The organism is Microbacterium sp. Z10_103, assembly GCF_058310455.1.
The window spans coordinates 2,474,909-2,586,729 of record NZ_JBZEGK010000001.1 but is presented as its reverse complement, the minus strand read 5'-3'; the positions used below and the strand labels follow the sequence as shown (position 1 = coordinate 2,586,729).

The window sequence follows — 111,821 nt, the reverse complement described above, 5'->3', positions numbered from 1 at the left end:
AGGTGGAGTGCGGAACCTGCCGCGCGTGCCTGCGGGGTCTCAAGGCCGCCTGCGAGAACCTGTGGGACCGCGGCTTCACGCTCGACGGCGGTACGGCCACGATGTCCGTCGCGCACGAACGGCATTGCTGGCCGTTGACCGATGTCGCGGAGCGTTTCGGCGAGCGCAAGGCGGCCGACATCGGCGCCCTGGTCGAGCCGGCCAGCGTCGCGTACAACGGGATGGTCAACCGCGCCGGGGGATTCCGTCCCGGCGACACCGTCGCGGTCTTCGGCGCCGGTCCGATCGGGCTCGCCGCGGTCGCTCTGGCGAACGCACTGGGAGCGGGCCGCGTGCTTTCGATCGACCCGGTCCCCTCCAAACGTGAGATCGCCTCCGCGCTCGGCGCGACGGAGACTTTCGACCCGACCACCGCGCGGACGGAGGAGTGGCTGCTCGAAGTGACCCGTGGTGCGGGCGTCGACATGGCGGTGGATGCGACGGGCGTAGGTCGACTCGTGATTCCGCAGATCGTTCCGGTCATCGCGGTAGGCGGCAAGATCGTCTCCGTTGGAGCGAACATGGCACCGGTCGAAGTGGACACGATCAAGCTGATGTTCCGGGCAGCGTCCATGCACTTCACTCTGGGGCACCTCGGGGGTGGGTTCCCTGCGGTCATCGCTCTGCACGCCGCGGGAAAGCTCGACCTGACCAGCATGGTCACGGCGCGCTTTCCCCTGGACGACGGACTTGGCGCGATGGAGCGAGCGCTCAAGGGCCAGGACGCGAAGATCCTCATCTACCCGCACGTCGAGGACTACGAAAGGGCGGTGTCCGCATGAGTGCGGGCACGCCGCTGGTCACGACCGAGGCCATCGAGGAGTACATCGCGAAGTACTCGAACTGGGGCCGCTGGGGTGTCGAGGACGAGCTCGGAGCAGTCAACCTCATCACCCCATCGATCGTGCGAGGCGCCGCTCATGCTGTGCGCGCAGGTCGTGTCGTCGGGCTGGGCTTGCCGTTCGACCAGAACGGACCGCAGACCGGGGTGCTGGGCCGAACCAACTGCCTGCGGTACTCCTCGGCGACAGGCACCGATCATGCCGAAGGACTGCAACGCCTGGCGGGGGAGCCGCTGCCACATGGGTTCGGATTCGCCGACGATGTCATCGTGATGCCGCTGCAGTCGGCCACCCACTGGGACGTCTTGTCGCACATCTTCCACGATGGTCGCATGTACAACGGCCGCCCGGCTTCGACGGTCACTTCGGGAGGAGCCCAGTTCAGCGGGGCCGAACTCTGGCGCGAGACTCTGGTCGGCCGTGCGGTGCTCCTCGATCTGCCCGCCACACTCGGGGTCGAGTGGCTCGAGGACGGGCACGCCATCGACGCCGACCAGTTGGATGCGGCGGCGGACTTCGGAAACGTCGAGATACGCGAAGGCGACATCCTCCTGCTGCGGACGGGCAAGCTCAAGCGCGGCCGTGCCGAGGGGTGGGGTACGTATGCAGGTGGCGACGCCCCGGGCCTCAGCTACTACACCGTGCCGTGGCTCGCCTCGCACGGGATCGCGGCGATCGCCAGCGACACGTGGGGCGTCGAAGTCCGGCCCAACGAGCTTCCCGGAGCCTTCCAGCCCTTCCATATCCCTGCACTGGTCTACATGGGACTGGCGCTGGGTGAGATGTTCGACTTCGAGGGGCTGTCACAGGCCTGCGCGGAGGAGGGGCGATACGAGGTGTTCTTCTCTGCGCCGCCCCTCGCCTTCACGGGGTCCGCCGGTGCTCCTCCGGGACCGGTCGCCATTCTCTGACCCGCACGAGTGCGGCGCGTAGCAATGGATCTGAGGGCGTCTGCGGTGTGGGTCCACACCTCGGAATGAAAGCGGGGAGCGGGGTGGCGGTCGTCGACGAACAGGGTGCTGTCGGGGTTCCCGAGGTGCGGGACCGTCTCCGGGAGGCAGTTCTCAAGGGTCGCCTGCGGGAAAGCAGCCTGCATTCGCAGGACGCCGTCATGGAACTGCTCGGTGTCCGGCGCACGCCCTTTCGGGAGGCCGTGCGCATGGTGCAGGCCGAAGGCCTCCTCGAGGTGCTGCCGAACGGTCGGTTAAAAGTGCCCGAGCTCTCGATGAGCGCTTTCGGAGAGATCCAGATCGCTCGCATAGCGCTCGAATCGGCCGCGGTGCGGCTTGCCGTGCCGCGCCTGGACATGGACGATCTCGCACGGCTGGAGGGCTTGATGGCCGAGATGTCGCACTACCTCGGCAGTGCCGACTTCGAGAGATTGGAACGCCCTCACGTCGCGTTCCACTTGGGGCTGGTGGCACCGGCAGGACCGGTCTTCCTCGGAGCCATCGCCGACCTGATCGACCGCGTACGCCGCTACCGATGGGCGTTTGCGACCGGGCTACCGCGCTTCTGGGAGGAACGCTTCACCGAGCACCGCGCCATCCTGGACGCGGCCAAGGCGGGCGACGGCGAAGCGGTCGCGCGCGAACTCGCCCGCCACCACATCGAGGCCGGGATGCGGTTGGCTCGCATGATGGGCGCGATCGGCGGCGCGACAGAGCGCGAGCAATTCGCACGTGATCTTCGGGAAAGCCTCCCGCCGGAGGAGAAGCCTCTCGTCAGAATGTCGGCCTAACGTGTCGCGTCTTTCAGGGTCTATACTTCCTCGATAACGCATATTTTATCTCTAAAATATCCAAAACCCTCGGAGTGCCCAATGACGGACATGGCAAAAACGCAACCAGTGGTGCTCGCGCAAGGAGACTCCGCCTACGAGGAGGCGAGACGGAACGCCGTCTGGAATGGGCGCACTCCGGCGCGATACCCGGACGAGATCGTGCTCGCCGAGAGTGCCGACGATGTCGTGGCTGCCGTGCGCCGCGCCGTCGACCGCGGGATGCTGATCGGCGTCAAGTCCGGCGGGCACAGCTGGGCGGGCAATCACCTCCGCGACGGCGGCATGCTGCTCGACGTTTCACGGCTGAACCAGCTGGAGGTGGATTCCGAGGCCCTGACCGCCGTGGTCGGACCCGGGTTCAAGGGGCTCGCCGGCGCACTCCAGCCCTACGGGCTCTTCTTCCCGGGGGGCCACGATCTCGACGTGGGCGTCGGCGGCTACCTTCTGCAGGGCGGCTTCGGCTGGAACGGCCGCGTCCACGGTCCGGCATGCATGAGCGTTCAGGCGATCGACGTCGTCACCGCCGATGGCGAGCTCGTACACGCCGACGAGCACCAGCATCCTGACCTGTTCTGGGCGGCCCGCGGGGCCGGGCCCGGCTTCTTCGGCGTCGTGGTCGCGTTCCATGTCCGCCTCTACAAGGCGCCCGGCTACATCGCGAGCAGCCTGATGCGATTCCCCTTCGACGTCGCGGACGAGCTGTTCCCGTGGGTGCAGCAGGTCGCCCCGACGCTCGCCCGCGAGGTCGAGCTCTCCCTCTTCATCCACCGCGCGGAGAACGGCGAGCCCGAGATCACGCTCACAGCTCCTGCCTTGGTCGACACCGCGGAGGAGGCTGCCGCAGCGCTGGCCTTCGTCGCCGAGTGTCCTCTGCGGGAGCGGGCGCTGGAGGTCGTGACAGCCACCGAAGCCTCTTTGGGCGACCTGTACGCCGGCGTCGGCGGGTTCTATCCCGCCGGGTCGCGCTACGCGGTCGACAACATGTGGACCCACGCGCGCGCCGCCGACCTGCTGCCGGGGATGAAGGAGATCGCCCGGACGCTACCGCCCTACCCCTCCGCCATGATGTGGAACCACTGGGGAGGGGACTGGCCGGAGCGTCCCTCCATGGCGTTCAGCGTCGAGGACGAGACATACATCGCCGCCTACGGGGTCTGGGACGATCCCGCGGACGACGACCGCTATGCGACGTGGGCCGAGGAGCGGATCGGCGCGATGGCCCACCTGTCCACCGGAATCCAGCTGGCTGACGAGAACCTCGGTCGTCGACCGGCTCGCTTCGTCTCGGACGAGAACCTGGCGCGCCTGGATGAGATCCGTCACCGGTACGATCCGGCCGGCCTCTTCCACCCGTGGATGGGGCGACTGCCCTCGCCGGACCTGTCTCACGGATGACCTGCCCGTTCCCCCACGTCTGAATCGAGGGTTCCATGCGTTTGAAGGACAAAGTCGCTGTCATCACTGGAGGTGGTCAGGGCATCGGCCGCGGCATCGCGCTGGCTCTCGCTCGCGAGGGCGCGCGCTGCGTCCTCGCGGCGCGAACTCGCGCGAACCTGGAGGCCGTCCAGGCGGAGATCGAAGCGGCGGGCGGGGAAGCGTTCGTCGTGCCGACCGACCTTCGCTCCGAGGACGAGATCGACGATCTCGCCCGGCAGACCCTCGATCGATTCGGCCACGTCGACGTCCTCGTCAACAACAGCGGTGTTACCGGCCCGATGAAGGAGCTGTGGAAGATCGACCCCGCCGAGTGGGACGAGACCTTCGACGTCAATGTCCGCGGGGTCTTCCTTACCTGTCGGGCCTTTCTGCCTTCGATGATCGAGCGGCGCAGCGGAAACATCATCATCATCGGCTCGCCGTCGGGAAAGCGCCCGCTGCACGGTCGCACCGCGTACACCACGGGAAAGCTCGGGCTGGTGGGATTGGTGCGCACGCTCGCGTGGGAGATCGGTCCCTACGGTCTGCGCGCCAACCTCATCTCCCCGAGCGGGTCGGACGGACCGCGCATGGATGCGATGCTGCGAGGCCAGGCGGAGACGCGAGGAATCACGTACGAGGAGGTCCACGCGGAGTTCCTCCGCCTGTCTCCCCTCGGCCAGTTCACGCCGGCGGAGGACGTCGGCAATGCCGCTGTCTTCCTGGCTTCGGACGATTCCGCGTCTGTGACGGGTGAGGACATGAACGTCTCTTCCGGGCTCGTCATGTACTGAGACTGCATATTTGCTTGGGATAGCGGATTCAAGGGCCTATAATATACAAGTCGTACGCGATTCGTCTGGATGCAGCGATGTGTCGTATCCGAGCCGCTCACCCATCAACGGAGATCCGCCGTCGGGCAGTCGAGTCGCCTTACCAATCGAACGGAGAACACCATGTCAAACCGCACGGTTTCCCAGCTGGCATATGTGGAGTTGGCAACGCCGCAGCTCCAGCAGTCGCGGGACTTCTACGTCAACGTGCTGGGAATGACCGAGGTCGCCCATAACGACGCGGGGATCTTCCTCCGCGCCTGGGGTGACTTCCTTCCCTACAGCCTGCAGCTGACCGAGGGTCCCGAGGCGCAGGCCCTGCGCATCGGGTGGCGCGCAGACAGCGCCGAGGACCTCGAGCACGCCGTCGAGGTCCTCACCGCCGAGGGTCGCGAGGGGGCATGGATCGGGGAGAACCTTGGGCGCGGCCGCGCGTTCCAGTTCCGCTCGCCGGGCGGGCACGGACACGAGATCTTCTGGGATCTGAAGCCCCTCGCTCTTCCGGAGAACCTGCGCTCGACCTACCCGAACCGACGCCAGAAGTTCTCCCCCCTGGGAGTGGCGGCTCGCTCCATCGACCACGTGACCTTCGGCACCGACGACGTTCTCCGTGACGTGACCTGGTTCCGCGACAAGCTCAACTTCCGGTACATGGAGTACACGGCGTTGGACGAGTCGCCGGAGACACCGTTCTTCGGGATGGTCAGCACCACCGAGCAGGCTCACAACCTCGGCATCCTGCACAACACGACCGGAGTGTCCGGCGCGGTCCATCACGTCGCCTACTGGCTCGACCAGGAGATGGATGTCTACCGCGCGGCTGACGTGCTCATCGAGGCGGGCTTCCCGGTGGAGTACGGCCCCGGCAAGCACGGCATGGGTGAGAACACCTTCCTCTATGTTCGGGAGCCTTCCGGCTTCCGTATCGAGCTCTTCTCCGGCGGCTACCGCAACTACATGCCCGACTGGGAGCCGATCGGCTGGCTGGCCAAGCAGGGTTCGCTGGACGCGTTCCGAAACCGGTCGGTGCCCGACTCCATCAACGAGCTCTTCCCCGGCGGGCGCGCCGGTGCGGTCAACCCCGATGGCGACCTCGAGACCAGCCCCTTCGCGATCCGGGGCATCAGCTGACGCCAGGTCCCTGGCGCCGCGCCGCGGCGGAATCTCACGCGACCGGCGTCGAGTGGTCCTCACCACTCGACGCCGCTCGCGCTGCCGATACGGACGCCGTCATCCCACGCCAGCGCGGCGCCGTGCCATCCGCCGAAGAGACGAAAACGAGGAAATGAGATGACGGTCAGTCCGATGCCGATCAGCGGGGCGACGCGAACAGTGTTCGTGATCGCCGACCCTGTCTTCCAGCTGCGTACGCCGCAGGCCCAGAATGCGATCTGGCAGGAGCGAGGGCTCGACCTCGTCACGGTACCCGCGCACGTACCTGCCTCGCATCTTCCCGGCTTCCTGGACATGCTGCGCGCCACCCGGAGCACGGCGGGCGCCGTGGTGACCGTTCCCCACAAACAAGCTGCTGCAGGGCTGTGCGACGAGCTGGGTCCGGACGCCGTGATCAGCGGCGCCATCAATGCGATCCGGCGGACGGAGGACGGCAGGCTGGTCGGGGAAACGTTCGACGGTGCGGGCTTCGTGGCCGGACTGCGAGAGCAGGGAATCGACCCGGCCGGGCGCGCCGTCTTGCTGATGGGTGCGGGTGGTGCGGCCAGTGCCGTAGCCGCTGCCCTGGTCGGCGCCGGTATCGCGTCGCTCGACATCGAGAACCGCACGCCCGCCAAGGCGGAGGCCCTGGCGCAGCGGCTCTCCGATCGCCTGGGGTTCGCGGACGTGAGCGTCGGCGGAACCCGGGCCGCCGACGCGGACCTGGTCGTCAATGCGACGTCCGTGGGAATGACGCCCGGAGAGGACGTCGTCTTCGACGTGGAGCGATTCGCCGCGGATGCTGTCGCGGCCGACGTCATCGTCTCCGGCGAGCTGACGCCCTTCCTGGCCGTGGCGGCCGCTCGCGGATTGACTGTCCATGAGGGTCGGCACATGCTGATCGGCCAGATGCAGCCCATCGCCGATTTCCTGGCGGGATGACCGGCGTGGAGTTCCTGGTGCACATCCGCATCCAGCTCCCGCCGGACATGCCTGCGGCGACGGAGGAAGAGCTGCGGCGGGCGGAGCTGGCGCGAGGAGTCGAGCTCCGCCAGGCCGGCACCCTCGTCCGCGTCTGGCGAGTGCCGGGGAGGCGCGAGAACTGGAGCCTCTATTCGATTGCGGATGCCACCGCACTCCACGACGTGCTGAGTTCTCTGCCCCTGTGGCCGTGGATGGACATCGACGTCCACCCGCTGGCGAAGCACCCCGCCGAGCAGGCCTGAGAAGTGCGCCGCGACGGCGAGCGGAGAAGACGATCTTCCACGGCGACAGCGAGGCGGAAATGATGACTGACGTGAATCTGCGGGACTTCTACGCCCGGTACATCGAGGCGCTCAACGCGCACGAGTTTGATCGCATGGACGAGTTCGCCCATGAGAATGTATCGCAGCAGGGCGAGCCGGCCTCCCGCGCCATCCTGATCGCCAACCTCCGCTCCCTCACCGACGCGGTGCCGGACTTTCATTGGGAAACCCAGGAGTTGATCGTTGATGGCGATCGTCTCGGCGCACGCCTCATCAACTCCGGCACCCCTACGAAGGAGTGGCTGGGAGTGGTGCCCCGTAACAAGAGGTTCGAGATCGTCGAGTTCGCGGTCTACACCATCAGCAACGGCAGGTTCCGCCACATGTCTGCGATTCACGACGGTGCCGTGCTGAAGAAACAGCTGGAGGGGGAGGACCGCCCATGAAGATGATTGCGCTCCCGCAGACGGACATCCTCGCGTCCAATGTGTTCCTCGCCTTGATGCGGATCGACCCGCTCTGAGTATCTCGATCTTCTGCTTCTGCACCGGCCGGATGTCCTGGCCGAACCAGACGAGATCGCAGCGGCCTTCGACGAGCTGCAAGCCTCCGCCAGGGTGCGGTACTTCGGCGTCTCGAACCACACGTCCGGCCAGATCGACCTTCTGAAGCGGTCGGTCGATCAACCGCTCGTGGCGAACCGGGTGCAGCTGAGCATCACGCACGCTCCGCTCGTCGCGGCGGGCGTGGCCGCCAACATGAACGGGCGATCGATCGATCGGGACAACGGCCTACTGGACTACAGCCGGCGCAACGACCTCACGATTCAGGCGTGGCCGCCCTTCAGAAGGACCTGTTCAACGGCGTCTTCCTCGGCGATCGAGAGGAGTACGGTCCGCTCAATGAGGCGCTGGATGCGCTCGCGGCCAAGTACGGCGTGACTTCGACGGCGATCGCCGTGCGCGCGAAGCAGCGGAGCGGTCGCGGGCGGTCACCGCGGCGTGGTGCCCGCCGTCTCGACGGAGAAGGGTGCCGACGAGTCATCGAGCTGACGGACCGTTCGATCGATCCAGTCGCAGATGTAGTCGCGGACCACCGGAATGTTGTCGACGCTGCAATGCTCCACGCCGCCTTCGCGGTCGGTGAAGATCTTCAGTTGGGGCGCGGGGGAGTTCACCAGGTCGTCGTAGAGCAGATAGGCGTAGCGAAGCGGGATCTGCCGGTCGTGCTCGCCGTGCACCACGAGGAAAGGTACTCGGATCTTGTCTGCGACGCCCCGCAGCGTCACCTTCGGCGCGAGCTCCAGGAACTCTTCCAGGCTGTCACTCCCCCACACCCATTGCACGTGGTCCCAGTAGTGCGGGACGGGTCGGTCTCCCTCGTCGCGCATCCGCTGAAGCTGGACCTCGCCCCAGTCATAGTTAGAGCCCCATGCCACGCCGAATCGGATCCGCGGTTCGAAGGCCGTCGCACGCGGGCCGTAGTAACCGCCGAGCGACCAGGCCACCATGCCGATGCGCTCGCTGTCGATATCACTGCGGGTTTCGAGGTAGTCGATGCAGGCGCTCGCCCACACCTCGCTCTCCGGGATGGCACGCAGGTCCGCCAACCGCAGCGCCTCACCGGAACCGGGGGTGTCCACGATCAACGTCGCGATACCGCGGCGAGCGAGTTCCTGCGCCGTACCGGTTCCGTAGATCTGCTCTTTCGTACTGTCGAGGCCGTTGAAGAAGAGCACGCAGGGCACGGGGCCGGGCCGGTCGGGCACGACCAGGATGCCGCCGAGATCCTTGTCGCCGAAAGGCACACGTACCCGTTTGCCGGGCTCTCCGGACAACTCGAGGAAACGGCCGAACGTGTCGAGCGCGTTGGCGTAGGCAGCGGTCCGCGGGGCGTACGTTCGCGCCTGCATTCTCTCCGCCGTCTGGTAGTACACGGAGGCGCGTCCGTACTTCAGGCCGGCGCTGCGGTGGTTGCCGGCGACCTCGTCGTCCTTGGCCAGCTCCACGAGGCGGTCGCCGAGGCGGCACCATTCCTCGAAGAAGGCGAGCGCGGCGCTGTCGTCGTTCGCTCCAATCCGCCCCTGAAGCTCTCGGCACGCGCGATCGACCTCGCCGATCTGGCCGCCGACGGCCAGGGCAAGTCCAACGGACAGATTCCATACGTATCTGCCGGGGAATGGTTCGAACATGGTGACCTCCAACGGGTGGCTGGCGAGGGAGGGGTTCGCGCCGTATGAGGGCTGTCCCACCGTGAGCGCCCTCCCCTGGGCGGTTCTCCGCCGCGTGACGGTTGCGGCGGCGGCCGATCGATGAGCTGGAGAGCTTCGGAAAGAGTATACGAGAGGAAGGCATGGCGCAAGTAGTATCGAAGATATACGGCTGGAGGGGATGTAAGTAGCGCATTACCAAGAGAATCCGACAATGCGAGTATCCAATGCGGTTGACAAAATGCAGCATGTCGGTGGATATTCAGGTCGGGCACCCGTCACGCTCAGGACGCGACGTCCTCATCACGAAGGAGTGATTCATGTCGATAAGCAGCAGAGCGGATCAAACAGATCGGTGGGCTCGTCTGTGGAGTCAGGTGCGAGCGGCGATGCGACGTCGGCGTACGCCGATCGCCCGTAGCGGCAAAGCGCTGGTCTCCGGTGCGGCCATCTGCGTTCTCGTAGCCGGCTGCGCCAGCGGGGCAGGCGCCGGTGCGTCCGGGGATGGCGGTGAGCAGGACGCCCCGCAGATCGTGTTCTTCGGACTCGACCGGGCGGTGTGCCCCTGCCTCGACTTGATGTATGCGGGTGTGGACGACGAGGCCGAGGAGCTCGGCGTCGACGTCAAGTACATCCTTTCGGGACTGGATCAGTCGGCGCAGGTGCAGCAGATCCAGCAATTCATCGACAGCGGGCAGAAGCCCGACGGGTTCATGGTCATGGCGCTCAATCCCGAGGTCGTATCGGCGTCGGTGCGCAGTCTCACCGGGGTCGCCCCCGTCGTCCAGGTGCAGATCGAGCCCCCCACGGAGGACTTCGACTTCATCTCCGCATTCGCCGGCCTCAACCCGGAGGCGATCGGTGAGGTGATGGGTGACGCGCTGGTGAAGGTGCGCGACGATGCGAAAGCGGCGGGCCGCCAACTGCACAGCCCCGAGGGCAACCTGCTCGTGGTGGGGGCGATGCCCAACTACCCGGAGTACGAGCGCCGACAGGCGGCAGCGTACGCCCAGTTCGAGGATCAGCCCTTCAACATCATCCGCGAGCTCCGGGTCGAGGACAACGCGACCCAGGGCACGTACGAGATGGTGACCCAGGTGCTGCCTCAGATCAAGAACGAGGGCATCGACTTCGTCCTGTCCAACAACGGCGATCAGACGGCCGGTGTCATCAAGGCGTTCGAGCAGGCCGGCATCGAGCCCGGCAAGGACGTGATCATCGTCTCGGGCGACTGCTCCACCAGCGGCTACGGGGTCCAGGACCAGAGAGACGGCAAGGTCGCCGCCCAAGCGGTGCTGTCGCACGACGCCAGCGGTCACATCTGGGTGCGGACAATCCTGCAGGCGATCGCGACAGGTACGGCCACATCCGGGAGCACGATGGCTCCGGTCAGCCCCGACGGTCCGCCCCCCTTCGACCCCGAAGAGGCACCGTACGAGGTCACGAGCCCGCCGGTCGTCGCCGTCAACGGCATCGACGAGCTCGACAGCGTGAAGATCTGGGGCAAGTCCGTCGAAGAGCTCTGCCCGATGTGACGCGCTGGGGTCGGTCGAGTGCGGAAGCTCTTGGCCGGCCCCTCGGCACCGCCCGGACCGGCAGGATCCTGCACGATGACATCTGCGAAGGAAGCACAGTGAACCTCGAGCCAGACCTTCGCGACTCGAGCGAGGGCGCGTCCACCGCGCTCCGTCTCTCAGTTCGCGGGTTGTCGAAGCAGTACGGCGCCGTCAGGGCGCTCTCGGACGTCGACTTCGAACTTCGACCCGGTGAAGTCATGGCCCTGCTTGGCGAGAACGGAGCCGGCAAGAGCACTCTCGTGAAAACCCTCACCGGTCTCGTCCGCCCCGACAGCGGCGAGATCGAGATCGACGGCGTCGCTGCCGACCTCTCCAGCGGGACGCGCGCACGTGCGGCGGGCATCGCCGTGGTCCAGCAGGAATTCAGCCTCATCGGATGCCGGACGGTCGCCCAGAACCTTGCACTGGGCCGACCGGGCGCACCCGCGGCCTGGACCCCCCGACGCTTGCGCCAGCAGGCCGTGCCCCTTCTTGATGCCGTAGGCCTGTCGCACGTCGATCCGGCAACGCCCGTCGAACAACTGACGGTTGCCGAGATGCAGCTGATCGAGTTGGCGCGAGTCCTCGCCGACGACGCGCGCATCGTCATCTTCGACGAACCCACGGCCGCGCTGAACGATGCCGAGATCCGGCGCGTCCTGGAGGTCGTGCGCAGACTGGCCGACAACGGACAGAGCGTGATTTACGTCACCCACCGACTACCGGAGGTGTTCGAGATCGCCGACCGCGTGACCGTCGTGCGCAACGGCCGGGCGAGTGCTCCCCGCCCGCTGGCCGGCCTCACTTCCGACCACATCATCGAAATGATGCTGGGACGCAAGCTCAGCTCGATGTATCCGAAGCGATCGGGCTCGTTCGGTGACGTCAGCGTGCAGGTGACGGATCTGCTTGTTCCGACGTTGCGCTCACCGGTGTCGTTCGAGGTCCGCGCGGGAGAGATCCTCGGCCTTGCCGGCCAGATCGGCAGCGGCGCCGCGAACATCGCTCGTGGGTTGGCCGGCGTGGTGCCGGCGACGGCGGGAGTCGTGCGCATCCGAGGGCGTGAGCTGGCGCTGGGACGGCGGGCGGCCGGAATCAAGGCCGGAGTGGCGTTCTGCTCGTCAGATCGCAAGCGCGACGGAATTTTTGCCGATATCAGCGTGCGCTACAACATGTCGGCGCCGTGGCTGCGCGCGATCTCTCGCGGCGGGTGGCTGTCGCGCAGCAAGGAGCTGCGTCGCGTAAAGGCGGATTCCGCCGCCTTCGCGATCGACGGGAGCCGGATCGACGCGCTCGTGGGAAATCTCAGTGGCGGCAACCAGCAGAAGGTCGCGCTGGGCAAGTGGCTCGGAGTCGATCCCGCCGTCCTCATCGTGGAGGAGCCGACGAGGGGTGTGGATGTCGGTGCCAGGGCCGAGATCTATCAGCGCATCAACGCGCTGTGCGAGGCCGGCATGGCCGTCATCGTCGCCTCCTCGGACACCTCAGAGGTGCTCGGTATCTGCGATCGCGTCGCAGCCTTCTACAAGGGCGAGCTCACCGGCATCTATCGCACAGAGGAACTCACGGAGGAACGTCTTGTGAAAGCCGTCATGCAGGCAGAGGAGGTGCCCGCATGAGCGACACTCAGGTCATCGAGACCCGCACCGCCACGCGCGACGCCGCAGCGCCGAGCGGCGGCCTACGCAGATTCTTCTCGCCGGAGCTGAATCTGCTCCTCGCGGTCGTGGTCATTTTCCTCGGGGGTACGGTCACCACACCGGGATTCGCCAGCGGCGAGAACATCGCCGCGATCTTGCTGAGCGCGTCGATCACCGGAATCGTCGCGGTCGCGATGACGCCCATGATCTTGTCCGGACACTTCGTCTCCATCGCCGGGTCCGCCTCCGGCGCCTTGGCAGCCGTGCTGTTCATCGAAGTGTTCCGCCAGGGCGGGAACGTTGTGCTTGCGTGCCTGATTACAATCGGCCTGCTCACCGCGATCGGTGTCGTTCAGGGACTGGTGGTGTCGGGCGGCCTCAACCCGATCCTCACTACGCTGGCCACCGCGACCGTCATCCTCGGCGTGCTCGCGACGATCACCGGGGGAACGAACGTCTCTCTCGGGAACATCGGCCCGCCGTGGGGTAATGCCAGCTTCCTCGGCCTCCAGATGCCGGTCTACGTATTCCTCGTCGTGACGGCGCTGGCCGTGGTCTTCATGCGCAAGACCGTTCTCGGACGCCAGTTGATCCTTTTCGGCGCCAATCGCGAGACGGCGCTTCTCAGCGGGATCTCCAGCGTTCGGGTGGCGCTGGTGGTCTTCATCATTTTCTCGATGGGCGTTGCCTTTGCAGGCATCTTGTGGGCCGCCCAACTCGGCGTGGCCGGAGTCGGCACCCTCCCCAACCTGACCGTCAATTCGATCGCCGCCGTTCTCATCGGCGGGAACGCGATCTCCGGCGGGATAGGTTCGCCCATCCGTTCCGCCGCCGGCGCGGTCCTGGTATCGCAGGCCACCAACATTCTGCTTTTGAACCATGCGAGCAACGGCGTCCAACAGGCGGTCGTGGGGGCGATCGTCCTCGTGGTCGTGATCGTATTGCAGGTCGTCGGTCGGAGGTCTGGACGATGAGTTCCGCGTTCTCGACGGGCACCCGTCGCCACGTTCCCGGCTTGCGGTACGCGCCGCAGGTCGTGCTTCTGGTCGCGATCTGGATCTATTTCATCGCGACGAGCGACACCTTCCGCGGAACGTCGGCCGTGTACCCGATTCTGCAGTCGTTCGCGCTCCTGGGAGTTGTCGCCCTGGGCATCGGGCTGACGATGATCGTGGGGGAACTCGATCTGTCGGTCGGATCGATGGCCGCACTCTCGGGCGTGGTTGCCATCACGTTCTCCGACCTGGGTCTGCTGCCGGCGGCAGTCATCGCGGTGGGCTTCGGCGCGCTCTACGGGCTGTTCCAGGGGATCATCATCACGCGGCTGGGGATCAGCTCCCTCGCCGTGACGATCGCCAGCCTGATCATGCTCAAGGGGATCGCGCTCGCCATCACGTCGGAAGCGCCCATCAGTGCGAACGACCTCTCCCTCGGCGAGCCCCTTCTCCAGCGATTCTGGTTGCTGTCGACCGGCAGCCTCGTAGCTGTCGTTCTGTTCGTCCTCGTCGGCTTCTTCATGAGTTACACGCGACTCGGACATGAGATGTACGCGACCGGCGGAGCCCGCGACGAGGCGCGCGCAGCGGGAGCGCGCACCGGGCTCTCTGTCGTGACCGCATTCGTGCTTTCCGGTGCTTTCTCCGCGCTAGCCGGAACGCTCGTGGCTCTCGGGTCGGGCGTTGCGTCACCCACCAACTTCTCCACGCTCTTGCTGGCGGCGCCGACGGCGGTGCTGGTCGGCGGTGTCGCCCTGACCGGGGGGCGGGGGACGGTGGTCAACATCGCCCTCGGCGTGGCGATCATCTCGCTCATCTCCAGCGGCACGGCGGACCAGGGGCTCCAGCCCAGCGTTGCGCAGCTGGTCACAGGCGCCTTGTTGGTAGCAGTGGTTGCTATCGAGTTTGGGCGGAAGCGGTTGAACGTCGGCCGAGAGAGCCGAGGCGCGGGGCCACGCGACCGGATTGCGCTGACGCCAACGGAACCCCCTCTCCTGAGTCCAGATGGCAACCGGTCAGGAACAGCATGAGGGCAACCGCGGGGGAGCCGGTGATCCTCGGGAGCTATCTGACTCTGGCGGGCGATGTGTCACCGGAGGTGCAGCCGGGCAGTCAGGTGAGTCCCCATGACATCTCGGTGAGGATCGAGGCGACTAGCGCCGCAGGCGTCGACCACGACGTCCTGCGGCGCATTCCCGCTGACCGGATCGTCAGCGTCGAACTGATCGACGGGGCGCGCCTACCGTTTCGGGGTGACCTGATCCAAGACAGCATCGATCACCGCCGGCCGGCGGGGCGTGGTGATTTCGATGTCGACCGGTTCTTGGCGGCGATCTTCGCTACCGGGTACCGAGGACCGATCGGCGACGAGAACATCTCGATCGAGAATCGCGCGCGTTCACTCGCGGAGGCGGCGGTCACGAATCACGACGCCGTATTCCACGCCATCCATCGGGTCGGTCCGGCGCTCGTCCCGCACTGACCGCGAGGTCAACCGAGCTACGGGAGTTGGCGCATTGTGTTGCGCATCGACATATCGGGGATTACGTACCGAGCAGTACCGTTTGACCAGCTGCCTCCGCCCGAGAAAGGTACCCACATGCTCGACAGCGTCCACCAGGTCATCGCCGGCGTCGTTCTTCTCACCGTTGTGGGAGTCGCTTACGGCGGGCGGGTCGTCTTCACGGCCCTCACGGGGAAGCTCCCCCTCAATGATCTTCAGAAGTCGTTCTTCCGAGCCGGACACGCTCATGCCGGAGTGCTGGTCATCCTCGGTCTGCTCACGATGGTGATCGTGCAGACCAACGACGTCCCCGAACCTTTCGCGACCGGATCGATCGCCGTGCTGTTCGCGGGGATCTTCATGCCGGCGGGATTCTTCCTCTCCGTGGTTGGAAAGGATCCGGTGCGTCCGAATCGGGCAATCGCCCTGCTGTGGATCGGCGCCGGCGTACTCGTGATCGGGCTGCTCTCGGCAGGGATCGGACTCATCGTCCAGGGGGTCACCTCGTGAGTGCGTCTCCTGTCGCGGACCCGCTTCCGAGACCGGACCACTGGCACCGCCCCCTGCTCTTCTTCGCCATCGCCATGGTGGTGCTCGCAGTCGGGGCGGCGGCGATGGCCGTGATCGATCAGCGCCAGGTCACGGGCGCCGGGGTGTGGAGCAAACCCCTGAAGTTCGCGTTGTCCGGTGCCATCTACACGCTGACGCTCGCGTGGCTGATCGGCCAGGTGCACCGGGGACGACGCATCGCGGACCGCGCGGGAACCTGGGTGGTCGTCGCCCTGTCGGTGGAGATCTTCCTCATCTTCGTTCTGGCAGGCGCGGCACTGTCCAGCCATTTCAACATCACGACGCCGTTCCACACGATCGTCTGGGGCATCATGGCGGCCTCGATCGCGCTGGTCTGGGTCATGACGCTGCTCATCGCCATCGCGGTGGTCCGCAACCCCGGATCCGATCCCGCGCGCACTCTCGCGGCGAGATCCGGAATCATCCTCGCCCTGATCGGGATGGGCCTCGGCTTCCTGATGACGCTGCCGACCGCCGATCAGATCAACGACTTCCAGGGCATCGTGGGCGCCCATGCCGTCGGCGTTCCGGACGATGGCCCGGGACTTCCTCTCGTGGGGTGGAGCACGGTGGGCGGCGACCTCCGCATCCCGCACTTCGTCGGCATGCACGCCCTGCAGGCGATCCCGCTGGCGCTTCTCGCGCTCGAACTCCTCGGGCGGCGAGTTCGGGCACTGTCCACGCCGCACGCCCGCTTCCCGGTGCTGGCAGTCGTGGTCGCGGCGTTCTCCGCGACGCTCGCCAACCTGACGGTGCAAGCCCTCCTGGGGCAGTCGATCGTGCACCCGAGCGGCGGCGTCCTCCTCGCGGGGGTGTTGATCGCGCTGGGGAGCCTGGTCGCGATAGCCGTCCTGCTCGGACGCGCCTCGCACGCCCGGCACGAGGGGGGCCGGGTTGCCGCAGGCGGGAGCTGACGCGTCGGAATCAGATGGGCGCGGCCGGTCATGCGCCGGCTCGACAATCGTTCAGTGAGGTATCGACGGCCGTTCCTGGAGGCCGCATCCGTGCGCGCCTAGCTTCGGTGGCACACCCACCTGTCGCTCAGTAGAGCCGTTACTCCGGGAGAACGAAGCCATGGCCTACATCAACACATCCGATGGAACCCAGGGCATGCTGATGAGCATCCACCAGGACATCCTCGCCTGGTCGGCGAGATAGGGGACGACTCACGTGAGACTGGGTGACGAGCCCCGCGCGTCGCTCCGCCGTCGGCGCGAAGGGGTCGTTTCCGATTTCGTCGAGCTACTCGGGATGCGAGACCGCAGCGCCCTGATCCCCTTCCTTGACGACGACGTGTTCTTCGCCCACGGCACCGGATGCGGTGCATCGGGCCGCGAGAGCGTGCTGGACGTCTGCGACGCCATCTGGGCGGCGTTCGACGTGTACCACCCGAGGGTGATGCGCATCGCGGCGAGCGGTCCGGTCATCCTGGTGCAGGAGCTGCTGACTCTGCGCTTGCCCGGCATTTCGCACACCCACGAGATCGCGGGTTTCGCCTCATTCGAGATCCGGAACATGCGTATCGTCGCGTGGACGCAAGTGAACGGGTGAACGGGCTCGTCGTGCGTGCCGTGGCCGGCTCCCGGCTCCGTGTCACCCCAGCAGGCTGACGCCGCGCGAGATGACCAGTGCCAAGAGGACGAATCCGACTAATGCCTCCAGCCCCATCATGAGCTTCACGCGGTGCGTCAGGGGCATGACATCGGTCGGACTGAAGGCCATCGAGTTCGACAGCGAGAAGTACAGGTAGTCCACGAACTCCGGCAGCCAGTTGCTCGTCAGCGAGGAGCAGGCCGCGACCTCCGGGGCAGCGCCGTGGTCTTCGTCCTGCGGGAACCGGAAGTCGGCGGGAGGAAGCTCCGTGCGGGGGCGTTGTGTGCGGACGACAGGGCCGCCACGGTCGAGCTCCCAGAACACGAGAGCGAAGCCGATCACGTTCGTGAGCCACACCTGCAGAGACGCAAGCAACACCGTGGGCCCGTCTTCCGTCTGGGCCACGAGCGCCAGGATCAGCTGAAGAAGGATGACCTGGTTCACGACCACGATCACAAGTGCGAGTGCCACCCCCGCGCGCCGGGACCACGTCGTCTGCCGATTCATCCGGTGCGGGTTCACGACGATCTCGGTGATCATCAGGCCGGCGCAGATCGCGACGATCATGTATCTCGGGGTACCGAGCAGGTCGTCGGGGAGCGCGGTATAACTCAAAATGATGGCGATCACGCCGATCGCTGCCGGCCACCGATGCTCCGCCTCGGCTCTCTCCTTCTGGACATCCGCCACGCCCGCAGTCTCAGCCGCCGTCCCTCGCACGCCGCGGACGCCGAGGAGCTCAGAGTGGGCCGGGGGCGGGGCTCAGCGTCTCATCGAGCCAGTCGAACATCCGCTGGTGGAAGAGAGTGAGGGCCCCTTCCTGGCAGTGCTCTCCGGCGCCTTCGGCTTCCGTGAACTCCATGAAGGTCTTCGGGCACTGCAGTGCTTGGTAGAGCATGGTGGCCTGGCCGGCGGCCACCCGATCGTTCTCTCCCTCGCAGACCAGTGTGGGGCAGGCGATCAGGCTCGCGACATCGGTGAGGTCGTACTTCACGACCTCTGCCAGCAGATCCTGGGCCGTCTCGACTCCGAAGACCCACAACGAGTTCGACAGCAGCCAGCGCTGCCCGACCGGAGCTTCCGCCCGGTGAGCGATCAGGTGCTCGAGCGCCGCGACCCGCTGTTGCGGGTCGGTTTGGTCGGGACCGGGACCCGCCCCGAACGCACCGGCGATCTTGAACACTCCGTCCCATGCGATGCACGCTGCGATCCGATGTTCGAAGGCGGCCGCACGGGGAGCGAGGTACCCTCCCATGCTCATGCCGATGAGTGCAATGCGGCCTGGGTCGACCCCCGGGAGCTCGAGGGCCACATCGACGACGGGGGTGACGACCTTCTCCCAGTCGTATCGGAAACGGAGCTTGTCCACACGCAGGGCGGCGCCCTGACCGGGGCCCTCGAAGATGAGGCAGTTCCAGCCGTACCGCCTCGCAGCCTCCCCCACCGCGAAATACATCTCCTCGACGGTCGAGTCGTAACCGCCGTGCGCCAGCAGCGTCGGTGCCGCCTCGTCGCCGCTCACGTGGAGGTAATACCCGTCCAGCTCCGCGCCCTCGTAGGGGATCCGCAGATGACTCCATCGCGTCTGGATCTCGCTCGCCTTCCGGAATGTCTCGGTCGCGCGGGAGGACGTCTCGGCCACCCGCGGGTCGTTTGCCGGATCGTCTCGCAGGAAGAACTCGGCGGTGCGGTAATAGTTCGATGCCCGGAGGTAGGCGCCGCTGGCGCTGACGGCGTGCCCGCGCGCGGCGCAGTCGTCGCCGATGGCGGCGATGCGGTCGGCGAGCGCGTGCCATTCGCGATGCCACGAATCGATATCTCCCGGCGTCACTCGTTCCGACGTCGTCCTGACCTCACCGATATCCCCGCCCCCGTAGGGCGTGTAGGCGACCGCGCGCAGGGCCTCGAACGAGAACCCTCCGGTATCGAAGGTCGGAGTGGGGCCGGAGATGGTGGTGGAAGGCATGGGCTCGGTTCTCCCGGGTACGGCTCTGCGGAGCGATCGGTGGGTGTGCCACCGAAGCTAGGCGTGCGCGGATGCCGCCTCCAGGAACGGTCGTCGATTCCTCGCTGAACGATTGTCGAGCCGGCTCGTCATGACGCGGCGACGACCTCACGGATGGTGAGAACCGTGTTGAGCTCGAGCACGCTGTCGGGATGGCGCAGGTCAGCGCCCGTGAGCTCCTCGATACGCCGAAGCCGCTGCCGGACGGTATTCGGATGGATGCGCAGGCGGGCGCCGGTCGCTCGAACCTCGAGGTTGCACCGGATATGCGCCGCGAGCGTGTCCACCAGGTCTGTGCCGTGTTCGCGGTCGTACTGCGTCAGTGGTTCGAGCTTCTCCTCGACGTACGCCAGGAGCGAGGCCGTGTCCTCCATCTGCAGCAGCATGCCGCCGAGGCCGAGCTCGGGTATCCGGATCATCCCGCCGTGGCGCCCGCCGCGGCGCACCATCTTCAACGCACCCAGCGCGACTCTGAGCGCCTGCGCGAGTGAGCGGTACATCCGTCCCGCCGTGACGATGCTCGTGATGGCACCGGCGGTGCGTCGAACCTCCGCTTCCAGGCTCGCGATCCGTGCTTCCGGCTCCTCCGCGCCCGAATCATCCTCGATCGGCATCATCGGCCAGAGGACGATGAGGGTTTCGGCGTGCCCGGCTACGAGGGGCCGGGGCGTGGGAAGCGAGGCCGCCACCGCCGAGGCCGTGGCCTGTCCGCGCTGCAGTTGCGCGACCGCCTCGGGGCCGGTCGCGACAGGTTCGACCACGAGCGCCACATGCGGCAGCGAGAGGTCGTGGCCGAGGTGGCGCGAGCGTTCCACGAGGCGATCGTCCACCCCCGTGTGCAGGAGGTCGACGACGAGCTCCGAGCGGCGACGGTACTCCGTTTCCGCGTCGGTCTGCTGTCGCATCATCTCGAGGGCGGTCGCCAGCGTCGCATGCTCGATCGCGCGCACATCGAGTTCATCCAACGCCGTCGTGCCCTCCGACACCCACAGCCGGGCGACCTCGTCACCCGCCAATCGGACCGGTGAACACCACAGGCGCCGCTCATCGGCGACGAGTCGGATGGGGACGCGTGACTCCCTCCCCGAGATCAGCGACGCGCGCAGTGCGGCCGGCGCGAATGTCCGGTCGACGCGACGGGTCGCCAATTCGGTGCCGCGGGTGTCTTCGATGAGGACCGGCCGCTGGAGCAGTGTGGCCAAGGTGCCGGCGATGCCGTCCATCCCTCCGAGGTTGAGGGCGACGGTGAGGAAGCGCTGATGGAGGTCTTCGGACCGGGCGAGGAGATCCTGCCGACGGACGAGTTCGGCGTTGGCCGCGCGCAGGTCGCCGATGATCCGCGCCGCAGCGATCCCGATCGCGGCGTGGTCGGCGAGGTGGGCCATCTGCTCGAGCTCGGCGACCGAGAACCGGTGCACCGAGCGATGGTAGCCGCTGAGGGTACCCAGCACTTCTCCCTCTGCGAGCAGGGGCACGACCGCGAGCGACCGAAACCCTTCCTGGAGAGCTTGGGCGCCCCATGGGGCGAAACTGCGATCGACGGAGATGTCACACACCGCGACGGGCTGTCCGGTTGCAAAGGCTCGACTTGCCGGCGCCGGGCCTGACAGCGGGACGCGGATGCTCTCGTTCACGGTACGCACGAAGTTGGCGGACAGGCCGCTCGCACCTGCGAGGGTGAGATGGGTGCGTTGGGCGTCCGGCACGAACACGCCGCTGAGCTCGAATCCCAGCAGCACGCACGCGTAGGCGGCCACCTTGTTGAGGAGATGCTCGAGCGAACCTCCGGCAGCCACTGTCGCGCTGAGGTCGCGCAGCGAGTTCAGCCAGGCGTCGAGATCCGTGGGAAGTGCCCGCTCGGGCGACGGGGTGTCCATGCCCCAGAGTATGTGCGCGCCGACACTGTCGGCAACGGATTATAGGCGACTAGACATCGGTGACTTCCGACGCAGCGAGGAGGATCGGTGCCACATCGCACGCTGGCACGAGAATTCGGGAGGGACAGGGAAAATGGTCGGCACCGAAGTTGCATCATCCGAAGAGTTTCGACTCGCCTTGCAGGAGATCGTCGACGAGCTCGCCGCAATCCTGGAGCGCCCCGTGGTCGTCCGCGATGCCGCGCTGTCGCTGCGCGTCACCAGCACCCACGTGGACGGCCCGTCCGGCACGGTACAGGCACCGTCGGGTTCGGACGGGGCGGATGACCACCACTTGCAGGTGCCCGTCAGGGGCGGGGAAGGCGTACTCGGTTACCTGGCGGTGGGCGGAGGCGGAAAGCCGCCCATCCCGCGTTCCCAGCTGGACGTGCTTGACGCCGGGGCGGGGCTGCTGCGGCGTGCCCTCGAGAACGGTGAGGCGCCTCCCCAGTCCGAGCGGCTCGGCGTCATGGCGGATCTGCTGTCCGACCGCATCTCGGCGCGCAAGGTGGCATGGGCGACCGCTTTGACCAAGCGCTGGTTACGACCGGGCCATGGCACGGTGGTGCGTGCGCTGATGACCGAGGCGCCCGCGACTCCGCTGCAGTGCGCGGCTTTGGGGCGGCGACTGTCGACCATGCGTCCCACCGCGCTGTACATCGCCGGTTGGCAAGACGACGTGGTGTTTCTCGTGGGAGCCCCCGGCGATCCGGTGGCCGACGCGACGGTCGTGGAGCAGGCGGCTGCGCACGGCATTCAGGTCGTCGGTATGGGTACTGCGTCACCGGCGCGGGGGGCCGAGGACTTGGCGGCCGCCGCAACACAGGCCGTCGCTGCGGCGGAACTGTCCGCCCTTCTCGACGAGCTCCGGCCGACAGCCGAAGCATCCGTGATCGGCGGCTGGCTCCTCGTCGCCTGGACGACGGCAGACCCCTCGGATCTGAAGACGATCTCGCCCGCTGCGTACACCCTTCGATTCGATGCGGACGATCTTCGTCGCAGCACCGTCGAGACCTACCTGGACGCGGGCGCCAATGTCGCTGACGCCTGCCAGCGGCTGTTCATCCACCGCACGACGCTCTACTACCGGCTGGAGAAGATGCCACAGGTGGTGAAGGATGCGCTCGCGGACGGCATGAAGCGGAGCACTCTTCATCTCGCGCTGAAACTCGTGCGCCTGTGGGAGGCCCGCGGGCAGATGTGACGGCCCGTCGGCGGCACGCACTGCGGCGACTCCTCCCGCGTCCTTCAGCTCGCGTAGCTGGCGGCGAGGCGACGAAGGCCCTCATCGATGGAGACCGTCGGCGCCCAGGCGAGAGCGCGGCGGGTCTCGCGCTGGTCGAACCAGTGCGCCGTCGACAACTGCTCGGCGAGGAACCGGGTCATCGGTGGTTCATCCGCGCCGGGCTTGATGGCCCACGCGCGCTCGATCACAGAGCCGGCGGTGCGCCCGAGCCACGCCGGGATGCTGAGCCGCGGGGGTTTCACGCCCGCGGCGAGGCAGATGCCCGCCAGGAGGTCGCCGACCGGTCTCGGCTCACCGTTGGTGAGGACGTAAGCGCGGCCCCCGGCCTCCTCCGCCCGCTCGAGGGCGGCGGCGATCCCGCTGGCGGCGTTGTCGATGTAGGTGGTGTCGATCAGGGCGGTGCCGCCGTTGAGGAGCGGAAGGCGCCCCGCGCGCGCCCGATCGACGATCCGCGCGATCAGCTGCGTATCACCCGGACCCCATACCAAGTGCGGGCGGACCGCCACGACGTGCAGCGACGGCGAGTTCCGCGCCAGCGCGATCAGCTCCGCCTTCGCCTTCGTCCGCGCGTAGTCCCCCCGGGCGCGGAGCGGATCGGCCGGCTCGGCGCCGACGCCGGCGAGCGCGGCACCCGCGTAGGCGACCGAGGGGGAGGAGACCTGCACGAATCGGGATGCGCCAGCCTGCTCAGCCGCGTCCAGCAGCGCCCTGGTCCCCTCCACGTTGACCTCGTCGAACTCGTCCCTCGCTCCTGCGAGCGAGACCTTCGCGGCAAGGTGCACGACCCCCTCGACACCGTCCATGGCGCGTGTGACGTCGCCCGGGGCCGTGATGGAACCCAGGATGTCGGCCGCTCCTTCGACACCGGACGGCCGGCGTTGCAAGGTGCGCACACGGTGGCCGGAAGCGACGAGGTGCGCGGCGACGGCGCGTCCGAGGAAGCCCGATGCCCCCGTGACGAGGACGATCACGGCGCCACGGGTCTTTCGCCGGCGAGGATGCGCTCGGCCCACCCGGACAGTTTCGAACGGTCGATTTTCGAGTTGTGACGGATGTCGGTGGGTAACCGCGGTACCGCGAGGACCGCGACCAACGGGATGCCGGTGCTTGCTCGCACGTCGGCGGTGAGGTCGGGGTCCGCGAGGGCCGCCCGCGGCGTGGGCGGAATCGTCTCGACGACCGCGACCGCCTGCCGCAGTCCGTGCGGGCCGACGCCCACGACGGCCGCGCGGCGCACCGCATCCACGCGTTCCACCTCCTGCTCAGGACCGACGGGGGCGAGAGGCCCGTCCGCGGTGACCAGAACATGCGGCATCCGCCCTTCGACCCAGAGCCGACCGTGCGCGTCGAGGTGCCCCACGTCACCGGTCCGATGCCAGCGGGTTCCGGGCTCGAAGGGATCGAGTCCGTCGGTGCCGCGAGCGGCTTCGCGGTCGGTGAGCCACAGCCGGTCGTAGTGATCCTTGAGGTGGGGCGCCGACACGACGATCTCGCCGAGCACTCCCGGCTCCGCCGTGGGCGTGCCGGTGGCGCGGCCGTCCGCGTCGAGCGCGCTCACCAGCACGCGATTGGCGCCGATCGGCAGCCCCACGCAGACACCCGCGTCCGGGGCCTGTGCCGCCTGACGTACTCCGTCGAGCGTCACATCCGTGACGAGAAGGCATTCCGTCATCCCGTACGGCGTGTGCGGAGTCGCGTTCGGCATGAGTTCCGCGGCCGATTCCAGCAAGCGCGCGCTGATCGGTGCGCCGGTGGAGAGGAACGTGTCGACGCGCGCCAGGGCGTCGCGGTCCTCCGCGGTGAGGGCACCGGCGGTCGCGACGACGTTGAGGACGGCGGCGGGGGAGAGGAACACGATGCCGGCGTCGGATTCGCGTACGGCGGCGGCCACCGCGCTCGCGGTGAGCGTCCGGGGCGAGGAGACATCCATCTCCGGCGTGACCGAGCGGGTGCCGAGCGCCGGGCCCAGCAGGGCGAACGGCGCGAACCCGGTGACGAGACCGGTCTCGTTCGTCACCATGAAATGCTGCGCGAGCACGTCGCGAAGCGCCGCGAGCTGCCCGTGCGTGTAGGCGACGCCCTTCGCGGGTCCGGTGGATCCGGAGGTGAACAGGATGGCGGCGTCGTCCTCCGGCCCGGGCGGGGTGGGGAGGGGCTCGCCCGTGCCCTGGGCCAGGATGTCGCCCAGGCTGTAGCGGACACCGAGGGCCGCGGCGGCTGGTCCCGGGAGGCGCCTGACTGAAATCCGTGTTCCCGGCCAGCCGAGGGCGCGAGCGGCGGTGAGGCCCAGGGTCTCACCGATGATGGCGTCGGGCCACGACCCGCGGACCGCGCGGGTCAGACCCCGGACGCCGAGGCCGGCGTCGGCGACGACGATGACCGCGCCGATCCGAAGGCACGCGTAGACGATGGCCGAGAGCGTCGGACCGGGGGGCACCAGGAGCGACACGCGGTCGCCCTTGCGGACACCGATGCGGTGAAGCCCCGCGGCGAGGCGCCGGACGCGATCATCGAGCTGCCGCCAGCTCACGCGGCGCATGGCCCCCGAGCGCGTCGGCGACATATCCACGATCGCCGTCTCATCGTCGAATCGGCGTTCCTCCAGTCCGTGCCAGATCGGGGTGAACGGCGTGCCGTCGACAGGCGGCACCGTCGCCCGGTCTGGATGGCGCGGCGAGATCGCCTCGGACGCGATGAGCCGATCGCCCCGCTCCTGAAGCCAGGCCAGCACCGCCTCCGCGTAGGGGCGATCTTCGGCGACGAGATGACCCGCGCCCTCGAACCGGTGCACGTCCGCCTGAGGGAGGCGGTCGAGGAGGTCGTCGAGGTAGCGGTCGCTGAAGATCGGATCCTTGGGTCCCCACAGCAGCAGCGCCGGCACGTCGAGCTCCGCGACGCCAGCCGCGATCCGTTCCAGTTCGGGATGACTCGGGTGACGGTCATCGACCGGGATGTCGGCCACGAAGCCGCCGATCGCGCGACGCCGCGCGGCGGAGGCGTACGGGGACCGGTAGGCGTTCCGGGTCGCTGCATCCAATGCGGGCGATGCGAGAGCGAGCGTCGTGTCCAAGAAGGCCGTCGTGGCGACCGTCGAGGCGGCGAGCATTCCCCGAGCACCCGCGAGCCGCAGCGGGGCGGGGATCGGCACGCCGTTCGGATGGTGAACGGCGGTGTTGAGCAGCATCACACCGGCAAGGGATTTCCGATGGTCGATCGCCCAGCCGGACGAGACGACTCCGCCCCAGTCATGACCGAGCGTGACGACCGGAGCGTCGAGGGCGAGCGCCGCCGTGAAGGCCCCCAGGTCGGCAACGCGCTGCGCCAGCGGACGATCCACGCCGGTGCGTTCGGAGAATCCCATGTCGAGCTGGTCGACCGCCACGACGCGCCACGCGGGCTCTCCGCGCTGGGCCGCGCGCACCGACTGCGTGACGAGGTCACGCCAGAGGTAGGACCACGTCGGGTTGCCGTGCACGGCGAGGATCGTGCCGACGGCCGCGACGCCGAGGCGGGCGAGCTCGGGCCCGGTATCGAGACAGTGCCATTCCCGCACGATGCCCTGGTCTCCGCCCACGCCGGGAACCGCGACGATACGGCTGAACCGAGGATCGAGGCCGGGGAGACCAGGCGGGGGGAGGGTCGCGCCGGCACTCACCAGGCGAGTTCCATCATGGCCGTGTTGAGGCCGGAGCCGACGCCCATGAGCAGCACCCGGTCGCCTCTGGCCAGGGTTGCCTGCTCCTCGGCGAGGGTGATGGGGATCGAGGCGGGCCCGACGTTTCCGTACTTCGGGAAGGTCACGGGCACGCGAGCGCTGTCGAGCTTCGCCGCCTTCACGATCGCATTCGTGTGCACGGAGGACACCTGGTGGGTGATGTACCGGTCCATCGACGACCAGTCCCACGGCCCGGATGCCTCCTTCCAAGCGGAGACCACGAGGTCCAGTCCGCCCTTCAAGAGTGCCTTCGCGTCGGTGAACATGCCGTCGACGCTGCCGACGCACAGTTCATGGAACTGGGTTGCGGCGCGTGTGACTCCGCCGAGGATGCGGTGTCCGCCGGGGTGCTCATCGGTGCGCCCCAGGACCGCGGCAGCGGCACCCGACCCGAGCGTGAGGGATGCGAACTCGCTCATGAAGCCTGCTCGGCCGACATCCGTGTGCGACAACCGGCGGATCGTGTTGGCCTGGATCTCGTCCGCGTCCTCGCCATTGACGACGATGGCGTACCGGATCTGACCCGACTGAATCATGTTCGCCGCCAGGCTCATGCCGCTCACGAACCCGAGACACGCATTGGCGACATCGAAGTTGATGGCCGAACTCGGCAGCCCCAGCCCGTGATGGAGGCGCACAGCGACGGACGGCTCGAGATGCTTGCGCGAGACGGAGGTGTTGATCAGAAGCCCGACGTCGGCCGGGTCCACGGCCACCTCCGCCAGGGCGCGCCTGCCCGCATCGATCGTCGCGTCATCCGACGATTCCTCCGCAGCCCAGTTGCGACGCTCGAGCACGCCGGCGACGCGCTGCAGAAGGCCGCCGGGCAACTTGAGTCGTCGGAGTGCGGAGGAGAGACGATCCTCGATCTCCTCGGATGTCGTCACTCTCCCGGGCAGGGTACTCGCCACTGACAAGAGTGAGACATTGTCAAAGCGAGTGGTCGCATTTCCGGCCACGATTCCTCCGTCGAACGCGCCCATCTGGCTCGCTCCGTCAAGATCGCAATTTTACGCCTCGCGCAGCCGTGCCGATGACCGGCAGCGCGGATGCCGTACACCGGGTATCCTTGCCCGCGCAAAGGGGGGTCGGCGACAATGACACGATGGCGCAATCGAGGGTGACTTCCCCCTGCATCCCGTCCCTCCCCGGCACCGGGTCTGCCCGCAGGTGAGGACCCACTTCAGCAGGTATCAGGAAATCGCCGACACGCTGGCTCGGCACGGGCTCGGCTTCCTGGCCGGAGCCACCGGCATCAGCAAGTGGGTGCCCACTCGTCGCGGTCGCGACGCAGCCCACCCGAGCACTCCGCCGTACACGGTGGCGCAGCGGCTCCGCGTCGCCCTCGAGGAGCTCGGCCCCACCTTCATCAAGCTGGGCCAGCTGCTCTCCACTCGACCCGACCTGCTGCCGCCCGCCTACATCATCGAGCTGTCGAAGCTCCAGGATGCGGCGCCGCCGGTGCCCGCCGCGGATGTCCGGGAGATCATCACACACGAACTCGGAGCCGAGCCGGAGGAGCTGTTCGCGGAGTTCCAGTGGGACCCGCTGGCGTCCGCATCGATCGGGCAGGTGCACGCCGCGAGGCTGGAGGACGGTACCTCGGTGGTGGTGAAGGTGCGCCGCCCCGATGCCGTCCGGCAGGTGCAGGAAGACCTGGAGATCCTCAACAGCCTCGCTGCCCGCGCGGCCCGCGCGTGGGCGCCGGCGCGGGCCTACGACATCCGGGGTATCGTCCGGGAGTTCTCGCGGACCCTCCGGGCCGAGTTGGACTACCACCGCGAGGCACAGAACGCGGAGCGGTTCGCCGCCCAGTTCGCCGATCGGCCCGAGGTCCTGATCCCGCGGGTCTTCTGGGAGAGAACCACGTCACGCGTCCTCACGCTCGAGCGGATGACCGGCATCAAGATCAATGATCTCGCCGCCCTCGACGCCGCCGGTGTCGACCGGCGCGCTCTGGCGCGCAGCGGGGCCGACATCGTGCTGAGCATGATCTTCGAGCACCGCTTCTTTCACGCCGACCCCCACCCGGGCAACCTCTTCGTGCACCCGGACGGGCGCATCGCGCTGATCGACTTCGGCATGGTCGGTGAGATCACCGAGGAACTTCGCGACCGGTTCGCGGACTTCCTCATCGCGTTCACCCTCCGCAACCCCGATAGCCTGGCCGACGCGCTGGAGGGTGTCTCGGTGACGAGGGGCAACGTGGACCGGTATGCCTTCCGCGAAGCGCTGACGTCGTTCATCGCCCTGTACGCGGATCGTTCGCTCAGCGAGGTGGGGTTCGCCCGCCTGGCGAGCGAATTGCTCGTCGTGCTCCGGGAGCAACGGCTGCAGATGCCGCGTGAGGTGTCCCTGATCTTCAAGGTCCTCATGATGATCGAGGGCATGGGCGTGCAGCTCGACCCGGAGTTCGACCTGACCTCCGTGCTCACTCCGTACACCCGGCGGCTGGTGCGAGAACGGTTCGCTCCGTCGGCCATCGCGAACCGTGTTGCCCGTGCCTCCGCCGACGCCAGTGCCCTGGCACTGGAGCTGCCCACGCGCCTCCGCCGGGCGATCGACGACCTGGACCGCAACGGCTTGCAGGTGCACCTGCGGGCGGCAGAGCTGGAGCCTCTCGTCGCCCGGGCCGAGCGGATCGGAAACCGGCTCGTCGCCGGGGTTCTCACCGCCGCCGTGATCAACACCGTGGGCAAGCTCATCGCGGGAGACTCCCGGTGGCGTTCCCGGCAGAGTACCCTCCTGGGCGCCGGCGTCACCGTCGTCACGACGTTGAGCGGGTACCTGCTGTGGACGGCGCGGCATCGCTCAGGGCCGAACTGACCTCCGCTGCCTCTCCATCCGCTCGGACAGGGGCGGACTGTCCTCCGGGAGGGGGTGCCCGGTGGCCGTCGCGAGAAGGCTGAGGGCATGGACGAAAACACTCCCTCAGCCATCGCCGTCCGCGGGCTGACCAAGCGCTTCGGAGCGCACACGGCCGTGGAGGACGTCGGGTTCGACGTCCGCGCCGGTCGGGTGACCGCGCTGCTCGGGCCGAACGGCGCCGGCAAGACGACCACCCTTCGAATGATCCTCGGGCTCGTCGCCCCCGACGCCGGTACGGTGTCGATCCACGGCCGCCCCTACTCGGCGCTGCCGCATCCCGGACAGACCGTCGGCGCCATGCTCGACGGCGGCGGCCTGCACCCCGGACGCAGCGGCCGAAACCATCTGCGCATCATCGCGTCGCAGATCGGCGCCTCGCCGGAGCGCGTGGACGCCGTGCTCGAGGAGGTCGGGCTGACCTCCGCCGCACGACGGCACGTGTCGGGGTACTCGCTGGGCATGAAACAGCGCACCGCGCTGGGAGCCGCGCTCCTCGGGGACCCCGAGATCCTCGTCCTCGACGAGCCGGCCAACGGCCTCGATCCGGAGGGTGTCCACTGGCTGCGAGAACGCCTCCGGGCGTTCGCCGACGGAGGCGGCACCGTGCTGATCTCCTCACATCTGCTGTCGGAGATCGCACTCATCGCGGACGACGTGGTGGTGATCGCGCAAGGGCGCGTCGCCGCAGCGGGCGACATGGCGTCGCTCGTGGCAACACACAACGGAGACCTCGAGCGCTTCTATCTCGATGTCACCTCGACAACGGATGGAGTGCACTGATGTTTCGCGGAGAACTTCTCAAGCTGACGACCACGGCGGCGACGAAGGTCGCTCTGGCCGTCGGGATCATCGGGCTGATCGGCACGCAACTCACGCTGGTCACCCTGCTTCCTGCTCTGGAGAGCGGCGCCATCGGCCCCGGCGCCGCGGCGCTCGACGGTGACCTGCCTGCGTACGACCTCACCACGGCCGCCGCGCAGTTGGCCGCCTTGAGCCCACTCGGCGTCAGCGAAGGGGGCGGATCGCTGGGTATCGCATCGCTGGCGGTGCTGGTGCTGGGTGTGCTGGCCGGAACGACCGACTTCCGGTTCGGCGGCATCGTACCGACAGCCCTCGCCGAGCCTCGTCGGGGCCGGATCCTCGCCGCGAAGGCGCTGGCCACCGGTGCCACCGGGCTGGTTCTGGGGCTGGCCTATGCGTTGGTGAGCCTCATCACCCTCCTCTTCTCCCTTCCCGCTGCCGGCGCCACGCTCGTTCTCGGATGGGGCGAGATCGCGACCGTGCTCGCGCAGGGTGCCGTCGTCGTCGCGCTTCTGGCCCTCGTGGGCCTCGGTGTGGGCGTGCTGGCGCGTAACCAACTCGCGGGCGTGTTGATCATGCTCGGCGTGGTCGTGCTCGAGCTGCTGGTGCAGAGCTTCGTGGGCCTTGCCACCGGCACGCAGCCGGTGTGGGGGCAGCTGCTCCCGCTCACGCTCAGCCAGACCGCGATCGGCGCCACCCCCGGAGCCATCGCCCCACTGGCCGCGCTCGCTGCTCTCGCCGGATGGGTCGTCATCGTCCTCGGAGCGGCCACCGTGGCCCTTCGTCGCCGCGACCTCTGACCTGTCCGCCCGGGCACGACGAAGAAGCCCCCGCCGGGTCGCGTGAGAACGCGGCTCGGCGGGGGCTTCTTCGTGGACGGGGACTCGGCAGGCTCTCCTCGCCCCGGCCGAGGACATCCGCCGGCGCGAGGACGAGATCGGCCATAGCGGGCCTCGCTTCAGCCGATCTCCTCGGCTCAGGCGAGGAGCGCCCTGCGGTGCCTCAGGCCGCGGACTGGTTTCCGCGCAGCTCGGCCAGCTCGCGACCCGACCGGCGTGCGCCGGTCTCGGCCTCCGACTTGATGGCCGCGGCCACGTCGGTGAACGCGTCGAGCGCGGAGTCCACGCCGACGAGGGTGAAAGGCCGCTGAACGACCCGCAGGTCAAGCCCCCAGACGTCTTCGAGCACGCGGCGAAGCCAGCCGGTGGAGTGGTCCCAGCCCTCCTTGGGGCTTCCCGGGTTGTAGTTGCCGCCCAGCACCGTGACCAGTGTGGCCGGCTTTCCGCGGAGCGCCGTGCCCCGCGGATTGATGCGGGGGTCGGCGTAGGCGAGGTCGAACCAGATCTTGAAGTGCTGGGAGACGCCGTAGTTGTAGAGCGGAACGGCGAACAGGAGTGCGTCCGCTCCGATGAGTTCGTCGGCGATGGAGGCGGCGAGGGCGATCGCTTCGCGCTGGCCTTCGGTGCGTTCGGACTCCGGCAGCTGGGAGCCGATGACGACGTCCTGCCAGGCGGTCGACCGGATCGGGTTCGCCGCCAGGTCGCGTCGCATCACGGTCGAGTCGGGGTGAGCGGACGTCCACTCCTGTTCGACGAGGTCGCCGAGGGACCGGCTTGCAGAGGTGGAGGGAAGGATGCTGGCATCCAGGCGGAACAACGTCACGTGAACTCCCGAAGTTTGTATTAGTCGCTAAGAAAAACAGAGCGACTCGTCGAGGCTAGCACGGTAGAATCGAGGCATGGATGCGGAGTTGCAGGTGGCGCACGACCCGCGCGTCTGCGATGCGGCCGTGACTCTCGCGTTCTCCGTGCTGGGCAAACGGTGGAACGGCATGATCGTCGACGGGCTGAGCGGCGGGGCGCTCTCTTTCGTTCTCCTCCGCCGAGCCGTCCCTGGCATCAGTGACGCCGTGTTGTCGGATCGGCTGTCAGAGCTGGCCGACGCGGGGCTCCTCTCCCGCACCGTCGAGCCGGGGCCGCCGGTCTCGGTCGCGTACGCCCTCACACCGGCGGGTGAGGAGTTGGTACCCCTGCTCCAGCAGCTCGGCGAGTGGGCTGAGAGGAACCTCGTCCACTGAGCGCGCCGATCGGAGACCGCCTTACAGGTCGGTCACTCGGATGAGCACCTTGCCGACCGCGCCCTGCTCGACCGCATCGTGCGCAGCGGCGGTCTCGGCGAGCGGGAACCAGGTCAGCGGCAGTCCGGCGTCCTCTCCGACGGGGAGCGCGCCGGCATCCAGAGCCGCGGTGATGTCCGCTGCGGCTGCCTCCCACGCCTTCTGGCCGACTGTGTAGAGCAGGACTCCCTGCACGCGGACGTTCTTTGCGAACGTCGGGCGTGAGGGCATGGAGAAGTGGTCGCCGCCGTCGTCGGCGTAGTAGGCGATCGAGGCATGATTGGCCGCCACGGCGGCATCGATCCCGGCGTTCGCGGCGATCGAGACCTCGACGATGTGGTCGACGCCGCTCGGCACGATCTCACCGATCCGCGCGGCGACGTCCTCCCGCGTGTAGTCGATGACGTGCTGTGCTCCCGCGGCGCGGGCGAGAGCTGCCTTCGCGGGCGAGGAGACGGTGGCAAGAACGGTCGCGCCCGCCCAGCGTGCAAGCTGGATCGCCGCGTGCCCCACCGCGCCGGCGCCGCCCGCAACGAGGACCGTGCGGCCGGCGAGCGCGCCGGGATGCAGACGCGCCGGCCCGTCCTCGTGCACCGTGAGCGTGCGGTGCGCGGTCATCGCCGGGACTCCGAGCGACGCGCCGACTGCCATGTCCACGCCGTCGGGGAGCCGCACAGCACGCTCCGCCGGGATCACGACCTGCTCCTGCGCGGTGCCCGTGGGGCGCTGATGCTGCGCGAGGTAGATCCACACCGGGTCGCCGACGCTGAGGCCGCTCACCCCGTCGCCCACGGCATCCACGATCCCGGCGCCATCCTGATTCGGAACGATCTCGGGAAAGTCGTCGCGCCGGGTGGACCCTGTTCGCGCCTTCCAGTCCGTGGGGTTGACGCCGGACACGACGATCCGCACGCGTACCTCGCCGGGGCCGGGTTCGCTAGGTTCCCGGTCGACGAGGGAGAGGACCGAGGAGTCGCCGTGAGAGGAGTACGCGATCGCTTTCATGCCCGCACGTTACAAGCCGAGAGTACGGCTGGGCGAGGCGCCCGCCTCGGCCTCCTGACGGAGGTACGTGTCCCACTCGCGCTCGCTCCACAGCGGAACGAAAGGCACCCGGCTCATCCGTCGGGAGAAACTCGGTTTCCTCGGAATCGGGCCTGTCACGGGGCTGCGCACCGGATCCTGCACCTTCGGCTTCGCGGGGCTACCCACCGCTCCGGTCGTCCAGGCGACCACGCATCCGGCGGCGTCACGGAACTGCCCGCGTTCGAGCCATCCCACATGGGCGCCGTCGGAGGCGTACACAGCCCCGTCGCGGCTCCAGCCGATCGGCTGGCCATCGGCGGAGTAGAGTCGGTCGGCTTCGGACCAGCCCGTCACACGACCCTCGCGGTTGAAGATCGGCGAAAGAGTCATAACCTGAGCCAACCAGGTCCACCGCTCCGCGGCAACTCCCCGCGGCGTGCGGCGCGCCGAAAGGATGCGCGGAATCCGCGACATTCACGCCGCGGCGAACGCGCGGCGGAGGATCGGCCGGGTCGCCCGGGTGCTGAGCCACACGATCTCGATTCCGACCGCCACGACCGTCGTGATCGTGAGGAGCGACACCGGGGCGGTGATGAGCGCGATGCCCAGCAGCGGGAAGATCATCGCGCCCGCGCAGAGGGCGGAGCCGATCGCGGTGAGGAGCAGGGGGCTCATGATGGCGCGCCGACGTGCCTGCTCCACCGTTCCGACGGGCATCCCCAGCCGGTGAAGGCTCCGGTGCAGCTCCTGGCGGTCCAGGATCTCGGCGGCCTGGTTCACCCCCACGGACGCCGCGACCGTGAGAAACGACGCGACGAGGGTGATCATCACACCGGTGCCGATGTCGGCGGCCAGCTGGACGTCCTCCGTTGAACCGGTGCCCATGACCTCGAGCGCCGCGACCGCGGTTCCGGCGAACACCGCGATGAAGCTCGTCATCGCGATCCCGCTGACCTGACGCCAGGCCGCCTTCGGTGACTCGAGCACCGTCCGCGCCGAGAGCAGGTGGTGGGGCTGGTTCGCGCGGCGCAGCTGTCGCCGAGCCTGGACTCCCAGTACCCACGGGCCCACGACGTTGAGCACCCCGAAGGCGACCGCGAACACGATCGTCAGCACGACGATGGTCGGCAGCATCCCTGTCGCATGCGGAACCACGGTGATGAGCACGAATGCAGCGACGAGGGCGATCACGGTGACGACCGCGCGCATCCAGTGCGCTTTTCCGGCCACCGCGCAGGTGCGCACTCCCAGCGGCGAGATGACGACCTTGCGCAGTCCGACAGCGGCACTCCCGGCGGCCAGGAGCACGACCCCGGCGATGACCGCGACGACGGTCGGTGCCGGGAGGAGGACGGAACCGGCCCCGAGCGCTTCGCCCCGGAACGGGATGAGCCCGACCAGCGGAACCAGCAGGAGGTGCATGACGAACCCGACCACGGCGCCGACTGCGGCGAGGGCGACGGACTCCACGACGGTCGCTCCCACCACGCCGGCGGGTGAGACGCCCAGCAGCCGAAGGGTCGAGAGCCGCTCGTCCCGGCGCCGGGCCGACAGCCGCGCGGCCGCCCCACCGAGGGTGACGAGGGGCACCACGAGCAGCACGAGCGCGATGGCGGCCAGCGCGTGATAGATCGGTGCCTCGGGGTCCGTCCACGTCCAGAACGACTGCGCGCCGCCCACGACGGTGAGAACGAGAGCGCTGACGGTCGCAAAGGCGATGATCGGCAGGGCAAGCACGTCGTTCTGGCCCGGGGACGGCCGCATCAGCAGCATGAGCACGCGGGGGTTCATGCCGACACCCCCTCGGTGACGAGACGTCCGTCGCTCACCGAAATCGTCCGGGAGCAGCGCGCGGCGACGTCGGCGTCGTGCGTCACCACCACAAGGGTGCGCCCCTGCTGGGTCGTCGCCCACAGGAGGGCATCCATGACGTCGGACGAGGTCCGTGAGTCCAACGCCCCGGTCGGCTCGTCAGCGAACACCACCTCCGCGCCGGTGACCTGGGCACGCGCGATGGCCACCCGCTGCGCCTGCCCGCCGGAGAGTTCGCCGATGCGGCGATCTTCCCAGCCGGCGAGTCCGAGGGCGCTGAGCCAGGATGACGCGCGCTCCATCGACTCGGCACGTCCGCGCCCGGTGATCATCACGGCGATGGCGACGTTCTCGATCGCCGTCAGCTCGGGGATCAGAAGACCCTGCTGGAAGACGAAGCCGAAGCTCTCCCGGCGGAGCCGGGATCGGCCCGTCTCTCCGAGAGCGGTGACATCGACGGACGCGCCGGCGGCCGAGGCGAAGGCGACCCGACCCCGATCGGGCTGGATGATTCCCGCGAGCACGTGCAGCAGGGTGGTCTTGCCCGATCCGGACGCCCCCATGACCGCCACCGACTCCCCGCGGCGGATGGTGAGATCCACTCCGGCGAGGGCCGAGGTCGATCCGAAGGTCTTGACGAGTCCGCTGGCATGCAGCACTGAGGAATTCATGGTCCCAGCCTCGCCGTCGCCCTCCGCGGTGTCGTCGTCCGGGGGAGTGACGTCCTGAGTTGCGCGTCATCCTCGGGGCTGACATCCGCGGTGTGCTGCGGGGGCCGTTACCGCACCGCGCTGCGGACCGCGCGGCCGGGGCGGCTGGATGCGACGATCCCGCCGTCGCGCACGACGAATGCCCCACCGACCAGGACGTGCCGGAAGCCCGTGGACGCCCTCATCTCCTCGAACGTCGCCAGGTCGGAGACGGTCTCGGGGTCGAAGATGGTGAGGTCTGCGTCGGCTCCCACCTGCACGCGACCCTTGGTGCGCATCGCCGGCACGGATTCCTGCAGAAGCGAGGCCGGAATATAGGTGACACGGCGGACGGCTTCGGCGAGCGTGAACACGCCCAGCTCGCGGACGAGCCAGGCGAAGAGGCGGGCGAAGCATCCCGCACTCCGCGGGTGGGCGACGGCCCCTTCCGGAACCGGCCACTCGTCGTGGAGGCGGCGCGCGCCGTAGGTGAGAGGCATCGCATCGGAGGCGATCGCCCCGCCGGGAAGGGTGAGTCCGCGCATCAGCATCGCGAACTGCGTCGGGTCGTCGGTGTCGAGGAAGTCGATGATGCACAGCCCCGCCGGGTCGGTGCGACGCAGCGCGGCCAGACGTTCCGCATCGGCGACGCGCTCGCCGGTGGGCAGGTACTGGATGGACTGCGGCGTGATCCCCAGGCGATGCAGGCTGCCAGGGTCCAAGAAGGCGGCTCCCACGCCCGTCGACCCGCGAGGGTAGGGATAACCCTCCGTCGTGACGCGGTTGCCGCGGGACTGGGCACCCTCGACGGCGGCCGCGATGTCGTCGATGCGCTGAAGCGAGGTGCTGTTGATGTGGCAGATGTGCAGGGCCGCCCCCGTACCCGCGGCAGCCGCGATGATCTCCAGAACGCCGTCCAATGACGAGCCCGGCTCGACGTTCGACATCTGTCGCGCGTGGGTGAAGGCGGGCACCCCCAGCTTCTCGGCCAGCAGGGCGGTGCGATAGAACTCGTCGCGTCCCGACTGCGGCGAGTACCCCAGGAGGACCCCGATGCCGATGCCGCCTTCGAAAACCCCTTCCTCTACGCGGTCCAGGATCGCGGACACCTCGCGATCGGTGGCGAGGGAATTCCAGCGCGGGCCGGTCAGGTTGTCCTCGAACAGGTGGATCGGTTCGGGGAGGGGCTCGGGCGAATTCGCGCCGGGGAGCTCGACACCATCCAGCACATGCATCCGTGCCAGCGCCCACGACGACGAGAACCCGAAGTTGATCGGTCGGCCCTCCGCCTCGGCGCGCTCGTAGACGAGGCCGACCGGGAGGGCTCCGCCCTCCAGGTCGAGAGCCGTGGTGACGCCGTCCTGCGCCTGCAGCAGTGCCCCGGTCGGGGATTGAGCGTGGCTGTGGAGGTCGATGAACCCGGGCGATACGACGCATCCGCTCACGTCCACGATCAGATCCGAGGCCGGATGCTCCGCACCGACGTAGCTGATCGAGCCGTTGCGGATGCCGACGTTGCGGATCGCATCGAGCCCGGTCTCCGGATCGATGACCCGCCCCCTGACGAAGAGCACCTCGCACGGCTGCGCCGGAGACTGGTCGACAACCTCGAACACGGATGCGCTCCCAGCGGTACTAGCGGCCGGGGGCCGCGTCGAGGTCGGTCGGCGCCGGATTGGCACGCCCCCAGCCCGACTCGCGGGTGAGTTTACGCAGGAGCGGTGCCAGGCGGTAGCGGACGGGCGTGGAGACCGTGAAAGTCGACGTCGTCTTGCGCACCCCCTCGATCGCGACGATCGCCGCCGTGAGCACCTGAAGCTCCTCGAGCGAGCCGATCCCCACGTGCGCGAGCAGGTCCTCCCGGCCGGCCTGGATGCGCACTTCGAGGACCTCCGGTAACGCATGCAGCCCGCGCACGATCGAACCCATGCGTCGCTGGTCGATCTCGAGCGTCACGAGCGCTTCGACGGGCGCTCCCATCTTGCTCAGATTGACGATGGGCTGGAAGCCGAGCAGGACGCCCTCGTCCTCCAGCTTGCGGAGCCGAAGCTGCACGGTGGTCCGGCTCACCCCGAGGTCCGCGGCGAGTTCGGCGATGCCGATGCGCGCATTCTCGGCCAGCTTGCTGATGATCTCTGCGTCGAGCCTGTCGATCATTGGCAATTCGCACACCTCCGGGGGACATCGTCGGCATTAAGTCTCCGAAGTGAATAGTTGTGAACACATCACTTGACACTGTGCCTAGGTATTTCCAACATAGCTGACACTGCAGTTGTTTTCCCGGATCGGTGCGAGCGAGCCGGGGCGTCGCTGAACGAGGAGGTCGTCGATGAGCACAGTCGTGCAGGGGCGGCCGTCGACGGAGGATGTCCGACGCTCCGTTGTCACCGTCACGGTCCACAGCAGCGACGCCGAAGGTCTCCTGCGCCTGGTGTCGATCTTCCATCGCCGCCAGGTCGAGATCCTCCACGCCACCTACTCCTCGGCCGGGTCCTCCCGGCGGATGGAGGCGACGGTGGAGACCACCGAGCCGCGCCTGCACACGCTCGCCCTCACCCTCTCGAACACCGTCGGCGTGACGGGATACGAGGTCACCGCGCCCACGTCGCAGGAGCCGTCATGACCGCCCCCGCTCTTCCCCGGCTGATCTCGCCCGCGCGACCCGAGCCGGCCCTCCCCGCGACGCAGTTCGTGGCGCCGGACGGCCAGCTCACGGTCGAGGGCGCCGAGCACGGAGTCGACGTGGTGCTGGCCCGCCAGCTGTACCGCGACATGGCGCGGGCGCGCCGATTCGACCGGGAAGCGCTCGCCCTGCAGCGGCAGGGTGAGCTGAAGCTGTGGCTCATGTCCTGGGGGCAGGAGGCGGCTCAGGTCGGCTCCGCTCGCGCACTGCGCGACTCCGACCACATCTTCCCCAGCTACCGCGAGCACGCCGTGGGGCTCGTGCGCGGGCTCACCCCGAGCGAACTGATGGCCCAGTGGCGAGGGGTCACTCATGCCGGGTGGAGCAGCGAGCAGTCGAACTTCCACATCTACTCGCTCGTGCTCGGCACGCAGACGCTCCACGCCGTCGGCTACGCGGCCGGCGTCGCGCTGGAAGGCGCGGACGAGGTCGTCGCGGTGTACTTCGGTGACGGCGCGGCGAGCGAAGGCGACGTCAATGAGGCGCTCAACTGGGCGGCCGCCGCGCGGCTGCCGGTGCTCTTCTTCGTACAGAACAATCAGTGGGCGATCTCCACCCCGACACACACCCAGATGGGATCGCCGCTGCATCGGCGCGCGGCGGGCTTCGGGATCCCCGGCTTCCACGTCGACGGCAACGACGCGCTGGCGGTGCACGAGGTGACCCGCCAGGCGGTCGAGTACGCGCGCGCGGGCAACGGCCCGGTGTTGGTCGAGGCCCAGACGTACCGGTTGGCCGGACACAGCAGCTCCGACGATCCGAAGCGATATCGCGACGATTCCGACGTGGACGCGTGGACCGCGCGCGATCCGCTGACCCGACTCCGCGTACTCCTCGAGACCACCGGGACACCCGCCCGGTGGTTCGATCGCCTCGACGAATCGTTGGAGAAGCTCGCCGAGACGACCCGTGCCGAGTGTCGCGCGCTCACCGGTCCCGACTTCGACGACCTGTTCGATGCCGTCTACGCCGAACCGCATCCGCTTCTGGAAGAGGAACGCCTGGAGCGGGCGCGCCGAGCCGCCGGAATGGAGGGGATGTGAGCGCCGTGCTCGATTCCGTGAACGCGGTGGAGGACACCCTGGGAACCCTCACTCTCGCGAAGGCCCTCAACGCCGGCCTTCGCCAGGCCATGGCGGACGATGATCGTGTCGTCCTCATGGGGGAGGACGTGGGTGTGCTGGGCGGGGTCTTCCGTGTCACCGACGGCCTGCGCGCCGAGTTCGGCCCTCGCCGGGTCATCGACACCCCGCTGGCGGAGTCGGGGATCATCGGAACCGCCATCGGGCTCGCCCTGCGCGGATTCCGTCCGGTGTGCGAGATCCAGTTCGACGGATTCGTCTACCCCGGGTTCGACCAGATCGTCAGTCAGCTGGCGAAACTGCGCGCGCGATCGGGCGGGCGCATCGCGCTTCCTATCGTCATCCGCATCCCCGCCGGCGGCGGCATCGGGGCCGTTGAGCACCACAGCGAGTCGAACGAGGCGTACTTCGCGCACACCGCAGGTCTCCGGGTGGTCTCGTGCTCGAATCCTGATGACGCGTACCACATGATCCAGCAGGCGATCCGATCCAATGATCCGGTCATCTTCTACGAGCCCAAGCGGCGCTACTGGGAGAAGGCCCCCGTGCGGACGCAGCCGAGCCGAGCCCTCTCCGAGGCCGCTGTGGTCAGGGAGGGTACCGACTGCACGCTCGTCGCTCACGGCCCATCGGTCGCGACCGCGCTCGCCGCCGCACAGGCCGCGGAGGAAGACGGGTTCTCGGTGTCGGTGGTCGATCTCCGCTCGATCTCGCCGCTGGATCTGCCGCTGCTGCGCGAGAGCGCCCGCCGTACCGGGCGCATGGTCGTCGTGCATGAGGCGTCGACGTTTCTCGGAATCGGCGCGGAGATCGCCGCCGCCGTGACGGAGGCGTGCTTCTACGAGCTGGAGGCACCGGTGTTGCGCGTGGGCGCCTACAACATGCCGTACCCCGCGGCGGACCTCGAGGACCACTTCCTGCCCGACGTCGACCGCATCCTCGATGCCGTCGACCGCGCGCTCAACTTCTAGAAAGGCCGACCATGCCCGTCGTGGAATTCGCACTCCCGGACGTGGGAGAGGGGCTCACCGAGGCCGACGTCCTGACCTGGCTCGTGGCCGAGGGTGACACCGTCGGCATCAACGATCTGCTCGTCGAGGTGGAGACTGCCAAAGCCGTCGTGGAGCTTCCCTCGCCGATCGCCGGTACGGTGCTGTCGATTCATGTGGATGCCGGCGCCACGGTGCCCGTCGGAACCGTTCTCGTCACCCTGGGCGACAGAAGCGACGTGTCCGCCGTCGGCCTCCAGCCCTCCGCGCCGGCCGCGCCGGACTCGGCGGCGGAGCCGGCCCGCACGGCTGAGGAGCGGACGGAAGCGGACGAGAAGCCGCTCGTCCTGGTCGGCACCGGGCCCACCGCAGCCCAGCCGCGCAAGCGGCGGCTCGGAGTCTCCGGGGCGGCATCCCTGTCCGCCGACGCACCCGACCGTCCCCGCGCGAAGCCGCCCGTGCGGGCCCTGGCCAGATCGCTGGGCGTCGACCTTGCGGGGGTCCCGGCGGATGCGTCCGGCGTCGTGCATCGCGATGCTCTGCTGGCAACGGCCGCGGCGAGCGAGGATGCGGCGTCCGCGTCCAGCCCCGCGTCCCCGTCGGAGGAAGGCGATCTGCGCATCCCTATCCGGGGGGTCCGGAAGGCGACGGCGGAGGCGATGGTGCGCTCCGCTTTCACCGCTCCCCACACGACGGTCTGGCTGACGGTGGACGTGACGCCGACGATGGACTTCCTCGCCCGGCTGAAGGCCGATCGAGCATTCCAGGGGGTCCGGCTGAACCCCCTTCTGCTGGTGGCGCGGGCATTCCTGCTCGCCATCCGCCGCCATCCCGCCATCAACGCCTCCTGGGACGAAGCGGCGCAGGAGATCATCCAGTATCGACATGTGAACCTGGGCATCGCCGCCGCGACCCCACGCGGACTGCTCGTGCCGAACATCAAGGCCGCCGACACGCTCGACCTCGCCGGCCTCGCCGACGCCCTCGGTCAGCTGGTCGAGAAGGCGCGGGCGGGCCGGACCAGTCCGGCGGAGATGAGCGGGGGAACTCTCACCATCACGAACATCGGCGCGCTCGGAGTGGACGCGGGGACCCCCATCCTCAACCCCGGCGAAGCCGCGATCCTCGCCTTCGGCGCAATCCGGGAGATGCCGTGGGTCGTGGCGGGCACAATAGTGCCGCGCCAGGTCACCCAGCTCGCGCTGTCGTTCGACCACCGGTTGGTGGACGGCGAACTCGGATCTACCGTGTTGGCGGAGCTCGGTGCGATTCTCGCGGATCCGGCACGCGCCCTGACCATGGTCTGACTGAAGGAGAACGTGATGAGAGAACTGACCCATTTCGTCGGGGGGAAGCACGTCGCCGGCACATCCGGCCGCTTCGGAGACGTGTTCGACCCGTCGACCGGCGAGGTTCAGGCGCGCGTCCCGCTGGCCAGCACCGCGGAGGTCGAAGCCGCGATCGACAATGCCGAAGAGGCACAGCTCGTGTGGGGCGGGTGGAACCCGCAGCGCCGCGCGCGGGTGCTCCTGCGCTTTCTCGACCTCATCGCGAAAGACATGGACCACCTGGCCAGGCTCCTCTCCAGCGAGCACGGCAAGACCGTCGACGATGCCAAGGGCGACATCCAGCGCGGCGTCGAGGTGATCGAGTTCGCCGCGGGTGCGCCGCACCTCCTCAAAGGCGAGTTCACCACCGGCGCGGGCACCGGCATCGACGTGCATTCACTGCGCCAGCCACTGGGCGTGGTCGCCGGTATCACGCCGTTCAACTTCCCGGCGATGATCCCCCTGTGGAAGGCCGGACCCGCCCTCGCGGCGGGCAATTCCTTCATCCTCAAACCCAGCGAGCGCGACCCCTCGGTGCCGCTGCGCATCGCGGAGCTGTTTCTCGAGGCGGGCCTTCCGGAGGGCGTCTTCACCGTGGTGAACGGTGACAAGGAGGCGGTGGACGCGCTCCTGCACGACGACCGGGTGAAAGCGGTGGGGTTCGTCGGATCGACCCCGATCGCGCAGTACATCTACGCCACCGCGGCCGCGAACGGCAAGCGCGCGCAGTGCTTCGGCGGTGCCAAGAATCACATGATCGTGATGCCGGACGCCGACCTCGAGCAGGTGGCCGATGCGCTGATCGGCGCCGGCTACGGCTCCGCCGGCGAACGCTGCATGGCGATCTCCGTGGCCGTGCCGGTGGGCGAAGCGACCGCGGACGCCCTCTCCGCCAAGCTGGCCGAGCGCGTCACCTCACTGAAGATCGGTCCGGCGCTCGCCGACGGGGTCGACTACGGCCCGCTCGTGAGCCGGGACGCCGTCGAGCGCGTCAGCGGGTACATCCAGAAGGGCATCGAGGAGGGCGCCACGCTCCTCGCCGACGGCCGGGGCTACACCGTCGAGGGCTACGAGAACGGCTTCTACCTGGGACCCACGCTTTTCGACCACGTCACCACCGACATGACGATCTACCGGGAGGAGATCTTCGGACCCGTGCTCATCATTGCTCGGGCGGATGACTACGAGCAGGCGCTGGCCATGGCATCCGACCACGAATTCGGCAACGGCGTCTCGATCTTCACGCGGGACGGGGACGCCGCCCGGGACTTCTCCACGCGCGTGAACGTGGGCATGGTCGGCGTCAATGTTCCGATTCCCGTGCCGATCGCCTATCACACGTTCGGCGGCTGGAAGCGGTCAGGATTCGGTGACCTCAACCAGCACGGTCCCGACGCGTTCCGGTTCTATACGAAGACCAAGACGGTCACGACCCGCTGGCCGTCGGGTATCAAGGAAGGAGCAAGCTTCGTCATTCCGACGATGCACTGAACATGTACGCGCAGATGACAGACGAACGCGCCGCCCTCGTCGAAGCGGTCCGTGACTTCTCCGATGTCGCCTTGGCTCCGTATGCCGCCGAGTGGGATGCGCAGAAGCATTTCCCCGTCGACGCGCTGGCCGCGGCGGGCGAGCTGGGACTCGGCGGCGTGTACGTACGCGAGGAGAGTGGCGGCGCCGGTCTCACCCGACTGGATGCGGTCGCCATCTTCGAGGCACTGGCCGGCGGCGACACCACGATCGCCGCCTACATCTCCATCCACAACATGGTCGCGTGGATGATCGATTCCTTCGGCACGCCCGCCCACCGGGAGGAATGGCTTCCCGGTCTCACGGCGATGACCCAGCTGGGCAGCTATTGCCTCACCGAGCCGGGCGCGGGTTCCGACGCCGCGGCGCTCACGACATCCGCGCGGCGCGAGGGCGACGAATACGTGCTGAACGGCGTGAAGCAGTTCATCTCGGGTGCCGGCTCCTCGGCGGTCTACGTCGTGATGGCCCGTACCGGTGCGGCGGGGGCGGGCGGGATCAGCGCCATCCTCGTTCCCGACGGCACGCCCGGTCTGAGCTTCGGTCCGAACGAGAAGAAGATGGGCTGGAACGCCCAACCGACGCGTCAGGTGATCCTCGAAGACGTGCGGGTGCCCGTCTCCTCTCGCCTGGGGGAGGAGGGCGACGGTTTCGGTATCGCCATGAAGGGCCTCAACGGCGGCCGTCTCAACATGGGCGCCGTCTCGCTGGGCGGGGCGCAGTGGGCATTCGACCGTGCGCGCAGGTACGTTCAGGACCGCCACGCCTTCGGAGCGCCCCTCGCCGCCAACCAGAGCGTGCTGTTCACCCTCGCCGACATGGAAACGCAGTTGCAGGCCGCTCGCGCCCTCCTCGAGCGCGCTGCCAGCGACCTCGACGCCGGGGCACCCGGGGTGGCCGCATCGTGCGCGCTGGCGAAGCGGTTCGCGACCGACGCGGCATTCGAGGTCGCCAATCAGGCGCTGCAGTTGCATGGCGGGTACGGCTACCTGCAGGAGTACGGAATCGAGCGTGTGGTGCGCGATCTGCGGGTGCACCAGATCCTGGAGGGCACGAACGAGATCATGCGTCTCATCGTCGGGCGCAGTCTCCTGGACCCCCGATGACCCTCCGCACCCAGGTGACCCCCACACCGAAGGAGAAGAAATGACCACGATCGCGTTCCTCGGACTCGGCCACATGGGCCTGCCGATGGCGAAGAACCTCGCCGCCGCCGGGCACACCGTGACCGGATTCGACGTGGTCCCGGCCGCACGGGAGGCTGCGCGGACGGCCGGGATCGCGGTGGCGGCCACCTCCAGCGACGCGGTGGCCGACGCCGAGGTGGTCGTCACGATGCTGCCCACCGGCCGTCATGTCATCGACGCGTACACCGGCGGCGAGGATGCGCCCGGTCTGCTCGCATCCGCACGGCCGAACACCCTCTTCATCGATTCGTCGACGATCGCCGTCGACGAATCCCGCGCCGCGCACGCGCTCGCCGCCGCGGCGGGACATCGCAGCCTGGATGCTCCGGTGTCCGGGGGCGTCGTGGGCGCGGAGGGAGCGACCCTCGCCTTCATGGTCGGAGGGTCGGAAGAGGCGTTCGCTGCCGCCTTGCCTCTCCTGGAGCGCATGGGACGGCGCATCGTCCACTGCGGGGGACCCGGCCTCGGACAGGCGGCCAAGGTGTGCAACAACATGATCCTCGGCGTCACCCAGATCGCCGTGGCGGAGGCCTTCGTTCTCGGCGAGCGCCTCGGCCTGTCGCATCAGGCGCTGTTCGACGTCGCATCCAACGCGTCGGGGCAGTGCTGGGCGCTCACGACGAACTGCCCGGTGCCGGGGCCGGTGCCCACGAGCCCGGCCAACCGCGACTACCAGCCCGGCTTCGCCGGCGCCCTCATGTCGAAAGATCTCGGGCTGGCCGAGGCGGCGATCGACCTCACCGGCGTGGACGCGAAGCTGGGCATGCTCGCGCGAGAGATCTATCGCGAGTTCGCCGACGGGGCGGGCGGCGCACAGGACTTCTCCGCGATCATCCACACCATCCGCGCGGACAGCGCGAGCTGACCTGACCGCGGTGAGTGGCCCGGTGTCACTCCTCCCGCGGTTGAGACAGCACGTGCGCCATCAGCCGGGGTGGGGTTACGCCTTCGGGTACTGCCAGATCTCCAACTGGATCCCATCGGGGTCGCGCAGGTACGCCCAGCGAGACCCGGCGACATCCCCCTCGGTCAGGGTGACCGGGGGGCCGCTGAAGACCGCACCGCGGCTGCTCAGGTCGCGGAACGCCGCCTCGATATCGTCCACTTCGAAGCAGATGTGCGAGGCGCCGACATCCGCATTCGTGCGATCCCAGTCCTTGCCGGCGGGACGGTGATACTCCAGGAACTCGATGTTGACGTTCCCGACCCGGATCATCGAGAACGACAGCTCGGCTCCAGGCACCTGCACTCCGCGCTCCAGCTCCGGCCCGGATCCCTGATTGATCGGCCCCGGAGTGAACCCGAACATCCGTGAATACCATTCGAACGACCGCTTCATGTCGCGAACGGTAATGCCGACATGGTGGACGCCCTGGATGGCGAAGGTCATGGCAACTCCTTTGTTGTGTGCAGCCGCGTCTGTGGTGTGCAGCCGCGTCGCGGACTCTCATCCGCTCACACTCAACACTATTGCCACCGCATCCGCCCACACCGTGTCAGGCAGCGGAGACCGCGCGCTCCCCGCGGCCTCCGGGACCCCGGAAATCAGCAGAGATCGGCGGCATGCAGTCCGAGCGCACGCTGGCGAGCCGAGGAGCGCGTGTTCAATGGACCTCATCGGGATGTCGGCGCAGTTCAGTTATAGTGAACAGCTGTCGGTCCGGTTTCCACATGGCGACGGACCTGGTCAGGAATCAAAGGAGCATCCAATGACAGGACGGCTTGAAGGCCGCACGATCGTGGTCACGGGCGCAGCATCGGGCATCGGCGCCGCGCTTGCGAAGGGCTTTGCCCACGAGGGAGCGAACGTCGTCATCGCGGACCTCAACATCTCATCCGCGGAAGCGGTCGCGCAGGAGATCACCGAGTCCGGCGGTCAGGCGACGGCGGCCCGCGTGGACGTCACGGATCGCGAATCCGTGCGCTCCGGCATCGCCGCTGCGGTGGCCGCGTACGGCCGCCTGGATGCGTACTTCAACAACGCGGGCATGAACGCCCCGATGAAGTTCCTGGACATCAGCGAGGAGAATTTCGAGCTGGTGATGAAGGTGAACGCGCTCGGAGTCCTCATCGGGACACAAGAGGCCGCGAAGCAGTTCATCGCCCAGGGCGGGGGCGGCAAGATCGTCAACACCGCTTCGATCGCCGGGCGTCAGGGCTTCTCGAGTTTCGCGCCCTACAGCGCCGCGAAGGCCGCCGTCATCTCCCTCACCCAGGCCTCCGCGCGCGCTCTCGCCGCCGACCGGATCACGGTGAACGGCTTCGCGCCCGGTGTGGTCGCCACGCCGCTCTGGACGAAGCTGGACAGAGAACTGGACGAGATCGGCGAGGGTCAGAACGGCTTCGACTCCATGTCGAGCGGCATCATCCTCGGGCGCCCCGCAGACCCGGAGGACATCGTCCCGACGGGCATCTTCCTCGCAGCCAGCGACTCCGACTACATCACCGGCCAGATCATCCCCATCGAAGGCGGCATGATCCTCGTCTGACCGGTTCAGCGTCCGCAGAGATCTGGAGAAGAACGTGAACGTCACCATGGCCAACGGCATTGACGAAACGATGACGGCGGCCGTCTACCACGGTCGCGGCGACGTGCGGATCGAGCGACGTCCGATCCCGACGGCCGGCGAGGGTCAGGCGCTGCTCAAGGTCCTCCGCAGCGGCATCTGCGGAACGGATGCGACGGAGTGGAAGGCCGGGCCGATTCTGTTCCCGATCGAGCGCGCCCGCCCGCAGAGCGGCCACCAAGGTCCCCTCATCCTCGGCCACGAATTCATCGGCGAGATCGTCGAGCTTTCGGCTGGCGCCGACGACGGATTCGCCGTCGGCGACCGTGTGGCCTCCGGCGCGGGTGTCTCGTGCGGCGAGTGCCCACGGTGCCTGGAGGGGCGGACGAACCTCTGTGATCGCTACGCCACCTACGGACTGAATATCGACGGCGGCCTCGCCGAGTATGTCGCGGTACCCGTCTCGACGCTGGTCCGTGTCCCGGAAGGCTGCAGCCTCGACGCCGCCGGGGTGGCGCAGCCACTCGCGGTGGGCCTCCACGCGGCACGGCAAGCCAAGCCCCACGAGGGCGACCGGATCGTCCTCTACGGCGCCGGAGCGATCGGTACGTTCATCCTCGCCGGGCTCGTCTCGCTGGTCAGCGCGGACATCACAGTGGTGGACTTCGCCGGGGAGCGCCTGGATCGCGCGCTCCGCCTCGGGGCGACCCGGGTGGTCCCCGTGGACGCCATGACGCCCACCAACCTCCGCGAGGTCGTGGGCGCGCGGGGCGCGGACATCGTCATCGAAGCCACGGGCGCGTCCGGCCAGTTGGCCGCCGCACTCGATCTGGTGCGGCCGGGCGGAACCATCCTCGCCGTGGGACTGCCCGCGACTCGGCAGGAGATCGATGTCCACCACCTCGTGCTGCAGGAGGTGACCATCGCGACGACCGTCGCCCATGTCTGCCACCAGGACATGGCTCCGGCCCTCGAGATCCTTGCGTCGACCAACCTCGGGGAAGAACTCGTCGAGGCCGTGTACGGTCTGGACGCGGTCCCGGACCAGATCGCCCGACTGGCTCACGGGAAGATCACCGGCAAGGTGCTGTTCGACCCGACCCGCACGTTGTGACCGTCGACGTCCGATCCATCGAATATCGTCCCACCATCCAGACCACGACCCCCATCAGACAAAGAGAGATGGTTCTGCCATGAAAGCGGCTGTTTTCCACGATGCGAAAGACATCCGAGTAGAGGATGTCGCTGAACCGGGATCCGTCGGCCCGCACGAGGTGCGGCTGAAGCCTTTCTGGTGCGGGATCTGCGGAACGGATCTCCACGAGTACGCCGTCGGCCCCATCGTCATCCCCACCAGCCCGCACCGGCTCAACGGATCGGTCGCGCCCCAGATCCTCGGCCACGAGTTCTCCGGGGAAGTGCTCGAGGTCGGTGCAGCAGTCCGCTCGGTACGCGCCGGAGATCGCGTATCCGTCATGCCACTGCTGTTCTGCGGAACCTGTTACTTCTGCCAGCGCGGACTCAACCACCTCTGCGTCTCGATGGCGTGCATCGGTCTCAGCGATTCCTGGGGAGGCATCGCCGAACAGTGCGTGGTGCACGAGTCGAAGGTCGCCAAGCTGCCCGACTCCATGAGTGACATCCAGGGCGCTCTCGTCGAGCCGACCGCGGTCGCCGCCTACGGCGTGGACAAGGCCGGCGTGCGACCGGGCGACACGGTGCTGGTGACGGGACTGGGCCCGATCGGGGCGCTCGCATCGATGTACGCGGCTTCGCTGGGGGCCACCGTGTACATGTCGGAAGTGAATCCGAAGCGTCAGGAGCTCGCACGGTCGCTCGACGTGGGCGAGCTTCTGGATCCTCGTTCCACGGATGTCGCCGCAGAGCTCAAGGACCGTACCGGCGGTATCGGAGTCGATGCCGTCATCGAATGTTCGGGCAATGAGGTCGCGCTGCAGACCGCGCTGGCGTCCGTTCGCGCCGCCGGCACCATCGCCCAGACCGGCCTGCACACGAAGCCGGCGGCGATCGACCCGATGGTGCTGTCGGAGCGTGACATCACCCTGCGCGGAACCTGGTGCTATCCGGTCACCGACTGGCCGCGCATCATCGACCTGATCGGGCGCGGGCGGCTGGATGTCGAGAAGGTCGTCAGCGCGCGGATCGACATGGCTGACATCGTCTCTCAGGGCTTCGAAACCCTGCTCTCCCCCACGGGGGACCAGATCAAGGTCCTGGTTCGCGCACACTGAGAGGCAAGGTAGTCACATGAAGGCATTGCGCTTCGAATCCGCCGGCGATCCGTCCATCGTCGACCTGCCCACACCGGAAATCGGAGAGGACGAGGTGCTCGTCGCGGCTCGTTCTGTGGGCGTCTGTCATTCCGACATCGAATTGCTCGAGGGCCGCTACATCATCCCGTTCGAGTATCCGATCATCCCGGGCCACGAGTGGTCCGGTGAGGTGGCGGCAGTCGGCTCGAAGGTCACCCGCTTCGTGCCGGGGGACCGGGTCGTGGGGGAGTGCGTGATCGGCGACGATCACTTCGGGTTCTCGATCAGCGGCGCCGCCGCCGAACTGTTCGTCGCGAAGGAGTCCTGGCTCCACGAGCTGCCCGACGCGGTCTCCTGGACGAACGGCGCGCTCGTCGAGCCCTTCAGCGTGGGCTACTACGCCCTCATGCGCGTCGGCAACGTGAACGCCAGCGACACGGTCGTCGTGCTCGGTGCCGGTCCGGTGGGCCTCGCCGTCACGGCAGGTGCGGTCGCCCTCGGTGGGCGCACGATCGTGGTGGAGCCCAGCGCACACCGTCGCGAGAAGGCTCTGGCACTGGGCGCGTACCGCGCGATCGCCCCCGAGGAACTGGAGTCCGTGCTTGCCGACGAAACCGGCGGGCGAGGCGCGAGTGTGGTCATGGAGGCCACCGGTCGACCGGAAGTCATGGCTCAGGCTCTGGAGATCGCGGCCTTCAAGGGTCGCATCGGATACATCGGGATCGACGTTGGCCGGGACGCTCCGGCGAAGCTCGGCCTGATCCAGTCCAAGGAGCTGACGATCACCGGTTCGATCGGATCCCCCGGCGTGTGGCCCGAGACGCTGCGGTTCATGGCGCAGACGGGAATCGACCTGTCGTCACTGGTGACCCAGCGATTCGGCGTCGATGACGCGATCGCTGCGCTGGAGGCGGCGCAGCGGCCCTCGGAGACCATCAAGGCGCACATCGAGTTCACCGCATAGGTCTGACAACGGATACCCGGCTCCTCACGCCAGGGCATGAGGAGCCGGTATCCGTCAGGGGATGAGGCGTGCGTGCCGATAGCGGTCGACTTTGTCGAAGAAGCTCTTCGGGCTGGACCGGAAGCTGAGGAACCCGGCTTCCTTGCTCTTGGTCATATCGGTCACGCACTCGACCTCGCGGCCCAGGTCGCTGTCGGTGTGCCACCAGGACGCCAGTTTGGAGACATCCGCCTCGACCAGTCCCGTCCGCTCGGCGATGCGTTCCCACACAGCGGGCGCGAGGTCGGTCATCGATTCCTCGAGCGTCTGCGGCTGATCGGTGGGCCCTTCCCACTCGACGCCGAAGTGCTCGGCGATCTGAGGCCAGAGCCAGCGCCACCGGAACTGGTCTCCGTTGACGATGTTGAACGGCTCGTTCTCCCCAGCCGGGTGCGTGGACGCCCACATCAGCTGTTCCCCGAGGAGGTCGGCGTCCGTGACATCGGCGAGGAAGTTCCATTGCGGCCGCGACCCGGGGAAGACGAAGGGGCGACCGAGCTCCTTGCAGATCGTCGCGTAGACCGAGAGGGTGAGCGCCATGTTCATCGCGTTGTCCACGGCGAACCCGAAGATCGTGTGCGCCCTGTGCACGCTCCAGGTGAAACCCATTCGTTCCGAGGCGGCGAAAAGCTCGTCCTCCTGGGCGTAATAGAAGTTGGGGCTGGGCAGGCGCGGCTCGGATTCCTTGAACGGCGTCTCCGCCCTGACGCCCGTGGCGTAGTCCTCGAACGGGCCGAGGTAGTGCTTCAGCCCGGTGACAAGGGCGACGTGGCGAACGCCTCCGTCCGGTTCGAGCGCGGCGAAGAGATTTCGCAAGGTGCGTGTGTTGACCTCGATGTTCTCGGCCTCGCTGTCCCGGCGGATCCACGCGGTGACGATGACGATCTCGGGCCGAACACCCGCGAGCGCCGCCCTGGTCTGCTCGGCGTCGAGGAGGTCCGCTTCCACCGGATCGGCGCACGCGGGGAGGCGACCTGCACGGCGTGCGAGTCCTGAGACCTGCCAGCCGGCGTCCGTGAGCTGCCGTGCGACGGTCTGCCCCGTAATGCCGGACGCACCGACGACCAAGGCGCGACGCGGGTTCTCATTGACCATGAGGGCTCCTCCTGAAGAAATAGCGTTCAGCTGAAGTAAACACTAGTCGCGCGGAGAGTCTTCTCCGGGGCCCGCGATGGCCCGCGGATCGCCAGCGTAGGAGCGCCTCAGTTGTGAGGTCGAAATTCAGCGGTTACAGTGTGACTCAACACTGTCGTCGGCCTGTGCTGGCCAATTGAACGCATTCAAAGGGGAAGCATGACCGTGGACTCCACGCCGCGCAGATCGCCGAGCGCAGGTTTCGGTGTCTCCAAGGGTTTCCTGACCGTCTCGATCTCGACCGTTGTGCTCATCGTGCTGGCGTTCCTTTTCGCCCCGAGCAGCATGTCTCAGGGAGCGCTTCTCGGCATGCTCCCGTTCGCGTCGGTGCTGGCGATCATCGGCCTCGGGCAGATGCTGGTGATTCAGCAGGCCGGCATCGATCTCTCCGTCCCCGGTGCCGTCTCTCTCGCGGTCGTTCTGGCCACGCACATGCCGAACGAAAATGACGCCCTCCTCCTTCCGGCCGTGCTGGTGATCTACGCATGGGCCCTGGGAGCAGGGCTGCTCAACGGATTCATGGTGGGACGGCTCGGCCTGAACCCGATCATCGCCACGCTCGGGACGAATGCGCTGCTTTTCGGTGCGGTCCTCGGCATCTCCGGCGGCATCCCGCGTACGACCACGAGGCTCCTGAGTTCCATCGGGAGCGGGCGGACTCTCGGCATCCCGAACTCTGTCCTCTTCGCGCTCGCCGTCTTCCTCTTGGTCACGATCATCCTCAAGAAGACGGTCGCCGGCAGGCGATTCGAGGCCGTCGGGGCCAGCCCCGCTGCGGCGCGCACCACGGGGTTGCGGTACAAGACGCACCGAGGCGCGGCGTACGTGTGGGCACAGCTTCTCTTCGCCACCGCGGGAATTCTCCTCGCCGGCATCATGAACCAGCCCACCGCGTTCCAGGGCAACACCTACCTCTTGACCTCGGTCGCCGTCGTGGTCCTCGGCGGCACGTCGCTGCTGGGTGGCCGCGGCTTCCCCGCCGCCACGGTGGTGGCCGCACTGTTCCTCAGTCTCCTGGAACAGGTCGTGCTCGCGCTGGGGGTGCCTTTCGCGGTGCGCACGCTCGTCCAAGCCGCAGCGCTCGCCGTCGGCGTCGCGATCTACACCGTCGACTGGGGCGCTGTTCGGCGTCGACTCGCGCCCACCCGGGCGGCGACTTCCGCGGCGACCTAACGACCCGCGCTCCCGAGACACCAAGACCCGCGTCAAGACTGGCGCTTGCAATATGGAGGAAACATGATTCACCGCAGAATCGCCGCAGCGATCGCCGCGACAGGCATGACCGCGCTGGCGCTGGCAGGATGCTCCGGCTCCGGGAATTCGAATGAGGCGGACGGCCCCGGCACGTCGCTCGAGGGCGCGCCGGAGTGGTGCGGTCCCGACGAGGCCGTTGTCGGCCTTCTCGACGGCTTCGGCGGTAACAGCTGGCGGCTCATCACGACGGCGGCCGGTCAAGAGGAAGTGGAGAAGTGCCCGAGCGTGGTGGAGTACCTCTACGCGGACGGCCAGGGCGACACCCAGAAATCCATCTCGGACATCCAGGGCATGGTCGCGTCCGGCGCCAACGCCCTTGTCGTCTTCCCTGACGCCGGGGAAGCGATGCTCCCCGCGCTGCGCAGCGCCTACAACGCCGGTGTCGTGACGGTGCCCTACCGGGCCGACCCGGGTGGCACCGCCGGCGAGGACTACGACGTCTGGATCGGCGCCGACTTCCGATCCGACGGTGTCGCATGGGGCGAGTGGATCCTCGAGAACTTCCCGGACGGCGCGAAGATCCTCTTCGTGGGCGGACCGGCCGGTAGCAGCCAGGGCGCGGAAGAGCGTGACGGCCTGGAATCGGTCCTCACCGACGAGAAGTACGAATACGTCGGTGAGCAGCCCTTCGAGGTGACCAACTGGGACCCCGCCCTGACGCAGCAGGTGCTGACTGCCGCCATCGCGAAGTACGACCAGATCGACGTGATCATCTCGGACTTCGGACCCTCTTTGGTGGGAGCCTTGCCCGAGTTCGAAAAGAGCGGGCGTTCGATCCCCGCCCTCGCCACGTCGGATGGCAACGTTCTGGCCTGTTTCCATGACGAGAAGGTCGCGACGAACCCGGACTTCAAGCTGTTCACCGTCGCCACCGGAAACGACAATGTCCGACTGGCCGTGCAGCACGCTGTCGCACGCGCGACCGGCGGTGTCATCCCGGAGGAGACCACCTTCGCCGCGCCCGTCTTCGAGGACTCCGTCAGTGGCACGCCCAACGCGGTGACCTGCCGCGACGACCTCCCCGGTGACGTGTACAACTCTGCGGAGATGGACCCCGAGGAGCAGGCCGCGCTGCTCGAGTAGAGCGTCGGTACTCCCTTGTCCGGTCTCCCGGCTCGCCTCGCGGGCCCGGGAGACCGGACCAGTTACGAATTCGATCCCAGAATGAGGTCCCTCACGTGAACATAGAGACCACCCAGGCGCCGTCGACCGTCGCGACGCTGGTCATGTCGGGCATCACCAAGAGGTTCGGCAACGTCAACGCGTTGACCGACGTCTCCCTCGAGGTGCGTCCCGGCGAGGTGCACGCTCTTCTGGGAGAGAACGGTGCGGGGAAGTCGACGCTGATGAACGTCGCGACCGGCACCCTCAAACCGGACGCGGGGTCGATGGTCTTCCGCGGTGAGTCGATCGACGGCATCGACCCGCGGGATGCGTCACGCCTGGGCATCAGCTTCGTGCACCAGCACCCGGCAGTGCTTCCGGACATGACGGTGTACGAGAACCTCCTGGTGGCTCTGCCCACCTCGGTCTTCGAGGCCGGAGCGTCCAAGGAGGACACGGCGCGGGCCTTGCTGGCGAAGGTGGACCTGCGCGTGCACCTCTCGGACAGGGTCGAGGGCCTCTCGGTGGCGCAGAAGCACCTCCTGGAGATCGCGAAGGCGCTGGCCGTGAAGCCTGCTCTGCTCGTCCTCGACGAGCCGACGGCCCCCCTCGGTCAGCAGGCGGTCGACATGCTGTTCGCCCTCGTGCGGGAGTATGTCGCCGGGGGTACCTCCGTCGTCTACATCACCCACCGGCTCGCGGAGGTCCGCGAGATCGCCGACCGGGTGACCGTGCTTCGAGACGGTCGCCTTCGCGGCGCGGCGGACGTGAAGGACATCTCGGACCAGGAGCTTCTCTCGCTCATCGTCGGGCGCGAACTCGAGTCCACGTTCCCACCGAAGCACCCATCGACTGCCGGGGAAGCGCCGAACCTCGTCATCAGCGGGCTGAGCGGTCCCGGCTTCAGCGACGTCTCCATCTCCGCGCAGCGCGGCGAGATCATCGGGATCGCCGGAGTCGTGGGGAACGGTCAGAGCGACTTCGTGCGTTCCCTCGCGGGCTTGACCCCATTCGACGGGTCCGTCACGATCAACGGCACGCAGTTGACGTCCAAGGACCTCGTGCGCGACGCCGCGTACCTCCCCGCCGACCGGCTTTCCGAGGGACTCATGATGCGGTTCAGCGTCCGGGAGAACGCTGCGGTGGCCGCTCTCACCCGGTTCCGCACGGGACGGCTCCTCAACCGCAAGCGCGAGTTGGGGATGGTGAGCGAAACCCTCACGTCACTCGCGGTGAAGGCGCCCTCCCTCGAAGCTCCCGTCTCGGCACTCTCGGGCGGTAACCAGCAGAAGGTGATGGTGGCGAGGGCACTCCTTTCGGAACCCACGCTCGTCCTCGCTGACGAACCCACGCAGGGGGTGGATGTCGGCGCTCGCGCGGAGATCTACCAGATCTTGCGAGATGTCTCAGCGCGCGGCATTCCGGTGATCGTCGTCTCCTCCGACGCGAAAGAGCTCGAGGGTCTGTGCGACCGGGTCGTCGTCATGTCGCGGGGACACATCGTCGAGACACTGACGGGCGGCGAGGTAGCGGAAGAGCGCATGATTCATGCGGCCGTCACCTCGACGACGCGGACGGTCAATGCTGATCCGGAGTCGCACGTTCAGCGAGACGAGCGCAAAGCCGCCCTCAGCGGACGGCTCCGACGCTTCCTTCAGGGCGACTACTCCCCGCCGCTCCTCCTCGCCCTGGTGATCATTGCCCTGGGCGCCTTCATCTTCGCCCAGAACGATCGTTACCTCGGCGAGTTCAACATCTCCTCCATGCTGCTGCTGGTCGCCGCAGCGGGGTTCATCGCTCTCGGCCAGACCATCGCCTTGCTCACTGGGGGGATCGACCTCTCCGTCGGCCCGCTGGTCGGCTTCCTCGTGGTGATCGGATCGTTCTTCATCCTGGAAGAGTCCTCGACCGCAGCCATCCTTCTCGGGTTCGCCGCCATGCTGGGGACGTCGCTGCTCATCGGGCTGATCAACGGGACGCTGATTCGCTACCTCAAGTTCACGGCGATCGCCGCGACGCTGACGATGTACATCGCGCTGCAGGGGATGAGCTTCGTGCTGCGCCCCACCGCGGGCGGATACATCAACGCCGACGTCTCGCAGATCATCACGACGAAGATCGGCCCGATCCCGGTGGCGTTCCTCGTCCTGGTGCTGGTGGTCATCGCGTTGGAGTACGCACTCAAGCGGACACGCTGGGGGTGGCGACTGCGCGCGGTGGGCTCGGACGAAGAATCCGCCCGTCGCGTCGGAGTCGAGGTCAACCGCACCGTCGTCCTCGCCTACGTCGCCACGTCCGGCCTCACGTTCCTCGGGGCCGTGATGCTCATGACGCAGATCGGCATCGGCGATCCCGCGCAGGGCGTGGCGTACACGCTGTCCAGCGTGACTGCCGTGGTCCTCGGAGGAACGAGTCTGCTGGGAGGACGCGGAAGCTTCGTGGGGACGCTGCTCGGGTCGATTCTGCTCGTGCAGGTCCTGAACGCGACAGTCTTCCTCCGGCTCGACCAGATGTGGCAGTACATCCTGCAGGGCGTGCTCATCCTCGCCGCTGCGATCCTGTATGCCGTCGCCCGCTCGCAGCGGCGTCGGCGTACGGCCGCCCGTGCCTGAGGCCGCAGTGGGCGGCCTGAGGATCGCGGTTCTGGGTGCCGGCGCCAACGGTGCGGGGATCGGAGCAGACCTCGTGCGGGCGGGACACGATGTCACTTTCATCGAGCAGTGGCCCGCCCACGTCGAAGCCATGCGGCAACTCGGCGTCCGGGTGGAGATGCCCGGGCGGGTGGAGGTCACGCGCGTCGACGCGATCCACCTCTGCGAGGTGGCCGAGCGGCGCGAACAGTTCGACGTCGTCTTCGTCCTCGTCAAGGCCTACGACACGCGATGGGCGTGCGAATTGATCGCGCCCCTCGTCGCGGCCGACGGCATCGTGGTCGGGCTTCAGAACGGCATGAGCGTCGACGACATGGCGGACATCGTCGGAGCGGATCGCACGATGGGTGCGGTCATCGAGGTGTCATCCAACATGTTCGCCCCCGGGGTCGTCGAACGGCAGAGCCCTCCGGAGAGGTCGTGGTTCGCGCTGGGAGCGCTCACTCCCGTGGCCGGCGCGCGTGAGGAGGAGGTCGCATCCGTGCTGCGCGCGGCAGGAACCGTGGAGATCTCCCGGGACATCCGCTCCTCCAAGTGGATGAAGCTCGTCGCAAACGCGGCAGAGCTCGTTCCCTCTGCCATCCTCGGGCTCCCGCTGGGCGAGGCGGTCGGGTTGCCCGGGATGCGGGACTTCATGATCCGCGCGGGCCAGGAGGCAGTCGACGCGTGTCTCGCCGCCGGCAGCCAGATCGTGCCGATCTTCGGATTGACCGGTGCGGACATCGACGACCCGTACGACTACGCGGTTCGTCTTCTCGATACGGTGCTGGAGGAGTACACCCTCCCCACGACTCGGACGACGGTTCTCCAGGACTGGATGAAGGGACGTCGCAGCGAGGTCGACCAGATCAACGGCCTCGTCGTGTCGGAGCTCGCCCGACGCGGGAGCCAGGCGCCGTGCAATGCGCGGGTGGTGCAGCTCGCCCACGAGATCGAGAATGGCACCCGCGAGGCGAGCCCGGGCAACCTGCAGGATCTGCTGGCGCCCTAGGTGTAGTTCCCCGAGACGTTACGAACCAGAGGACACGCCTCAGCGGGTGTGAGGGTTGAGAGTCTGCTGGCGATTCGTTTCGCGTCTCGTGGCGGTTCGGACGCTTCCAAAATGCGGCTCCGTTCGCCAGTCGCGCAGACGTGCAGTGGGATGTCTCGGTCGTAGAGGACGTCGATGAGGTTGGCGAATCGGGCGAGTGGGTCCCTGTCGACACTCGCCAGATCGGGTACGGATATCAGCGTGATTGCGCGAAATCGCTGTGCCAGCCAGAGGTATTGGGCGACTCCGAGGGGTTGCGCGCAGAGGTCGCTGAAAGTGAAGACGGCGGTGTCGTCCTCAACGCCGCGAGCTCTGATCATGTGGCCGGCAGCGTTGAGCTCGATGGCAGGGGTGTCCTTCGCAGCAGGCGTTTGTGTGCGCCACGTTCCCGTGCCGAAGCCTCGAGTCGCCGCCGCGTGTTTCAGGCGATAGTCCTGGCCTTCGCTGAGGTGTACGACGTCGAGCTCGGTGCGAATGATGTTGATCGCGGGCCGGAATCGCTCGTGGTGGAGCGGGTTAGGCATGAGATCCTCGGGCGCGTAGTTCGATGTCGCGAGGACGAGTATGCCGTCATCGAGCACGCTCTTGAGAGCGGCGGACAGGTAGACGCCGTCTGCGACGTCGTGAACGTGGAACTCGTCGAAGAACACTGCACGGGCGTTCCCCAGGAGTTGACGCAACGATCTCTCGAGAGGCTCACGCTCGCGGGTGATCTGGGCCTGGAGGTCACGGAAGAAGTCGTGGAAGTGAAAGCGGCGCTTACGGTGTGTGGGGATGGCGGCGAAGTAGGTCTCGCTGATCAGGCTCTTGCCCCGACCCACGTCACCCCACAGGTAGTAGCCGTGGCGCGCCGGCGTGCTGAGCGCGTCGAGGGCGGCGATCTGCGCGTTATCGAACGTGATCGCTGAGTCACCAAGAGCCGCACGAAAGGGGCCACTGCTCGCGCTTGCGATCTTGTTTGGTTCGTTCGGGGTGTGCCGGTGAATCCCCAATCTCATACTCATTACTCTATAGACATAGAGTAATGAGGAGGAGTCAGATGGCCAGACCCGGGGACCGACGTCCGTTGATCACCGATCATGCGATCGCTGTGCTCGCCAAGGGGGGTGCGCGCGCACTCTCCCACCACGCCGTCGACAGGGCGGCCGGCCTCTCGATGGGGTCCACGTCGTACTACTTCCGCACCCGTCACGACCTCGTCGTTGCGACGATCGGTCGCATAAGGGAGCACTCGCGCGCTGCGTTCGACGAGTCGCCTATATCCGTGACGATCACTCCGCGGACGGCTGCGACTCTCATGGCGGACCAACTTCTCTTGCTCGCAGGCCCTCGCCGCGATGACGCCCTCACGGTGTTCTCGCTGCTGCCGGAGGTCGAAGGCGATCCCGAGTTGCGCGCGCAGTTGGCGGGTTGCCTCTTCTCCCGAGAGCTGGCCGCAGAGCTGCTCGTCGCGCTGGGCGGAAGCGACGCCGACGGAGCTGCATTAGATCTGATCGACTTCCTCACCGGCATCCTCTTCGGGTTGCTTTTCGGGCAACGCCGAACGGAGGATGCCGGCGGGACGCGGATTGCAGACGCATTGCAGCGGTTTCTCATGATCAACGTCGACGCGGCGGGTAGCTGATGACGCACGCGAACGCTCCGCTTACGCCAGAGGGCCGACGCAGGCTCGCCTCGATCACCGTCGACCGCTTCGAAATGGGCGCGCCGATAGGACCCCAATGGCGAGTGAACCGCAGAGCGATGATGCGTCGTTCGGTGAGCGAGAATCCGGCTCGGTATCCGCGCTGGCTGCACCACGACAGCCATCACCGCACACTAGGGGCCGTCTCTGGTCAGTGCGGCTGGCCGGCGAAGTGCGACTCCGTCAGGAGGGCGGTCAGAAGCGCGGCGTTGCGCGGGTGCGGCTCGAGATCCCCGCGCTGGATGCGTTCGGCGATCTCCAGGATGCCGGCGTTGATGGGTGCGTCACCACCGACCCGCCTCCGCTGGTCGACGATGTACCCGCTGAAGGCGTCGAGCTCCGCGCGCCGGCCCTTCTGCCAGTCCTGGAGCACCGCGACTCGTGTGTCCGGCAGGGAGTACGACTCCAGCACGGCGTCCAGGAGGTCGAGGGCGTACTGATCAGATGCGGGAACATCGGATTCGCGCTTTCCGAAGATCGGACGCATCGCGATTCCCTGGTCGACGGCCAACGCATAGGCCTCCCGGGACGCGGCATCCATGACCGCTCGGACACCGTCGATCTCGACTGCAGCGAGCAGCGGCAGATTCAGGATGGCCGATGGGAGCATCTCGGGGATGTTGGCGATGAGCTTCATCCACTTGGATGAGCGGATGTCGTCGCTCAGCTCCACGGTGCCGGAGCTGCGTAGCACCTCGGCGACGAGCTGCACCTCGTCCGTCATTGCGCCGGACATCGTGCCGACGGTGAACCAGGTGCCCTCGGGCGGTATCTGGCGCTCGACGACCCCCGGTTCGAACATGTTGGCGGCGATGCCCAGCACCGCTCCGACGGTGCGCTCCTCTCCGACGAGAGAGGCGACATCGTCGATCGTCATGCCGTTCTGCAGGCCCACGACCATGGTGCGCTCGTGCAGCAGGGGCTTGATGAGTTCGGTGACCCACCGGGTGTCGTACGTCTTGACGGAGATGAACACGATGTCGAACGGCTGACGCAGTTCGGCCACCTGGCAGAAGTGGAAGACCTCCACCTGTGTCGTCTGGATCCGCCCCGGCAGGTGGACGGTCAGTCCTGCGCTGCGCATCGCCTCGACGTGGGCCGGCCACTGTTCGATGAAGGTCACGTCATGTCCGGCGCGGACGAGATCGGCTCCGATGGAGGCACCGTTGGCCCCCGTGCCGACGACGGCGATTCGTGGTGAACTCATGCGCGGAACCCCTCCTCGGGTCGACGGAACGTTCGCTGGTGGAACTCACGTTCGCTGACGTCGACGTTACAGCGTCACTGTACGTGCCGGGTAGCCGGCCCCCACCGGGGTAGGGGCCGGACTTACCGGGATAAGTGGCCGAGGCAGGCCAACCATCGCCGCGGGACCCTATCATGAGCGTAAGTGCGGTGTTCACCTGCACTGAATGCGCGCGCGAGGAAGGGTATTGACATGCTGCTGAATCTGGGCGGGGAGTTGCGGCGGGCACGGGAGTCGCGCCGCCTCAGTCTTCGCGACGTCGCAACGTCGGTGGGTGTGTCGCCAAGCCTGCTTTCGCAGGTGGAGACGGGCAAGACCCTCCCCTCCGTCAGCACCCTGTACGCACTGGTGAACTACCTGGGGCTCTCCCTGGATGGCCTTCTCCGCGATCCCGAGCATGATGCGCACCCTCCCTTCACGTCCTCGTGGACGTCGACGACGACCCAGGATTCCGCAGATCGACTCACGGACGGGGTCGTGCAGCGGCGGGAAGACAACCCGGCGCTCGAGATGGAGAACGGTGTGACCTGGGAGCGTCTGGCGGCGGGCGGCAGCACGCTGGCGGATCCTCTCCTGGTCACCTACCCGGAGCGCGCCTCGTCTTCCGTCGAAGGCAAGATGATGCGTCACGGGGGAGTGGAGTACGGGATCCTCCTCGAAGGCCGGCTGACGCTCCGGGTCGACTTCGAGTCGTACGACCTCAAGCCGGGTGACTCCTTCTGCTTCGACTCCGCTCGCCCGCACGCCTACGTCAACCGGTCCGACAGCCCCGCGAGAGGCATCTGGTTCGTCATCGGCCGCCGTGAGGTCGGGGAGCGGGCGATGCCTGACTCGTGGGGCGGGCGCGGACCCATGACGCCCCCGTCGAGCATCGTCGCGGACCTCCAGCAGGCTGTGAAGAGACTGCGTCCCGGGGCCACCGCCTGACATGCCCCGCGTTCACCGGAGCGATCGGAACGAATCCCGCATCTCTTGTGCGAACACGGCGGGCTGCTCCCACGCGGCGAAGTGGCCGCCCTCATCAAGGCGACGGAAGTGGATGAGGTTCGGGTACGCGGCCTCGGTCCAGCTGCGCGGTGCCGCGTAGATCTCGTCGGGGAACACGCTGACGGCCACCGGGATCGTCACGCCCTTCGGTGCGAAGAAGGCCAGCTTGCTCTCCCAGTACAGCCGAGCCGAGGAGACGGCGGTGTTGGTCAGCCAGTACAGCGAGATGTTGTCGAGGATGTCGTCCCGGGTGAGCCCCGTGGTCGCGTCGGCGAACGCGCGCGCGATCAGGCTGTAGCTGCGCGCATCGTGATCCAGCATCCACGCGGCCAGTCCGACGGGCGAGTCGGCGAGGGCATACAGCGTCTGGGGACGGTTGGCCATCTCCTGCGCGTAGCCGAGACCGTGCGCGTAGAAGAATGCGAGCTGATCCCACGCACCGCGTTCTTCCTCTGAGAGGTTCGCGGGCGGTTCGGCGCCGTTCCCCAGCGCTGCCGCGATGTCGGAGGGGACCGTCGCGGGCATGTTGGTGTGGATGCCGATCAGACCCGCCGGCTCCAGCAGCGCCATCTGCTCGGTCACCGCGTTTCCCCAATCGCCGCCCTGCGCGACGTACCGGTCGTATCCGAGCCGACCCATCAGTTCGACCCATGCATGTGCGATCCGGATGGGGTCCCATCCTGTCTCAGCCGGCTTACCGGAGAACCCGTGCCCCGGAAGCGAGGGGATGACGACATCGAAGGCATCCGCGGCATCCCCGCCGAAGGCGACCGGGTCGGTCAGCGGGCCGATGATCTTCAGCTGCTCGATGATGGAGCCCGGCCACCCGTGAGTGACGATCAACGGCAATGCGTCGGGATGACGCGACGTCACGTGGATGAAGTGGATGTCCAGTCCGTCGATCGTGGTCACGAACTGGGGGAGGGCGTTGAGGCGCGTTTCCACGGCTCGCCAATCGTGCTCGTCCGCCCAGTACTCCGCGAGGGCCTTCATGACGTGGAGCTGAACCCCCTGGGAGGCGTCGCCCACGTTCTCGCGCTCGGGCCACCGCGTGTCGCGCACGCGGCGGTGCAGGTCGTGCAGCTCACGCCGGGGGATGTCGACGCGGAAGGGGCGGATGGCCGAGTCGCCGTCGGCGGAGGTGGTGAGGCGCTCGGGCTGGGTGGTGGTCATGATGGTTCCTCTCGGGGATGCTTCGATGTCGTGGACGACACCGGTACCCACGCTCCCGCTCGTGGGCGGATGGGGCGTCCGAGGGAGTCCGCAACTTGCCGGCGCCGTCGGGCGGCGTTGGGGAGAACCCCTCAACTCACGAGCGGACGTCAGGCGACCGGCCGGGCGCGTGACCCAGCGCGAAGGCGGTCGCCTCGCTGCGGCGCGCGACGCCGATCTTGCGGTACAGGCTGGTGATGTGCCGTTCCACGGTGCGGTCGCTCAGCCACAGCACGCCCGCGATCTCTTTGTTGCTGAGCCCCTGTGCGAGCAGACCCAGCACTTCGGCCTCCCGTCGGCTCAGACCGGCCGTCGCGGGGGAGGAGCCATCGGAAACATGGGGTGGGTCGGGAGTGGTCCGCGCGGTGGGGCGCAGAACAGGCGGCCGCACGTCTGCTTCCGCGGCGGAGAGGGCGTGCACCGACTCCCGCAGCCGACGCGCGACAGAGGTGAGCGACGGTTCCATGTCATCCACGAGTGAGCGGATGAGGGCCTCGCGCCGGGCGAGGGCCGTCTCGGCGGCGATGCGGGCCTGCTGTTCGGCGGCCAGGCGGTGGGCGGTGTGAAAGGCGATCACCGCCTGCCCCACGGCGACTCGCAGCAGGTAGGTCTCCAGAGGTGTCGGAAAGTCCCGCCGGTCCGCAGCGGCGAGAACGACCGCTGTCTCCCAGGGCAGGGTGAGGGGGATGCAGGTCACCCGCAGCCCGCCCCCGGGCACGTCGACATCCGTCGTCACGATCCCCGGTTCTGCGAGCATCCCCGCGTCGCGAGCGATGACGAGCTCGGGCGCCAGGTCGGGGCCGGCAGGCAGCCACGTTTCGATCGGCCGGCTCGCGGACGTCCCGCCGAAGCGCACGTACGCGGCGCGGAGCTGCAGCATCCCGGTGAGAACGCTCAGGAGTCCGGTCGCGATCTCGCTCGGACGCTGGTCCACCCACATCGCCGGAAGAGCGAGAAGCGCCCCCATGTCGCGCAGCCACCGTCGCGAATCCACGCCGCCCGCCTCCGCATCAGGCGCGGAGGAACGTCCTGGACTCGGCGCGGTGCTCATCGCAGCGGATCCTCCTCAGTGGCCAGCGGATACGCCTCGCTCCTCCAGGAACTCCGACGGCGGCACGAAGTAGGGGTTTTCCTGCAGGAGACCACCCAACAGAACCATCGGGTGGGTACGAAGGATGTCGATGATGAAGGCGCCGTCGAACTTGGCGGTGTCGTAGGTGCAGATCACGACGTTGCGGTGACGGGCATGGATGAAGTTCGCTCTCGCCTCGAACTCGATGAGGCTGTCCGCGATGTCCGGACGGCCGACCGCCCACCCCATGTCCGCCCACATGCGGACGAGGGACGGCGTCGCCCGGCCGAGAAGCCGGTCGAGGAGGGTCAGCATCGACTGCTGGTCGAACGTCCCGCCACGGAGGTAGGTGTCGTCCCAGGTGCGCACCTCGCACTGGTGCCGTTCGAGCAGCGCCGCGGTGTCGAACCCGAGGTGCCGGAGGCGATTTACCGGTGCAGCGGACCGGGCAGTGTCGACGAGGAAGAGCAGTCGATCACCCGCCGCGATCCCCTGCCGCACGAACGGATCCAGGACGACGGTCTCCTCGTCCTGGGAGTTGATGAACGCACAGACGTGGCGGTAGGTGTCGAGCACGCCCCCGGCGAAGGTCACGCGGCTGGCGCCGTCGGAGCTGTCGGTTGTTGTCATCGATCCGCTCGATCCACGGGGTCGGGAAGCCCCACGTGACCGGACAGTAATGCACCTCCTGCCCCGCCACAATGGTTCTGTCGATGCGTTCGCCTCGGCGGGTCATCCGAACGTGAAGCAGTACCCCTCCGCGCCGGCGGCGGCGAACTCTATCTCGACGGTGCGGTCGGTGATCGGGCCGGGCTGTCGCACCAGCTGATAGGTCCCCGGGCGTGCCAACTCGCCTCGACCGTCGGCGTCGGCGTCGACATCGGAGCCGGCCGCCGCACCCACCGGCTCGCCGTCGATCAAGACACGGAAGGGGATCGCCGTCGCGCCGGTGTTCCGCATGACGAGGTTGACGTCGCGGGCATGGAAGCGGAGGGCGATGCGGCCGGTCGTGCCCTCGAGCCGGACGGAGTCGGATGAGACGGTCCATTCCCCGTCCAGCCCCCAGCTGTTCAGGGGCATGTCGTCGTCGATCCGGTAGGCGGAGCGCTGGTCGATGGCGCCCAGTCTGTCGGGAAAGAACTCCGCACTCCGGTCGTATCCGAGATAGGTCTCAGGAGACCTCAGGGTTCGCCAGTCAGCCCCGAGTTCGAGTCCTTCAGGCTCGACGCTCACCAGGTCCATGCCCACCTCCGCACCCTGGTCGGCGAGCAGTCGCTGGATCACCATCTCGGTGGCGGCGTACTCGCCCTCACCGAAGTGGTGGTAGCGGACGCGGCCACGTCCGTCGGCGATGTAGACGGCGGGCCAGTAGTGGTTCGCGAACTCCTCCCACACGCCATAGTGCGCATCCAGAAGAACCGGGTACTCGACGCCGAGCTGTCGGCAAGCCTCGGCCACGTTGCGGGGATCTCGCTCGAAGCCGAACTCGGGTGTGTGCACGCCCACGATCGTGAGTCCCGCATCCCGGTAGGTGTCGTCCCAGGCGCGGAGATAGGGGAGGGTCCTCAGCCAGTTCACGCAGGTGTACGTCCAGAAGTCCACGACGACGACGCGTCCGCGCAGATCCTCGGGTGTCAGCGGGGCGGAATTGAGCCATCCGGTACCGCGGTCGAACCGCCCGAGACGGCCCTCGTCGGGCAACTCCGGGTCGTTTCCGGAGAGCCGGTGGACGAGCGAGCGCACGGACATGGTGAACCTCCCTGATCGAATGTCCGCTCTCGCCCGGGCCGTGTCAACGCTCGGGCGCGGGTTGAGGGGTTCTCCTCAACCGGCGAGCCGAACCCGCCCACGATGGGCGATTCCACCGACGCCGGCGCGGTACGGCGCACGGCACAGTGGCCTTCTCGGTGCCCGATCGGGTTCGGGCCCGCTCACCAGGGGAGTCGACATGTCCGTCGAATTCGGACCGTTACGTTCGGTCGATGCAGGCCCGCTCCGAACCGAGTACATCGACCTCGGGCCGAAGGCCGGCCCTGCGGTGCTCCTGCTGCACGGATGGCCGTATGACATCCACAGCTTCGAGGAGGTCGCGCCCCGTCTCGTGGCAGCCGGTCATCGCGTGATCATTCCTTCTCTGCGCGGCTTCGGGGGCACGTCCTTCCTGAGTGACGAGACCGTACGCAACGGCCAGCAGTCGGCGGTGGCGTTGGACGCGGTGAGCCTGCTGGATGCGCTCGGGATCGAACGGGCCGTGGTCGGCGGGTTCGACTGGGGGGCTCGCACGGCCGTCATCCTTGCGGCGCTCTGGCCGGAACGGTGCGCCGGGCTCGTCGCGGTGAGCGGCTACATCGTCGTGAATCTGGAGGCCAACCGCCTGCCTCTTCCACCGGCGGCGGAGCTGGGATGGTGGTACCAGTACTACTTCGCCACCGAGCGCGGTCGGCGCGGTTACGACCAGAACAGGCGCGCGTTCAACAGACTGATCTGGCAGCAGGCGTCTCCGCTGTGGCGTTTCGACGACGCGACGTTCGAGCGTTCGGCGCCCTCTTTCGATAATCCCGACCACGTGGAGATCGTCATCCACAATTACCGCTGGCGTCTCAGCCTCGCGGGCGGGGAGCCGCAATACGACGATCTCGAGCAGCGGCTCGCGCAGCGCCCGACGATCGACGTGCCGACGATCACGATCAGCAGTGATTTCGACGGCCCCGCCGCCGACGGGCGGGCGTACGCGGACCGGTTCACCGGGTCGTACACGCACCGCGCGCTTCCCGGGATCGGCCACAACGTCCCGCAGGAGGCACCCGGCCCGTTCGCCGACGCCATCCTGGAGGTCGCGTCCCGATCGCGTGCGCGACGCACGTGACAGGACCGCTGCGGAGGGCCAGGATCGGCACATGCGCAGGAACCACCCCGTCGCGGTGACCGTCGTCGGTGGTCCGACCGTGCTGATCGAAGTGGGTGGTCTGCGCCTGTTGACCGACCCCACTTTCAGCCCGCCCGGACCCCAGCCGTCCGGCACCCGGACCCTCACGAAACTCGCCGGTCCCGCGTTCCCCGCCGACAGCCTCGGTCCCATCGACGCAGTGCTCCTCTCGCACGACCAGCACGCCGACAACCTCGATGAGGCCGGACGCGCGCTCCTCCCCGGCATCCCGGTCGTCGTGTCGACACATGCCGCGTCCGAGCGACTGTCCGGAGTCCACATGGACGCCCTGACGCCGTGGCACCACACCGAGCTCGCCCGAGAGGGACTTCCCCCCGTCATCGTCACAGCGGTCCCGGCCCACCACGGACCCGACGGCACCGAGGACTCGTCGGGTCCCGTGATCGGCTTCATCCTCACTGCCGAGGACATTCCGACCGTGTATGTCAGCGGCGACAACGCCTCCACGCGGGTGGTCGAAGACATCGAGCATCACCTCGGACCCATCGACGTCGCGATCGTCTTCGCCGGCGCCGCCCGCACGGCGCGCATCGACGCGTACCTCTCGCTCACCAGTGCGCAGGTCGCGGCCCTCGCCGGCCTCCTGCCGGAGGCGGTGATCATCCCCGCGCATATGGACGGGTGGGCGCACTTCACCGAGGGGGCGGCGGATGTCGCGACAGCCGTGACCGCCGCCCGCATCCAGGATCGGGTCCTGGTTCTTCCGGTCGGCGTCCGCGCCGAGCTGGCGCTGTAGGCGGCGTGGCGGCGTATCTCACTCTCGATCGGCGCTGCGCCCGCCCGCGCGCATTACACGTCCAGCCGCTCGCGTCAACCCAGGCGCACGAACGGCCCGCGGTCGCATAGACCGGTACCGAGTCCGGTCCCCCCGATCGGCAGCGAGAGGAAGACATGTCAGAAATGTATGGAAGCGGGTCGGCGGGTGCATCGGGGGCTTCAGAGCCTCAGTCGGGCACGGTCGAGACCGCGAAGAACGAAGCAGGCGAGGTCGCCGGTACCGCCAAGGAGCAGGCCGGCCACGTCGTAGAGACGGCCAAGACCGAGGCTGCTTCCGTGGCCCGCGAGGCGAAGACCCAGGTCAAGGACCTCTACTCGCAGACCCAGAGCGAGCTGAAGGAACAGGCCGCCGTGCAGCAGCAGCGGGTGGCCGAAGGCCTCCGCTCCCTCGGGGACGAGCTGGGCTCGATGGCGGAGAAGTCGGAGACGCCCGGGGTTGCTGCAGACCTCGTGTCGCAGGTGTCCTCCCGCCTGAGCGGGGCAGCCACGTGGATCGGCGACCGCGACCCGGGCTCGTTGCTGAACGAAGTGAAGTCGTACGCGCGCCGCAAGCCCGGCGTCTTCATCGCGGCTGCCACCATCGCGGGACTCGCGGCGGGCCGGCTGACGCGTGCCCTCGCCGAGCAGGCGGCGGACGACAAGGACGCATCGTCGGTCTCGTCCGGAACCGTGACGACGGGGTCGACCTCGGGCACCGTCGGTGGGACCGGCGTCCGGCCCGTGCCGCCGGTTCCCGGTGAGTTCAGTTCCGCGCCCGTCGGTTCGCCGGCCGTCGGGACACCGGTCTACGACCAGATCCGCGGTGCCGGGTCCGGTGAGGGGAGCACAGATGTCCGATCAGACACCCTCTGAACAGAAGGCAGCGACGAACTCGCTGGGCGAACTGCTCAGTGAGGTGACGGGCGACCTTTCCACGCTCATGCGGCAGGAGCTCGAGCTCGCCAAGGTGGAGCTGCGAGAGTCCGCCAAGCGGGCCGGAAAAGGCGCGGGCATGCTGGGCGGCGCCGCATACGCGGCTCTCATGGCGATCTTCTTCCTGTCCGTGGCCCTGTGGTGGGCGCTCGGATGGCTGGTCGGTCTCGGCTGGTCGGCCGTGATCGTCGCCGTCATCTGGGGTGTGATCGCGCTGGTGCTGTACCTGTCCGGCCGCAAGCAATTGAACGAGACCAAGGGGGCGCCGCAGACCGTGGACACGCTCAAGCAGATCCCCGATGCCGTGAAGAGAAATGAGGAAAACCGATGAGCGATTCACCGGAAGCCATCCGTGCCAACATCGACCGCACCCGCCAGGAACTCGGCCTCGATGTCGACGCGCTCGCCGACAAGGTGACGCCGTCCAAGATCGCTCAGCGCCAGACCGACAAGGTCAAGGGCGCCTTCGGGTCCGTCCGTGAGCGCATCATGGGCGCCGCCGACGACGCATCCTCGTCGGTGCAGGGTGCCGGCTCGTCCGCCGCTTCGGGCGTCTCCGACGCCGGTCAGCGGCTGGCGTCGAAGGCGGAGGGAAACCCGCTCGCCGTCGGTCTGATCGCCTTCGGCGTCGGACTCGTCGTAGCCTCCCTCATCCCCGCCTCGGAGAAGGAGAAGCAGGTCGCCGGAGCCGTCAAGGAGCAGGCGCAGCCTCTCGTCGATGAGGCGACGAATGTCGCCAAGGAGGCCGGGGAGCACCTTCGGGAACCCGCTCAGGAGGCGATGGCCGCCGTCAAGGAGACCGCGACCGACGCGGTGTCCAACGTGCAGGGCGAAGCAACGGATGCGGCCGGGACGGTCACCGACCGGGCGCGCGACGCCCGGGGCGCGGTGAGCGACAACGCCTGATCCTGTGTGATCAACGGGTGCTGCACGGCTGAGAGCCGCGCAGCACCCGTTTTCTTTTTCCCGACGACGGTCAGGACGGCTCCGCTGACACCGACCCCCGCAGGCGCAGGGGCATCGTCAGCCGGTCCACGTGCGGGGCCAGCGGGAACGGCTCCTCGAGCAGCATCTCGATGGCGCGGTGCCCGAGCTCGTGGTGAGGGATGGCGAACGTCGTGAGGCCTGGGCGCACCCACCCGGCGAGCTGATGGTCGTCGAAGGAGACCACGGAGAAGTCGCCGGGGATACTCAAACCCGCCTCCGCGATGGCCTGATATGCGCCGAACGCCAGGCGATCGTTGAACGTGATGAGAGCCCCCCGGCGTTCGCCCGCCGAGAGCAACCGCGATGTGGCCCGCCATCCGTCCTCTGGCAGCCACACCGTGCACAGCAGTGCACTCGCCGGTGAGACGCCCGCCTCGGAGAGCGCCGCGAGGATTCCGGCGAGCCGTTCCCGTCCGGCGACGCTCTGCCGGGGAACGTCTTCCAGAGAAGGTCCCGCTCCGATGAGATGGATGCGGTCGTGACCGGACTCCAGCAACGTCGTGGCGGCCGCCCGGCCCGCAGCGTATTCATCGGGGACCACGGCGGGGGCCGATTCGAGCGGATCGGGAAGCGCGTTCAGGAGGACGGCGGGTCGATTCCGCAGGGCGGCCGGAAGCGATCGCTCCCGCGTGAACATCGACGCGATGACGAACCCGTCGACCTGGCGGTCGAGCATGGCATCCACGAGGCGATCCTCCTCGTGCAGGTCACCCTCCGTTTCGCCGATGAGCAGCATGTAGCCGTTGCGATGCGCGTGGCTCAGCGCACCCTTGATCATGTCTCCGGCCAGCTGCGAGGTGGCCACGGTGTCGGAGATGAATCCGATGGTGCGACTCGACCCGCTCCGCAGCCCCGCCGACACGATGTTCGGCCGATAACCGAGTTCGGATGCGACCCGGCGGACGCGTTCCTGGGACGAGCTCGAAATTCGCAGCTCATCCCCGCGTTCACTCAGCACCAGCGACGCGGTCGTCCGCGAGACGCCCGCTGCACGCGCCACGTCGGCGAGCGTGACTCGTCTCTGACTCACTGGGCCCCTCCGCTCTGCGAAGATCCTAGCCGGGTCGGTGTGAACGAACCGCGGGGCGCAACCGTTGACAGCGAGCGGGTCGAGAGGAGATGATGACCGTGCTAACGCGATTTAGCACAGTGTTCATGCATCCTGGTCCGGATGGAAGGGAGACACCGGTGTCTCATTCAGAACGTCCACACACACGCGCACTCGCTCCGGGGAGCGTGCTGGTCCTTGCGGTACTCGCCCTCACGGCGTGCGCCCCGCCCGGGGGCGGCACCGCCGCCCCGACCAGCTCCTCCGGCCCGGTCTTCGGCGGAGGCGAGCCCACCTGCGGCGAGGACGATGTCGTCCTGGACATGTATGCCGAGACGGGGTTCGCGCTGCCGGGGGAACTGGCCGACGAGTTCACCCGTCAGTATCCGAACGTCACGTTCGACGTTCGCGAAGACCAGTTCGCCGTTCTCACCCAGAACGCGCCTCGCGTCCTGCGCGACTCGCCGCCCGATCTCATGCGCCTGCCGCAGATGTCGGAGCTCGCCGAGGGCGATCTCCTCCTCGACCTCGACCCCTACGCCGAGGTGTTCGGATGGACCGACTGGCCCGAGTCGCAGCTCGAGCAGTTGCGGGTGGATGACGAAGGCCGCCGTGGAGAGGGGCCCTTGTACGCCATGGGCCTCAACTTCTCCATGACGGGCGTCTTCTACAACAAGGAGCTCGCCGCTCAGATCGGGATGACGGAGGCGCCGCAGACCCTCGAGGAGTTCGACGGCTACCTCCAGGCCGCCAAGGACGCCGGACTCACACCGATCGCGCAGTTCAACGGCGGCGCCACCGGTGGTCTGCTCTTCCCGCTGCAGGGTCTCATGGCCTCCTATGGGGAGACCGCGCCCGTCAACGACTGGATCTTCCAGACACCCGACGCGAGCATCGACACTCCCGACAATCTCGCCGCGACCGAACACCTGCAGGGCTGGGTGGAAGCCGGCTACTTCGCTCCTGACGTGAACTCGCTGGATTACTCCCAGATGATGAGCCGGTTCATCGGCGGGGAAAGCGTGTTCATCTTCAGCGGAGACTGGGAGTCGGGCAACCTCGACACCCAGATGGCGGGCAACGCCGGGTTCTTCCTCGTGCCGCCGGTCGACGAGGGGGGAGCACAGGGTGCCATGTCCGCCCCGCTGACCTACGGCATCTCCGCGTTCGCCGAGAACCCCGACTGCGCGGCCTTCTTCCTCGACTGGGTCGCGACCGATGAGACGGCACGCACGATCACCGTGGAGGTGGGCGGGTCGCACCCGATGGGCCCCGCGGATGCGTTCATGCCGGAGGTGGCCGCCGGGTCGGTGACCGAGGCGACCCTCGCCGCGGGCACCGTCATCAACGAGAAGAACGGCGCGATGGACTTCATCGCGAACGCTACGGGCGCCATCTACGCCCAGAGCTGGACCCCCAACATCCAGCGTCTGGTCGCCGGCGAGCAGGATGCGGCGGGCCTGCTGAGCTCCGTCCAGTCGGACTACGAGAACGAACTCGCCGACTGACGGATGTCTTCCCCTCGTCAGGCTGCGGCGCCGGTGTCCCGAACCGGCGCCGCAGCCCCTTCCTCAGAGCCGCCGCCGGCATCGCGCCCCGGCGCGCGTCGGCGGCGCCTCACCTGGGCGATACGCGCGTACGTGCTCGTGGTGCCCGCGGCGCTGTTCTACATCGCGTTCGTCGTGGCGCCCATCATCCGCACCGCCCAGTACTCGCTGTACGACTGGGACGGCATCACCCTCGCCACGTGGGCGGGGTGGGACAACTACCTGGAGGTCTTCGCCAACCCCACGTTGGTGGGCGCGATCCTCAATTCCTTCGAGCTGATCATCTACTTCAGCATCATCCCGGTCATCCTGGGGCTGCTCGCGGCGAACATCATCAGGGGAATCGCGGCGAGCCGGCTCGCCGTCGTCGCGCGCACGGTGTTGTTCCTTCCTCAGGTGATCCCGCTGGTGGCAGCCGGCATCATGTGGACGTGGCAGCTGTCGACCAACGGGCTCATCAACCAGCTGCTGGAGGTCGTCGGACTCGGTGGCATCGCGCGCGCCTGGCTGGGGGACACCCAGACGGCGCTGCCCGCGGTCGGTGTCATCGGCGCGTGGGTGCAGTTCGGCCTGTGCCTGTTGCTTCTCCTGGCCGGCATGACCAAGATCGACCCCTCGCTGTATGAGGCGGCCCGGATCGATGGTGCCGGCCCGGCCCGTGAGTTCTTCTCCATCACCCTGCCGAGCCTGCGCCAGGAGATCGCGGTGTGCGTCACCATCACCGTGATCTCGGCGCTGGCGAGTTTCGACATCATCTACATCTCGACGCAGGGTGGTCCTGCCAACAGCACCCTCGTGCCCGGCCTGCAGATCTACTACCTCGCGTTCTTCGAGCGGGATATCGGCACCGCCTCGGCGCTTGCCGTCGTGCTCATGGTGCTGGTGCTCCTGGTCGTGCTGCCGCTGCAGCGCGTGCTGAGAGGACGGGACGCGTGATCGTTTCGTCGCGTGAGGTGTGGCTCGGCCGCGCCCTCCTGGTGCTGCTCATGCTGATCACCGTGATGCCCTTCCTGAGCCTCTTCGTCACGGCCCTGCACGAACCCGGCACGTATCCCGGCGGACTCAGCTGGCCGGAGGAACCGCACTGGGAGAACTTCGTGCTGGCCTTCCAGGCGGCCGACATGCTGCAGCTGCTGTGGTCGAGCGCGCTCATCGAGCTCGGGGTCGTGCCGATTGCGATCCTCATCGCGACCCTCGCGGGCTTCGCGCTCGGCCACCTCAAGCCCGCCGGTGGGCGCGGGGTGTTCATCGCCTTCCTGCTCGGGCTGACGCTCCCGTTCGAGGGCATCATCGTGCCGCTGTACTACCAGCTGCGCGAGTTCGGGCTCCTGAACACCCGGTGGGCGATCATCCTGCCCCTCATCGGCCTCTTCATGCCCTTCGCAGTCACATGGATGCGGGCGCACTTCATCAACATGCCCCAGGACGTCTCGGAGGCGGCGCGCGTGGACGGCGCCACCACGTGGCAGCTCTTCTGGCGCATCCATGTCCCGCTTTCCGTCCCTGCGTTGTCCTCGCTCGCGATCCTGCTGTTCCTGTGGACGTGGAACCAGTTCCTCCTCGCCGTGGTGCTGGTGGACGACCCTGCCCAGCGGACGATGGCCGGTGCGCTCGGAGCCTTCCAGGGGCAGTGGGGTACCGACATCCCGCTGCTGTGCGCAGGGTCGCTGCTGATCCTCACGCCCACTCTGATCGTGTTCCTCGTCTTCCAGCGTCAGTTCGTGGCCGCCCTTCTCCAGGGCTCGCTGAAGGGCTGACGATGAGGACCCCGCCGCCGTTCGACCCCGAGATCGCCGCTGCCCTCCGCGCCCGAACCGATGTCGTCACCACTCTCAATCCGGACGGGATCGCCGGCCTCCGGGCGGGAATCACGCGCCCGACCGACGCGGAGATCACTCTCGGCGGGGCGTTCGACCTCTCGGAGCATGTGGTGCCGTCGTTCGACGGGGCACCAGTGCCGATCGTCCTGCTGCGCCCTCGCGACGCCGAGGCCCCCCTCCCCGTTCTGTATCACGTCCACGGTGGCGGGCTCGTGGTGGGGACGCCGTACGAGGATCTTCCGTCTCTTGCGGCTCTCGCGAGGGAGGTGGGATGCGCCGTCGCCTCGATCGACTACCGGCTCGCGCCGGAGCATCCGTATCCCGTGCCGCTGGAGGACGTCTTCTCGGGGCTGACGTGGCTCGTCGCCGAGGCGACGACCCTCGGGATCGACCCCCGGCGGGTCATCCTCAGCGGGGTGAGCGCGGGCGGCGGTCTGGCCGCGGCGGCGGCACTGCTCGCGCGGGACCGGGGCGGTCCGGTCGTACGCGGGCAGCTCCTCGCGTGCCCGATGCTCGATGACCGGAACGACACGCCATCCGCGCATCAGATGGCGGGTATCGGGGCGTGGGACCGTACGGCGAATGAGACGGGCTGGACCGCCTACCTCGGTGCCGAGCGAGGAGACGTTCCGGCGTACGCGTCGCCGGGCCGAGTGGCGGACCTGTCCGGGCTTCCGCCGATGTTCCTGGACGTCGGATCGGCCGAGACCTTCCGCGATGAGGTCGTCACCTATGCCGCCCGGGTGTGGGAGTGCGGGGGCGAGGCCGAACTGCACGTCTGGCCGGGGGGTGCGCACGGGTTCGACACCCTCGCACCCGACGCGGCCCTCAGCCGAGCGGCCCGTGCCGCGCGTGTGGGGTGGCTGCGGCGGCGCCTGGGCGCGACGACGCCCGCGCCACGGGAGTCGTCGGCTCCCGCGGCGCGGGTCGTGTCCTGAGAGCTGCGCGAGGGCGCCCTTGCCGCGTTCGGGGCTAGGGAGCGACGGCGGCCGGCATGCGCGGGGTGTCGCGTGAGGCGCGCGCTCTCGCGTGGCGCAGTTCTCGTACGGCAACGTTCACGGCGACCGCGGCGGGGACGGCGAGAAGCGCGCCGACGATGCCGTAGAGCGTCCCGCCGATGAGCGTGACCAGCAGCACCATGACCGCGGGGATCGCGACGGAACGCCCGACCACCCGCGGCGCGAGCACATACGCCTCGAAGGCCATGTAGAAGACGTACCAGCCGGCGAGGACGAGCCACGGGACGGGGTCGACGGGCGCGATCAGCGCCTGCGAGCCCACGATGATCAGCGCCCCCAGCGGGATGCCGATGAGGGGGATCAAGGCCGTGATCAGCGCGACGGCGGCGAAGAGGAGCGGAAGCGCCGAGCCGGTCGCGACGAGGAGGATGAGGCTGGTGACACCGCTGATGAGAGCCAGGAGCATCTGCCCGAGGAAGTAGCGGCCCACCGCCGAGCTCACCCGGCTCACCACGCGCACACCCGTGTAGCGATGGCGGCGGGGGAGGAGGGCCACGAACTGACCGCGGAACCAGCGTCCGGACGCGAGGAAGTACACGGTGAGCACGATCACGATCGTCGTCAGGAAGAACCCGTTCCCCAGCGCCAACCCAGCGCCGACGACTCCGCTGGAAACGGTCTGCACCGTCGCGCCCGCGACTGCGTCGAGCATCCCGTCGAGCATCGCCCTGACATCGAAGACCGCGACCGGTACGAACTGCTGCAATTGTGCCGCGACGGAATCCAAGGTGCCGGATGCGACGAATTCGTCGGCGCGCGCGAACAGTTGGGTGGTCTGGTCGACCACGGGCGGAACGATCATCAGCACGACCCCGGCCAGCGCGAGGGCGACCGCCGATGACACCGCGGTGATGGCCAGCGGACGGGGCATCCCCCAGCGCTGAAGTGCCCGTACCAGAGGCGAGAGCCCGATGGCGAAGAACGCCGCCAGGGCGATGCACCACCCCACGGGAGCGAGCGGGCCGATGAGCGTCCATGCGGTGAAGGCGGTGAGCGCGCCAACGGTGAGGACGAAGCCGGCGACGTAGGGGCGGCGCATCATGGCGCCGAACGAGGAGGCGGTCGCGGGGTGGCCCCCTCGGCCGATCACGGGGTGGCCCCCGCGGCCGATCATGCGGTCACCGCCGCTCGCGCCGGAGTGACCGCCCTCATCGACCGCGTCCACCAGTAGACCGCGCGCAGCAGCACCGCCGGCGCCTTGAGGTACCAATGGTGGATCTGATGGCGGGCATAGGTGCGCTCGAACCGGTCGGTGTAGTCGCGGAAGGATGCGGGCGAGGTCTGCAGGCGTCGCGCCGAGACGCTCGCCTGCATGTCGGACGCGTACGCGACCCGGAAGTCCGCGTCGCGCAGGTGTACGGAAAGGTCGATGTCTTCGTGCAGGAGGTCGTCCTGATCCAGGCAGGCATCGTGCTCGATCGCGCGCCAGGCATCCGCCCGTATCGCCATGTTGCTGCCGTAGAGGAAGGGGTACTTCCCGCTCACGCTGCGCAGCGCACGCCGCACCATGTCGTCGGAGAACTCACCGGCTCCGCGGAAGGGTAGGTCGTAGTACCGGACCGGGCCGGTGACGGCCGCTACCGACGGATCGGACATCGCCGCGGCGACGCGCGCGACCCAGTTCGGCTGGAGGATGGTGTCGGCGTCGATGCGGCCCAGGATCTGACCGGTGGCCTGAGCGAACCCGGCGTTGCGCGTGGGGATGAGTCCCTGGACGTTCGACTGCTGCACGACCCGGATCGCCGCGCCGGGATACCTCTGGGCGACGCGCTCTGCCAGGAGGGCGGTGCGGTCGGTGGAGCGGTTGTCGACGACGATGATCTCCGCGGCGGGCACGATCTGCGATACCGCGGCGAGGAGGCACCGCTCGATCGTTGCCTCCTCGTTGTAGGCGGGGATGATGAGCGAGACCGACGGCCGGACAGGCGGGAGCGAGGGGGCGGGATCGCGCGTGGGCGGCGGGGCGGGTCGGCGGGTTTCGAGGACGGAGGACATGCGGGCGTTCCTTTCGGCGGGTGTTGATGCCGTGAGGTTAGAAGCCGCTTGCAGATCCGGGCGTCTCCCCGCTGTAGCGTTCTGCCCCGTACCGCCGTACCGTTCCGGCGCTACTTTTCGCCGGCGCGGGATACCCGTCTCGTATGCCAGGACCGTCTCGGAGTCGGAATCCTTCAACAAGAACCCGCTCGCGCCCGCGCGGAGGGCCTCCCGCGCGATGCGGGCGCGCTCTTCCACCGTCGCGCGACGCGCCTGCTCGAGCTCGACGTCGCGCTGTGCCGACGCGAGTATCTCGCGGACGCGTGTGCGCTGGCCGACCGCGATCGACACGCCCAGCGCAAACAGGGTCACGGACACGCTGATGAGGACATCGGTGCCCCACTCGGACGTCGGGGTCACATCGGTCACGTTCAGCGCGACGACCACGGTCATGGCGAGGAAACTGAGCCACCACGCGGAGACGGAGACGATTCAGTCTTCGCGGACGCCGAGGACCACGAGGAGGGCGACCAGGGGAGCGGCCGAGGGGGCGTGCGGCGCTCCAGGACGCGGAGGAATTGCTTCGCTGCGGGCGCGGCGGCCGGCCTGCTCATGCATTCTCCCTGTGCAGCGCGGACCTGCGCCTCCAGGCTAGGCCCCGATCCACCGCGACGCCGGCGACGAGTGCGATCGTCACCGCGATGGTCGTGGCCAGGAGGGGATCGGGGGTCACGAACGAGCCCACGAGGACCGCGATGACCACGGACACACACGCCCAGGCGGCGGCGCTTGCCAGGCTCAGCACGAGGAATCGCCGGTAGGGGAGGCGCGCCGCGCCCGCTGCCATGTTGATGAGGATGCGGGCGACGGGGACGAAGCGTCCGGTGAGGAGGATGCTCTCCGGCCGGCGGTGGAATTCCCTCCGCACGCCGTCTGCGGCGGCGCCGGATCGTCCGCGCCTCATCCAGGGGAGGGGCGTCAGCCCGACCCGGCGTCCGATGGCGTAGGCGATGTTGTCACCGATCCACGCGCCGGCAGTGGCGGCGGCGACCACGGCGACGATGAACTGCGGGTTCGTGGTCCACGTCACCGCGGCGGCGGTGATGAGCACGACTTCGCTCGGAACCGGTGGGAAGAACCCGTCGATGACGCAGACGGCCAGCAGGACGGGCAGGACCCACGGCGAAGCAGCTGCCGCGACGAGGAATGCGTCCACCGTCGCGAAGAGATCGAGCAGCGATTGCACGACGCTGCCGCTCAGCGCACCGGGGCGGGCAGCCGGGGGTGCGGGCGGCGAGCGCCGGCGCGCCGCGCGACATCGACGCCCCAGCGGACCGTCACGGCCACCGCGGCGATGAGGACGTACATGAGTACGAAGAGGCCGGCGAGCAGGGCGAAGGCGAGGATGCCGAGGAGGGAGAAAACTGTGCCGAAGAAGGAGGTGATGGCGGTCATGATCGTGCCTCTCTGAGGGTGGTGGATGCTGACCCCGCGAGGGACGGGGACGAGTGCCGACGAGCCATCCAGCGCCGATGCGGGAGCTGCTCGGGGAAGTGTTCGGAGAAGGTGTGTGCGGCTCGCGCGAGGCGTCGTCCGTAAGACGCCCAGCTGCCGAGCGGACGGGCGGAGATGCCGACGACGAGGCGCCGGTCGAACCGGACGCGCGCCGAGGCGGGCAGGCGGTAGCTGAGGTCCATGTCGTCGTGCAGCTCGGTGTCGTCGCGGGGGACGGAGGCGCTGATCGAGCGCCACACCTCCGCGCGCACCGCGCAGTTGGATCCGAAGAGCACGGTGTGCCCGAGCATCAGCCGCATGAAGACGAAATAGCCGGAGACGTAGAAGAAGCGCGCGAGAGCGCCTCGTGCACCGCCCAGGTTGTAGAAGGTCGCGGGCCCGGTCACCGCGACTGCGCGGGGGTCCGCCCCGAGTGTCTCCTCGATCCGCGCGAGCCAGGTCGGCGGGAGCACGGAGTCGGCGTCGCAGCGCGCGATGATGTCGCCGGATGCGGCGTCGAACCCGCGCGCGGAGGCGGCGGTGATGCCGGGGCGCGGTTCGGTGACGACGGTGGCGCCGAAGCGTTCGGCGATGGCGCGGCTGTCATCGGTGGATCCGTTGTCCACGACGAGCACCTCGTCGGCCGGGCGGGACTGCTCGGCCAGCGAAGCCAGGCAACGCTCGAGCATCCGGGCATCGTTGCGGACGGGGATGACGACGGATATCGATCTGTGCATGTCGGCAGGTTAGGAACCCGCGGTCCGCTCGCGCGTCGCCCGGGCGTAGCGACTGACCCCCTACCCGAGTACCACGCGATTGTCTTCCCCAGGAGGATTCGCGCGACGGCCGCGCCTGCGACAGTCATCACATGGCCGACACATCCGACATCCGCACCCCCTCTCCTGCACACTCCGCGTCGACCGACTGGGTGACGTGGCGAGACCTCGACGCCACCGAGACCGCCGCGGTTTCCGTCATCGTTCCGGCGGGTGAATGCGACGTCGATCTCGAGGTGCGCCTGCCCGCGGTGGTCAATCAGACCGTGTCGCCGCACGAGATCGTCGTCATCGACTCCTCGCCGGACGGACGCCACTTCGGCGCCGTCACCCGGCTCGAGCAGGCCGAGACGCGCACGACGATCCGGTACGTCCGCTCACCGGCCCTGACCCCGGGGGCCCTCCGCCGGCTCGCGGCGCGACTGGCGGCCGGCAACGTGCGGGCATTCGCATTCGCCGGATCGCTCCTTCCCGCCACGTGGGTGGAGCGGATCGGAGCCGCCGTGCGCGGGATGCGCTCGCCGGCCCTCTCGATGGCGTGACGGTGCTCGTCCACCGTCCGCCACGGCGAAGCCTCCCCTGCCGGGATGCCAGACTGGTGCGATGACCACCCCGACCGACGCCGTCGCGACACCGGCCGCGCCGGCGCGGCGGGGGCGCCCCGGCTACGACCGTGACCGGGTCCTTGAGATCGCGGTGCAGCTGTTCAACGAGCAGGGCTATGACGCCACATCCGTCGCCGATCTCGCGCAGCGGCTCGGGCTGACGAAGTCGGCGCTCTACCACCACTTCACTTCCAAGGAAGAGCTGCTCTCCGTTGCGCTGGACCAGGCGCTGGGCGGCTTGGAGGCCGTGCTCGATGACCCTCGTGCGCAGGAGGGCGCGGCCATCGATCGCCTCCGCCATGTCATCCGCAGCGCGGCGGACGTGCTCGTCGCGCAACTGCCGTCGGTCACGCTGCTGTTGCGGGTGCGCGGCAACAGCCCCGTCGAGCAGAGCGCGCTCGAGCGGCGGCGCCTGTTCGACCAGCGCGTCACCCGCCTCGTGGCCGAGGCTCAGCACGAGGGCGACGTGCGCGCCGACGTGGATGCTGCGGTGGTCGCGCGCCTCATCTTCGGCATGATCAACTCCGTCGTGGAGTGGTACAAGCCGGGAGGACCCGTCGACGGCGACCGCCTCGGCCACGACATCCTCACCGTGGCACTGGATGGACTGAACACCGACGGGCCGGCCCCGCGCCGAGGCTGAACCACTCCGGCGCGGCACCGCCGGAGCGGCACCGCGCCGGAGTCGGCGGACGGTCAGGCGTGGAGGTCGACGCCCTTGGGCTCCTTGATGAGCGAAACCCCGACAAGCGAGATGACCGCGGCGACGGCGATGTACACGCCGATGGTCCACGACATCCCCGTCGCACCGAAGAGCGCCTCGGCGATCATCGGAGCGAAGGCCCCGCCCAGGATCGCGCCCAGCGCGTAGCCGATGGAAACGCCCGAGTAGCGGACGTTCGCGGGGAACATCTCCGAATACAGCGCGGCCTGCGGGCCGTACGACAGGCCCAGGCCGATGGTCATCACGAACAGGGCGACGAAGTACCAGAAGATGTTGGCCGTATCGATGAGGAACCACATCGGCACCGCCCACAACGCGAGGATCAGGTAGCCGATCTGGAACGTGCGTACGCGTCCGAGGCGGTCGGACACGCGTCCGCCCCACAGTGTGAAGGCGAGCCATCCGAAGGAGGCCAGTGTCGTCGCCAGCAGCACCGTGGGGCGATCCATCTCCAGCACGTTCACCGCGTAGGTCGCGAAGAACGCGATGAGCAGGTAGCCGGCGGCGTTGTTGCCGATGAACACGACGGCGGTGAGGGCCACCTGGCGCCAGTTCTTGCGGAAGAGCTCGCGGACGGGCGCTGACGACTCCTTGCGCCGACGCACGAGGTCTTCGAAGACGGGGCTCTCCTCGACCGCGCGGCGGATGACGTAACCGATGAGGATCAGCACGATCGAGAACAGGAACGGGATGCGCCAGCCCCACTCGAGGAATGCTTCGGTCGACATCGTCGAGGTCAGGATCCACAACGTTGCCGTCGCGAGGATCATGCCGATGGGGACGCCGATCTGCGGGAAGGCGCCGAAGTAGCCACGGCGGCCGGCCGGTGCGTGCTCGACCGACATCAGCGCGGCCCCGCCCCACTCGCCGCCGGCGGAAAAGCCCTGCAGGATGCGCAGCAGGATGAGGAGCATCGGCGCGGCGAATCCGGCCACGGCGTACGTGGGGAGTACGCCGATGAGCGACGTCGAAGCACCCATGAGGATGAGGGTCAGCACGAGCATCTTCTTGCGGCCGAGCCGGTCGCCGAGGTAACCGGCGACGACCGCGCCCAGCGGCCGGAAGAGGAAGGAGATGCCGATCGTGGCAAACGACAGCACCTGGGCCAGGCCCGGGTTGGATGCGGCGAGCGGGGCGAGGAACAGCGGGGCGAGCACCAGGCCGGCGGCCTGGGCGTAGATGAAGAAGTCGTACCACTCGATGGAGGTGCCGACGAGGGTCCCGGCGAGAACCTTGCGTTCTTCGCGGGTGACCGCAGCGTGAGGCCTGCGCTCCTGGGTCGATGACGCCATGGTGAACTCCATTGTCCGTTCGGGGGCGAGGTGATCGGTCTCGGGTTTCCTGACCGATCGTTGAGTAAAGGAAACCACAGTGGAGTGCCCCGGCGCTACAACGAGTGCACGGCTTCTTGTCGAGCGCACGCCCTTACTGCGCAATCATCCCGTGCGGTCGGCACGAACCCGTGCACTCGAGGGAGGGGGAGAGGGCGGTGGGGAGGGGGGTCAGTCGGGGTCGACGAGGAGGTTGCTGATCCGCGCGGTCGCGAGGAGGGCGCCGCGGTCGTCTTCGATGCGGATGTCGTAGGTCGCCATGCGCCGGCCGCGATGCAGGGCCGTCGCGGTGCCGGTGATCGTCCCGGCGCGGGCGCCGCGGTGGTGGGTGATGTTGAGGTCGACGCCGACGCACACCCGGCCGAGCGTGCTCGCGTGGATCATCGCCGCCCACGAGCCGATCGCCTCAGCCAGGGCCGCGCTCGCCCCGCCGTGCAGCCGCCCGAGCGACTGGGTGTTACCGGCCACCGGCATCGTCGCGACCACCCGGTCGGGGGACTGCTCGAGCACCTCGATGCCGAGCTTGACGTCCAGGTCGCCGGGGGTGATCTGCCACACTGCGTCGCTCATCGACGTCCTTCCTGGCGCCTCGGCCGTCTTGCCGATGCGAGCCTCCTCTGACACTATTACTGAACGATCGGTCTGCAAAGACGAACGCGAGCCCTGCACTGATGCACGAGAGGATGACGATGTCCGAGGCCTACCTCGTCGGCGGTGTGCGCACCCCCGTCGGCCGTTACGGCGGCGTTCTCGCGTCGGTGCGGCCCGACGACCTCGCCGCGCTCGTCGTGAAAGAGGTGGTGGCTCGCACGGGCGTGCCGGGCGACAGCATCGACGAGGTGTACTTCGGCGCCGCGAACCAGGCCGGGGAAGACAACCGCAACGTCGCCCGCATGGCGGTGCTCCTCGCAGGGCTCCCCGACTCCATCCCGGGGCTCACAGTCAATCGCCTGTGCGCATCGGGGATGTCGGCGATCGCCCTGGCCGCCCAGGCGATCCGTGCCGGCGACGCCGACGTGATCGTCGCCGGGGGCGTGGAGTCGATGACCCGCGCCCCGTGGGTGCAGGCGAAACCCGACCGCGCGTGGGGGAAGCCGGGGGAGGCGTACGACACGTCGATCGGCTGGCGCTTCCCGAACCCGGCGCTCCTGGCGCGCGACAAGGCGACGTACTCCATGCCGGAGACGGCCGAGGAGGTCGCCCGCCTCGACGGGATCAGCCGGGAGGATGCCGACGCCTTCGCCCTGCGCAGCCACGAACGTGCGATCGTTGCGATCGATGCCGGGCGTTTCGCTCCCGAGATCGTGCCAGTTCCCACCCGTCGCGGGTCCGTCGACACCGACGAGGGACCCCGACGCGACACCTCCCTCGAGGTGCTCGCGGCTCTTCGTCCCGTTGTCGACGGGGGCACCGTGGTCACCGCGGGCAACGCCAGCTCGCTCAACGACGGCGCGTCGGCGATCGTGGTGGCGAGTGCCGACGCCGTGGAGCGGTACGGACTGACCCCACGTGCGCGCATCGTGTCCGCGGCATCCGCGGCCCTCGCACCGGAGATCATGGGTCTCGGCCCCGTTCCCGCCACCGAGAAGGCGCTCGCGAAGGCGGGTCTCCGCATCTCCGACCTCGACGCGGTGGAGCTCAACGAAGCCTTCGCGTCGCAATCGCTCGCGTCCATCCGCCGCCTCGGGCTCGATGCCGAGCTCGTCAACGCCGACGGCGGCGCCATCGCGCTCGGCCACCCGCTCGGCTCCAGCGGCTGCCGGCTGGTCGTGACCCTGCTTGGTCGCCTCGAACGCGAGGGGGGACGCCGCGGGCTCGCGACGATGTGCGTCGGGGTCGGCCAGGGTGCCGCGATGATCGTGGAGCGCGTCGATGGCTGAATCCCTCCGCATCGACCGTCGGGATGATCGCGTCGTCGCCACGCTCAACCGCCCCGAGGTCCGCAACGCCATCGATCAGGGCATGATCGACGAGCTGCACGTGCTGTGCGCCGAGCTCGAGGTCGCGCCACGGGTGCTCATCCTCGCCGGCGCCGACGGAGTGTTCGCCTCCGGCGCCGACATCCTCCAGCTGCGCGAGCGCCGCGCCGCCGACGCCCGCGCGGGCATCAATACGACCGCGTTCCGCCGCATCCGCGAGCTGCCGATGCCGGTGATCGCCGCGATCGACGGGTACGCCCTCGGCGGCGGCGCCGAGCTCGCCTACGCCGCCGACATCCGTCTGGGGACGCCGTCGGTGAAGATCGGCAATCCCGAGACCGGACTCGGCATCATCGCCGCCGCCGGCGCGACCTGGCGGCTGCCGCAGATCGTGGGGGAGGCGCGCGCCGCCGAGCTGCTCCTGACCGGACGCATCCTCGACGCCGGCGAGGCCCTCGCGTGGGGACTGCTCAACGCGGTCCATCCGGTCGCGTCCCTGTTGGATGCTGCGCACGCGGTGGCCAATCGCATCGCCGCCAGGGATGCCCTCGCCACCCGGTACACGAAGCGGGCGCTCGCGGCGCCCCCCGAGGCGCATCCCGCCATCGAGCTCGACCTGCAGGCGGAACTCTTCGAGCGGCCCGAAAAGCACGAGCGCATGACGGCGTTCCTCGAACGGAGGAAGAAGTGAGGGAGTCGATCCCCGCACGCGTCGGCGTGCTCGGCGGCGGCCGCATGGGCGCGGGGATCGCGCACGCGTTCGCGCTCGCCGGCTCACGGGTGTGCGTCGTGGAGCGGGACGAGGAGGCGGCGGATGCGGCGTCGCAGCGCATCCGCGAAACCCTCGCCCGTTCGGTGAAGCGCGAAGCCACGACGCGGGCACTCCCCGAATTGGAGGCAGCGGTCTCGACCGGGACCGACATCGCCGTCTTCGCCGAGGCCGGCCTCGTGGTCGAAGCGGTCCCCGAGGACCGCGGACTCAAGCTCGACGCGCTGCGCCGGGCCGAAAGCGTCCTGCCCGGCGAAGCGGTGCTGGCGTCCAACACGTCGTCGATCTCCATCGACGACCTCGCCGCGTCCCTCGACCGCCCTGCCCGGTTCCTCGGCCTGCACTTCTTCAACCCGGTGCCCGCCTCGACGCTGGTGGAGGTCGTCCTCGGATCCGCCACCGATCCGGCGGTCGGCGCCGCTGCGCGGGCGTGGGTCGACGCCCTCGGGAAACGCGCCGTGGTCGTGCGGGATTCGCCGGGCTTCGCATCGAGCCGCCTCGGCGTCGCGATCGCGTTGGAGGCGATCCGGATGCTGGAGCAGGGCGTCGCCTCGGCCGAAGACATCGACGCCGCGATGGAGCTGGGCTACCGGCATCCCGTCGGCCCCTTGCGGACGACCGACCTCGTGGGCCTCGACGTGCGCCTGGGGATCGCCGAAGAGCTCGCCGGCACGCTCGGCGACCGGTTCGCGCCGCCGCAGTTGCTGCGCGACATGGTCGCCGACGGACATCTGGGCCGGAAGTCCGGCCGTGGTTTCTACGAATGGAGTGAGGAATGACCGACATCCTGCCCAGCTACCTGCGCGATGCGTGGTGGACGCCGGAAGATCCCCGCCGTGCGACGGCCGTTCACGACGCGTCGACGGGGGAGGAGGTCGCGCGGGTGAGTACGGCCGGGGCCGACCTCGGCGGTGCGCTGGACTACGCGCGCAGCGTGGGGCAGCGCAGCCTCGGTGCTCTCACGTTCCACCAGCGCGCGATGCTGCTGAAGCAGTTCGCCCTGGCGCTCACCGAGCGCAAGCAGGAGCTGTACGAGCTCTCCAAGCGCAGCGGCTCCACCGTGCGCGACTCGCTCAGCGACATCGACGGTGGCATCGGCGTGCTCTTCACCTACTCGTCGAAGGCTCGCCGCGAGCTTCCCAACGCGAAGGTGTACCTCGACGGACCGGTGGAGTCCCTGTCGAAGGACGGCTCCTTCCTCGGGCGGCACGTGTACACGCGACTGCCCGGCGTGGCCGTGCAGATCAACGCCTTCAACTTCCCCACGTGGGGTGCGCTGGAGAAGTTCGCCCCCGCCTTCCTCGCGGGCGTGCCGTCCTTCATCAAGCCCGCGACGCCGACGGCGTACGTCGCCGAGGCGTGGGTGCGCATCCTCGTCGATTCGGGCTTGTTGCCCGACGGGTCGCTGCAGCTGATCAGCGGCAGTGTGCCCGACCTCTTGGACTCCCTTTCCCTCGGCGATCTCGTCGGTTTCACCGGCAGCGCCTCGACGGCGGATCGCCTCCGCGGGCACGAGAGCATCCAGTCGGGCCGCGTGCGGTTCACCCGGGAGACCGACTCGATCAACGCCTCGGTGCTCGGGCCGGACGCGACGGTCGGAACTGCGGAGTTCGACGCGTACGTCAAGCAGCTCCTCGTCGAACTGACCACGAAGGCCGGGCAGAAGTGCACCGCCATCCGCCGCGCCATCGTGCCGGCGGATGCGGTGACCGACGTGGTGGCGGCGCTCCAGGCGAAGATCGAGGAGCGCGTCGTGATCGGCGACCCGCACGCCGAGAACGTGACGATGGGCCCCGTCGTCTCCCGCGCGCAGCGCGACGAGGTGCTGCGGCAGGTGGAGCTCCTGCGGAACGCGGGTGGCGAGCTCCTCCTCGGGTCCACCCAGGCGCCGCAGGTCGTGCGCGCCGACGGGAGCGTCGGCGCAGCCGAAGACGGTGCGTTCCTCTCCCCGATGGTGCTGGGCTTCGCGGATGCGACGACCCCCGCTGCGCACGACATCGAGGCGTTCGGGCCCGTCGCCTCGGTGCTGGCCTACCGCACGGTGGCCGAGGCGGCCGACCTCGTCGCCCTCGGTGGCGGCTCGCTCGTGACGAGCGTGGCGACGTCCGACGACGACGTCGCCCTGGAACTGCTCACCCGGATCGGCGCGTACAACGGCCGCGTGCTGTTCCTCAGCCGCGAGAACGTGCGCACCTCGACCGGGCACGGGTCACCGGTTCCGCACCTCGTCCACGGCGGCCCCGGCCGCGCGGGCGGTGGCGAGGAGCTCGGCGGCATCCGTGCGGTGCTGCACCACATGCAGCGCACTGCCGTGCAGGGCTCGCCGGAGATCCTCACCGCGCTCACCGGCGTCTGGCACGAGGGCGCGGCGGCGGTCTCCGGCGGTCGGCACCCCTTCCGCAAATCCCTGGCCGAGCTGCGCATCGGCGACCAGATCGCCTCCGCATCCCGGACCGTGACGCTGGATGACATCGAGACCTTCGCGCAGTTCACCGGCGACACCTTCTACGCGCACATGGACGAGGTGTCTGCCGCGGCAAACCCGTTCTTTCCGGGCCGCGTGGCGCACGGGTACCTGCTCGTGTCATGGGCGGCCGGCCTGTTCGTCGACCCGGAGCCGGGCCCCGTGCTGGCGAACTACGGGCTGGAGAACCTCCGGTTCGTGACTCCGGTCTCACCGGGAGACGAGATCCGCGTCATCCTCACCGCCAAGCAGATCACCCCGCGCGAAACCGATGAGTACGGCGAGGTGCGCTGGGACGCGGTCATCCGGAACCAGCGCGACGAGCTCGTCGCGTCGTACGACGTCCTGACCCTCGTCGCCAAGGACGATCGCGCGGCGGCGGTCGGCGCTCCGCCGGAGGCGGTGACGGTGGCATGACCGACACCACGCAGCGCCCCATGATGCAGAACGACCGTGCTTCGGCAGCGCTCGGGTTGGTCGTTCATCGCGACGAACCCGGTTACGCCGTGGTGTCGATGCTGGTCCGCGACGACATGCTCAACGGCTTCGCCATCACGCACGGTGGGTTGGTCTTCGCGCTCGCCGACACGGCCTTCGCGATCGCCTGCAACGAAGACGAGCGGGTCACCGTGGCCGCCGGCGCCGACATCACCTTCTTGAAGTCCACGGTCGTCGGCCAGACGCTCACGGCGACCGCCGTGCGGCGCGTCGTGAGCGGCCGCACCGGCATCTACGACGTGTCGGTCACCGATGAGACCGGCGAACCGGTCGCGGCGTTCCGCGGCCGGTCGCTCACCACCAATCGCCCCGCCTGATCCCCATCCTTCCCAGGGAGCCCCCCATGTCGAAGATGACAACCGCCACCCGAACCGCCGCGCCGGTCCGAGAAAACGCCGTCGATGCGCTGACACGTCCCGAGCTGGAAGCGCTGCAGCTGGAGCGCCTGCAGTGGAGCGTTCGGCACGCCTACGAGAACGTGCCGCTGTACCGTCGGAAGTTCGCCGAGGCGGGCGTCACCCCCGACGACATCCGCTCCCTTGCCGACATCCGCCTGCTGCCGTTCACGACGAAGGCCGACCTCCGCGAGACCTACCCGTTCGGCATGTTCGCCGTGCCCATGGCCGAGGTGCGCCGCATCCACGCCTCGTCGGGCACGACGGGCCGCCCCACCGTCGTGGGCTACACCGCCGGCGACCTCGACCGCTGGGCGGAGCTGATCGCCCGGTCGCTGCGGGCGGCGGGCATCACGGCGGGGATGAAGGTGCACAACGCCTACGGCTATGGGCTGTTCACCGGCGGGCTCGGCGCACACGGCGGCATCGAGAAGCTCGGCGCCACCGTCATCCCGATGTCGGGAGGCCAGACCGCGCGCCAGGTGCAGTTGATCCGCGACTTCGAGCCCGACGCCATCCTGTGCACGCCCAGCTACCTGCTGACGATCGCCGACGCGATGCAGGAGGCCGGCATCGATCCGACCACGACGTCGCTGCGGGTCGCGGTGCTGGGCGCCGAGCCGTGGACGAACGAGATGCGGGCGGAGATCGAGCGGCGCCTGCACATCGATGCCGTCGACATCTACGGGCTCAGTGAGGTGATGGGCCCGGGCGTCGCGAGTGAGAGCGTGCTGACCAAGGACGGGCCGCACGTGTGGGAAGACCACTTCCTCCCCGAGACGATCGACGGCGAGACCGGCGAACCCGTGCTCGACGGCGAGCTGGGTGAACTCGTCTTCACCTCGCTCACCAAGGAGGCCTTCCCGGTCATCCGCTACCGCACGCGCGATCTCACCCGTCTCCTCCCCGGCACCGCATACCCCGCGATGCGGCGGATCGAGAAGATCACCGGACGCAACGACGACATGATCATCCTGCGCGGGGTGAACCTCTTCCCGACGCAGATCGAAGAACTCGTCATGGGCATCGAGACGCTCACGCCGCACTTCATCCTCGAGCTCAGCAGGCAGGGACGCATGGACTGCATGACCGTGCGGATCGAGCGGCATCCCGACCTCGATCGCGCGACATGCGAGGCCGCAGCAGCCGTGCTCCAGCAGCGCATCAAGGTCCACATCGGCACCTCCGTGGACGTGCAGGTGGAAGAACCCGGCACCCTGCCACGCAGCGAGGGCAAGTACAAGCGCGTCTACGATCACCGCTGACGCGGCCGGTTGCCCGGGCCGCGGCCGGCGGCTAGACTAACTGAACGATCGTTCTGTAAAGGAGTCGACGATGACCACAGCAACTGACGCCGCCGTCCTGCCCGACGAAGAGGCCGAAGCGCAGGCGGCGTTCGACGAGATCATCGCCGCCGACGCTCGGATCGAACCGCGTGACTGGATGCCGGAGGCCTATCGCAAGACCCTCATCCGGCAGATCTCCCAGCACGCGCACTCCGAGATCATCGGGATGCAGCCGGAGGGCAACTGGATCACCCGCGCGCCGAGCCTGAAGCGCAAGGCGATCCTCCTGGCGAAGGTGCAGGATGAGGCGGGCCACGGCCTGTACCTCTACTCCGCGGCCCAGACCCTCGGCGCCACGCGCGACGAGATGACGCGGCAACTCATCGAGGGCAGGGCCAAGTACTCGTCGATCTTCAACTACCCCACCCCTACGTGGGCAGACATGGGAGCGATCGGCTGGCTCGTCGACGGTGCCGCGATCTGCAACCAGGTGCCGCTGTGCCGGGCCTCCTACGGACCGTACGGGCGGGCCATGGTGCGCATCTGCAAGGAGGAGTCCTTCCACCAGCGGCAGGGCTTCGAGATCCTCCTCACCCTCATGCAGGGCACCGAAGCGCAGCGGGACATGGCCCAGGATGCGGTGAACCGCTGGTACTGGCCGAGTCTCATGATGTTCGGCCCGCCCGATGACGAGTCCCCGAACTCCGCCCGGTCGATGGCGTGGAAGATCAAGCGCTTCTCCAACGACGACCTCCGCCAGCGCTTCATCGGGATGCTGGTACCCCAGGCCGAGGTCCTCGGCGTCACGCTCCCCGACCCCGAGCTTCGGTGGGACGAGGAGAACGCGCGCTGGCACACGAGCGAGATCGACTGGACCGAGTTCCACGAGATCCTCGCCGGGCGCGGGCCGATGAACGCGGTGCGCCTGCAGCACCGTCGCGACGCGCATGAGGACGGCGCATGGGTGCGTGAGGCTGCTGCCGAGTACGCCCGCAAACAGGCCGAGCGGTTCGACCGGTCGCTGAGCGAGCGCAGCGAGACGAAGCGTGGGGCCGCATGATGACCGCTCCCGGAGCATCCCCGGCCGAGCAGTGGCCCCTGTGGGAGGTCTTCATCCGCGCCAAGCGTGGCCTCAGCCACGTCCACGCCGGTTCGCTGCACGCTCCCGACGCCGACCTGGCCGTGCGCAACGCGCGCGACCTCTACACGCGCCGCAACGAGGGCGTGTCGATCTGGGTCGTGCCGGCCGAGGCGATCACGACGAGCGACCCCGACGCGAAGGGCGCGTTCTTCGAAAGCCCCGCGGGCAAGAACTATCGGCACGCGTCGTACTACACCGCATCCGAGGGGGTGCCGCACCTATGACCGGACACGACCTCGACTTCCCCGTGCACGGTGACGTCACCGTCGACGACATCGAGCTGAGCGCAGAGCTCGCCGGCGAAGGCGGCCGCGCCGGTTCGGCGGACGTCGCCGAGTACGCCCTGTGGCTCGGCGACGACGCGCTGGTGCTGTCCCAGCAGCTCAGCGGGTGGGTCGCCCGCGCCCCCGAGTTGGAGGAGGACGTCGCGTTGGCGAACATCGCCCTCGATCTCCTCGGGCACGCGCGTTCGCTCCTGCGGTACGCCGGTACCGTCGACGGTCGCACCGAAGACGATCTGGCCTACTGGCGGAACGAGTCGGAGTTCCGCAGCTCCTGGCTGGTCGAGCAGCCCAACGGCGATTTCGCCCGAACGATCGCGCGCCAGCTGGTGGCATCCACCTACATGTTCGAGCTCTACGGCGCGCTGTCCTCCTCCACCGATGCGACGCTGGCCGCCGTCGCGGGCAAGGCCGTGAAAGAGGTCGACTACCACCGGGATCACGCCGTGCAGTGGACGCTGCGCCTGGCCGGCGGCACGGCCGAGTCCCGTCGGCGGATGATGACGGCGCTCACCGACATCTGGCCCTACGTCGATGAGCTCTTCCGCGACGAAGACCTCATCGACCGCCTGGAGGGCGTCGCCGTGCGCCCCTCGCGCCTCCGTCCCGCCTTCGACCGCGTGATCGATGCGGTGTTCACCGAAGCCGAGCTCGAGGTCCCCGAGGTCTCGCCGGCGATGGCGCGGGGACGCAGCGGCGGGCACTTCTCCACCCTGGGCTTTCTGCTCGCCGAGATGCAGGTGCTCGCTCGTCAGCATCCGGGGGCGACATGGTGATGCTTCGACAAGCTCAGCAACCGGAGGGACGAGTTCAGCAACCGGTGAAGAGTCACGCATGGGACATCGCCGCCCGGGTTCTCGACCCCGAGGTGCCGGTGCTGACCATCGAAGACCTGGGCATCCTCCGCGACGTCCGTGAAGAGGGGGAGCGGGTCGTGGTGACCATCACGCCCACCTACTCGGGATGCCCCGCGATGGACACGATCCGCGACGACCTCACGCTCGCCTTCTCCGCGGAAGGGTACGCCCAGGTCGACGTGAAGCTCGTGCTCGCCCCGGCGTGGACCACCGACTGGATGAGCGACGAGGGGAAGCGAAAGCTGACCGAGTATGGGATCGCCCCGCCGAGCGGCCGCGCCGCAGCCGCCGGACCCGTGCGCATCCAGCTCGGGGTGAAGTGCCCGCGGTGCGGGTCGCTGAACACCCGTGAGGTCACACGCTTCGGTTCGACCTCGTGCAAGGCGCTGTACGAGTGCCGCGCGTGCCTCGAACCGTTCGATTTCTTCAAGGTGCACTGATGAGCGACGCGACCACGCAGACGCGCGCCGAGTCGCTCGCCGACGCACTGCTGGCCAGCGCGGTGGGCGGGCCGGCCGCATCCGAACGCCGACGTGCCCGTTTCCATCCGTTGCAGGTGGCCGAGGTGCGCCCGCTCACGGCGGACTCCATCGAGGTCACCTTCACCGTGCCGGAGAACCTCGTCGCCGAGTACCAGTACCTGCCGGGGCAGTACGTCGCCCTACGCGCGCACCTCGACGGGCAGGAGGTGCGCCGCTCCTATTCGCTGTGCCGCCCGCCCACGGCGGGTTCGGTCAGCGTCGCGATCAAACGCAACAGCGGCGGCTGGTTCTCGGCGTGGGCGCAGACCGAGCTCACAGCCGGCGACGAGATCGATGTCATGAGCCCGCAGGGCACCTTCACCACGACACTGGCCGATTTCGCCGGGTCACACGTCGCTGCGATCGCCGCGGGCTCCGGAATCACCCCGCTGATGGCCCTGGCCGCGACGGTGCTCGCCCGCTCGGACACGTCGCGCTTCACGCTGGTCTACACGAACCGTTCCACGCTGGATGTCATGTTCCTCGAGGAACTCGCCGATCTGAAAGACCGCTACCCCACGCGCCTCGCGCTGCACCACGTGCTCTCCCGCGAGCAGCGCGCGGCTCCTGTGCTGTCGGGTCGTCTCGACGAGGAGAAGCTCCGCCGCATCCTGGGCGGCCTCGTGCCACCGGCGACCGTCGACGAGTGGTTCCTGTGCGGACCGTTCGAGCTCGTGCAGTTGTGCCGCGACACCCTGGACGACATCGGGGTCGACCGCTCGCACATCCGTTTCGAGTTGTTCACGACCGGCGAGGACGACGCTCCGGCCGGGCCTCGCCGGCCTGTGGTCGTGCGCGAGGACGAGCCGGTGCACACGATCGAATTCACCCTCGACGGGCAGTCCGCGAGCGTGGATTCGCCGGTCAGCGCGCGGGAGTCGATCCTCGATGCGGCGCTGCGCGTGCGACCCGACGTACCGTTCGCGTGCGCGGGCGGAGTGTGCGGAACGTGCCGCGCGCGGGTGCTCACCGGATCGGTCACGATGACGGAGAACTACGCGCTGGAGCCGGATGAGATCGAGCGGGGCTACGTGCTGACCTGCCAGTCGCACCCCACTTCCGACCGGGTCGCGGTCGACTACGACAACTGAGGCGGACATGATCGAATCGCGTATCGACGACGGCGTCGCTCATGTGGTGCTGAACAATCCGAGCAAGCTCAACGCCCTCGATGAGCAGGCGCTGCGAGACCTCGATGCCGCGTACGCCGACGCCGAGGCCGCCGGGGTCCGTGCGCTGGTCCTGCGGGGAGAGGGCCGCGCCTTCTGCGCAGGACGCGACATCTCCGGGGTCGATCCGGCCACCGACGACGTCAGCGGGTACCTCGAGGGTCTCCTGACGCCGTTGCTCACGCGGATCGCCGCCTTCCCCGCGCCGACGTTCGCCGCGGCATCCGGGGCGTGCCTGGGGGTCGGGCTCGGACTGCTCATCGCCACCGATGTCGTCTACATCGCCGACACGGCGAAGGTCGGTTCGCCGTTCGCTGCGCTGGGGGCGACCCTCGACTCCGGAGGTCACGCGCTGTTCTACGAACGGCTCGGGGCTCATCGCACGTTCGATCTCATTTACTCCGGGCGCCTCCTCTCCGGCGAGGAGGCGGTGCGGCTCGGTCTGTTCTCCCGCAGCCTTCCGGGTGAGGAGCTGCTCGACGTCACGGTCTCCGCGGCGCAGGCCGCCGCATCCGGGCCCACGGCCGCCTTCGTGGCCAGCAAGCGGATCATCGCCGGGCTCCGCGACGAGCGGATGGGGCTGTGGGATGCGGTCGCCGCGGAGAACTCCGCCCAGGCCGCGCTGCGCGACACCGCCGACTACCGCGAGGGCTTCGCCGCGTTCAGTGAGAAGCGCCGCCCGGAGTTCCGCGGCGCCTGAGCCGTCGCGTCTCCCGCGGCGCGGGGGAGTCGGGGGTGGCGGGGTGGAGGTACGGCGGGGTGGCGGGGTGGCGCTCGCCCCGAGCCGCGGCGAGCCGTTCGGGAGGAGAAGTGCACTGCGGAGGGCGGATGGTGCGGATTCGGTCCTCCCGAAGCGCCATCTCCTCCCGAACGGCCCGGCCGGTGGGTGGCTCCCGCGGGAGTAGCGAGCGTTTCGGGAGGAGATGTGCACTGCGGAGGGCGGATGAGGCGGATTCGGTCCTCCCGAAGCGCCATCTCCTCCCGAACGGCCCGGCCGGTGGGTGGCTCCCGCAGGAGTAGCGGGCTGTTCGGGAGGAGATGTGCACTGCGGAGGGCGGATGGTGCGGATTCGGTCCTCCCGAAGCGCCATCTCCTCCCGAACGGCCCGGGGCGGGCGCGCAGCGCGGCTCGCTGGGGTTCCGATGGCCCGAGCGGCTACTGTCGATGCATGCCGGAGACGCCCTCGTCGCGCGCGCAACTGAAGGTCACGCTGCGGGAGCTGGCCTGGACCATCCACCGCCGCGCGCCGGCACGGGCAGGAGTGGGCCCGGTGCCCACGAGCGAGATCGCGCTCCTCAAGCAGGTCATCGACGCGCCCGGCTCGACGATCGGCGAACTCGCCGCCGCACTGGGGCTGCAACAGCCGAACGTGAGCACGGCCGTGCGGCTCCTGCAGCAGCGCGGGTTCGTCGCCAAGGAACCGGATGCGGCCGACCGTCGGATCGTGCGCATCTTGGCCACCGACGACGGTGTCGCGGAACACGCCGCGATCACCGACGCCTGGGCGGAGGGCCTCGGGTCGGCCTTCGACCGCCTCACCCCGGAGCAGCAGGAGACCCTCGACGGCGCTCTCGGCGCCCTGCAAGCGCTGAACAGGTCGCTGCGCGCCCAGTCCTGACGCGCCCCCCGTCGAGTCGCCAAGAATCGATCGATTTGCGCGCGAAACCGCACGTTTTCTGGCGAGTCGACGGGGTGAGGAACCGGGCATTTACCGCTCCGCGCGCCTGGGGTCAATCCGGCGCGGACGACGCGCGCGCGAGAGTAGAAAAGCGTCGCGGGAGCGACGGATGCTCCCGGAGGAAGGGTTGCGCGGATGTCGTCGTCCGGGGTGCAGGTCAAGGAAGTCACGTCGCTCGTTCCCGCACGGATGGATCGCCTGCCCTGGGCGAGATTCCATTGGATGATCGTCGTCGGCCTCGGGTTCTCGTGGATCCTGGACGGCCTCGAGGTGCAGATCGTCGCGGCGAACGGGTACGCCGAAACGCTCGGGATGGGCCCGTTCGAGGTCGGCCTGGCCGGCACCTTCTACCTCCTCGGGCAGGTCACCGGGGCTCTCGTGTTCGGGCGCCTCGCCGATCGGCTCGGCCGCAAGCGGCTGTTCATCCTGTCTCTCGTCGTCTATCTCGCCGGGAGCGCCATCGCGGGCCTCGCGTTCGCCCCGTGGTTCTTCTACATCTGGCGCTTCGTGGCCGGTGCCGGAATCGGCGGGGAGTACGCCGCGATCAATTCCGCCATCGACGAGATCATCCCCTCCAAGTACCGCGGCCGCGTCGACATCGCCATCAACGGAACCTACTGGGGTGGTGCGGCGCTGGGCGCGGTGGCGAACATCTTCTTCCTCAACACCGATCTTCTTCCGCAAGACATCGGCTGGCGCCTCAGCTTCTTCGTCGGCCCCGTGCTCGGCATCCTCATCATCTGGCTCCGCCGTCACATCCCGGAGAGCCCGCGGTGGCAGATGACCCATGGTCGCGAGGATGAGGCGGAGCGCAATGTCGACGCCATCGAGGAGCGCATCCGCAAGGAGGGCAAGACGGTCGAGCCGGTCGACGAGTCCAAGGCGATCACCGTGAAGGAGTACGGCCAGGTGCCGTTCCTGGTCATCGCGAAGGTGCTGTTCCGGAAGTACCCGCGCCGCACGCTCGTGGGCGTGACCATGATGGTTACACAGTCGTTCCTCTACAACGCGATCTTCTTCACCTACGCGCTGGTGCTGGAGAACTTCTACGACACTCCGCCGGCGTCAGCGGGTCAGTACTTCATCATCTTCGCCGTCGGAAACCTCGCGGGCGCGCTCATCCTCGGCCACTTCTTCGACACGTGGGGACGCCGCCGGATGCTGTTCGGCACGTACGTGCTCGCGGGGCTCATCCTGCTCGCCAGTGCCTTCTTCTTCAACGCGGGGGTGCTCACCGCCGCCACCCACACCGCCTTCTGGTGCGCGTCGTTCTTCTTCGCCTCGGCCGGCGCGTCTGCCGCCTACCTGACCGTGAGCGAGATCTTCCCGCTCGAGTTGCGCAGCCAGGTCATCTCGTACGTGTTCTCCGTCGGGCAGCTCGTCGGGGCGATCGCCCCGGCGCTCTACGGCGCGCTCATCGGCGACGGCACCGACCGGGTCCCGCTGTTCTGGGGGTACGTGCTCGGTTCGGCCATCATGATCATCGGCGGTGTCGTCTCGGGCATCTTCGGAGTCAGCGCCGCGGGCAAGTCGCTGGAGGACATCGCCGATCCGCTGTCGCTCGTCGAGGGTGCGAAGGACGGGGTTACGCCGGGGAACGGGCAGGGCGCGCGGACGTAGTCGATCGCCGCGCGCGCACCGCCGCCCGACCGCCCTCCCTGTGGACTCTCGTGTTAGGAAGGACCAGTGACCTCCCCACCGCCCGCCGTCCGCACGGGCGCGGAGGATCCCGGCCCCGCGATCGTGGTCATGGGGGTGTCGGCCGCGGGGAAGTCGAGCGTCGCGGCCGCGCTGTCGGAGCAGCTGGGCACGCCGTGGACGGACGCCGACACCCTGCACACGCCCGCCAATGTGCAGAAGATGAGCGCCGGCGAGCCGCTGACCGATCAGGACCGGGCGCCGTGGCTGGATGCGGTCGGGAAGGTCCTCGCGGAGGGCGCCGCAGCAGGCGGCATCATCGTCGCGTGCTCCGCCCTTCGTCGCGCCTACCGCGATCGCCTCCGCCGGCACGCTCCGGAGGCAGTCTTCGTTCACCTCACCGCGCCCGCCGAACTCCTCGCCGCCCGCGCGGCGGCGCGAACGGGGCACTTCATGCCGGTCACCCTGCTGGCGTCGCAGCTCGCGATCCTCGAGCCGCTCGCCGCGGACGAGCGCGGCGTCGTGGTGGACGTGACACCGCCGGTGGACGAGGTCGCCGCCCGGGCCGTGCGTGCACTGAACCAGCTCCCGAAGCGGGTCGGGGGCTGACGCGCGGGTAGCGTTTCGGCATGGCGACACGTCTGCTGCTCATCTCCGACACCCACATCCCCGGGCGGGCGCGCGCCCTTCCCGACGCGGTGCGGCGTGCGGCGGATGACGCGGATCTCATCATCCACGCGGGGGACTGGGTGACAGCGTCCGTCCTGGACGACCTCCAGACACACGGCGAGGTCCTCGGGGTCTGGGGAAACAACGACGGCGCCGACCTGCGGGAGCGGCTCCCGGAGGTCGCCCGTCGGACCGTCGAGGGCGTCTCTCTCGCCGTGGTGCACGAGACCGGCCCGGCGAAGGGCCGCGAGGCACGCATGGAGGTGGCGTACCCCGACGTCGATGTGCTCGTCTTCGGGCACAGTCACATCCCATGGAACACCACCACCCCGCGCGGGCTCCGCCTGCTGAACCCGGGCTCGCCGACCGACCGGCGGCGCCAGCCGCGCCATACCCTCATGACCGCGGTCGTCGATGACGGCGTGCTGCGGGAAGTGAATCTCGTCCCGCTGTAGCGTCACGGACCGTGTTCCGCGAACGCCCCGCTTGACAACGATGGGGCGTGACCGTTTACATGGGGTTTAGTCAGACTTAACACTCCGGCGGACAATGGTTTGCCGGGGATGACAGCGCCGCGCGAGGACGCGCCGGCGAGAACCATGTCGAGGAGGCCCCGCATGTCGAGGTTCGTCGTTCGGCGCGCGCAGGATGCGGAGTACCGGCACCCTGGTGCGCTCGCCCCCGGCGCCGTCGGCGTCACCCGATGGCGGGCAGTCGGTGAGGACGACGGCGCCGCGCACACCGACTTCGGGATCACCCGGCTGGCCCCGGGCGGGCGGACGGCCACCCACGTCCACTCGTTCGAGGAGAGTTTCCACGTGCTGGAGGGCGAGGTCATCCTGGCCACGCCGGAAGCGACGGTCCGGCTGGTCGCCGGCGACTACGGCGTGCTGCCCATCGGTGTGCCGCATGCGTGGCGCAGTTCAGGCGACGCCGCCGCCGCATGGGCCGACCTCCTCACTCCACCCGCCCGGGCCCGGCGCGGCGACGACACCTACCGCGTACCGGAGCTCCCCGTCTCCGCCCCCGTCGACGTCGACACGCGCGACCCCCGCACCCGCTCCTTCGGCAATATCCGCGCCGAGCACATGGATGCGGGACGCCAGTCGCAGGAGCTCTTGGCGGTTTCCGCCAGCATGCGCACGGCCCTGCTGGTGTACAGCGGCATCACCCTGAAGATGATGGTCGACTCCGACCTGGGCGCCACCCTGGGGACGCTCTTCATGGTGCAGTACGAGCCCGACGGTAAGGCCGGCGCCCACGACCACCCGCTGGAGGAGGCCTACCTCATCCTCGAGGGTGAAGTGGCCGCGACCTTCGACGGTGAAGAGTTCGTGCTGGCGCCCGGCGACATCGCCTGGGCGGGCGTGGGATGCGTGCACTCGTTCGCCGCGACCGGCGCCGAGGTGCGGTGGCTGGAGTCCCAGTCCCCGCAGATGCCGCCGCGACATGCCTACCGCTTCGCGCGGGACTGGGAGTACCTGCAAGAACGACTCGAGGGAGAGAACATATGACTGGACGCACGATTCTGGTGGCCGGTGGATCGTCCGGTATCGGGCTGGAGCTGGCGAAAGATCTCGTGGCCGGGGGCGATTCGGTGATCCTCACCAGCCGCAGCCAGGAGACGGCCGACGAGGTCGCCGCCGGCATCGGTCCGGGAGCGTCGGGCCTCGCCCTGGATGTCTCGGAGCCGGAGGGCATCGCCGAGCAGCTCCGCGGCGTCGGCCCGCTGGACGGCCTGGCGATGGTGGCCATCGAGCGCGATGCGAACACCATCCGCGACTACGACATCGCGCGCGCGGTGCGCCTGGTGACGCTGAAGCTGGTCGGGTACGCAGAGACGGTTCACACGCTGCTGGACCGGCTGGCGCCTTCCGTCGACACCGGCATCGTGCTCTTCGGCGGCCGGGCGAAGGATGCCCCGTACCCGGGGTCGACGACCGTGTCGAGCATCAACGGCGGCGTGGACGGCCTGATGAATACCCTCGCCCACGAACTCGCGCCCGTGCGGGTGAATTCGCTTCACCCCGGCATCATCGGCGACAGCCCGTTCTGGGCAGGTAAGCCCGAGGGGGTGCTGTCGGCGTACGAGAGCCGCACCCCCGGCGGAGAGCTGGCCACGATGTCCGATGTCGTCGATGCCACGAAGTTCCTGCTCTTCAACCGCGGTATGAGCGCCCACAGCCTCTACGTCGACCGCGGCTGGCGCATCAGCTGACACCGACCCGCGCACGAGACGACGGAGAACCGGCGTGCGTCGTCCTCCGGCGGGAGTCCTCCTTCCGCTCATCATCTTCTGGTCGACCCTCGATCGCTCGCTGATCCTCCCTCTCGTTCCGGGGATCGCGGGCGATCTCGGGGTCAGTGTGGCCGTGGCCGCGGGCGCCATCACGTCCCACGCACTGGCGTATGCGGGTTTCCAGTTGATCTGGGGACCGCTGTCGACGCGGTGGGGGCGCGTACGGGTGCTCGTGCTCTCGACGTCGCTGGCGGCCCTGGCCAATCTCGCCAGCGCCCTGGCGCCCGATATCGGGACGTTCCTCCTCGCGCGGACGGCCTCGGGCGGTGCCTTCGCCGCCACCTTCGCGGCCGTGCTCACCTACGTCGGCGACATGCTGCCGCTCGCGCGCCGGCCATCGGCCATGTCCAACCTCGCCTCCGCGACGGCGCTCGGGCTGGCCGTCGGGACGGTGGCGGCAGGCGCGATCGGGTCGCTCACGACGTGGCGCTGGATCTTCGCCGGCTTCGCGCTGATCACGGCCGTGCTGGTGCCGTTCCTCGCCCTGCTCCCCGAAGCGCCCGGACGCGGGACGGAGCGCATCCTGGCGCAGGTGTCCCGCCTCGCACGAAACCCCTGGGCGCTGTCGGTGTGCGCCCTCGTGGCGCTGGAAGGAACGCTCCTCATCGGGATCTTCAACATCCTCCCGGTCGCGCTGCAGCAATCGGGGGAGGACGTCTTCGTGGCGGGGCTCGTCACGGCGGCCTTCGGCGTCACCGTGGTGCTGGTGAGTCAGCTCATGAAGCTCATCGTGCAGCGCGTGAAGGCGTGGGTCTTCCTCGTGGCGGGCGGGGTCAGCGCCACCGCAGCCTTCGTCGTGCTGACGGCGCAGGTGTCGGCGTGGAACGTCCTGGCCGGCGCCGCGCTCATGGGCGTGGCGTGGGCGCTCGCGCACACGACGCTGCAGACGTGGATGACGGATGCGGCGTCGGACTCCCGCGCGCTGGGGATGACCCTGTTCTCCATCAGCCTCATGCTGGGGGGCGCCCTCGGCGCGGCGCTCGGCGCCCTCGCCATCGACGCGCACGCCTTCGGCGGGCTGTTCGCGGCCGGAATCGGAGGCGCGGCCCTGTTCGGGACGGCAAGTGCGGTGGCACGTCGGCGATATCGAGTTCGTGAGGATTGACACGCGCTCCGGTGGACTCTCCGCGAGAGTGAACACTGCCCTGAACAATCGTGCAGTGGGAGTTGACAGATGAGGGTTTCCGCTGCTTCACTTAGGCCACCAAGACCCGCCTGACATCCCCGACGACGTGGAAGGTCTGATACATCGGTGTTCGAACCTGTCTTCCTTGCGCAGCAAGCGCTGAACGGGCTGAGCTTCGGAGCTCTCCTGTTCCTCCTGGCCAGCGGCCTCACGCTGGTGTTCGGCCTCATGCGCATCGTGAACATGGCGCACGGCGCGTTCTACGTGCTCGGCGGCTACATCGGCGTGGTGATCGCCACCCTCACCGGCAATCTGCTGCTGGCCGTGCTCGTCGCCATCCTCACCGTCGCGATCACGGCCTTCCTGGTCGAAGTGGTCCTGCTGCGCTTCGTCCGTGGGCAGGAGATGCCGGAGGTGCTGCTGACCATCGGCGTGTCCTTCGTCATCGCCGACGTGTGCCTGGCGATCTTCGGCGGTGACCCGCAGAACCTCCCCAACACGGTGAAGATCCCGGGCGCCCTCATGATCGGGGAGCTCGTGTACCCCTGGTACCGGATCTTCGTGATCGCTGTCGCGCTGGTCATCGGCATCGCCCTCGCGCTGGTGCAGTACAAGACGCGGGTGGGGGCGATCGTCCGCGCGGGGGTCGACGACCGCGAGATCATCACCGCCATGGGGGTCAACATCCGGTGGGTCTTCACCGGCATGTTCGTCGTCGGAGCGGCCCTGGCCGCCATCGGCGGAACGATCGGCGCCGGAGTGCAGAGCATCCTCCCCGGCGTGCAGAACGAGGTGCTGCTGTACGCCCTCGTCGTGATCATCATCGGCGGGTTGGGAAGCATTCCCGGTGCCGCCGTCGGGAGCGTGCTCATCGGACTCATCGACGCGTTCGCCAAGGCCTGGATCCCCGAGCTCGCCTACTTCACGATCTTCCTTCCCATGGCGCTCGTGCTCGTGCTTCGCCCCACGGGCCTCTTCGGAAAGGCGGCGTGATGAGCAACCGCATCGTCGAGACCCGCACCATTCGCACCGCCGGCGCGCCCCGCAACAGGCGCGCCTTCACGATCAACCTGATCCTGCTCGGGGTCGTCCTGCTCATCGGCATCGCGCTGCCGTACCTCGGCGCCTCCAGCTTCGCCGTCTCGCTGACCTCGACCATCCTGATCGCGGCCACCCTCGCCTCCAGCGTCAACTTCCTCGCCGGCCAAGGGGGCATGGTCTCCCTCGGACACGCCGGCATCGCCGCCGCGTCGGCCTACGGTGCCGGGTGGGCTTCGCGGCAGGGTATGGACCCGGGGATGCAGGTGGTCTTGGCCCTCGGGATCACCGTGGTGGTGTCGCTGATCTACGGCCTGCTGTCCATGCGCACGAACGGCATCTACTTCCTGATGGTGACCCTCGCCGTCGGCATGCTCATCTACGGTCTGGCCTTCCGGTTGTCCACGGTCACCGGCGGCGAGAACGGAATCTCCGGGATCCAGCGACCGGAGTGGATGGGCTCCTACTGGATGTTCTACTACGTGGTGCTCGCGATCTTCGTCGTCCTGACCGCCGCCCTGTGGGTCGTGGGGAACTCGCCGTTCGGCGCGAGTCTGCGCGGGGTCCGCGACAGCGAGAGCCGCATGCGCAGCCTCGGCTACAGCGTGGCGTCCTACAAGCTCGGCGCATTCATGATCTCCGGCACGGTCGCCGGCCTCGCGGGGCTTCTCTCGGTCTGGCACACCCACTTCGTGAGTCCGTCCTCCGCCGGCGTCGACCGTTCGGTGCACCTGATCGTCATGGTCATCCTCGGAGGCATCGGAACGCTTCTCGGACCCCTGATCGGCGCAGCGATCGTCGTCCTGGTCGAGAACGTGCTGTCCAGCTACGTCGACCGCTGGCCCACGCTCCTGGGCCTCATCTTCATCCTCGTGATCCTCTTCGCGAGAGCAGGCATCGCCGGAAGCGTCCGCAAGCTCATCAACCGATGGAGGCAGCGGCGGTCCACACCCGAGTCCGGTGATCGGGGAGCGCCCCCGGGGCACACCGTGCCCGAACCCGCAACAACCAACGAGTGAAGAAGGAAGGACCTGCAATGACCTCAACGATGATGTCGAAGCGCGGCCGCCGCGGGGCGGTGGTCGCGAGCCTGAGTGTCGTCGCCGCGCTGGCGCTGGCCGCGTGTGCTCCCCCGGGAGCGGCGGAACCGAACGAAGACCCCTCCGAGGCATCGGCGACCGGGACGCTCAAGGTCGGCTTCATCTCCCCGACGACGGGCAACTTCGCCGTCGCCGGTCAGGAGATGGTGGACGGCTGGAACCTGTACTGGGAGACGAACGGCACCGAGGTCAACGGCGTCACCGTCGAGACGATCGTCGAGGACGATGCCGGAAACCCGGAGACCTCCCTGACGAAGGCGAGCAAGCTCGTCGACCAGGACCAGGTCGACGTTCTCGTCGGCCCCCTCATCGCGAACACGGCCCTGGCCGTGGCGGAGTACGCCGCCGGCGTGGGCATCCCCAACCTCCACCCGGTCGCCGCATCCGACGACCTCACGCAGCGCAACGCCAACGACCTGACCGTCCGCACCGGGTCGATGGGCGGTTCCCAGGCGAACCACGCCGGGGGCGAGTGGGCGGCCACCGAGGGCGACGCGAAGACGGCCGTCACGCTGTGCGCCGACTACGCGTTCGGATGGGAGTCGTGCGCCGGGTTCGCGCAGGGCTTCGTGGCCAACGGCGGAGAGATCGTGGAGCAGATCTGGTTCCCGAACTCCACCACCGACTTCTCGACGTACGCCTCGCAGATCCAGGCGGCCGACGCCGACGTCGTCTACGTCGCCACCGCCGGTGGCGCGCCCGGTCCGAACTTCCTCAACGCCTACCTGGGGCTGGGGTTGCCGATGGACAAGCTGCTGATGAACTGCTGCGCCGCCGACCAGGGCACCCTCCGCGCCATGGGCGACCAGATCATCGGTCTCCGGTCGGTCAGCTACTGGGCCGAGGGCCGGGACAGCGACGTCGTGAAGGAGTTCGTCGACGTCTACAAGGAGTTCTCGGGCGGCAACGTTCCGGGTGCCTACGCTGCCGGCGGCTACGTCACGGCGTCGCTGGTGGCCTCGGTTCTCGAGGAGCAGGGCTACGTCACGGGTGAGGACCTCGTCGCGGCAATCACGGAGTACACGTTCGAAGACAGCATCTTCGGCCGCGTGTCGTGGGACGAGTACAACAACACGATCGGTCCGGTGTACATCCGCGAGGTCGAGAAGCTCGACGACGGGCTGCTGTACAACGTGCCGATCGCAGAGGTCGAAGACGTCGACCAGTGGCTCGGCCGCACGCCGGAAGAGGCGCTGGCGCTGCCGACCTACTCGCAGACCTTCCAGGGACTCGAGTAGTGACCGATACGACCATGGCGAAGGCCCCGGACCCGCGCGGGTCCGGGGCCCCCGCCCCCGCGCTCGTGGTGAGCGGGCTGGGAAAGCGATACGGCGGCGTTCAGGCCGTCGACGACATCTCCCTGACCCTCGCCCCGGGCGAGCGCATGGGGGTCATCGGACCCAACGGCGCGGGCAAGACGACCCTGTTCAAGATGATCGCGGGCGACGTCCCGCCCTCGGCGGGCACCATCGAGCTGTTCGGGCGCGACGTCACCCGCCTGAGCACCGCCCGGCGGGCGCGTCTCGGTGTGGGGCGCACCTTCCAGGTGTCGAACCTCTTCCGCGAGATGAGCGTGCTCGACAACGTGCGGGTGGCCGCGCGCGGCGGCTCCGCCAAGGCGCGCGTCTTCTGGCGTACGCAGGGCATCAGCGACGAGGTGAGCCGCGCCTCCATGGAGATGCTGGACTCGGTCGGGCTCTACGGCCGCCGCGACGACACCGTGGCCGACCTCTCGCACGGGGAGCAGCGTCAGCTGGAGATCGCCATGGCGCTGGTCACCGAGCCGCGCCTGCTGCTGCTGGATGAACCGGCTGCGGGCCTCTCGGCGGTCGAACGCACGACGCTCCGCCGCCTCATCGAAGAGCTTCCGCGCACCCTGCCGATCCTCCTCATCGAGCACGACATGACGCTCGCCCTGGGTCTCACCGACCGTGTCATGTGCATGGAGAACGGCCGTCACATCGTGACCGGGACGCCGGAGGAAGTCCGCGAGCATCCCGTCGTCAAGGAGATCTACCTGGGAAGGCGTGACAAGAAGTGACTCTTTCGGTCTCGGGTCTGCGCGCCGGATACGCCACCGCGCAGGTTCTCAACGGCGTGGAATTCACCGTGGGCGACGGGCAGAGCGTCGCGCTCCTCGGTCGCAACGGCATGGGCAAGACCACCCTCGTGCGCGCGATCTGCGGCCTCCGGCCTCCCGCCGTGACCAGCGGCACGATCGTGTACGACGGCGTGGACATCACCAAGCGGCCGAGCCATCTCATCTCCCGCGCGGGCATCGCCCTGGTGCCGCAGGGGCGGCGCGTGTTCGGGTCGCTCACCACGCTGGAGAACCTCAAAGTCGTGCCGCGTCGCCGGCAGACGAAGCTCGAGCCCTGGAGTGTCGAGCGCGTTTTCGAGTTCTTCCCGCGGCTGGCGGAGAGGTCGGGGTCGATGGCCCGGTCGCTGTCCGGCGGCGAGCAGCAGATGCTCGCCATCGGCCGAGCGCTGATGACCAACCCGTCGCTGCTGATCATGGACGAACCGAGCGAAGGCCTCGCCCCCAGCATCCTCGATGTCATCCAGGACCGCCTCGCGGGCCTGCGCGCCTCCGGACTGTCCATCCTGATCGCCGAGCAGAACGTCGACCTCGCCCTCGACATCGCCGAGCAGGTGATCGTCATCGACGACTCCGGCACCATCGCCTGGTCGGGCCTTCCCGCGGAGCTTCGGGCGGACGACGAGCTGCTCGAACGTCACCTGAGCATCTGAAGGCTCTGCCGTGCCCGCTCTTGCTCTCCCTCTCGTCGACCTCGTCCTCCGCGGCGGGCGCATCGCCACCTTCGCCGACCCCGGTTCCGGACCGGCCGAGGTCGAGGCGATCGCGATCGCCGGCGGCCGCGTCGTGGCGGTCGGGTCCGACGCCGAGCTGGCTCCCTACGCCGAACTCGCTTCACGCGTCATCGACCTCGGGGGGCGCCGCGCGCTTCCCGGCCTGAACGATTCGCACATCCATGCCGTTCGCGGCGGCGTCTCGTGGGCCGGCACGATGCACTGGGAGGACGTCCGCTCGGTCGGCGAGGCGCTCCAGCGCGTGCGCGACGAGGCGGCCCGGCGCGGTCCGGGCGCGTGGGTCAGCGCCATCGGGGGCTGGCATTCCAGCCAGCTCGCCGAAGGGCGCGCGCCGACCCGCGCGGAACTGGACGACGCCGCCCCCGACAACCCGGTGTACCTGCAGGAGCTCTACGACCGGGGCATCCTGAACACCGCCGGGTTGCGTGCCGCCGGCCTCCCCGACGGCACCGGTGAACTGCACGGCATCCGGGAGTTCGGCGGACCCACCGCGCTGGCTCTCGCCGACGTCGGCGACCCCGAAGACGGCGTGCGGCAGATGTTCGCCGCTTTCGCCGCGTACGGGCTGACCGGGGTGGTGGATGGCGGCGGGCTCATGGTGACCCCCCGGGACTACGACCCGCTGTACGCCGTGTGGCGACGGGGCGACCTCGACGTGCGCGCCCGCTTGTACATCTCCGCGTGGACGCGTGGCGGGGAGGTCGAGAACATCGACCGCCTCACGACCCTCGTGCAGCCCGGTAGCGGTGACGGGATGCTGCGGGTCAGCGGTGTGGGTGAGATCCCGCACCTCGGCTGCCACGACATGGAAGGCTTCGAGGCGCTCGAGATCGCCGAAGCGCCGTACCGCGAGCTCGTCGACATCGTGCGCCTGTGCGTGCAGCGGGGGTGGCGGATGAGCGTGCACGCCGTGCTCGATGCGACCCTCGGACGCATCCTCGACGCCTGGGAAGAGGTCGAACGGGAGAGCGGGGGAGTGGCCGGCGCCGGGTTCTCCATCGTGCACGCCGACGAGGCGTCGCGGGGAAACCTGGAGCGCCTGGCGCGGCTCGGGGCGGGCGTGCTCGTGCAGAACCGGCTCCTGCTGAAGGGCGGCGACTACGTCGACGCCTGGGGCGAGGAGGCCACCGCCTCGGCGCCTCCGCTCGGAGACCTCCGCGAACTCGGCATCCTCGTCGGTGCGGGCACGGACGCAACCCGTGCCAACTGGTATTCGCCGTGGGCGTCGATCTGGTGGCTCGTGACCGGGGGCACCCTCAGCGGACGCGGTGTGCGCGACGAGCGTCACCGGCTCTCGCGGGCCGAGGCGCTCGCCGCCTACACGCGCGACGCCGCGTGGTTCACCGGAGAGCAGGGCCACCGCGGCAGGCTCCTCCCGGGCTTCGACGGAGATGTCTGCGTCCCCTCTCTCGACCCGTTCACGTGCGCGGAGGACGCCCTCCCTGATATCCGCAGCGACCTGACCGTCCTGGCCGGTCGCATCACCCACGATGCCGGAACGCTCAACGCAGAGCGGCCGGAAGGAGACGAATCGCCATGACCGCGGTCCCCGAACCCCGACGCGTCGGCAACGCCGAGATCATCCACCATGAGGGGTACGACGATCAGATCGTCAGCCCCTTCGTGCCCGCCATCCGCACCGTGTCCAACGCGCGGCTCGTCTTCATCAGCGGCGTGACGGGTGCGCCCGTGTACCACGACCACCCGCACGTGCCCGCCGTGTTCGATGCGATGCCGATGGATGCTGCGGGCCAGGTGCGCAACGCCTTCGACCATCTCGACCTCGCCCTCCAGGCGGCGGGATGCCAGCGCCAGGACGTCGTCAACATGATCCGGTTCTTCACCGACGTGGACTCCGACCAGGACGTCGTGAACGCGCATCAGGCGGCGTGGTTCGGCGGCCACATCCCGACGAGCTCTACCGTGCAGGTGACCCGGCTGGCGACAGACCCGCGACTGCGTTTCGAGTTCCACGTCGTCGCCGCCGCCCCCGCGTGACGCGCGCCCGACCCACAGCTTGATTCCCCCGGTGCCGGCGTTCGCCGGCATCCCCCGCCTCCGGCAGCGCCGGAACATTCAGAAGGAGACGACATGACGGACAGCAAGCCCACAGTGGGGTGGATCGGCGCGGGCCGGATGGGCACGCAGTTGGCGACCCGGCTGCTGACGGCGGGCTACGACGTCGCCGTGTACAACCGCACCCGCGCGAAGGCGGAACCGCTCGCCGAACTCGGGGCGACGATCGTCGACCGCCCGGTGGAGCTCGCCGGACGGGATGTGGTGTTCGTGATGGTCTCCGCGTCCAAGGACCTCGAACAGGTCATGCTCGGCGACGGGGGTCTCCTGACCGATCCCGAGCGGGCCCCGAAAGCGATCGGCGACTCCTCCACGGTCTCCATGGAGATGAGCGCGCACATCCGTGCGGCCGCCGAGGAACGCGGGGTCGGCTTCCTCGCGACGCCCGTGTCGGGCAACCCGAAGGTGATCGCCGCGGGCAAGCTCACCGTCGCCGCATCCGGGCCTCGGGAGGTCTTCGACCTCGTCCGGCCGCTGCTGGAGACGTGGGGTCGCGGGGTGACGTACGTCGGCGAGGGGGAGGCTGCCCGCATCGTGAAGATCGCGCACAACGTCTTCCTCGGTGTCGTCATCCAGAACATGATCGAGATCACGCTGCTCGCCGAGAAGGCAGGGGTGAAGCGGGCCGACTTCCTCGAGTTCCTCAACGACTCGGTCATGGGCTCGCCCTACAGCCGGTACAAGTCGCCGGCACTGGTCAACCTCGACTTCGCGCCCACGTTCACGCCGGTGCTGCTCCTCAAGGACCTCGACCTCGGACTCGCAGCGGCGCGGGAGCTGGGCGTCGTCATGCCGGTGACGGCCGTCACGCGTGAGATCGTGGCGACCGAGGTCAACGCGGGCAACACGGAGCAGGACTTCGCCTCGATGATCCTGCGCGCAGCGGCGGCGTCGGGGATCGACCTGCAGGCCGAGAACGTCGGAGTCGATGACGGGCTGGAGCCGCAGTCATGACGCACGCGTCCGGCTCCGGTCACGACCACGGCGGCTCGCCGGGGCGGCGCTTCGAGCGGCCCTCGGCGCGTCCGCCGGGGGTGCGGCCGATCGGCGCACCCGGCCAGAACGGCGTCGACTACGAGCGGCGGGTCGACTTCGACCGGTTGCGGTCGTATCGGCTCGGCCGGGCTCAGGCGGCGCTGGAGGCCAGTGACTGCGGAGCTTTCCTGCTGTTCGACTTCTACAACATCCGCTATACGACCCAGACATGGATCGGCGGGGCGCTCGGCGACAAGATGATCCGCTACGCCCTGCTGATGCGCGGGCGCGACCCGATCCTGTGGGACTTCGGCTCGGCCGTGCGCCACCATCAGCTCTACTCCGACTGGGTGCCCGACGAGAACTACCGGGCCGGGTTCCTCGGGTTCCGCGGTGCGGTGGACCCCGAAGGCGGTGGCCTCATGCGCGACGCGGTCGCCGAGATCGTGTCGCTGCTGAAGGAGGAAGGGCTCGCGGATGCTCCGGTGGGCCTCGACATCGTCGAGCCGCCGTTCCTCTTCGAAATGCAGCGGCAGGGGCTCCGGATCGCCGACGCGCAGCAGGCGATGCTGGATGCCCGCGTCATCAAGAACGCCGACGAGATCCTGCTGCTGAACCAGGCCGCCGCCATGGTCGACGGCGTCTACCAGGACATCGCCGAAGCCCTGAAGCCGGGGGTGCGCGAGAACGAAATCGTCGCACTCGCCAACAAGCGTCTCTACGAGTACGGCAGCGACCAGGTCGAGGCGGTCAACGCGATCTCGGGTGAGCGGTGCAATCCGCATCCGCACAACTTCACCGACCGCATCATCCGGCCAGGCGACCAGGCGTTCTTCGACATCATCCACTCCTTCAACGGGTACCGCACCTGCTACTACCGCACCTTCGGGGTCGGCTGGGCCACCGCGAGCCAGCAGGATGCGTACAAGCAGGCCCGCGAGTGGATGGATGCGGCGCTGGATGCGATCCGGCCCGGAGTCGGGTCGGACCAGGTGGCGGCGGTGCTGCCGCGGGCCGAGGACTTCGGCTTCGCGAACGAGCTGGCTGCATTCGGACTGCAGTTCGCGCACGGCCTGGGGCTGGGCCTGCACGAGCGACCGATCATCTCGCGGCTGAACTCGATGAAAGATCCCGTCGAGCTGCGCCCGGGCATGGTGTTCGCGATGGAGACCTACTGCCCCGCATCAGACGGGATCTCGGCCGCACGCATCGAGGAGGAGGTCGTCGTCACCGACTACGGCATCGAAGTGCTCACCAAGTTCCCCGCACAAGATCTTTTCGTGGCGAATCCCTACTGACCCGCTGGGTAAAGTTCGTTCAGCGGAAGGACACACATGACAGCGGTACTGGGCGGACGAATCCGCGAGGCGCGGCAGGCGCGCGGACTGTCTCTGCGGGCCACCGCGGCGGCGGCATCCATTTCACCCAGCCTGTTGTCACAGGTCGAGACCGGAAAGGTGCAGCCGTCGGTCAGCACGTTATGGGCGATCGTGACCGGCTTGGGTCTGTCGGTGGACGACGTCTTGCGTGACACACCTGTCGCGCCGGAGTCGCCCGCCCCGGCCGCTGCCGCCCGTCGGTCCGCCCTCGGGGAGCCGGTGCAGCGCCGCGAGGATGCGCCGGAGATCTCCATGACCAACGGCGTGACGTGGCGCGGGCTGGCGGTATCGGGCCCGGGGGTCGATGCGGTGCACGTGACGTATCAGCCGGGGGCGGCGAGCTCGCTCGATGACAGTCACATGCGGCACGAAGGCGTGGAGTTCGGTTATATCGTGCGGGGTGAGCTGACGCTCAAACTCGACTTCGACACCTACGTGCTCCGGGTGGGCGACTCGTTCAGTTTCGACTCGATGCGCCCGCACCTCTACCTCAATGAGTCCGGCGCGGTCGCCGAGGGGGTGTGGTTCGTCACGGGGCATGCGCGTCCGGCCTCGTCCGAGCCCGAGGCGGCCGGGGAGCTCCGCGATGCCGTCGACGTGCTGGATGCGATGAGCCGACTGTCGGGACGGAACTGACGCGTGGCCGACCTCGACACCCCGTGGGATCTCGTCGGGGAGCGCGTGCGGGCGTCGCGGATCGCGGCGGGGATCACCGTGCGCGAGCTGGCACGGCGGATCGGGCTGTCGGCCAGCCATGTGTCGCAGGTGGAGCGGGGCCTCGGGGCCTTCAGCGTCCCCGCCCTCTACGCCGTGGCGAGCGAACTCGGCGTGGCGATGAGCGATCTCCTCTCCGCGCCCGACGCGTCCGCCGCACCCCCTGCGCCCGAGGGCGCGCGCGACCTGGTGTCGGAGGGCATCGTGCAGCGGGCCGAGAACCACCCGACGATCAAGCTCAGTTCGGGTCCGCGGTGGAGCCGCCTCACGGCGGTGGGTGAGCCGGATGCGGAGTTCCTCGAGGTGATCTACGCTCCGGGCACGGCGGCGCCGCCTGAGCACATCCATCACGCAGGCCGCGAGTACGGCATCGTGCTGACCGGAACGCTCAGCGTGGAGGTGGCCGGGGCGACGGCGCAGCTGAGGCCCGGGGACTCGATCGTCTTCGAGTCGCGCCAGCCGCACCGGTTCTGGAACGACTCCGACACCGAGGTGCGGGCGATCTGGTTCGTGCGCGACCGTGACTCCGCCGGCCCTCTCCCGCACGGCTGATCCGCCTGTCGACTCGCCATCATGCGTGCGGTTTCGCCGTTTCAGGACCGATCTTGGCGAGTCGACGCACCGGCAGCCCGATCAGCGCGTGCGAGCGGGCTCGGCTTCAGCGAGCTGCAATCCCCGGTCTTCCTCGACATGCAGGTGCGTCGATTCACGCCGCACGCGCCGAACTGCGGTCCGATCTCTCGGACATCCACACCTTCCGCACTGTCGAGTCGCCACAAACCGTCCGGATTTCCGGCGAATCGCGACGGATTGTGGCGAGTCGACGGTTACGAACGGGCGCGAAGAAGACGGCGGATGCGGGCGATGAGCGCCGGGCGGTCGTCGAAGTCGCGCGCCGTCACCACGGTGACGCGGTATCCGAGCGACTCGAGCTCCGCCCGCCGCGACATATCGCGGCTCCATTGGTCCCGATCGCGGTGGTAGTCGCCGTCGTACTCGACGATCAGTCCTGCCTCCCGGTAGAGCATGTCGACGCGAGCGACGAACCGGCGGCCGTCGAAGATGTCGACGTTGCATTCCGGCGCCGGGAGACCGGCCTGGAGAAGAAGTACGCGCAGCTCGGACTCACGGGGCGACTCCGCGCGCGACGAGCTCCACTCCAGCGCCAGCGGCCGCTGGGCGGCACCCCGGCTCCGCCCGACTCGACGGTGCGCACGTTCGAGCGCGTCTCGCGTGCACAGCGGATCACGCCGATACAGGAGCCGATCGGTGACGGCGATGAGCTGGCCGAGTCCGAGTACGCCCGCCAACTCGCACCACGTCCGCTCGGGTGACGTGCAGCGCATGCCCCGCACCGAGACCACGTCCCCCGGCTCGACGACGAGAGCGCGGCCGCGCACACCGGGGCGTCGGATGCGGTTGTGTTCGAGGGGGACGCCGACGAGCGGCTCCGTCAATGCCCGCTCCTGAAGCGGCCCGGGAAGTGGCAGCCCGAGGACGATCCCGG

General features: G+C 68.5%; 112 protein-coding genes (2 of these 112 running past the window's edge). 81 read left to right on the top strand and 31 right to left on the bottom strand.

The window, feature by feature from the left end; translation table 11 throughout:
- The 10 genes from iolM to AC4FS2_RS12540 all read left to right on the top strand — a co-directional run.
- Nucleotides 1-821, top strand: partial view of a scyllo-inosose 3-dehydrogenase gene (iolM, locus tag AC4FS2_RS12585; RefSeq protein WP_491177429.1) — the 3' portion only. The gene continues 364 nt to the left of window position 1, outside the view; only the last 821 of its 1,185 coding nucleotides appear in the window; the start codon falls outside the window, past its left edge; it ends in the stop codon at nt 819-821.
- Nucleotides 818-1,792, top strand: coding sequence for a cyclase family protein (locus AC4FS2_RS12580; protein WP_491177427.1), 975 nt, complete (start codon nt 818-820; stop codon nt 1,790-1,792). The genes iolM and AC4FS2_RS12580 overlap by 4 nt, the downstream gene beginning before the upstream one ends.
- A gap of 65 nt (nt 1,793-1,857) precedes the next feature.
- On the top strand, nt 1,858-2,622 hold the full coding sequence (locus AC4FS2_RS12575) for a GntR family transcriptional regulator (RefSeq protein ID WP_491177425.1): 765 nt from the start codon (nt 1,858-1,860) through the stop codon (nt 2,620-2,622).
- Between the two features lie 90 nt (nt 2,623-2,712).
- Nucleotides 2,713-4,059: an FAD-binding oxidoreductase gene (locus AC4FS2_RS12570; RefSeq protein ID WP_491177423.1), complete on the top strand. Its 1,347-nt coding sequence runs from the start codon at nt 2,713-2,715 to the stop codon at nt 4,057-4,059.
- 35 nt (nt 4,060-4,094) lie between these two features.
- A complete protein-coding gene (locus tag AC4FS2_RS12565) occupies nt 4,095-4,874 on the top strand; it encodes an SDR family NAD(P)-dependent oxidoreductase (RefSeq protein ID WP_484508101.1) in 780 nt (259 codons plus the stop codon).
- Nucleotides 4,875-5,036: 162 nt separating this feature from the next.
- Nucleotides 5,037-6,044 (top strand): VOC family protein, encoded by a 1,008-nt coding sequence (locus tag AC4FS2_RS12560; RefSeq protein ID WP_491177420.1) that lies wholly within the window; start codon nt 5,037-5,039, stop codon nt 6,042-6,044.
- Between the two features lie 159 nt (nt 6,045-6,203).
- Nucleotides 6,204-7,007 (top strand): shikimate dehydrogenase family protein, encoded by an 804-nt coding sequence (locus AC4FS2_RS12555; protein ID WP_491177418.1) that lies wholly within the window; start codon nt 6,204-6,206, stop codon nt 7,005-7,007.
- Nucleotides 7,004-7,291, top strand: a complete 288-nt coding sequence (locus AC4FS2_RS12550) for a muconolactone Delta-isomerase (RefSeq protein WP_491177416.1) — start codon at nt 7,004-7,006, stop codon at nt 7,289-7,291. The genes AC4FS2_RS12555 and AC4FS2_RS12550 overlap by 4 nt, the downstream gene beginning before the upstream one ends.
- Before the next feature lie 62 nt (nt 7,292-7,353).
- Complete coding sequence (locus tag AC4FS2_RS12545; RefSeq protein ID WP_491177414.1) at nt 7,354-7,758, top strand: ester cyclase; 405 nt, start codon at nt 7,354-7,356, stop codon at nt 7,756-7,758.
- A 90-nt stretch (nt 7,759-7,848) separates the two neighbouring features.
- Nucleotides 7,849-8,253: an aldo/keto reductase gene (locus AC4FS2_RS12540; RefSeq protein ID WP_491177828.1), complete on the top strand. Its 405-nt coding sequence runs from the start codon at nt 7,849-7,851 to the stop codon at nt 8,251-8,253.
- A gap of 50 nt (nt 8,254-8,303) precedes the next feature.
- On the opposite strand, the gene AC4FS2_RS12535 is transcribed toward AC4FS2_RS12540, so the two are convergent.
- Entirely contained in the window at nt 8,304-9,503 is a 1,200-nt protein-coding gene (locus AC4FS2_RS12535) for an alpha/beta hydrolase family protein (RefSeq protein WP_491177412.1), read from the bottom strand.
- A 407-nt stretch (nt 9,504-9,910) separates the two neighbouring features.
- On the opposite strand from AC4FS2_RS12535, the gene AC4FS2_RS12530 reads away from it, so the two are divergent.
- The 8 genes from AC4FS2_RS12530 to AC4FS2_RS12495 all read left to right on the top strand — a co-directional run bounded on the left by AC4FS2_RS12530 (nt 9,911) and on the right by AC4FS2_RS12495 (nt 17,337).
- On the top strand, nt 9,911-11,056 hold the full coding sequence (locus AC4FS2_RS12530; protein ID WP_491177409.1) for a sugar ABC transporter substrate-binding protein: 1,146 nt from the start codon (nt 9,911-9,913) through the stop codon (nt 11,054-11,056).
- Between the two features lie 98 nt (nt 11,057-11,154).
- Nucleotides 11,155-12,696: a sugar ABC transporter ATP-binding protein gene (locus AC4FS2_RS12525; RefSeq protein ID WP_491177407.1), complete on the top strand. Its 1,542-nt coding sequence runs from the start codon at nt 11,155-11,157 to the stop codon at nt 12,694-12,696.
- Nucleotides 12,693-13,691, top strand: a complete 999-nt coding sequence (locus tag AC4FS2_RS12520) for an ABC transporter permease (RefSeq protein ID WP_491177404.1) — start codon at nt 12,693-12,695, stop codon at nt 13,689-13,691. Before AC4FS2_RS12525 ends, AC4FS2_RS12520 begins: the two co-directional genes overlap by 4 nt.
- On the top strand, nt 13,688-14,743 hold the full coding sequence (locus AC4FS2_RS12515) for an ABC transporter permease (protein WP_491177401.1): 1,056 nt from the start codon (nt 13,688-13,690) through the stop codon (nt 14,741-14,743). Before AC4FS2_RS12520 ends, AC4FS2_RS12515 begins: the two co-directional genes overlap by 4 nt.
- Nucleotides 14,740-15,195, top strand: a complete 456-nt coding sequence (locus AC4FS2_RS12510; protein WP_491177399.1) for a hypothetical protein — start codon at nt 14,740-14,742, stop codon at nt 15,193-15,195. The genes AC4FS2_RS12515 and AC4FS2_RS12510 overlap by 4 nt, the downstream gene beginning before the upstream one ends.
- A 117-nt stretch (nt 15,196-15,312) precedes the next feature.
- The gene (locus tag AC4FS2_RS12505) at nt 15,313-15,726 is read left to right on the top strand and encodes a hypothetical protein (RefSeq protein WP_491177397.1); all 414 of its coding nucleotides are present in this window, start codon (nt 15,313-15,315) and stop codon (nt 15,724-15,726) included.
- A complete protein-coding gene (locus tag AC4FS2_RS12500; protein ID WP_491177395.1) occupies nt 15,723-16,700 on the top strand; it encodes a hypothetical protein in 978 nt (325 codons plus the stop codon). The genes AC4FS2_RS12505 and AC4FS2_RS12500 overlap by 4 nt, the downstream gene beginning before the upstream one ends.
- A 256-nt stretch (nt 16,701-16,956) precedes the next feature.
- Entirely contained in the window at nt 16,957-17,337 is a 381-nt protein-coding gene (locus AC4FS2_RS12495) for a hypothetical protein (RefSeq protein WP_491177393.1), read from the top strand.
- 42 nt (nt 17,338-17,379) lie between these two features.
- On the opposite strand, the gene AC4FS2_RS12490 is transcribed toward AC4FS2_RS12495, so the two are convergent.
- The 3 genes from AC4FS2_RS12490 to AC4FS2_RS12480 form a co-directional block, all read right to left on the bottom strand.
- Complete coding sequence (locus AC4FS2_RS12490) at nt 17,380-18,069, bottom strand: hypothetical protein (RefSeq protein WP_491177390.1); 690 nt, start codon at nt 18,067-18,069, stop codon at nt 17,380-17,382.
- A gap of 49 nt (nt 18,070-18,118) precedes the next feature.
- On the bottom strand, nt 18,119-19,345 hold the full coding sequence (locus AC4FS2_RS12485) for an alpha/beta hydrolase family protein (protein WP_491177388.1): 1,227 nt from the start codon (nt 19,343-19,345) through the stop codon (nt 18,119-18,121).
- Nucleotides 19,346-19,473: 128 nt separating this feature from the next.
- Entirely contained in the window at nt 19,474-21,261 is a 1,788-nt protein-coding gene (locus AC4FS2_RS12480) for a helix-turn-helix domain-containing protein (RefSeq protein ID WP_491177386.1), read from the bottom strand.
- 178 nt (nt 21,262-21,439) lie between these two features.
- Here AC4FS2_RS12480 and AC4FS2_RS12475 point away from each other — a divergent pair, with 178 nt between their 5' ends.
- A complete protein-coding gene (locus AC4FS2_RS12475; RefSeq protein WP_491177384.1) occupies nt 21,440-22,504 on the top strand; it encodes a helix-turn-helix domain-containing protein in 1,065 nt (354 codons plus the stop codon).
- Between the two features lie 44 nt (nt 22,505-22,548).
- Here the strand turns inward: AC4FS2_RS12475 and AC4FS2_RS12470 are convergent, their stop codons facing one another.
- From AC4FS2_RS12470 to AC4FS2_RS12460, 3 genes are read right to left on the bottom strand one after another with little or no spacing between them, the layout of a single operon-like run.
- Entirely contained in the window at nt 22,549-23,517 is a 969-nt protein-coding gene (locus AC4FS2_RS12470) for an NAD-dependent epimerase/dehydratase family protein (RefSeq protein WP_491177382.1), read from the bottom strand.
- Nucleotides 23,514-26,204 carry an alpha/beta fold hydrolase gene (locus tag AC4FS2_RS12465; RefSeq protein ID WP_491177825.1) on the bottom strand — a complete coding sequence of 897 codons (2,691 nt, stop codon included), beginning with the start codon at nt 26,202-26,204 and terminating at the stop codon, nt 23,514-23,516. Before AC4FS2_RS12465 ends, AC4FS2_RS12470 begins: the two co-directional genes overlap by 4 nt.
- Complete coding sequence (locus AC4FS2_RS12460) at nt 26,198-27,244, bottom strand: 3-oxoacyl-ACP synthase III (protein ID WP_491156505.1); 1,047 nt, start codon at nt 27,242-27,244, stop codon at nt 26,198-26,200. Before AC4FS2_RS12460 ends, AC4FS2_RS12465 begins: the two co-directional genes overlap by 7 nt.
- A gap of 187 nt (nt 27,245-27,431) precedes the next feature.
- Between AC4FS2_RS12460 and AC4FS2_RS12455 the strand changes: the two genes are divergently transcribed.
- From AC4FS2_RS12455 to AC4FS2_RS12445, 3 genes are all read left to right on the top strand, one after another.
- The gene (locus AC4FS2_RS12455) at nt 27,432-29,087 is read left to right on the top strand and encodes an ABC1 kinase family protein (RefSeq protein WP_491177379.1); all 1,656 of its coding nucleotides are present in this window, start codon (nt 27,432-27,434) and stop codon (nt 29,085-29,087) included.
- A gap of 87 nt (nt 29,088-29,174) precedes the next feature.
- Nucleotides 29,175-29,909: an ABC transporter ATP-binding protein gene (locus AC4FS2_RS12450; protein ID WP_491177376.1), complete on the top strand. Its 735-nt coding sequence runs from the start codon at nt 29,175-29,177 to the stop codon at nt 29,907-29,909.
- Entirely contained in the window at nt 29,909-30,730 is an 822-nt protein-coding gene (locus AC4FS2_RS12445; protein WP_491177374.1) for a hypothetical protein, read from the top strand. Before AC4FS2_RS12450 ends, AC4FS2_RS12445 begins: the two co-directional genes overlap by 1 nt.
- 202 nt (nt 30,731-30,932) lie before the next feature.
- Here the strand turns inward: AC4FS2_RS12445 and AC4FS2_RS12440 are convergent, their stop codons facing one another.
- Nucleotides 30,933-31,592 (bottom strand): FMN-dependent NADH-azoreductase, encoded by a 660-nt coding sequence (locus AC4FS2_RS12440; RefSeq protein WP_491177371.1) that lies wholly within the window; start codon nt 31,590-31,592, stop codon nt 30,933-30,935.
- 76 nt (nt 31,593-31,668) lie between these two features.
- Here AC4FS2_RS12440 and AC4FS2_RS12435 point away from each other — a divergent pair, with 76 nt between their 5' ends.
- A complete protein-coding gene (locus AC4FS2_RS12435; protein WP_491177369.1) occupies nt 31,669-32,007 on the top strand; it encodes a winged helix-turn-helix transcriptional regulator in 339 nt (112 codons plus the stop codon).
- A gap of 21 nt (nt 32,008-32,028) precedes the next feature.
- Here the strand turns inward: AC4FS2_RS12435 and AC4FS2_RS12430 are convergent, their stop codons facing one another.
- From AC4FS2_RS12430 to AC4FS2_RS12405, 6 genes are all read right to left on the bottom strand, one after another.
- Entirely contained in the window at nt 32,029-33,051 is a 1,023-nt protein-coding gene (locus tag AC4FS2_RS12430) for an NADPH:quinone reductase (RefSeq protein ID WP_491177366.1), read from the bottom strand.
- 9 nt (nt 33,052-33,060) lie between these two features.
- Entirely contained in the window at nt 33,061-33,462 is a 402-nt protein-coding gene (locus AC4FS2_RS12425) for a 4-fold beta flower protein (protein ID WP_491156516.1), read from the bottom strand.
- Nucleotides 33,463-33,546: 84 nt separating this feature from the next.
- Nucleotides 33,547-34,863 carry a permease gene (locus tag AC4FS2_RS12420; RefSeq protein ID WP_491177364.1) on the bottom strand — a complete coding sequence of 439 codons (1,317 nt, stop codon included), beginning with the start codon at nt 34,861-34,863 and terminating at the stop codon, nt 33,547-33,549.
- The gene (locus tag AC4FS2_RS12415) at nt 34,860-35,555 is read right to left on the bottom strand and encodes an ABC transporter ATP-binding protein (RefSeq protein ID WP_491177362.1); all 696 of its coding nucleotides are present in this window, start codon (nt 35,553-35,555) and stop codon (nt 34,860-34,862) included. The genes AC4FS2_RS12420 and AC4FS2_RS12415 overlap by 4 nt, the downstream gene beginning before the upstream one ends.
- Before the next feature lie 107 nt (nt 35,556-35,662).
- Entirely contained in the window at nt 35,663-37,189 is a 1,527-nt protein-coding gene (locus AC4FS2_RS12410; protein ID WP_491177360.1) for an amidohydrolase family protein, read from the bottom strand.
- Between the two features lie 19 nt (nt 37,190-37,208).
- Entirely contained in the window at nt 37,209-37,730 is a 522-nt protein-coding gene (locus AC4FS2_RS12405) for an Lrp/AsnC family transcriptional regulator (RefSeq protein WP_491177358.1), read from the bottom strand.
- A gap of 172 nt (nt 37,731-37,902) precedes the next feature.
- Between AC4FS2_RS12405 and AC4FS2_RS12400 the strand changes: the two genes are divergently transcribed.
- From AC4FS2_RS12400 to mmsB, 7 genes are read left to right on the top strand one after another with little or no spacing between them, the layout of a single operon-like run.
- Nucleotides 37,903-38,196 (top strand): hypothetical protein, encoded by a 294-nt coding sequence (locus AC4FS2_RS12400; protein ID WP_491177355.1) that lies wholly within the window; start codon nt 37,903-37,905, stop codon nt 38,194-38,196.
- A complete protein-coding gene (locus AC4FS2_RS12395; RefSeq protein ID WP_491177353.1) occupies nt 38,193-39,299 on the top strand; it encodes a thiamine pyrophosphate-dependent enzyme in 1,107 nt (368 codons plus the stop codon). Before AC4FS2_RS12400 ends, AC4FS2_RS12395 begins: the two co-directional genes overlap by 4 nt.
- Nucleotides 39,300-39,337: 38 nt before the next feature.
- On the top strand, nt 39,338-40,309 hold the full coding sequence (locus AC4FS2_RS12390; RefSeq protein WP_491177823.1) for an alpha-ketoacid dehydrogenase subunit beta: 972 nt from the start codon (nt 39,338-39,340) through the stop codon (nt 40,307-40,309).
- 11 nt (nt 40,310-40,320) lie between these two features.
- The gene (locus AC4FS2_RS12385; RefSeq protein ID WP_491177351.1) at nt 40,321-41,634 is read left to right on the top strand and encodes a dihydrolipoamide acetyltransferase family protein; all 1,314 of its coding nucleotides are present in this window, start codon (nt 40,321-40,323) and stop codon (nt 41,632-41,634) included.
- 12 nt (nt 41,635-41,646) lie between these two features.
- Nucleotides 41,647-43,146 (top strand): CoA-acylating methylmalonate-semialdehyde dehydrogenase, encoded by a 1,500-nt coding sequence (locus tag AC4FS2_RS12380; protein ID WP_491177349.1) that lies wholly within the window; start codon nt 41,647-41,649, stop codon nt 43,144-43,146.
- Nucleotides 43,147-43,160: 14 nt separating this feature from the next.
- A complete protein-coding gene (locus AC4FS2_RS12375) occupies nt 43,161-44,291 on the top strand; it encodes an acyl-CoA dehydrogenase family protein (RefSeq protein WP_491156534.1) in 1,131 nt (376 codons plus the stop codon).
- Between the two features lie 40 nt (nt 44,292-44,331).
- Complete coding sequence (gene mmsB, locus AC4FS2_RS12370) at nt 44,332-45,237, top strand: 3-hydroxyisobutyrate dehydrogenase (RefSeq protein WP_491177345.1); 906 nt, start codon at nt 44,332-44,334, stop codon at nt 45,235-45,237.
- A 75-nt stretch (nt 45,238-45,312) separates the two neighbouring features.
- Here the strand turns inward: mmsB and AC4FS2_RS12365 are convergent, their stop codons facing one another.
- Nucleotides 45,313-45,762 (bottom strand): VOC family protein, encoded by a 450-nt coding sequence (locus tag AC4FS2_RS12365; protein ID WP_491177342.1) that lies wholly within the window; start codon nt 45,760-45,762, stop codon nt 45,313-45,315.
- A gap of 319 nt (nt 45,763-46,081) precedes the next feature.
- Here AC4FS2_RS12365 and AC4FS2_RS12360 point away from each other — a divergent pair, with 319 nt between their 5' ends.
- From AC4FS2_RS12360 to AC4FS2_RS12345, 4 genes are all read left to right on the top strand, one after another.
- A complete protein-coding gene (locus tag AC4FS2_RS12360; RefSeq protein ID WP_491177340.1) occupies nt 46,082-46,861 on the top strand; it encodes an SDR family NAD(P)-dependent oxidoreductase in 780 nt (259 codons plus the stop codon).
- A 34-nt stretch (nt 46,862-46,895) separates the two neighbouring features.
- Nucleotides 46,896-47,993, top strand: a complete 1,098-nt coding sequence (locus tag AC4FS2_RS12355) for a zinc-dependent alcohol dehydrogenase (RefSeq protein ID WP_491177338.1) — start codon at nt 46,896-46,898, stop codon at nt 47,991-47,993.
- A gap of 79 nt (nt 47,994-48,072) precedes the next feature.
- Entirely contained in the window at nt 48,073-49,131 is a 1,059-nt protein-coding gene (locus AC4FS2_RS12350) for a 2,3-butanediol dehydrogenase (protein ID WP_491177336.1), read from the top strand.
- Between the two features lie 16 nt (nt 49,132-49,147).
- The gene (locus tag AC4FS2_RS12345; RefSeq protein WP_491177333.1) at nt 49,148-50,116 is read left to right on the top strand and encodes a zinc-dependent alcohol dehydrogenase; all 969 of its coding nucleotides are present in this window, start codon (nt 49,148-49,150) and stop codon (nt 50,114-50,116) included.
- Nucleotides 50,117-50,170: 54 nt separating this feature from the next.
- Here AC4FS2_RS12345 and AC4FS2_RS12340 read toward each other — a convergent pair whose 3' ends face one another.
- Nucleotides 50,171-51,250: an SDR family oxidoreductase gene (locus tag AC4FS2_RS12340; protein WP_491177330.1), complete on the bottom strand. Its 1,080-nt coding sequence runs from the start codon at nt 51,248-51,250 to the stop codon at nt 50,171-50,173.
- Between the two features lie 198 nt (nt 51,251-51,448).
- Between AC4FS2_RS12340 and AC4FS2_RS12335 the strand changes: the two genes are divergently transcribed.
- The 4 genes from AC4FS2_RS12335 to AC4FS2_RS12320 all read left to right on the top strand — a co-directional run bounded on the left by AC4FS2_RS12335 (nt 51,449) and on the right by AC4FS2_RS12320 (nt 57,289).
- On the top strand, nt 51,449-52,462 hold the full coding sequence (locus tag AC4FS2_RS12335; RefSeq protein ID WP_491177327.1) for an ABC transporter permease: 1,014 nt from the start codon (nt 51,449-51,451) through the stop codon (nt 52,460-52,462).
- Between the two features lie 63 nt (nt 52,463-52,525).
- Entirely contained in the window at nt 52,526-53,626 is a 1,101-nt protein-coding gene (locus AC4FS2_RS12330; RefSeq protein ID WP_491177324.1) for a substrate-binding domain-containing protein, read from the top strand.
- A gap of 95 nt (nt 53,627-53,721) precedes the next feature.
- On the top strand, nt 53,722-56,259 hold the full coding sequence (locus AC4FS2_RS12325; RefSeq protein ID WP_491156551.1) for an ATP-binding cassette domain-containing protein: 2,538 nt from the start codon (nt 53,722-53,724) through the stop codon (nt 56,257-56,259).
- Nucleotides 56,252-57,289: a ketopantoate reductase family protein gene (locus tag AC4FS2_RS12320; RefSeq protein ID WP_491177320.1), complete on the top strand. Its 1,038-nt coding sequence runs from the start codon at nt 56,252-56,254 to the stop codon at nt 57,287-57,289. The genes AC4FS2_RS12325 and AC4FS2_RS12320 overlap by 8 nt, the downstream gene beginning before the upstream one ends.
- On the opposite strand, the gene zapE is transcribed toward AC4FS2_RS12320, so the two are convergent.
- Nucleotides 57,286-58,326: a cell division protein ZapE gene (gene zapE / locus AC4FS2_RS12315; protein WP_491177316.1), complete on the bottom strand. Its 1,041-nt coding sequence runs from the start codon at nt 58,324-58,326 to the stop codon at nt 57,286-57,288. The genes AC4FS2_RS12320 and zapE overlap by 4 nt on opposite strands.
- Nucleotides 58,327-58,367: 41 nt before the next feature.
- Here zapE and AC4FS2_RS12310 point away from each other — a divergent pair, with 41 nt between their 5' ends.
- Complete coding sequence (locus AC4FS2_RS12310; protein ID WP_491177314.1) at nt 58,368-58,952, top strand: TetR/AcrR family transcriptional regulator; 585 nt, start codon at nt 58,368-58,370, stop codon at nt 58,950-58,952.
- 211 nt (nt 58,953-59,163) lie between these two features.
- Here AC4FS2_RS12310 and AC4FS2_RS12305 read toward each other — a convergent pair whose 3' ends face one another.
- The gene (locus AC4FS2_RS12305; protein WP_491177312.1) at nt 59,164-60,219 is read right to left on the bottom strand and encodes a ketopantoate reductase family protein; all 1,056 of its coding nucleotides are present in this window, start codon (nt 60,217-60,219) and stop codon (nt 59,164-59,166) included.
- Nucleotides 60,220-60,450: 231 nt separating this feature from the next.
- On the opposite strand from AC4FS2_RS12305, the gene AC4FS2_RS12300 reads away from it, so the two are divergent.
- Complete coding sequence (locus tag AC4FS2_RS12300; RefSeq protein WP_491156560.1) at nt 60,451-61,185, top strand: helix-turn-helix domain-containing protein; 735 nt, start codon at nt 60,451-60,453, stop codon at nt 61,183-61,185.
- A gap of 12 nt (nt 61,186-61,197) precedes the next feature.
- Here AC4FS2_RS12300 and AC4FS2_RS12295 read toward each other — a convergent pair whose 3' ends face one another.
- The 4 genes from AC4FS2_RS12295 to AC4FS2_RS12280 form a co-directional block, all read right to left on the bottom strand.
- Entirely contained in the window at nt 61,198-62,418 is a 1,221-nt protein-coding gene (locus tag AC4FS2_RS12295; protein ID WP_491156561.1) for an epoxide hydrolase family protein, read from the bottom strand.
- Between the two features lie 136 nt (nt 62,419-62,554).
- Nucleotides 62,555-63,508 (bottom strand): helix-turn-helix transcriptional regulator, encoded by a 954-nt coding sequence (locus tag AC4FS2_RS12290; RefSeq protein WP_491156564.1) that lies wholly within the window; start codon nt 63,506-63,508, stop codon nt 62,555-62,557.
- A 15-nt stretch (nt 63,509-63,523) separates the two neighbouring features.
- A complete protein-coding gene (locus AC4FS2_RS12285) occupies nt 63,524-64,159 on the bottom strand; it encodes an MEDS domain-containing protein (RefSeq protein WP_491156566.1) in 636 nt (211 codons plus the stop codon).
- 102 nt (nt 64,160-64,261) lie between these two features.
- On the bottom strand, nt 64,262-65,278 hold the full coding sequence (locus AC4FS2_RS12280; protein WP_491156567.1) for a redoxin domain-containing protein: 1,017 nt from the start codon (nt 65,276-65,278) through the stop codon (nt 64,262-64,264).
- 199 nt (nt 65,279-65,477) lie between these two features.
- Here AC4FS2_RS12280 and AC4FS2_RS12275 point away from each other — a divergent pair, with 199 nt between their 5' ends.
- The 5 genes from AC4FS2_RS12275 (at nt 65,478) to AC4FS2_RS12255 (ending at nt 69,071) form a co-directional block, all read left to right on the top strand.
- Nucleotides 65,478-66,395 (top strand): alpha/beta fold hydrolase, encoded by a 918-nt coding sequence (locus AC4FS2_RS12275; protein WP_491156568.1) that lies wholly within the window; start codon nt 65,478-65,480, stop codon nt 66,393-66,395.
- 31 nt (nt 66,396-66,426) lie between these two features.
- On the top strand, nt 66,427-67,212 hold the full coding sequence (locus AC4FS2_RS12270; protein ID WP_491156569.1) for an MBL fold metallo-hydrolase: 786 nt from the start codon (nt 66,427-66,429) through the stop codon (nt 67,210-67,212).
- 155 nt (nt 67,213-67,367) lie between these two features.
- The gene (locus AC4FS2_RS12265) at nt 67,368-68,105 is read left to right on the top strand and encodes a hypothetical protein (protein ID WP_491177310.1); all 738 of its coding nucleotides are present in this window, start codon (nt 67,368-67,370) and stop codon (nt 68,103-68,105) included.
- Entirely contained in the window at nt 68,083-68,496 is a 414-nt protein-coding gene (locus AC4FS2_RS12260) for a phage holin family protein (RefSeq protein WP_491156573.1), read from the top strand. Before AC4FS2_RS12265 ends, AC4FS2_RS12260 begins: the two co-directional genes overlap by 23 nt.
- The gene (locus tag AC4FS2_RS12255; protein ID WP_491156575.1) at nt 68,493-69,071 is read left to right on the top strand and encodes a DUF3618 domain-containing protein; all 579 of its coding nucleotides are present in this window, start codon (nt 68,493-68,495) and stop codon (nt 69,069-69,071) included. The genes AC4FS2_RS12260 and AC4FS2_RS12255 overlap by 4 nt, the downstream gene beginning before the upstream one ends.
- Nucleotides 69,072-69,141: 70 nt before the next feature.
- On the opposite strand, the gene AC4FS2_RS12250 is transcribed toward AC4FS2_RS12255, so the two are convergent.
- Nucleotides 69,142-70,182, bottom strand: a complete 1,041-nt coding sequence (locus AC4FS2_RS12250; protein ID WP_491177308.1) for a LacI family DNA-binding transcriptional regulator — start codon at nt 70,180-70,182, stop codon at nt 69,142-69,144.
- 158 nt (nt 70,183-70,340) lie between these two features.
- On the opposite strand from AC4FS2_RS12250, the gene AC4FS2_RS12245 reads away from it, so the two are divergent.
- From AC4FS2_RS12245 to AC4FS2_RS12230, 4 genes are read left to right on the top strand one after another with little or no spacing between them, the layout of a single operon-like run.
- Nucleotides 70,341-71,708: an ABC transporter substrate-binding protein gene (locus AC4FS2_RS12245; protein WP_491177306.1), complete on the top strand. Its 1,368-nt coding sequence runs from the start codon at nt 70,341-70,343 to the stop codon at nt 71,706-71,708.
- A gap of 3 nt (nt 71,709-71,711) precedes the next feature.
- The gene (locus AC4FS2_RS12240) at nt 71,712-72,683 is read left to right on the top strand and encodes a carbohydrate ABC transporter permease (protein WP_491177304.1); all 972 of its coding nucleotides are present in this window, start codon (nt 71,712-71,714) and stop codon (nt 72,681-72,683) included.
- Nucleotides 72,680-73,504 (top strand): carbohydrate ABC transporter permease, encoded by an 825-nt coding sequence (locus AC4FS2_RS12235; protein WP_491177302.1) that lies wholly within the window; start codon nt 72,680-72,682, stop codon nt 73,502-73,504. The genes AC4FS2_RS12240 and AC4FS2_RS12235 overlap by 4 nt, the downstream gene beginning before the upstream one ends.
- A gap of 2 nt (nt 73,505-73,506) precedes the next feature.
- Nucleotides 73,507-74,505, top strand: coding sequence for an alpha/beta hydrolase (locus AC4FS2_RS12230; protein ID WP_491177300.1), 999 nt, complete (start codon nt 73,507-73,509; stop codon nt 74,503-74,505).
- Nucleotides 74,506-74,539: 34 nt separating this feature from the next.
- Here the strand turns inward: AC4FS2_RS12230 and AC4FS2_RS12225 are convergent, their stop codons facing one another.
- From AC4FS2_RS12225 to AC4FS2_RS12205, 5 genes are all read right to left on the bottom strand, one after another.
- Nucleotides 74,540-75,751 (bottom strand): AI-2E family transporter, encoded by a 1,212-nt coding sequence (locus tag AC4FS2_RS12225; protein WP_491177298.1) that lies wholly within the window; start codon nt 75,749-75,751, stop codon nt 74,540-74,542.
- Nucleotides 75,697-77,013, bottom strand: a complete 1,317-nt coding sequence (locus AC4FS2_RS12220) for a glycosyltransferase family 2 protein (protein ID WP_491177294.1) — start codon at nt 77,011-77,013, stop codon at nt 75,697-75,699. The genes AC4FS2_RS12225 and AC4FS2_RS12220 overlap by 55 nt, the downstream gene beginning before the upstream one ends.
- 157 nt (nt 77,014-77,170) lie before the next feature.
- Nucleotides 77,171-77,806: a DedA family protein gene (locus AC4FS2_RS12215; RefSeq protein ID WP_491177292.1), complete on the bottom strand. Its 636-nt coding sequence runs from the start codon at nt 77,804-77,806 to the stop codon at nt 77,171-77,173.
- Between the two features lie 11 nt (nt 77,807-77,817).
- A complete protein-coding gene (locus AC4FS2_RS12210) occupies nt 77,818-78,015 on the bottom strand; it encodes a hypothetical protein (protein WP_491177289.1) in 198 nt (65 codons plus the stop codon).
- The gene (locus AC4FS2_RS12205) at nt 78,012-78,791 is read right to left on the bottom strand and encodes a glycosyltransferase family A protein (RefSeq protein WP_491177287.1); all 780 of its coding nucleotides are present in this window, start codon (nt 78,789-78,791) and stop codon (nt 78,012-78,014) included. Before AC4FS2_RS12205 ends, AC4FS2_RS12210 begins: the two co-directional genes overlap by 4 nt.
- 131 nt (nt 78,792-78,922) lie before the next feature.
- Between AC4FS2_RS12205 and AC4FS2_RS12200 the strand changes: the two genes are divergently transcribed.
- The gene (locus AC4FS2_RS12200; RefSeq protein ID WP_491177286.1) at nt 78,923-79,372 is read left to right on the top strand and encodes a hypothetical protein; all 450 of its coding nucleotides are present in this window, start codon (nt 78,923-78,925) and stop codon (nt 79,370-79,372) included.
- A gap of 61 nt (nt 79,373-79,433) precedes the next feature.
- The gene (locus AC4FS2_RS12195) at nt 79,434-80,078 is read left to right on the top strand and encodes a TetR/AcrR family transcriptional regulator (protein ID WP_491177283.1); all 645 of its coding nucleotides are present in this window, start codon (nt 79,434-79,436) and stop codon (nt 80,076-80,078) included.
- 53 nt (nt 80,079-80,131) lie between these two features.
- Here AC4FS2_RS12195 and AC4FS2_RS12190 read toward each other — a convergent pair whose 3' ends face one another.
- Nucleotides 80,132-81,451: an MFS transporter gene (locus tag AC4FS2_RS12190; protein WP_491177281.1), complete on the bottom strand. Its 1,320-nt coding sequence runs from the start codon at nt 81,449-81,451 to the stop codon at nt 80,132-80,134.
- Between the two features lie 210 nt (nt 81,452-81,661).
- Entirely contained in the window at nt 81,662-82,060 is a 399-nt protein-coding gene (locus AC4FS2_RS12185) for a PaaI family thioesterase (RefSeq protein ID WP_491177278.1), read from the bottom strand.
- 119 nt (nt 82,061-82,179) lie between these two features.
- Here AC4FS2_RS12185 and AC4FS2_RS12180 point away from each other — a divergent pair, with 119 nt between their 5' ends.
- The 30 genes from AC4FS2_RS12180 to AC4FS2_RS12035 all read left to right on the top strand — a co-directional run bounded on the left by AC4FS2_RS12180 (nt 82,180) and on the right by AC4FS2_RS12035 (nt 110,866).
- Complete coding sequence (locus AC4FS2_RS12180) at nt 82,180-83,370, top strand: thiolase family protein (RefSeq protein ID WP_491156593.1); 1,191 nt, start codon at nt 82,180-82,182, stop codon at nt 83,368-83,370.
- Nucleotides 83,363-84,100: an enoyl-CoA hydratase/isomerase family protein gene (locus AC4FS2_RS12175; RefSeq protein WP_491156594.1), complete on the top strand. Its 738-nt coding sequence runs from the start codon at nt 83,363-83,365 to the stop codon at nt 84,098-84,100. The genes AC4FS2_RS12180 and AC4FS2_RS12175 overlap by 8 nt, the downstream gene beginning before the upstream one ends.
- A gap of 44 nt (nt 84,101-84,144) precedes the next feature.
- A complete protein-coding gene (locus AC4FS2_RS12170; protein ID WP_491156780.1) occupies nt 84,145-84,957 on the top strand; it encodes a 3-hydroxyacyl-CoA dehydrogenase family protein in 813 nt (270 codons plus the stop codon).
- Complete coding sequence (gene paaZ, locus AC4FS2_RS12165; protein ID WP_491177276.1) at nt 84,954-87,059, top strand: phenylacetic acid degradation bifunctional protein PaaZ; 2,106 nt, start codon at nt 84,954-84,956, stop codon at nt 87,057-87,059. The genes AC4FS2_RS12170 and paaZ overlap by 4 nt, the downstream gene beginning before the upstream one ends.
- Nucleotides 87,056-87,457: a hydroxyphenylacetyl-CoA thioesterase PaaI gene (gene paaI / locus AC4FS2_RS12160; protein WP_491156596.1), complete on the top strand. Its 402-nt coding sequence runs from the start codon at nt 87,056-87,058 to the stop codon at nt 87,455-87,457. The genes paaZ and paaI overlap by 4 nt, the downstream gene beginning before the upstream one ends.
- Nucleotides 87,458-87,483: 26 nt before the next feature.
- A complete protein-coding gene (gene paaK, locus AC4FS2_RS12155) occupies nt 87,484-88,800 on the top strand; it encodes a phenylacetate--CoA ligase PaaK (protein ID WP_491177273.1) in 1,317 nt (438 codons plus the stop codon).
- Between the two features lie 70 nt (nt 88,801-88,870).
- Nucleotides 88,871-89,881: a 1,2-phenylacetyl-CoA epoxidase subunit PaaA gene (gene paaA, locus AC4FS2_RS12150; protein WP_491177271.1), complete on the top strand. Its 1,011-nt coding sequence runs from the start codon at nt 88,871-88,873 to the stop codon at nt 89,879-89,881.
- Complete coding sequence (gene paaB / locus AC4FS2_RS12145) at nt 89,881-90,186, top strand: 1,2-phenylacetyl-CoA epoxidase subunit PaaB (RefSeq protein WP_491156781.1); 306 nt, start codon at nt 89,881-89,883, stop codon at nt 90,184-90,186. Before paaA ends, paaB begins: the two co-directional genes overlap by 1 nt.
- A complete protein-coding gene (gene paaC / locus AC4FS2_RS12140; protein WP_491177267.1) occupies nt 90,183-91,019 on the top strand; it encodes a 1,2-phenylacetyl-CoA epoxidase subunit PaaC in 837 nt (278 codons plus the stop codon). Before paaB ends, paaC begins: the two co-directional genes overlap by 4 nt.
- Nucleotides 91,019-91,540 (top strand): 1,2-phenylacetyl-CoA epoxidase subunit PaaD, encoded by a 522-nt coding sequence (paaD, locus tag AC4FS2_RS12135; protein WP_491177821.1) that lies wholly within the window; start codon nt 91,019-91,021, stop codon nt 91,538-91,540. Before paaC ends, paaD begins: the two co-directional genes overlap by 1 nt.
- Nucleotides 91,540-92,712, top strand: a complete 1,173-nt coding sequence (paaE, locus tag AC4FS2_RS12130) for a 1,2-phenylacetyl-CoA epoxidase subunit PaaE (protein ID WP_491177263.1) — start codon at nt 91,540-91,542, stop codon at nt 92,710-92,712. Before paaD ends, paaE begins: the two co-directional genes overlap by 1 nt.
- A 7-nt stretch (nt 92,713-92,719) precedes the next feature.
- Nucleotides 92,720-93,490 carry an enoyl-CoA hydratase/isomerase family protein gene (locus AC4FS2_RS12125; protein ID WP_491156602.1) on the top strand — a complete coding sequence of 257 codons (771 nt, stop codon included), beginning with the start codon at nt 92,720-92,722 and terminating at the stop codon, nt 93,488-93,490.
- 468 nt (nt 93,491-93,958) lie between these two features.
- Nucleotides 93,959-94,408 (top strand): MarR family winged helix-turn-helix transcriptional regulator, encoded by a 450-nt coding sequence (locus AC4FS2_RS12120; RefSeq protein WP_491156603.1) that lies wholly within the window; start codon nt 93,959-93,961, stop codon nt 94,406-94,408.
- 195 nt (nt 94,409-94,603) lie between these two features.
- A complete protein-coding gene (locus AC4FS2_RS12115) occupies nt 94,604-96,088 on the top strand; it encodes an MFS transporter (RefSeq protein WP_491156604.1) in 1,485 nt (494 codons plus the stop codon).
- Nucleotides 96,089-96,154: 66 nt separating this feature from the next.
- A complete protein-coding gene (locus AC4FS2_RS12110) occupies nt 96,155-96,715 on the top strand; it encodes a gluconokinase (RefSeq protein ID WP_491156605.1) in 561 nt (186 codons plus the stop codon).
- Nucleotides 96,716-96,735: 20 nt separating this feature from the next.
- Complete coding sequence (locus tag AC4FS2_RS12105; RefSeq protein WP_491156606.1) at nt 96,736-97,230, top strand: metallophosphoesterase family protein; 495 nt, start codon at nt 96,736-96,738, stop codon at nt 97,228-97,230.
- A 162-nt stretch (nt 97,231-97,392) separates the two neighbouring features.
- Nucleotides 97,393-98,289 (top strand): cupin domain-containing protein, encoded by an 897-nt coding sequence (locus tag AC4FS2_RS12100; RefSeq protein ID WP_491156607.1) that lies wholly within the window; start codon nt 97,393-97,395, stop codon nt 98,287-98,289.
- A complete protein-coding gene (locus AC4FS2_RS12095; RefSeq protein WP_491156608.1) occupies nt 98,286-98,993 on the top strand; it encodes an SDR family NAD(P)-dependent oxidoreductase in 708 nt (235 codons plus the stop codon). The genes AC4FS2_RS12100 and AC4FS2_RS12095 overlap by 4 nt, the downstream gene beginning before the upstream one ends.
- Before the next feature lie 34 nt (nt 98,994-99,027).
- Nucleotides 99,028-100,179, top strand: coding sequence for an MFS transporter (locus AC4FS2_RS12090; RefSeq protein WP_491156609.1), 1,152 nt, complete (start codon nt 99,028-99,030; stop codon nt 100,177-100,179).
- Between the two features lie 147 nt (nt 100,180-100,326).
- Nucleotides 100,327-101,193 (top strand): branched-chain amino acid ABC transporter permease, encoded by an 867-nt coding sequence (locus tag AC4FS2_RS12085; protein WP_491156610.1) that lies wholly within the window; start codon nt 100,327-100,329, stop codon nt 101,191-101,193.
- The gene (locus tag AC4FS2_RS12080) at nt 101,193-102,257 is read left to right on the top strand and encodes a branched-chain amino acid ABC transporter permease (RefSeq protein WP_491156611.1); all 1,065 of its coding nucleotides are present in this window, start codon (nt 101,193-101,195) and stop codon (nt 102,255-102,257) included. Before AC4FS2_RS12085 ends, AC4FS2_RS12080 begins: the two co-directional genes overlap by 1 nt.
- A 17-nt stretch (nt 102,258-102,274) precedes the next feature.
- Nucleotides 102,275-103,576 carry an ABC transporter substrate-binding protein gene (locus AC4FS2_RS12075; protein WP_491156612.1) on the top strand — a complete coding sequence of 434 codons (1,302 nt, stop codon included), beginning with the start codon at nt 102,275-102,277 and terminating at the stop codon, nt 103,574-103,576.
- On the top strand, nt 103,576-104,379 hold the full coding sequence (locus AC4FS2_RS12070; RefSeq protein WP_491156613.1) for an ABC transporter ATP-binding protein: 804 nt from the start codon (nt 103,576-103,578) through the stop codon (nt 104,377-104,379). Before AC4FS2_RS12075 ends, AC4FS2_RS12070 begins: the two co-directional genes overlap by 1 nt.
- On the top strand, nt 104,376-105,089 hold the full coding sequence (locus AC4FS2_RS12065; RefSeq protein ID WP_491156614.1) for an ABC transporter ATP-binding protein: 714 nt from the start codon (nt 104,376-104,378) through the stop codon (nt 105,087-105,089). Before AC4FS2_RS12070 ends, AC4FS2_RS12065 begins: the two co-directional genes overlap by 4 nt.
- Nucleotides 105,090-105,099: 10 nt before the next feature.
- A complete protein-coding gene (locus AC4FS2_RS12060; protein ID WP_491156615.1) occupies nt 105,100-106,710 on the top strand; it encodes an amidohydrolase in 1,611 nt (536 codons plus the stop codon).
- Nucleotides 106,707-107,168: a RidA family protein gene (locus AC4FS2_RS12055; protein ID WP_491156616.1), complete on the top strand. Its 462-nt coding sequence runs from the start codon at nt 106,707-106,709 to the stop codon at nt 107,166-107,168. Before AC4FS2_RS12060 ends, AC4FS2_RS12055 begins: the two co-directional genes overlap by 4 nt.
- 93 nt (nt 107,169-107,261) lie before the next feature.
- Complete coding sequence (locus AC4FS2_RS12050; protein ID WP_491177261.1) at nt 107,262-108,200, top strand: NAD(P)-dependent oxidoreductase; 939 nt, start codon at nt 107,262-107,264, stop codon at nt 108,198-108,200.
- Nucleotides 108,197-109,519 (top strand): M24 family metallopeptidase, encoded by a 1,323-nt coding sequence (locus AC4FS2_RS12045; RefSeq protein WP_491156618.1) that lies wholly within the window; start codon nt 108,197-108,199, stop codon nt 109,517-109,519. The genes AC4FS2_RS12050 and AC4FS2_RS12045 overlap by 4 nt, the downstream gene beginning before the upstream one ends.
- Nucleotides 109,520-109,555: 36 nt before the next feature.
- Nucleotides 109,556-110,236, top strand: coding sequence for a cupin domain-containing protein (locus AC4FS2_RS12040; RefSeq protein ID WP_491156619.1), 681 nt, complete (start codon nt 109,556-109,558; stop codon nt 110,234-110,236).
- Between the two features lie 3 nt (nt 110,237-110,239).
- Complete coding sequence (locus AC4FS2_RS12035) at nt 110,240-110,866, top strand: helix-turn-helix domain-containing protein (RefSeq protein ID WP_491156620.1); 627 nt, start codon at nt 110,240-110,242, stop codon at nt 110,864-110,866.
- 275 nt (nt 110,867-111,141) lie between these two features.
- Here AC4FS2_RS12035 and AC4FS2_RS12030 read toward each other — a convergent pair whose 3' ends face one another.
- A protein-coding gene (locus AC4FS2_RS12030; protein WP_491156621.1) for an endonuclease domain-containing protein crosses the window boundary here: on the bottom strand, nt 111,142-111,821 show its 3' portion. Its footprint extends 202 nt past the window's final position; the window shows 680 of its 882 coding nt (coding positions 203-882); the start codon falls outside the window, past its right edge — the gene reads right to left on this strand; it ends in the stop codon at nt 111,142-111,144.

What these genes read in the sequence shown, in the direction of transcription:
- AC4FS2_RS12580 (WP_491177427.1), top strand. Translation starts at nt 818, where the DNA reads ATGAGTGCGGGCACGCCGCTGGTCACGACCGAGGCCATCGAGGAGTAC.
- AC4FS2_RS12575 (WP_491177425.1), top strand. Translation starts at nt 1,858, where the DNA reads ATGAAAGCGGGGAGCGGGGTGGCGGTCGTCGACGAACAGGGTGCTGTC.
- AC4FS2_RS12570 (WP_491177423.1), top strand. Translation starts at nt 2,713, where the DNA reads ATGGCAAAAACGCAACCAGTGGTGCTCGCGCAAGGAGACTCCGCCTAC.
- AC4FS2_RS12565 (WP_484508101.1), top strand. Translation starts at nt 4,095, where the DNA reads ATGCGTTTGAAGGACAAAGTCGCTGTCATCACTGGAGGTGGTCAGGGC.
- AC4FS2_RS12560 (WP_491177420.1), top strand. Translation starts at nt 5,037, where the DNA reads ATGTCAAACCGCACGGTTTCCCAGCTGGCATATGTGGAGTTGGCAACG.
- AC4FS2_RS12555 (WP_491177418.1), top strand. Translation starts at nt 6,204, where the DNA reads ATGACGGTCAGTCCGATGCCGATCAGCGGGGCGACGCGAACAGTGTTC.
- AC4FS2_RS12550 (WP_491177416.1), top strand. Translation starts at nt 7,004, where the DNA reads ATGACCGGCGTGGAGTTCCTGGTGCACATCCGCATCCAGCTCCCGCCG.
- AC4FS2_RS12545 (WP_491177414.1), top strand. Translation starts at nt 7,354, where the DNA reads ATGACTGACGTGAATCTGCGGGACTTCTACGCCCGGTACATCGAGGCG.
- AC4FS2_RS12535 (WP_491177412.1), bottom strand. Translation starts at nt 9,503, where the DNA reads ATGTTCGAACCATTCCCCGGCAGATACGTATGGAATCTGTCCGTTGGA.
- AC4FS2_RS12530 (WP_491177409.1), top strand. Translation starts at nt 9,911, where the DNA reads ATGCGACGTCGGCGTACGCCGATCGCCCGTAGCGGCAAAGCGCTGGTC.
- AC4FS2_RS12520 (WP_491177404.1), top strand. Translation starts at nt 12,693, where the DNA reads ATGAGCGACACTCAGGTCATCGAGACCCGCACCGCCACGCGCGACGCC.
- AC4FS2_RS12515 (WP_491177401.1), top strand. Translation starts at nt 13,688, where the DNA reads ATGAGTTCCGCGTTCTCGACGGGCACCCGTCGCCACGTTCCCGGCTTG.
- AC4FS2_RS12510 (WP_491177399.1), top strand. Translation starts at nt 14,740, where the DNA reads ATGAGGGCAACCGCGGGGGAGCCGGTGATCCTCGGGAGCTATCTGACT.
- AC4FS2_RS12505 (WP_491177397.1), top strand. Translation starts at nt 15,313, where the DNA reads ATGCTCGACAGCGTCCACCAGGTCATCGCCGGCGTCGTTCTTCTCACC.
- AC4FS2_RS12485 (WP_491177388.1), bottom strand. Translation starts at nt 19,345, where the DNA reads ATGCCTTCCACCACCATCTCCGGCCCCACTCCGACCTTCGATACCGGA.
- AC4FS2_RS12480 (WP_491177386.1), bottom strand. Translation starts at nt 21,261, where the DNA reads ATGGACACCCCGTCGCCCGAGCGGGCACTTCCCACGGATCTCGACGCC.
- AC4FS2_RS12460 (WP_491156505.1), bottom strand. Translation starts at nt 27,244, where the DNA reads ATGGGCGCGTTCGACGGAGGAATCGTGGCCGGAAATGCGACCACTCGC.
- AC4FS2_RS12450 (WP_491177376.1), top strand. Translation starts at nt 29,175, where the DNA reads ATGGACGAAAACACTCCCTCAGCCATCGCCGTCCGCGGGCTGACCAAG.
- AC4FS2_RS12445 (WP_491177374.1), top strand. Translation starts at nt 29,909, where the DNA reads ATGTTTCGCGGAGAACTTCTCAAGCTGACGACCACGGCGGCGACGAAG.
- AC4FS2_RS12435 (WP_491177369.1), top strand. Translation starts at nt 31,669, where the DNA reads ATGGATGCGGAGTTGCAGGTGGCGCACGACCCGCGCGTCTGCGATGCG.
- AC4FS2_RS12430 (WP_491177366.1), bottom strand. Translation starts at nt 33,051, where the DNA reads ATGAAAGCGATCGCGTACTCCTCTCACGGCGACTCCTCGGTCCTCTCC.
- AC4FS2_RS12425 (WP_491156516.1), bottom strand. Translation starts at nt 33,462, where the DNA reads ATGACTCTTTCGCCGATCTTCAACCGCGAGGGTCGTGTGACGGGCTGG.
- AC4FS2_RS12420 (WP_491177364.1), bottom strand. Translation starts at nt 34,863, where the DNA reads ATGAACCCCCGCGTGCTCATGCTGCTGATGCGGCCGTCCCCGGGCCAG.
- AC4FS2_RS12415 (WP_491177362.1), bottom strand. Translation starts at nt 35,555, where the DNA reads ATGAATTCCTCAGTGCTGCATGCCAGCGGACTCGTCAAGACCTTCGGA.
- AC4FS2_RS12405 (WP_491177358.1), bottom strand. Translation starts at nt 37,730, where the DNA reads ATGATCGACAGGCTCGACGCAGAGATCATCAGCAAGCTGGCCGAGAAT.
- AC4FS2_RS12400 (WP_491177355.1), top strand. Translation starts at nt 37,903, where the DNA reads ATGAGCACAGTCGTGCAGGGGCGGCCGTCGACGGAGGATGTCCGACGC.
- AC4FS2_RS12395 (WP_491177353.1), top strand. Translation starts at nt 38,193, where the DNA reads ATGACCGCCCCCGCTCTTCCCCGGCTGATCTCGCCCGCGCGACCCGAG.
- AC4FS2_RS12385 (WP_491177351.1), top strand. Translation starts at nt 40,321, where the DNA reads ATGCCCGTCGTGGAATTCGCACTCCCGGACGTGGGAGAGGGGCTCACC.
- AC4FS2_RS12375 (WP_491156534.1), top strand. Translation starts at nt 43,161, where the DNA reads ATGACAGACGAACGCGCCGCCCTCGTCGAAGCGGTCCGTGACTTCTCC.
- mmsB (WP_491177345.1), top strand. Translation starts at nt 44,332, where the DNA reads ATGACCACGATCGCGTTCCTCGGACTCGGCCACATGGGCCTGCCGATG.
- AC4FS2_RS12365 (WP_491177342.1), bottom strand. Translation starts at nt 45,762, where the DNA reads ATGACCTTCGCCATCCAGGGCGTCCACCATGTCGGCATTACCGTTCGC.
- AC4FS2_RS12360 (WP_491177340.1), top strand. Translation starts at nt 46,082, where the DNA reads ATGACAGGACGGCTTGAAGGCCGCACGATCGTGGTCACGGGCGCAGCA.
- AC4FS2_RS12350 (WP_491177336.1), top strand. Translation starts at nt 48,073, where the DNA reads ATGAAAGCGGCTGTTTTCCACGATGCGAAAGACATCCGAGTAGAGGAT.
- AC4FS2_RS12345 (WP_491177333.1), top strand. Translation starts at nt 49,148, where the DNA reads ATGAAGGCATTGCGCTTCGAATCCGCCGGCGATCCGTCCATCGTCGAC.
- AC4FS2_RS12340 (WP_491177330.1), bottom strand. Translation starts at nt 51,250, where the DNA reads ATGGTCAATGAGAACCCGCGTCGCGCCTTGGTCGTCGGTGCGTCCGGC.
- AC4FS2_RS12335 (WP_491177327.1), top strand. Translation starts at nt 51,449, where the DNA reads ATGACCGTGGACTCCACGCCGCGCAGATCGCCGAGCGCAGGTTTCGGT.
- AC4FS2_RS12330 (WP_491177324.1), top strand. Translation starts at nt 52,526, where the DNA reads ATGATTCACCGCAGAATCGCCGCAGCGATCGCCGCGACAGGCATGACC.
- zapE (WP_491177316.1), bottom strand. Translation starts at nt 58,326, where the DNA reads ATGAGATTGGGGATTCACCGGCACACCCCGAACGAACCAAACAAGATC.
- AC4FS2_RS12310 (WP_491177314.1), top strand. Translation starts at nt 58,368, where the DNA reads ATGGCCAGACCCGGGGACCGACGTCCGTTGATCACCGATCATGCGATC.
- AC4FS2_RS12305 (WP_491177312.1), bottom strand. Translation starts at nt 60,219, where the DNA reads ATGAGTTCACCACGAATCGCCGTCGTCGGCACGGGGGCCAACGGTGCC.
- AC4FS2_RS12300 (WP_491156560.1), top strand. Translation starts at nt 60,451, where the DNA reads ATGCTGCTGAATCTGGGCGGGGAGTTGCGGCGGGCACGGGAGTCGCGC.
- AC4FS2_RS12295 (WP_491156561.1), bottom strand. Translation starts at nt 62,418, where the DNA reads ATGACCACCACCCAGCCCGAGCGCCTCACCACCTCCGCCGACGGCGAC.
- AC4FS2_RS12290 (WP_491156564.1), bottom strand. Translation starts at nt 63,508, where the DNA reads ATGAGCACCGCGCCGAGTCCAGGACGTTCCTCCGCGCCTGATGCGGAG.
- AC4FS2_RS12285 (WP_491156566.1), bottom strand. Translation starts at nt 64,159, where the DNA reads ATGACAACAACCGACAGCTCCGACGGCGCCAGCCGCGTGACCTTCGCC.
- AC4FS2_RS12280 (WP_491156567.1), bottom strand. Translation starts at nt 65,278, where the DNA reads ATGTCCGTGCGCTCGCTCGTCCACCGGCTCTCCGGAAACGACCCGGAG.
- AC4FS2_RS12275 (WP_491156568.1), top strand. Translation starts at nt 65,478, where the DNA reads ATGTCCGTCGAATTCGGACCGTTACGTTCGGTCGATGCAGGCCCGCTC.
- AC4FS2_RS12270 (WP_491156569.1), top strand. Translation starts at nt 66,427, where the DNA reads ATGCGCAGGAACCACCCCGTCGCGGTGACCGTCGTCGGTGGTCCGACC.
- AC4FS2_RS12265 (WP_491177310.1), top strand. Translation starts at nt 67,368, where the DNA reads ATGTCAGAAATGTATGGAAGCGGGTCGGCGGGTGCATCGGGGGCTTCA.
- AC4FS2_RS12260 (WP_491156573.1), top strand. Translation starts at nt 68,083, where the DNA reads ATGTCCGATCAGACACCCTCTGAACAGAAGGCAGCGACGAACTCGCTG.
- AC4FS2_RS12255 (WP_491156575.1), top strand. Translation starts at nt 68,493, where the DNA reads ATGAGCGATTCACCGGAAGCCATCCGTGCCAACATCGACCGCACCCGC.
- AC4FS2_RS12240 (WP_491177304.1), top strand. Translation starts at nt 71,712, where the DNA reads ATGTCTTCCCCTCGTCAGGCTGCGGCGCCGGTGTCCCGAACCGGCGCC.
- AC4FS2_RS12230 (WP_491177300.1), top strand. Translation starts at nt 73,507, where the DNA reads ATGAGGACCCCGCCGCCGTTCGACCCCGAGATCGCCGCTGCCCTCCGC.
- AC4FS2_RS12220 (WP_491177294.1), bottom strand. Translation starts at nt 77,013, where the DNA reads ATGACCGTGGTCGTCGCGCTGAACGTGACCGATGTGACCCCGACGTCC.
- AC4FS2_RS12210 (WP_491177289.1), bottom strand. Translation starts at nt 78,015, where the DNA reads ATGACCGCCATCACCTCCTTCTTCGGCACAGTTTTCTCCCTCCTCGGC.
- AC4FS2_RS12205 (WP_491177287.1), bottom strand. Translation starts at nt 78,791, where the DNA reads ATGCACAGATCGATATCCGTCGTCATCCCCGTCCGCAACGATGCCCGG.
- AC4FS2_RS12200 (WP_491177286.1), top strand. Translation starts at nt 78,923, where the DNA reads ATGGCCGACACATCCGACATCCGCACCCCCTCTCCTGCACACTCCGCG.
- AC4FS2_RS12195 (WP_491177283.1), top strand. Translation starts at nt 79,434, where the DNA reads ATGACCACCCCGACCGACGCCGTCGCGACACCGGCCGCGCCGGCGCGG.
- AC4FS2_RS12190 (WP_491177281.1), bottom strand. Translation starts at nt 81,451, where the DNA reads ATGGCGTCATCGACCCAGGAGCGCAGGCCTCACGCTGCGGTCACCCGC.
- AC4FS2_RS12185 (WP_491177278.1), bottom strand. Translation starts at nt 82,060, where the DNA reads ATGAGCGACGCAGTGTGGCAGATCACCCCCGGCGACCTGGACGTCAAG.
- AC4FS2_RS12180 (WP_491156593.1), top strand. Translation starts at nt 82,180, where the DNA reads ATGTCCGAGGCCTACCTCGTCGGCGGTGTGCGCACCCCCGTCGGCCGT.
- AC4FS2_RS12175 (WP_491156594.1), top strand. Translation starts at nt 83,363, where the DNA reads ATGGCTGAATCCCTCCGCATCGACCGTCGGGATGATCGCGTCGTCGCC.
- AC4FS2_RS12170 (WP_491156780.1), top strand. Translation starts at nt 84,145, where the DNA reads ATGGGCGCGGGGATCGCGCACGCGTTCGCGCTCGCCGGCTCACGGGTG.
- paaZ (WP_491177276.1), top strand. Translation starts at nt 84,954, where the DNA reads ATGACCGACATCCTGCCCAGCTACCTGCGCGATGCGTGGTGGACGCCG.
- paaI (WP_491156596.1), top strand. Translation starts at nt 87,056, where the DNA reads ATGACCGACACCACGCAGCGCCCCATGATGCAGAACGACCGTGCTTCG.
- paaK (WP_491177273.1), top strand. Translation starts at nt 87,484, where the DNA reads ATGTCGAAGATGACAACCGCCACCCGAACCGCCGCGCCGGTCCGAGAA.
- paaA (WP_491177271.1), top strand. Translation starts at nt 88,871, where the DNA reads ATGACCACAGCAACTGACGCCGCCGTCCTGCCCGACGAAGAGGCCGAA.
- paaB (WP_491156781.1), top strand. Translation starts at nt 89,881, where the DNA reads ATGACCGCTCCCGGAGCATCCCCGGCCGAGCAGTGGCCCCTGTGGGAG.
- paaC (WP_491177267.1), top strand. Translation starts at nt 90,183, where the DNA reads ATGACCGGACACGACCTCGACTTCCCCGTGCACGGTGACGTCACCGTC.
- paaD (WP_491177821.1), top strand. Translation starts at nt 91,019, where the DNA reads ATGCTTCGACAAGCTCAGCAACCGGAGGGACGAGTTCAGCAACCGGTG.
- paaE (WP_491177263.1), top strand. Translation starts at nt 91,540, where the DNA reads ATGAGCGACGCGACCACGCAGACGCGCGCCGAGTCGCTCGCCGACGCA.
- AC4FS2_RS12125 (WP_491156602.1), top strand. Translation starts at nt 92,720, where the DNA reads ATGATCGAATCGCGTATCGACGACGGCGTCGCTCATGTGGTGCTGAAC.
- AC4FS2_RS12120 (WP_491156603.1), top strand. Translation starts at nt 93,959, where the DNA reads ATGCCGGAGACGCCCTCGTCGCGCGCGCAACTGAAGGTCACGCTGCGG.
- AC4FS2_RS12115 (WP_491156604.1), top strand. Translation starts at nt 94,604, where the DNA reads ATGTCGTCGTCCGGGGTGCAGGTCAAGGAAGTCACGTCGCTCGTTCCC.
- AC4FS2_RS12105 (WP_491156606.1), top strand. Translation starts at nt 96,736, where the DNA reads ATGGCGACACGTCTGCTGCTCATCTCCGACACCCACATCCCCGGGCGG.
- AC4FS2_RS12100 (WP_491156607.1), top strand. Translation starts at nt 97,393, where the DNA reads ATGTCGAGGTTCGTCGTTCGGCGCGCGCAGGATGCGGAGTACCGGCAC.
- AC4FS2_RS12095 (WP_491156608.1), top strand. Translation starts at nt 98,286, where the DNA reads ATGACTGGACGCACGATTCTGGTGGCCGGTGGATCGTCCGGTATCGGG.
- AC4FS2_RS12080 (WP_491156611.1), top strand. Translation starts at nt 101,193, where the DNA reads ATGAGCAACCGCATCGTCGAGACCCGCACCATTCGCACCGCCGGCGCG.
- AC4FS2_RS12075 (WP_491156612.1), top strand. Translation starts at nt 102,275, where the DNA reads ATGACCTCAACGATGATGTCGAAGCGCGGCCGCCGCGGGGCGGTGGTC.
- AC4FS2_RS12055 (WP_491156616.1), top strand. Translation starts at nt 106,707, where the DNA reads ATGACCGCGGTCCCCGAACCCCGACGCGTCGGCAACGCCGAGATCATC.
- AC4FS2_RS12050 (WP_491177261.1), top strand. Translation starts at nt 107,262, where the DNA reads ATGACGGACAGCAAGCCCACAGTGGGGTGGATCGGCGCGGGCCGGATG.
- AC4FS2_RS12045 (WP_491156618.1), top strand. Translation starts at nt 108,197, where the DNA reads ATGACGCACGCGTCCGGCTCCGGTCACGACCACGGCGGCTCGCCGGGG.
- AC4FS2_RS12040 (WP_491156619.1), top strand. Translation starts at nt 109,556, where the DNA reads ATGACAGCGGTACTGGGCGGACGAATCCGCGAGGCGCGGCAGGCGCGC.